Origin of the sequence: Ramlibacter sp., assembly GCF_035548915.1 — a bacterium.
Classification (GTDB): domain Bacteria; phylum Pseudomonadota; class Gammaproteobacteria; order Burkholderiales; family Burkholderiaceae_C; genus Ramlibacter.
Genome location: NZ_DASZSE010000029.1, coordinates 57672 through 167394 on the forward strand (window position 1 = coordinate 57672; position 109723 = coordinate 167394).

Genomic DNA, 109723 nt, shown 5'->3' on the forward strand with positions numbered 1-109723 from the left:
GCCGCGGAGCTTCTTGCGGCCGAGACGAGCAGTGCTTTCCTCGGCGCGCGGGCCGGCGAAATCGACGTGCGGCTCGCGGTGATCTTCGCTGGCGATGCGGCGCCGGAAATCATCGATCGCCTGCAAACCGTGTACCGCGAAACCGGGCTCGACGCGAGCGCGCTCGACGGCATGCGGCCCGCCGTGGCCGCGCTGCGTCAGGGCGCCGTGGCTGCCTCGGCCCTCGAAGCCGCGGGCGACCTCGTCACTGCGGCAGGAGGCGACGTCGGGACCGTGAAGCTCGATGAGCAGCATGAACTGGCGCAGGATGCCTTTCGCCGTTTCGCAGCCGAAGTGGTCGCCCCCATGGCCGAGGACATTCACCGGCGTGACCTCACGGTTCCGGAAGCACTCCTGCAGCCCATGCGCGAAATGGGCGTGTTCGGTTTGGCCATTCCCGAGAAGTTCGGTGGCAGCGCGCCCGATGATCGCGAGGACAGCGTGCTGATGATTGCCGTGACGGAGGCGTTGTCGGAAGCCTCGCTCGCGGCGGCCGGCAGCCTCATCACCCGGCCCGAGATCCTCGCCCGCGCGCTGATCAAGGGCGGAACACCCGAGCAGCAGTCGTACTGGCTGCGCAAACTCGCGGCAGGCGAGCCCCTGTGCGCGATCGCGATCACCGAACCCGACTACGGGTCGGACGTCGCTGCCCTCGCGCTGCGCGCCACCCGGGCCGACGGCGGATGGAAGCTCACCGGCGCGAAGACCTGGTGCACCTTCGCAGGCAAGGCCGGCGTGATCATGGTCGTTGCGCGCACGGACCCCGACCGAAGCCGTGGCCATCAGGGCTTGAGCGTCTTCCTTGTCGAAAAACCTTCCTTCGAGACGCATGAATTCGAGGTGCGGCAGCCCGGCGGCGGCAAACTGGCCGGCCGCGCGATTCCCACCATCGGCTACCGCGGCATGCATTCGTTCGATCTTTCATTCGACGACTTCTTCGTGTCCGACGCGCATCTGCTGGGCGGTGAAGCCGGGCTCGGCAAGGGCTTCTATTTCACGATGGCCGGCATGGTCGGTGGCCGCCTGCAAACTTCGGCGCGCGCTTGCGGCGTGATGCGCGCGGCGCTGCGCGCGGCCGTGCGGTACACACAGGATCGCCGCGTGTTCGGTGCGCCGCTCGCGCACTTCCAGCTCACCAAGGTGAAGCTCGCCCGGATGGCCGCGCGCTTCGCGGCATGCCGCCAGCTGGCCTATAGCGTGGCGAAGATCGTGGACGAAGGCGACGGGCGCATGGAGGCGAGCCTCGCCAAGCTGCTGGCCTGCCGCTCCGCAGAGATGCTCACGCGCGAAGCCCTGCAGCTGCACGGCGGCATGGGCTATGCAGAGGAGTCGCCCGTGTCACGCTACTTCGTCGATGCCCGCGTCCTTTCGATCTTCGAAGGAGCCGAAGAGACGCTGGCGCTCAAGGTGATCGCCCGCACGCTGCTGGATAGCGCCATCGCGCGGCCGGGAGTTGCCGCGTGACGGCCGCGCAGGGCGTGCTTTCGGGATTGCGGCTGGTCGAGGCCGCGGCCTTCGTCGCGGCGCCGCTTGGCGGCATGACGCTCGCGCAGATGGGCGCCGACGTGATCCGCATCGATCCGCTCGAGGGCGGCCTGGACTACAGGCGGTGGCCGGTCACGGAAGACAACACCAGTCTTTTCTGGTGCGGCCTGAACAAGTCGAAGCGCTCCGTGGCGCTGAACCTGGCGACCGAGGAAGGCCGCGAGCTCGCGATGGCGATCGCGTGTGCGCCGGGGGACGATGCGGGGATGTTCCTCACGAATTTTCCGGCGCGCGGCTGGCTCGATCACGAAAAGCTCAAGGCGCGAAGGCCGGACCTCATCCAGCTCACCCTGCAAGGCGATCGCCACGGCGGCAGCGCCGTGGACTACACCGTGAATCCGCGCCTGGGCGTTCCGCTCTTCACCGGGGACCCGGCTTCGGACGAGCCCGTCAACCACGTGCTGCCCGCGTGGGACCTCATCACGGGGCAGATGGTGGCCGTCGGCTTGCTCGCCGCGGAGCGCCACCGGCGGCGGACCGGGGAAGGCCAGCACATCAAGCTGTCGCTGCAGGACGTTGGCCTCGCCGTCATGGGCCATCTCGGTTTCATCGCCGAAGCGCAGCTCGGCAACCCCCGCGAGCGGCACGGCAACGAACTGTTCGGCGCGTTCGGCCGCGACTTCGTCTGCCGCGACGGCGTGCGCGTGATGGTGGTCGGACTCACGGGCAAGCAATGGCGCTCGATCGCGCAGGCGACGCAGCTCGAAGTGCCGCTTCAGCAGCTCGGAGAGCGCCTGGGCCTGGACTTGTCCGAGGAAGGAAACAGATTCCGCGCGCGCGCCGGGATCGCGCAGCTCGTCGGCGAATGGATGGCAAGGCTGGATTTCAAAGACGTTGCCACCGCCTTCGATCGGCACGGCGTTTGCTGGACGCGCTACCAGAGCATCGCGCAACTCGTGAACGACGACCCGGAATGCTCGCCCGCCAACCCGTTGTTCGCGAAAGTGGACCAGCCGGGCGTGGGCGAGGTGCTCGCACCGGGCATCCCGCTGCGGTTCGACGCCCGGATGCGTGTGCCGCCCGCCGCCGCACCGAAGCTCGGCGAACACACGGAGCAGGTGTTGGCGCAACTCGCGGGCATCGATGCCGCGCAGTTCGGTCGGCTGCACGACCGCGGCATCGTTCGCTGACGCGGGCTGCCGCTTACCGCGCGCGAACCAGGTGCCGTGTGCCGGGCCGACGCCGCCGGGCCCGCCTCAGGGGCCTTTGCGCAGCATGGCGCGTGTCATCTGGGTCGCGGTCTTCACGACCTCGTCGAGCGGCGTATGCGCGGCCTCCCACCATTCCACGGTCCAGTTCAGGCCGCCGAGGATCAGCAGCCGCAGCGTGCGCCTTTCCGCGCGCGTGCGAAAGGCCGTGCCCTGCGCGGCGGCGTCGACGAGGCTCTGCCACAGCTTGCCGTAGCGGCCGATCTCCGCGTCCAGGGACTTGCGGATGTGCTGCGGCACCTGCCCCGCATTGCGGATGACGGCCTTGGTGTAGTCGGAAATTTCGAGGACGAAACGCAGGTGCGATTCGACGGCGGCGCACAGGCGGTCCACCGCGTCCATCGACGGATCGAGGCCCGCGAGCATTTCCTCGGTGTGGTGGCGCACGTGTTCGCTTCCCGTGACCATCACGGCTTCGACCAGCGCCTCGCGGGACTCGTAGTAGTAGTACAGGGTCGCGGCGCGCAGGTTCGCCTCGGCCGCGATGTCGGTGAGCTTGGCCCCCGCGAAGCCTTCGCGGCTCAGTACCGTGGCTGCCGCGTCGAGGATGCGCTGGCGCGACTTGCCCTGGTCTTCCGGTGCCGGCTCGGGCGGGCGGGACGCTTTCGCGCGTGTCCTGGTGGCGGTGGCCGATGTCTTCATGGTCCCGATTCTGTCGGGTACTTGCGCCGGACGCCAGATCTTTCTAAAATCTAAATTAGATTAGATAAATTCGATAGATCCGATCGACAGGAGATTGCCCAGTTGCTGTCCACCAAGGAAATCGGCGCCACGGTGCGCGAACGCTTCGAGGCGTACCAGTCCGGCGACGCCGCGAAGGTCATGGCCCTCTACACCGACGACGTCGGCTATTGGGATACCTCGTGCGCCGAGCGCATCCGCGGGCGCGCCGCCGTCGGCAAGCAGGTGTCCGAGCTTCTCGGCCGCTACGACCTGCAATTCGCGTTGCTCGAGGAACACCGGCTCGAGGGGCGCGACGCGGCCATCGTGCTGTGGGAGGCCGCCGTGCGCCGGCGCGACGGCTCGCAAGCGCCCGGCCGCCGGCTCGTCATGCTGCGCGGCATGAGCATCCTGGAGGTGAAGGGCGACTCCATCTGCCGCGACGAGGCCTACATCGACCTCGCATCGCTCGACCGGCAATTCGAGGAAGGAAATCGACCATGCTGAGCGACCGGCAGATCTTCGATGCGACGCGCCGCTGCGTCGATATGTGGAACACGCTCGACCTGGAGGCGACGCTCGACACCTACACGGACGACGTCATCTACTGCGACCCCAAGACCGGCAAGCGGATCATCGGCAAGGCGAACCTGAGGCGCTACCTGCGCAAGTTCTTCGAACGCTGGGACATGCAGTTCGTCGTCACCGAGGAGTACCGGCTGGAAGGCCAGGACGGCCAGGCCGTGCTGTGGGACTGCACCATCCGACGCCGCGAGGGCGGGCCGAGCAAGCTCGTGCGCGGCATGGACATCTGCATGGTGCGCGGCAACCAGCTGTGCCGCGACGAGGCCTACATGGGAACCTCGGTGCTCGGCGAGCTGATGAAGCTCGAACTCCCCGCGGCTTCGCTCTGACGCGATCCCGGGCGCCGGACGATGCAGGCCACGCAGATGCTCCAGCAGGCGCTGTCGCTTTCCGCGTCCGGCGTGGCCACGATCTCGAGGGGGCGCAGCAGGACATGGGGCGAGATCGGGCAGCGCGTGCCGCGCATCGCCGCCGCGCTTCAGTCCCAGGGGGTACGCCGCGACGACCGTGTCGCCGTTCTCGCGATGAACGGCGACACGTACCTCGAACTCTTCTTTGCCATTCCCTGGGCGGGGGCGGCCGTGATTCCGCTGAACATCCGCTGGTCGATCCCCGAGAACGAATACGCGCTGAAGGACAGCGGGGCGGTCGTGCTGTGCGTCGATGAAGCGTTCGTCGCGCAAGCCCGTGACCTCGCGGCCCGGTGCCCCGGATTGAAGCTGGCCTACATCGGCAGCGGCCCCGCGCCCGAGGCGATGGCGGGGCTCGAAGCGTTGTGCGGCCGCGCCGCGCCGGTGCCCGATGCCTGCGTGAAGGACGATTCGCTCTACGTCGTCTTCTACACCGGCGGCACCACGGGGCGCCCCAAAGGCGTCGCGTTGTCGCACAGGGCCATCGTGTACTCCACGATGTCTTACCTGGCGATGCTGCCGTCGATCGAATCGCTCAGGTTCCTCTACGTCGGCGGCTTCTTCCATTTCTCCGGAGCCAGTCCGCTCTGGTACATCACGATGGCGGGTGGAACGCACGTCATCCTGCCGAAGTTCGAGACCGAGCCCGTGATGCGCGCGATCGGCGAACACAAGGTCACGAACGCCACGCTCATCCCGACCATGGTCACGATGATGCTGAACCATCCCGACTTCGCGCGTTACGACTTCAGCAGCATGAAGGCGTGCATCTACGGCGGCGCGCCGATGCCCGAAGCCTTGCTGCTCGAGGCCATGCGCAAGCTGCCGGGCTGGGAGTTCTACCAGATCTACGGCATGACCGAGACCGGCGGCTACACGACGATGCTGCGCTGGCGCGATCACTTCGACCGGGAAGGCCGCAAGAGCAAATTGCGCTCGGCGGGGCAGCCCGCCATCGGCGTGCAAGTCCGCATCCTGCGCGACGACGGGACGCCCGCTGCGATCGGCGAGGTCGGCGAGATCGCCGTTCGAAGCGCAGCGCTCATGACGGGCTACTTCAACAACGAGGAAGCCACCCGCGCCGTGCTCGTGGACGGCTGGATGCGCAGTGGCGACGGCGGGCGCATGGACGAGGACGGTTTCGTCTACGTGGTCGACCGCATCAAGGACATGATCGTCTCCGGCGGGGAGAACGTGTACTCCGTCGAGGTCGAGCGTGCGCTCTACGCGCACCCGGCGGTGCAGGAGGCCGCGGTGTTCGGCGTCCCAGACGAACGCTGGGGAGAAGCCGTGCATGCCGCCGTCGTGCTCAAAGAAGGCGCCACCGCGACCCCGCAGGACCTCATCGCGCATTGCAAGCGGGAGATCGCCAACTACAAGTGCCCACGGTCGGTGGAAATCCTTGCCGAGCCGCTTCCCAAGACGCCCGTCGGGAAGATCCGCAAGAACGTGCTGTGCGATCCGCACTGGGTCGGCCGCGAGCGCAGGATCTGAAGCAGGCCGTCGCGCCCCTTCAGGCCGACTAATCCCATAGTAATCAGTAAAAGCACTTGCCGCGCGCTCGCGTTCGTGCATAAAATAATCCGTCCCGTCGGACTATTAAAGTCGCAGGCATTCATTCAAAAGGAGACACTCGTTGAAACCCCTTCGCGTCCTCATCTCGTCCCTCCTTGCCGCAGCCGCGCTGGCGGGCGGCGCCCATGCCCAGACCACCACCCTCAAATATTCCAACTGGCTCCCGCCGGGCCAGGCCATGCGCGTCGAAGTGATCGAGCCCTGGATCGCCGAAGTCGAGAAGGTGACCCAGGGCCGCGTGAAGATCGAAACGCTGCCCAAGGTCGTCGGCACCGTGGGTGCCCAGTTCGACGTCGCGCGCGACGACCAGGCCGACCTCGTGGTGTTCGTGCCCAGCTACACGGCCAACCGGTTCGAGATCCTCGAAGTGCTGCAGCTGCCTTTCATGTCCGACAACCCCGAAAGGTTCGCGCCCATCGCGGACCGCTTCTATCGCCAGCGGCTCGCGAGCTACGGCGAATTCAAGGGCGTGTTTCCGCTCAGCCTGTTCGTGGTGTCGCCCGGCCAGCTCTTCACCGTGAAGCGTCCGGTGCACACCGTCGCCGATTTCAAGGGCCTGAAGATCCGCAGCCCCCAGCCAAGCGCGGCCCAGGCACTGACACTGCTGGGCGCAACCCCCGTGTCCAAGCCGGTGAGCGAGGTGTATGAATTGCTGTCCTCAGGCGTGCTCGACGGCACGCTGATGCCCGCCGAATCGATGCCGTCCTTCAAGCTGACCGACCTCGTCTCCAGCGGCGCCATCATCCCCGGCGCGCTCTACAACACGGTGCTCGTCATGGGCATCAACGAGGACAAGTGGAAGTCGCTGCGCCAGGACGACCGCGACGCGATCATGAAGATCTCGGGCGAGACGTTCGCGCGAAGCGTCGGCCGCGCCTATGCGAAGGGCGACCTCGCGGCCTACGAATCGATGCGCAAGTCCGGCAAGCCGGTCGAGCCGCTGCCCGCGGCCGTCGTCAACGAGATGAAGACCGCGCTGCGCCCGATCGAGAGCGAGTGGATCGAGCGCGCGAAGAAAAAGGGCGTCGCCGAGCCGCAGAAGCTGATCGATTCGCTTCGCTCCGAACTCGTGAAGCAGTAAGCATGAAGGCCCTCCAGTCGATGCTCGTGCGGGCCGTGGAGTGGCTGGGCGCGCTCACGCTGGCCTTGCTCATGGTGATCGTCGTCGTCGACGTGATCGGGCGCGGCGTCTTCAACAAGCCGCTGCCGTGGGGCACCGAGCTGCTGGAAGTCGTGCTCGGGGTGTTGATCTTCGCCACCTACCCGCTGCTCGCGATGCGGGGCAACCACATCACGGTCGACCTCGTCCAGGTGGGGCCCGCCGTCCAGCGGGTGCAGCGCGTGGTGGCGGGCATCGTCGGCGCGGTTGCGTTCGCGGTCATCACATGGGCCGTGCTGCGCCAGGCGGCGCGCTCGGCCGCGTACGGCGATGCATCGCCGATGCTGCAGATTCCGACGGCGGACGTGCTCTGGTGGATGGCGGCGATGTCCGTCCTCACCTGCATCGGCTTCGTCGCCGGCCTCGTGTCCCGCAAGCCCGCGAACGCGCACGATCACGCACTCGTGGAGTAACACATGCTGGCCGCCTCGCTCGGTTTCATCGTCCTTTTCGGCCTGATCCTCTTTCAGGTGCCGATCGCCACCGGGCTCGCGCTCGTCGGCTTCACCGGCTATGCGCTGCAAAGCGGCATGACACCGGCGCTCAGCATGGCCGCGACGGTGACGCGCGACAGCACGCTCGTCTACAGCCTCATCGTGCTGCCGCTGTTCGTCCTCATGGGCAACCTGGTCGCGGGCGCCGGCATTTCCACCGAGCTCTTCCGCGCGGCGCAGGCACTCATCGGCCGGCGGCGCGGCAGCCTCGCGCTGGCCACGGTCGGGGCATGCGGTGCCTTCGGGGCGATCTGCGGCTCCAGCGTCGCCACCGCGGCCACGATGGCGAAGGTCGCGATTCCCTCCATGCGCCGCCTCGGTTACGCGGATTCGCTCTCGGCGGCGTCCGTCGCCGCGGGCGGCACGCTCGGCATCCTCATCCCGCCTTCGATCATCATGGTGATCTACGGCATCGCCACGCAGACGCACATCGGCATGCTGTTCGCGGCGGGCGTGGTGCCCGGCATCATCGCGGTCGCCGGCTACATGGCCGCCGTCAAGTGGAGCGTGTGGCGCAAGCCGCAGAACGCGCCGCTTGGCGACAGCGAGCGGCTCGACGGGCGCCAGCTCTTTCGCGCGCTCTGGCCGGTGGGCGTGATCTTCGGCATCGTGATGGGCGGCATCTACGGCGGCATCTTCACGTCCATCGAAGCCTCGGGCATCGGGGCGGCCGCCGCGCTCGTGTTCGCGCTCACGCGCCACAACCTCACCATCGCGAGGATCGTGGACATCTTCGTCGACACGGCCCAGACCTCGGCCATGATGTTCGCGATCATCCTGGGCGCCGCGATGTTCGGCGAGTTCGTGAACATGACGGGCGTGCACGAGGGCCTGCTGAAGATCGTGCAGGGCAGCGGCTTTCCGCCCTTCGGCGTGATCCTGCTGATGGTCGTGCTCTACATCCTGCTGGGCAGCGTGCTCGAGAGCATCTCGATGATCCTGCTCACCATCCCCATCTTCTTTCCGATCATCAAGGCGCTCGGCTACGACCCGGTCTGGTTCGGTATCCTCATCGTCGTGGTGGTCGAAGTGGGCCTCATCCATCCGCCCATCGGGGTCAATCTCTTCGTGATCCGCTCCGTCATGCCCGACATTCCGATGATGACCGTCGTCAAGGGCGTCATCCCCTTCATCGTCGCGGACCTGCTGCGCATCTTCCTGATCGCTTCGGTCCCCGCCATCTCGCTATGGCTGCCCCATCTGCTGTTCAAGAGCGCCGCGGGCTGATCGCTGCCGTGCAAGCCTCCGCCCCGAATCCCGCGGCCGACTTCGATCCCAACGCGGCCGAGCTGCCGCGCCGCCTCGCGCAGTGGCTGTCGGCGCAGTGGCATGCGCCGGTCGAAGTGCTCGAATGGCGGCGGTTTCCCGTCGGAATGTCGTGGGTCACGATCGGCTTTGCGGCATCGGTCGCGGGCCGGCGCGAAGAGTTGATCCTGCGCCTGGGCGATCCGCAGGGGCTCTTCGGCCCGTATCGGACGGAGCCCGAATTCCTCGCGCTCACCGCGCTCGCGCAAGCTTCGGACGTGCCGATCCCGCGCGTACGCGCGCGCAGCGACGACACGGCGATCCTCGGCGCTCCCTTCATCGTCACCGAGCGCGTGGACGGCGACACGCCCACGCCGTGGAACGGCGCGGCGTCGAAGGTGGAAAGCGAGCGCGTCTCGCTCGCCCGCGAATTCAGCGACGTGCTGGGCAGCTTGCATGCGTTCGACTGGCGATCCACACCGCTGGCGGCCTGGGCGTCCCATCTGCGGGCCGACAACGTGGCCCGGACGGAAATCCGCAAGTGGGCGCTGGAGACGGGCTACCCGTCGCTCGCGCTGCCGCCTGCCATGCACTACGCGATGCGCTGGCTCGAGGCCCACGCGCCCGCGTCGCGCGACATCGTGCTCGTGCACGGCGACTACCGCGTCGGCAACTTCCTGCGCAAGGGCGCGCACATCACGGCGATCCTCGACTGGGAGCTCGTGCACCTCGGCGACCCGCACGAAGACCTCGCCTGGGCCGGCCTGCGCGCCTTCTCGGCGGGCAGCGGCCGAATCGGCGGCTTCATCGAGCGAGCCGAGTTCCACGAGCGCTACACCGCGAGAAGCGGCATTGCGGTGGACACCGCGCGCCTGAAGTACTTCGAGGTCCTCATGCTCTTCAAGTCGGCGGCCATGCTCCTCGGCGCGCAGCGCCGGGCGGAGCAGGGCCGGGCGCGCGACGTGCGCATGGCGGCGATGGGTTTCCAGCTCGCCCCGACGTTGGTCGAGGTGTTGCGCGCCATCGAGGAGGCATCATGAACGAACCCGTGGGACTTCTGATCAAGTGCGTGAGCCGCGCGCTGCGCGAACACCTCCAGCCGGAGCTCACGACGGACTATGCGCGTTCGCAGCTGGCCGGCGCGCTGGACATTCTTTCCAAGCTCGAGCAGATGGCGGACTGGTCGCCGTCTCTCGTCGAAGAGGTGGATGCGGCACTGTGCGCAAGCAACTCGGCGCTGGCGGCCGCGGCAGCGGCGGCAGGTCTCGCGGTTCCTGCCGTCACGACATTCGAATCGCACGCGGACGCTTCGAGGGCGCTTGCGGACTGGCTCTTCCAGACGCCAATGCCCGAAGAGGAGCGAAAGCGCCTCGACGCCATCCTGCGCGAATCGCTTCGCGCCTGCGTCCTCGCGCAGCGGCGGCGCATCCCGCGCGCCGACTTCTCGGCGATGACGGCTTCATCGGACTGAACTTTCATGCTCACGACTCAAGACGATCTTCTGGGACACCAGACCCCCCAGCCTTTCGCGGTCCCCGGCAACGGCCACGAGAACTTCACCGAGCGCTACTGGTACACGGCCCACCCGCTGGACGGTTCGGCCGTCCTGCTGGATTGCGGCCTGGGCTACTACCCCAACCGCGGCGTGATGGATGCGTTCGCGGGCGTGACCATCGGCCGCAAGCAATTCAACTTCCGCGCATCGCGCCGCCTGGGCAGCACGCCCTTGCAGACGCACGTCGGCCCGCTGCAGCTGGAAATCGACATCAGGAGCGGCAGGCACCGGCTCGTGCTCGCGCCAAACAGCTCCGGCATCTCGATGGACGTCACCTTCGAGCCGGTCTTTCCGGCCGGCCAGGAAAAGCAGAGTTACCGCGAACGCAAGGGGGTCGTGGAGGAAGATCTGGCGCGCGTCACGCAATTCGGCCGGTGGCGCGGCTGGATCGCGGCGGACGGCAAACGCTGGGAGCTCACGCCGCAAACCTGGTGGGGGCAGCGCGATCGCTCCTGGGGCCTGCGCTCGCCGATGAAGACCGACCACGATGCGCCTCCCGTGCAGACGCACGCGGGCTTCTTCTGGACGTGGTCCATGCTGCAGTTCGAACGCAGCGCCATCTGCCTCTTCGTCAAGGAGCGCGAGCCGGGCAACCCCTGGTATTTGTCGTGCACGGAATTCCGCCGCGATGCGTCCGGCGCCGTGACGCTGCGCGAAGGAACGCGCGTGACGCACGACATCCGTTGGGCGGCCGACCCGCTGGGCCAGACGATCGACTCCGCCGAGCTCACGATCGAGTTCGAGCAGGGTCCCGCAAGAGTCGTGCGAATGGAAGGCTTGCCGATCCGCTTCTACCTGAAGGGCGGACTCTACGGGGGGTTCGGCGGCTGGAACCACGGTGACGACCGCGGCGAATACCACGAAGCCCACGACGTCTGGGACCTCGACGACGCCGCGACGCGCCAGAAAGCACGCACGCTGTCGGACCACGTGCTGCGCCTGTCGAGCGAAGGTGAAACGGGCATCGGCATTTCGGAATACGGCGTGGCCACCGGCTACTCGCGTTACGCGGAAGTGCACGGGTTTCCGGCGCTGTAAGGCGCGAGCCGTTCGCGAAATTCCGCCAAGCCGAGGAGCCCACAGACATGCAGTTGACCCAAGCCTTGACCCGCGCCGTGCAGATCAGCCATCGGCAGACGGCCACCATCTACAACGACCGCAAGCGCACCTGGCGAGAAGTCGGCCAACGAGTGCCGCGCCTGGCGGCGGGCCTGCGTTCCCTCGGGCTGAAGCCCGGGGAGCGCCTCGCGGTGCTCGCGCTGAACAGCGACAACTACATCGAGCTCTTCTTCGCGGCGGCATGGGCCCGCCTCGTGATCGTCCCGCTGAACACGCGCTGGGCGATCCCGGAAAACATCTACAGCCTGCGCGACGCCGGCTGCAGTGCGCTCGTCGTCGACGAACAGTTCGCCCCGCAGGTCGCAGAGCTGCGGGCCGGGCATGCGCTGCGGCAGGTGGTTTACATGGGCGACGGCGCGGCGCCGCGGGAGATGCATTCGTATGAAAAGCTCATCGAGGCTTGCCAGCCCATGCCCGATGAATGCGGCAGCGACGACGAGCTGTGCGGCATCTACTACACGGGCGGCACCACGGGGCACCCCAAGGGCGTGATGTTGTCGCACACGAATTTCGTGTCGGCATCGGTCAACTGGATCGCGACGCTGCACTTCACGGACCAGACGATCTACATGCATTCCGCCGGGCTCTTCCATCTGGCGGGGACCTCCCCGGCTTTCGCGCTGACGATGGCGGGCGGCACGCACGTGTGCCTGCCGAAGTTCGACGCGCTGCTGGCTTTCGAAGCGATCCAGAAGCATCGCATCAACTACGTGCTGTTCGTCCCAACCATGGTCAACATGATGCTGAACCATCCGGACTTCGACAGATACGATCTCACGAGCGTGCGCTATTGCGAATACGGCGCGTCGCCGATGCCCGATGCGGTCCTCGCGAAAGCCATCGAGAAACTGCCGAGCTGGGAGTTCATCCAGGGCTACGGCATGACGGAGACCGCTGCGCTGACCGTGAGCCTTCCGTGGCGGTTTCATTTCGACGGCGAGCACGGCAAGGCCAAGCGGCAAGCCGCCGGCCGCGCGTCGCTCGGCGTGGATGTCAAGATCGTGGATCCCGAGGGCAACGAGCTGCCGCGCGGCACGCCCGGCGAGATCGCGGTGCGCGGCTCGCAGGTGATGCTCGGTTACTGGAACAAGCCGGAGGCCACCGCGGCGGCCATCCGCAACGGCTGGATGCATACGGGCGACGGTGCGTGGATGGACGAGGACGGCTTCGTCTACATCGTCGACCGCGTGAAGGACATGATCATCAGCGGCGGGGAGAACATCTATTCGCGCGAGGTCGAGAACGCGGTGCACGCCCACCCGCACGTGCGCGAGTGCGCGGTGATCGGCGTGCCCGACGAGAAATGGGGCGAGGCCGTGATGGCGATCGTGACGCTGAAGGACGGCAAGTCGGCCACCGCGGCCGAGATCATCGACCACTGCCACAAGCTGATTGCGAACTACAAGTGCCCGCGCCGGGTCGAGTTCCGCGAGTCGCTGCCGCTTTCCGGTGCCGGCAAGATCATGAAGAACGTGCTTCGCGAGCCTTACTGGCAGGGCAAGACGCGTTCGGTGAACTGACGAATCGCCGGCCGGTGCACGCGAAGGCTCGCGACGGCGCGCCGTCACGTGGACCTGGGCGAGCGACCCGCGCCGGGAGCCGCGGATGCTCGCTTAAGTCCCGATCGAGGCCCGATCAAGTCCCGATCAAGGCAGATTGCGAAACCCGTTCGCGTACAACTCCGAAATGATCCCGGCGAGTTCGCGCGGCGGGATGGGGCCGGTGCGCCGGTACCACGAGAACGTCCAGATCATCATGCCGAACAGCAGCAGGGCATACGGTTTGCGCAAGCGCTGGTGCGCCATCCGTTTCGGGTTGATCTCCTGCAGGAGGCCTTCCATCTGCTCCGTCATGGCCACTTCCAGCGCGCGAATCTGCTCGCGCTGCGCCTTGGGCAGGAACTTCAGGTCGTTCATCAGCATGATGTGCTCGTTGCGCGAGCGCGCGGCGCCTTGCATGAAGCTTTCGATGAACTCGTGGAACCGGTCTTCGGCCGGCAGGGGCTGCGCGACGATGCGTTGGAGTTCGGCCGCCTGGCGCGTGATGTGCTCGTGGACGATCGCGAACAAGAGCTCCTCCTTGCTCGGGAAGTAGTGGTAGAGGTGGGACTTGGACGTGCCGCACGCGCGCGCCACGTCCATCATCGTCGCGAGGTCGAAGCCCTTTTGCGCGATGAGCGCGGCGGCCTTGTGCAGGATGATCTGCTTCTTGTCCTCGTAATCCCCCGCCCGTTCGCGTGTCATGTTGTGCTTCCCCTGTGTTGCGGTGAACCGCCAGTGGGTTTATAGTATAATCTTAGACCGACACGACGGACTATAAATCACTTTCCAGCGGAAGCAACTCGGGGAAAACATGGAGACACGGCAACCGGCACTGGTCGTGGTGGGTGCGGGCCACGCGGGCGGCGAGCTCGCCATGGCCGCGCGCCAGTCCGGTTGGCCCGGAAGCATTACGCTCATCGGCGAAGAGCCGGGCGTGCCTTACCAGCGTCCGCCGCTTTCGAAGGCCTATCTCTGCGGCCAGGCGACGGAAGCCGACATCCAGCTTCGTCCGGCCGCGGCTTACGAAACCGCCGCGGTCCGGCGCATCGAGGGCGTCCGGGTCGCTTCGATCGATCGCGCCGCGCGGCAGGTGCTGCTGACCGATGGGCGCGCGCTGCCCTACGACAAGCTCGCCCTGTGCCTGGGCGGGCGCCCGCGTCCGCTTTCTTGCGCGGGCATCGATCCGCACTCTCCGCCGGCGAACCTGCTTTACCTGCGAACGCTGCGCGATGCCCGGGCGATCGGCGAACACCTGCAACCCGGCAAGCGCATCGTCATCGTCGGCGGCGGCTACGTCGGCCTCGAGGTGGCGGCTTCCGCGGTCGGGCGCGGCGCGCTCGTCACCGTGCTCGAAGCGCAGCCCCGCGTGCTTGCGCGCGTCGCCGGCCCGGAGCTTTCACGCTTTTATCAATCGGTGCACGCCGCGCATGGCGTGGACATCCGCACGAACGCGGCGATCGCGGCGGTGAACTGCGAGGCGGGGCGCATCGTCTGCCTGACATGCGGCGACGGCTCGACACTCGAGGCCGACGCGGTGGTCGCGGGCATCGGAATGATCGCGAACGTCGAGATCGCGAATGCCGCGGGGCTCGACGCTGCCAACGGCCTCGAAGTCGACGAGAACGGGATGACCGCCGACCCCGACATCTTTGCCGCAGGCGACTGCACGCGTTACCAGCACCCGCTCTACGGCCGCGAGGTGCGGATCGAGTCGGTCCCGAACGCGCTCGAGCAGGCGCGGGCGATCGCCGGCTGGCTTGGCGGCAAGCCGAAACCGAACCGGTCGGTGCCCTGGTTCTGGTCCGATCAGTACGACCTCAAGTTGCAGATGGCGGGCCTCGCCACCGGGTACGACCGCTGCGTGATCCGCGGCAGCTTCGAAGCACACAGCTTCTGCGCGTTCTACCTCGCGGGCGACCGGGTGCTCGCGGTGGATGCCGTGAACAGGCCGGCCGAGTTCATGGCCGTGCGTCGGGCGCTGGCGCGGCCGCTCGTGGTCGATGCGGCGAAGATCGCCGACGAGTCCATTGCCCTCAGGGAGCTGCTCGCGCCCGGGGCATGAGGGAAAGTCCTCACCTGCTCCCGGCCGTTTCTATTTAAAGTCCGACGCGACGGTCTATTAAACGAATGACGCCCTCCCCGAACCCTGCCGCGACCGCACTGGCCATCCACAACATCCAGGTGGTGTATGGAGGCGCCATCGAGGCCGTTCGCGACGTGTCGCTCGAAGTGCGGCCCGGGCAGATCGTGGCGCTGCTCGGCTCGAACGGCGCCGGCAAGTCGACGGTGCTGAAGGCGGTCTCGGGCGTCCTCGATGCGGAGGACGGCAAGATCGACAAGGGATCGATCCAGCTGTTCGGCGAGTCCATCGACGGTGCCGCCGCAGCGCACATCGTGCGGCGCGGCATGGTGCAGGTCCCCGAGGGCCGGCGGCTCTTTGCGACGCTCACCGTGGAAGACAACCTGCTCGCGGGGGCGCACCTTCGTCCCAGACAGGAGTTGGCCGAGGCGATGGCCTCGGTCTACGAACTCTTTCCGCGGCTGCGTGACAAGCGTTCGACCATCGCCGGCTACCTGTCGGGTGGCGAGCAGCAGATGGTTGCCATCGGCCGTGCCCTCATGAGCAAGCCGAAGATGCTCGCGCTGGACGAGCCTTCGCTCGGCCTCGCGCCGCTCGTCGTCGCGGAGATCTTCAACAGCATCTGCCGCCTGCGCGATACGAGCGGGCTCACCCTCTTGCTGGTCGAGCAGAACGCGAGCCGGGCGCTCGCGATCTGCGACTACGCCTACATCATGGAAAACGGCCGCGTGGTGCTGGACGGAACGGGAGAACAGCTGCGCCGCAACGCCGACGTGCGCGAGTTCTATCTCGGCCTGTCCGCGAAGGAAGGGCGCACGCGCCTGAAAGACGTGAAGCACTACAAGCGCCGCAAGCGCTGGCTCTCATGAACAAGCTGCTGAACCAGACGCCCGTCCTCGACGTGCGCAACGTCTCCAAGCGGTTCGGCGGCGTCGCGGCCGTGAGCAACGTGAGCCTGCACGTGATGCCGGGGGAGATCGTGAGCCTGATCGGCCCCAACGGAGCGGGCAAGACGACCACCTTCAATCTCATCAGCGGCGTGCTGCCGCCTACCGAGGGCGGCATTCACTTCAAGGGCGAGGACACGGCCGCCTGGCGCTCGTCGGACTTCGCGCGTCACGGGATCGGCCGCACCTTCCAGAACCTGGCGCTGTTCCGGCACGGCACCGTGGTGGAGAACCTGCTCGTGGGCCGGCACGTCCATTTCCGCTATTCGGTGCTGGAGTCGCTCGCGTTCTGGGGCCGCCCGCGCCGCGAGGAGATCGCGGCGCGGGAGAAGATCGAGCAGGTCATCGAGTTCCTGGAAATCGAGGAGCTGCGCGACAAGCCGGTTTCCCAGCTCGCGTACGGCCAGCAAAAACGCGTGGAGCTCGGCCGCGCGCTCGCGTGCGAGCCCGAGCTGCTCCTGCTCGACGAGATCGTTGCGGGCATGAACCGCGAGGAAAAGGAAGACATCGCGCGTTTCACCCTCGACATCCGCGACGAGTTCGGCATCGCCGTCCTCATGATCGAACACGACATGCAGGTGGTGATGGACCTGTCCGATCGCGTGTACGTGCTGGACTTCGGCGTCCTCATCGCGCAGGGCTCCCCCGCGGAAGTCGCGGCCGACACTGCGGTGCTGCGTGCTTATCTGGGTGACGAGGCCGCGCATGCTTGAGCACGAAAATCTCATTCGCGGCGAAGCGACGCTGCCGGCGCTCTTGCGCCTGCGCGCGGGCGAGCGCGGCTCGCGGATCGCGCTGCGCGAGAAAGACCGCGGCGTGTGGAAAGGGCGCACCTGGGCCGAGTACTGGCGCGACGCGCGCCGCACGGCGCTCGGGTTCATGAAGCTCGGGCTGCAGCGCGGCGACCGCATCGTCATCGCGGCGGAGGACATCCCCGAGTGGTACTACGCGGACCTGGGCGCGCAGATGATCGGCGTGCAGGTGGTGGGCATCTACCCGACCAATCCCTGGCCCGAGCTGCAGTACATCACGCGCCATTGCCAAGCGAAGGTCGCCATCACCGGCGACCAGGAACAGACGGACAAGGTTCTGGATGCCATGGCCAATGGCGAGGGCCTGCCGCACCTCTCGAAGATCTTCTGCGTGGACATGAAGGGCCTCAGGCACTACGAGCCGGGAAAGCCCGACAGCTTCGAGCACCTGCTGGCGCTGGGCGATCGGCTCGCGCAGGAAGACCCGGCCGCGGTCGGGCGGCTCGACCAGTCGATCGATTCGCTGGTTCCGGACGACGTGAACATCCTCGTCTACACCTCGGGCACCACGGGCCCTCCGAAGGGCGCGATGCTCACGCACAGGAACATCGTGTACGGCGCATACGCCTATGCGTCGGCTCGGCAAATGGTGGGCAAGCCGTTCGAATCCGTCTGCTACCTGCCACTGTGCCATCTGGCCGAGCGCACGTATTCCACCGTGCTGCACCTCATCACCGGCGGTTGCGTGAACTTCGCGGAATCCGTCGACACCGTGGCGAGCAACGTGCGCGAGATCGCGCCGACTTTCTTCCTCGGCGTGCCGCGCATCTGGGAAAAGCTGCAGCAGGGATTCGAGTTCCGCATGAAGGACAGCTGGCGGGCGCAGCAATGGGTGTATCGCAAGGGCATGCAGCGTGGGCGCGTGCTCTCCGACCGCAGGGCGGCGACCGGCCGCCTGACGTCGGTGGCCGACCGGCTCGAATTCGCCTTCTGGTACGTGGCGCTCTTTCGCAACATGCAGCGCCACATGGGCCTGAACCGCACGCACACGCGCATGTGCGGCGGCGCATCGGTGTCGCCCGAAACCCTGAAGTTCTTCGACATCGTCGGCCTCACCGTGGCGCAGGGCTATGGCCTCACCGAAGCCGGTGGCCTTGCCTTCGTGCAGGTGCCCGGGCGCCCCTACGTCTCGGGCAGCAGCGGCCCCGCGATGGAAGGAGTCGAGTGGCGGCTCGGCGAGGACGGCGAGATCTTCATCCGCTCCCCCGGCGTTTTCAAGGGCTACCTGCACGACGAGAAGGGCACGCGAGACGTGCTCGGCGAAGACGGCTGGCTCGCATCCGGCGACATCGTCGAAGTCCGGGGTGGCGACGAGGTCGCGGTCGTGGACCGCAAGAAAGCCATCATCATCACGAGCGGCGGCAAGAACATCGCGCCTTCGGAAATCGAAAACGCGCTGAAGGACAGCGAGTACGTGCGCGAAGCCATCGTCGTGGGCGAAGGCAGGCACTTCCTGGGCGGCCTCATCCAGATCGACTTCGAGACGGTGGGCCGCTGGGCCGCGGAGCGCGACCTGCAATACACCACGTACAAGTCGCTCACGCAGCTGCCCGAGGTGAGGGAGCTGATCCAGCAGATCGTGGACGCCGTGAACTCGCGCTTCGCCCGCGTGGAAAACATCCGCAAGTTCGTCCTGCTCGAAAAGGAGCTGGACCACGACGACGGCGAGCTCACCGCCACCCAGAAGGTGAGGCGGGGCCTCATCAACGCCAAGTTCGCGCGCGAACTGAAGATCATCTACGGCTGAAGGCGCACGAATGGGCTATTTCGTCGAACTCGTCCTCTCGGGCCTTGCCATCGGCGCCATCTACGGCCTGGTGGCCATGAGCTTCGCCGTCATCTACAAGGCCACGGGCATCGTCAACTTCTCGCAAGGGGAACTGGGGATGCTCACGGCGTACACCTCCTGGTCGATCGCCACGAGCGTCGGCGCGGGCGGCATCTTCACTGTTCTCATCGCGGTCGCCGCGGGCGCGGTCATCGGGATGATCTGCGAGCGGCTGATCATGCGGCCGATGCTCGGCGAGCCCGTGCTCTCCGTCGTGCTCGTGACCATCGGCCTGGCGGTGGTCCTTCGCTCGCTCGTCACCATCGTGTGGGGTGCGGCCCCGCACAAGTTCGACGTTGCGGGTGTCGAGCGCGTGGTCGACCTCGCGGGCGTCGGCATGCGGATCAGCCAGCTGGGCGTGATCGCCGTGCTGCTCGTGGCCCTCGCGGCTTTCTGGTGGTTCCTGAAATACAGCCGCTTCGGCGTGGCGATGCGCGCCGTCGCGGCGGACGAAAACGTCGCGCGCCTGATGGGAATTTCCACCGCGCGGGTCCAGTCGGTGGCGTGGGCCTGCGCGTCGGCCCTCGCAGGCCTCGCCGGGGTTTTCTTCGCCGTGATCTACGGCCTGTCGCCGACGATCTACGAGCTGGGCCTGAAAGCTTTCCCGGCCACGGTGCTCGGCGGGTTCGATTCGGTGCTGGGCTCCGGCGCGAGCGGCCTTGCGATCGGCGTGTTCGAGAACCTGGTGGGCGGCTACCTGCCCAGCACGCTGAAGGAAATCGCGGGCTTCCTGCTGATCCTCGTGGTCCTGATGGTCAGGCCGTTTGGCCTGTTCGGCGAAAAACGCATCGAGAGAGTCTGATGAGAAGCGGCTTTTTCAAGCAGCGGTATTCCGAGCTCGTGGTCCTCACGGATTCGCCGGCGGTGAAGGTGTGGACCGTGCTTCTCCTGTGCGCGCTCGTCGCCGCGCCCGCTTTCCTCGGGCCCTTCCTGCTCGGTCACATGACGGTCATCCTCTTCACCGTCGTGGGCGCGCTCGGGATCATGGTGCTCACGGGATTCACGGGCCTGATCTCGCTTGGCCACGTGGGCTTTCTCATGCTGGGCGCCTACGCGTACGCGATCGGCGTGTCCCGGCTCGGCCTGCCGCCGGAAATCGCGCTGGTGGCCGCCGCGATCGTGCCGGCTGTGTTCGGGCTCATCGTCGGCCTGCCGTCGCTGCGCCTGCACGGCCTGTACCTGGCGATCACGACGCTTGCATTCAGCCACATCGTGAGCGCCGCTTTGCTCGCGGGCGGCAAGTTCACGGGCGCGGGGCGAGGCATCACGATCGCGAGGCCGACGATCCTCGGCATGGACCTGTCGAGCGACCGGGCGTTCTACTGGTTCTGCCTGGCCGTGTGCGTGCTGGCGGTGCTCGTCACGCTGAACCTGCGCCGCTCCTACGTCGGCCGCGCGATGGTCGCCATCCGCGACAACGACATCGCCGCGCGCACGATGGGCATCAACCTCGTGCGGTACAAGCTGCTCGCGTTCCTCATCAGCGCCGCCATCACCGGCGTCGCCGGCGCGACGATGGCGATGTACATCGGCATCGTGAGCGTCGAGAGCTTTCCGTTCCTGCTGTCGATCGAGGCCCTGGCGATCATCATCGTCGGCGGCATCGGCTCGGTGCTGGGCGCGGTGCTGGGCACGGTCTTCATCGTGAGCCTGCCCGAAGTGTTCTCCGCGCTCACCTCGTTCATGGGCGGCCGGCTGGCCGACCTCATGACGACGAGCGCCCACGAGATCAAGAGCGTGCTGTACGGGCTTGCGATCATCGCGTTCCTGCGTTTCGATCCGCGCGGCCTGCGCGGCATCTGGCACGACATCCGCCATGCATGGGTCTTCTGGCCCTTGCGTTACTGACCCCCCAAGAAGGAGCTTCACCATGATCAGGAGACCATCCACCCTTGCCGCCGCGGCCCTGGTGGCGCTCGGCGTATCGCTTTCGGCGCATGCGCAGCAGGGCGTCACCGACACCGAAATCGTGATCGGCGACATCCTGCCGCTCACGGGCCCGCCCGCGCTGCTCGGTGTGGCGCACAACCTCGGCGTGAAGGCCGCGGTGGCAGAGGTGAACGCCGCCGGCGGCATCCACGGCCGAAAGGTTCGCCTGATTTCGGAAGACGACGGCTACGTGCCTTCGCGCACCGTGCAAGGCGTGCGCAAGTTGATCACCAGCGACAAGATCTTCGCCTTCTCCTCGATCTCGGGCACGGCGCAGGCTGAAGCCGCCATGCCCGTCATCAAGCAGTACGGCATCCCGGCGATGGCGCCGATCACGACGTACGAGGGCCTCTACAACCCGGTGATCAGGAACGTGTTCGCCGTGGGGTACGACATGAGCCAGGCCGTGGAGGAACTCGTGAAGATGATGGCCGACCGCTACCCCGGCAAGAAGTGGGCGATCATTTCGCAGGACGACGACTACGGGGAAAACGTGCGCGCCGGCTTCGAGCGCGCGGCCAAGGCGAAGAAGATCGAGGTCGTGTCGGACCAGGTCTACAAGAAGGGCCAGGCCGATTTCTCCTCCGAGATCCTCAAGGTGAAGCAGTCCGGCGCCGAAGCGCTGCTCGCGGGCGGCGTGCTGGGCGAAAACGTCGCGATGACGAAGGAGCTCGAGCGCATCGGCCACCGCATCCCGGTGGGCGTCACGTACGTGTCGCGCGTCCCGGCGAGCGCCAAGCTCATGGGCACGGCGGGCGAGAACGTGTACACGGTGGACTACGTCTATCTGGAATCGTCTCCGCAGGGCAAGGCGTTCACCGAGAAGCTCGCCAGGTACCTCGCGCCCGAGGAAATGCCGAAGGTGAACCGCTACACGTACACCGGCTATGCGTCGACGCGGGCGCTCTTCGATGCGATGGCGCGTTGCGGCAAGGCGCTCACGTGGGATTGCACGAACACCGAGCTCACGAAGGTGAAGGGGCTCGACACCGGTGTGATGACGCCGATCTCGTTCTCGGCCGCGAGCCACCTCGCCGCGCCGAAACTCTTTCTGCTGAAGGCCGATCCCGCGGCGATCACGTACAAGGCCGTCCCGTAAGGGCGCTCAGCTCTTTTCCGCGAGGAAGCCCCGCAGGAAGAGCCGGGCGATCCGCTCGCTCAGCTCCGCCTGCTTGATCGGGCCGCCGGGCCGGTACCAGACGTCGGTCCAGTTCAGCACACCGATGAGCATCATGGTGTAGGGCTTGTAGGCTTCCTCGGGGAGATGGGGGTTCAGCTCGCGAAGCACCTGCGCGACGAGGTCGACGACGCGCCGCTGCAGCTCGTTGAGCGGCACTTGTTTGGCCCGCGGCAGGTACTTCACGTCCTGCATGGCAACCATGTGACGCCGGCGCGACTGGATCGACTTCTGCGTGAAGGTGAGCACGAGGGCGTGCAGGCGGTCCCGGGCGGTGCCGGGCGTGGTCACGGCTTCTTCCAGCCCGGAGATCACGCGCTCGAGGTGTTCCTTCAGCATCGCGAACAGCAGGTCGTCCTTCGTGGGGAAGTAGTGGTAGAGCATCGACTTCGTCGCGCCGCACGCCTTCGCCACGTCCTGCATCTTCGCGGACGGGAACCCTTCCTTGGCGAAGAGGACCGCCGCGCAGTCCATGATCGCCTGGCTCTTCGCTTCGTAGTCGTCGTTCTTGCGTACCCGGGGCATGGCCCATCCTCCTCGGTGGCGTGAGTGTAGCAATGCGCTTGCGCCCAGCGGCGAGGCGGTCTAAAATAAACCGACGCGGCGGACTATCAATGACGGCGCCGCCCCGTCCCTGCGCTCGATCAAGCCCTCTTGCAAATGACAACCTTCGAATTCCAGGAACCCGGCAGCCTCGTGAGCGACGAGCTGCGGATGCTTCGCGACCAGGTCCGCCGCTACGTGGACGAGGTGATCGTGCCGAACGGCGACCAATGGGAGGCCTCCGGAGAGATTCCGCGCAGCGTGTTCCGCGAACTCGGCGCGATGGGGTTTCTGGGCATGCGTTACCCCGAAGCCTATGGCGGCGGCGGCATGGGGCCGCTCGCCTCGCTGATCTGGGCGGAGGAACTGGCCCGTTCGTCCTATGGCGGGGTCGCTTCGGCACTGACGGTGCACAGCGACATGTCGATCATGCACATCGCCCACCGGGGCACGCACGAGCAAAAGCAGAAGTACCTCCCGGCCGCATGCGCCGGTGAAAAGGTGGGCGCGGTGTGTGTCACCGAGCCCGGCGCGGGCTCCGACGTCGCCGGGTTGAAGACGCGAGCGAGGCGGACGGACAAGGGATGGGTCATCGACGGCTCGAAGACGTTCATCACCAACGGGGTGTTCGGTGACATCTACATCGTCGCCGCGCGCACCGATCCGCAGTCGAAGGGCAGCCGCGGCATCTCGCTATTCATCGTCGAAAAGGGCGCGCCCGGCTTGCAGGTCTCCAAGCGCTTCGACAAGCATGGCTGGCGCTCTTCGGACACCGCGGAACTCTTTTTCGACGACATGCTCGTCCCCGACGAAGCACTCCTCGGCGAGGAAGGCAAGGGCTTCTACTACATCATGAGCACGTTCCAGAACGAAAGGCTCGTGGTGGGCGCGCTCGCGTCGGGGACGAGCGCGAAGGCGATCGAGTTGACGGTGGACTACGTGCGCCAGCGCCAGGCCTTCGGCAAGTCGCTGTGGGACCAGGCCGTGGTGCGCAACAAGTTGGCCGGCGTGGCCGCGAAGGCCGCCGCCGTTCGGGCGCTCACCTACCAGTGCGGACAAATGATCGAGGAAGGCAAGGACGCGGTGCGCGAGGTGTCGATGCTCAAGGCCTTCGGCGCCGAGACACTGCAGGAAGTGGTGCACACCTGCCTTCAGTTGCACGGCGGCACGGGCTATATCATCGGCACGCCGGTGGAGCGCATGGCCCGCGACGCGCGCATCCTCACGATCGGCGGCGGCGCCACCGAAGTCATGCTGGAAGAAGTCGCCAAGCGCATGTAGCCTGCGCCATGAGCCTCGACGAATTGCCGGACACTCTTTGGAAGGCCGGCGAAGAACGGGCCGCCGCCCCTTTCGGAATGGATTGAAGACAGACATGGCCGGACCGCTTTCCCACATCACCGTCATCGAGCTCGCGGGCATCGGGCCGGGGCCGTTCGCCTGCATGATCCTCGCGGACCTCGGCGCGAACGTGATCCGCATCGACCGCCCGCCGGCGCCCGGCCGCTCGCGTGTCGACGACCTGATGCGCAACGACGGTGTCGTCGACCGGGGGCGCCGGTCGCTCTCGCTGAACATGAAGGACCCGCGCGCGGTGCAGGCCGTGCTGGGCCTGGTGCGCAAAGCCGACGTGTTGATCGAAGGCTACCGCCCCGGCGTCGCGGAAAAACTCGGCCTGGGCCCGGCCGAGTGCATGGCCGTGAATCCGCTCGTCGTGTACGGTCGCATGACCGGCTGGGGCCAGACGGGGCCTCTCGCCGAATGCGCGGGCCACGACATCAACTACATCGCGCTGTCCGGGGCCCTGCATGCCATCGGAACTCGCGCGAGGCCCTTGCCACCGCTGAACCTGGCGGGCGACTATGGCGGTGGCGGCATGCTGCTCGTGATCGGCGTCCTGGCAGCGCTTGCCGAAAGGCAAAGCTCCGGGCGGGGCCAGGTGGTGGACGCGGCCATGACCGATGGCGCGGCGCTGCTGATGGCGCCCATCTACGGGATGATGGCCAAAGGCTTCTGGCGTGACGAGCGCGAATCGAACCTGCTGGACGGCGCCGCCCACTTCTACGGCACTTACCGCTGCGCCGACGGCAGATTCGTCTCGATCGGCGCCATCGAGCCGCAGTTCTACGAGAAGCTGCTTCAGCTTTGCGGCATCGACGACCCGCATTTTCGCCGCCAGTGGGAGCAGTCCGAGTGGGCCGCGCTTCGCACGAAGCTCGAGTCCGTCTTCGCATCGCGCACGCGCGAACAGTGGTGCGAGTTGCTCGAGGGCAGCGATGCCTGTTTCGCGCCCGTGCTGTCGATGACGGAAGTCCGGTCGCATCCGCACAATGCCGCGCGGGGCACCTTCGTCGCGGCTTCCGATGGCGTCGTACAGCCGGCACCCGCGCCAAGGTTCGACAGGACTCCCGTCGAGCTGCCCGCGAAGGCTCCGCGAGCCGGCGAACACACCCGCGAGTTGCTCGCCCGTGCCGGCGCGAGCCCCGATCTCATCGATGAGCTGCTGCGCGAAAGCGTCGCCTACGAGGGTGCGGGGTCGGCAGTCTCATGAGCAAGCTGGTCACCTTCGAAGTTCGCGGCGCGGTGGCCGTCGTGACATTGAACGACGCTGGGCGCATGAATCCGCTTTCGAGCGGGCTCATGCAGGAGCTTGCGAATGCGATGTCGCGGATCGAAACCGATACCGCGATCCGCGCGTTGCTGCTCACGGCCAGCGGTCGCGGGTTCTGTGTCGGTGCCGACCTCAAGGATTTCGCCGAAAGATCGCAGTCCCTGCCGGACGGCGACAGCCTCGGGCAACACGTCGGCCGCATGATGGAAGAAGACGGCAACGCACTGATCTGCCGGCTGCGCAACCTGCCGGTGCCGGTCGTGTGCGCGGTCAATGGGCCCGCGGCCGGAGGCGGCGTCGGCCTTGCGCTCGCGGCCGACATCGTCATTGCGGCACGCTCCGCCTACTTCTACTTGCCTTTCGTTCCGGCGCTGGGGCTCGTTCCGGACATGGGGGCGAGCTGGATGCTGCCCCGGCTCATCGGGCGGGCCCGCGCAGTGGGTCTCGCGTTGACGGGCGAGAAACTGGCCGCCGACACCGCGGCGCAGTGGGGCTTGATCTGGGCGTGCGTCGACGACGCAGCGCTGCAGGATGAAGGCTCGCGTCTGGCCACCACGCTTGCCGAGCTTGCCGCCGATTCCATACGAGAGGTGCGCTCGATATTCGCCGCTGCCGAGACCAACGGCCTCGAGCAGCAGCTTTCACTCGAGCGCGAACGCCAGGAGAAGCTGATCGACGGCGAAGCGTTCGCGCAGGGCCTGAGGGCTTTTCACGAGCGCCGCAAGCCCGCTTTCAAGGGCCGTGCCTAGATCAGGAATGCCATGGTCGTCAGCGCGGTGTCGTTGTTCACCAACGCCACCTTCTTGGACGCGAGCCGATATTCGCCTTCGACCCTTCGCAACACGTAGTCGACCCGTGCGGCCCACATGATCTGTCCGCGGCGGTGGGATTCGTACAGGATCATGTTCGCGGCGACGCGCGTGCCCGCGGGTTCTTCCGCCAACACTTCGATGTTGCCGACCACTCGCCGCAATCGCGAGCGAGGAAGCTGGCTGTAGCGCTTGCCGGTCAGGTATTGGCGAATCCTGAGGCCGATGCGCGACCGGTTGTCGTAGATGATCGACATCTCGCGTTCGGGGTCGCCGCCGTCGCCATTCGCCGGCACCCAGTAGATCGCGTCGTCCGTCCACAGGCGTTCCCATTCCTCGAAGCGGTGCTCATCCTGCAGGCGCGCTTCGCGGTAGAGGAACTGGCAGATCTCGTGGTGCCGCAGGAGATCGTCCATGCTCGAGGATAAGAGTCGGTCCGGTGCACCCATCACGCGGCCTCCATCAGCGAGCGCCAGTGTTGCCACATGCCGCGCGACGGAACTTCGTCCGTCACATGGGCGATCCGCAAACCCTGGTCGTCCGTGCGCTCGCGATGTTCGCCCCGGCCCAGGTAGACCCACTCGGGACTCTTCTCCTGAACGCCGCGGTGAGAGCGCTCATACATCTCCGCGTCGTCGGCGAGCAGAAACCCCGCGGGGCCGACCGATCCCATGGTTTGCTGCCGCATGCGGCGGTTCAGGTCCGGCGCTCCCTTGAACTGCAGCGCGGTGACGTGCTGCACTGTCTCGCCGACCGAAAGCGGCTGGATGACGAACAGCTGGATTTCCGCGATGAACAGGTTGGGGAAGATCATGATGTGCGGGGTGCCGTCGATCATGATTTCGCGCGCCTTCTCTTCACCGTACGCGGCGTTCATCCTGCTCACGTAGTCCGGCAGCCTGTCGGCTGTCGTGCCGAACCAGCCGAGGGGCTCGCCGCGCTTTCGAAATTCGGGGCGCAGGTCCACCTCGCTGTGCCCGTTCCCGAAGTAGCGGGTGACGGCGCTCGACGCGTCCGAATACAACGTACCGATCTTGCTGTCGGCCACCTCGAAGATCGAGGCGTGGGTGAACGCGGGGTGATAGCCGTCGGTCTCGTTTTCCACCACGAACTTCCAGTTGGCGAGCACCTTGTGCTGCAGGAAGCCGGCGGTGAGCTCGACCTCGCCTTCGGGCGAGGTGCGGCAGAGGGCATCGATGGCTTCTCGCGCGCCGCCGAGGTGTTCTTCGAGGCTGGGTCCATCGGCGGCCATCGAGCCGAACACGAACCCCTTGTAGATGCCGATGCGCGCAATTCGGGCGAGCCCGAGCGCCTTGCGCTTGTCGTCCGCGTACCCGGATGGGAAGGGATATCCCCTCAGGAGTCCGTCGCTCGCGAATGTCCAGCCGTGGTAGTTGCACGTGAAGGTGCGTGAGTTGCCTCGATGCCTTTCGCAGACCTGGTTGCCCCGGTGCGGGCAGCGGTTGTGCAGCAGGTGGACGGCGCCTTCCCGGTCGCGGGTCATGATCACCGGGTCCGGGCCGATCGACTTCATGACGAAGTCGTGCGGGTTCGGTATCTCGCTCACATGGCCGACGTAGACCCACGTTCGCTGCCAGATGTTGCGCAGCTCGCGCTCGAAGATGGATGGATCCACGTAAACCGATCCGTGGACGCGGTCCTGCCGGACCCGTTCGCTCCAGGTGTGATCCGGGGCGGGGCGTTCGAGCAAAGCTTGCATCATGGCTTTCCGAGGGGTGATCGCATTCAGAAGCCTATAATATAGACCGACGCGTCGGTCTATTAAATGGACTGCGGCGCGATCTGCAGGAATCTTGACGTGGATCAACCCATTCGGCTCAAAGCTTCGCCGGCACTCGTTTGGTCGTTGGCGGCGCTGGTCGTGCTCGCGTGGGGGGGCAACTACAGTCTGCAAAAGGATGTGATGGCCAGGATCGGGCCGTCCGCGTACCTCGTGGCGCGTTACGTCGCGACCCCGGCCGTGCTTGCGGCCGTGCTCATCGGCCGCTTCGGATTGTCGTGGTCAAGACTGAACACGCGCGACTGGCTGGTGCTCGCTGGGCTTGCGATGCTCGGGCACGCTTTTCAAGCCACACCGTGGCGGCCCGCCACACCATCGAGAAGCTCGGCGTCTTCGCCTTCATGGCTTACTCGACGCTGCTCGCCAGCGCTCCGATGGTCTTGCTGAACGTCGGCGAGGCAGCCGCCGTGCAGTGGCACGCCCTTTCGCAGATGCAGTGGATCCAGCTGGCCGCGACGCTCGCGGCTGGCGCCGCTTTTGTACCTGCTGCCGCCCGTGGCGGGCTTGATCGCCTGGAGCACCGTCGGCGAGACATTCGGGATGCCGAAGATCGCAGGGGCCGCGATCGCCCTGGCCGGTGTGGCGCTGGTCCAGTTCGGCGGCCGCGGATTGGAGCGCCTGAGCGACACTCGCCACTGGATTTGCGGGCGCCGCGGATCGCCCAGGCTCCGGCGCGCGCCGTATACGGCTATGCTGGAGATGCCGGCTGCCACGTTCGCAGCCTTTCCATTTCAAGAGAAAGAGGTTCCCACAGATGCCCAAGCCCAACTACTCCTACGAAAAGCGGCAACGCGAACTCGCCAAGCAGCACAAGAAGGCGGAAAAGCAAAAGCGCAAGTCCGCTCCGCCTGCGCAGGACGCGCCGCCCGAGCCGCAGACGCCTCCGCCGTCGTCGAGCTGAAGAGCAGGCGGCATTGGCCGCCCGCCCACTGCCCACCCGTCCGCCGCTCGCCCCCGGCGCTCGCCGGGCTGCGGCAACCTGTCATTCCGAGGCCCCTCGATCGTCGTCATGAAAGAATTCCCGACCCGAAGGACTTTCCATGACTTCCGACCGTGGTTCGTGAGGGAAAGCCCCCCGCGCGCCGTTTGCAATTGTTGACGTTCACCCCCTTTCGCACCATTCGCCACCTTCGCTACAGTGCGCTCGCGAGGGTGCCCATGAATCCAGCCGAAGGTCGCCGAATTGCACTGGTCCAGGAGGATGCGGACCAGCTCGACTTCCTGCGGCACATCGTGCGCTTCATCGGCGTCTCGCACGTCGCGTTCCGCTCGGGCGAGGCCTTTCTGGAGGCGCTCGGCCACGACGCCTTCGATCTTCTGGTGCTGGACTGGAACCTGCCGGACCTCCAGGCCCCGTCGGTCGTGGAAGAGGTCCGCAGGCGCCTCGGCCCGGCTTTTCCGATCGTCTTCGTCGCTTGCCGCGCCCTCGAATCCGACATCGTCGCGGGCCTGCGCGCGGGCGCGGACGACTACGTCACGAAACCGGTACGTGCGCCGGAACTGAGCGTGCGCATCCAGGCGCTGCTGCGGCGGGCCCACCCGCTGCCGCAATGCGATCGCATGACCTTCGGGCCGTTCATGTTCGACGTGGCGCGGCGCCGGGCCGAAGTCCACGGCAAGCCGGTGGAACTGAAGCCGCCCGAGTTCGACCTCGCGCTTTCGCTCTTCACCCATTCCGGTGGTCTCCTGTCGAGGACGCGGCTCATGGAGTGCGTGGTGGACGCAGCGGAAGACGCACCGCCTCGCACGCTGGAGGCCCACGTGTCCCGCGTTCGCTCGAAGCTCGGCATCCTGCCGCAAAACGCGTTCCGCGTGAGCAGCGTGTACGGCGTGGGCTACCGCCTCGACGAAGTGAGCGCCCTCGGGGCGGCCCGCCCGGCAATGTGAACAATCTTCATCGCGGTCGACTTCCGGCCGCCGGCTCCTAGGATTCGATACCTGAGTGCGGCGCGAACCGTTCGCCGCGAGGAGGGCAAGTCCATGTTGAGCGCATCCGTTTCCACCCCCCATCCCGGCATGGCCCTGCTGCCGATGCATTCCGATGGCGACTCGCACTGGAGCTCGCAGTGGGATTCGGAGCTGGACTCGCAGCTGAGCTCGCTGGATTCGCGGTCGGACATGCGCGAATTCGAGGGCCCGAGCGTGGACGACGTGCTCCTCATCACACACCGCAACGGCCGCATCTGCCCGACCTCCGTGCACTGGTGGCGCATCTTCGAAAGCCTGCCGGACCGCCCGGCGAAGCTCAAGCGGCCGCTCGAGGGCCGCGAATGGATCACGACCGGCACGCTCGGCAAGCGCATGGCACTGCGCGAGCAGGTCGAATGGGCCGCATCGGTGGGCGCGCTGGGGCTGCTGCGCGACAAGCTCGCCGCGTTGCCGGAAGCCGCGTGGCACCACAGAGGCGAATGACGGCGCGGCACACCTGGCAAGCGAGCACGACGCGAGAAGCTCGCCGCCCTTTTTCCGTGCGCGGGTTGCAAATGCCTGTTATGATGCGTGCGCACGTTCAACAGACGTTCATCCTTCGGTTACTTCTTCTTCTACCCCGCCGCTTCGCGCGGCGAGTCGTTGTCGAATCTTCCACTCTGATGCTGTCTGCCGTTGTGCAACCGCACGGCGCGTTGCCGCGCGGCAATTTTTTCGCATACGGAGCATCCACATGCAACAACAAGACCAGACCGGAACCGTCAAGTGGTTCAACGAAAGCAAGGGCTACGGCTTCATCACGCCTGACGGCGGTGGCAAGGACCTCTTTGCGCACTTCCGCGAAATCACGGGCGGCGATGGCTACAAGACGCTTGCCGAGAACGCGCGCGTGCAGTTCCAGGTGACGCAAGGCGCCAAGGGCCCGCAGGCTTCCAACATCCGCCCGCTCGCCTGAGCGTCCCGGCCGAAGCCCGCACGTGGCCCTGCGCGACAAGCCGGACGACGACTACAGTCTCGTCAGCCAGAACGTGGCATCGGCGGAAGCCGATGCGCTCCAGGCGGAACGCGAAGAGCAGACCGCCTACGAGCACTTCGACTCCGTGAGGCGCGCGCTCGGCGAGAACGGCCGGGCGCACGAAGCGACGCTGCATCCCGAGTTCCACCGCTGGATGAACTCGCGCGAGAACACCGATGGCGCCTGGGGCCGCTGGGCGCTTGCCGTCGATGCACTGCACGACAGCGAGGCCGAGGCCCCTCCATCGCAATAAAAAAGAAAGAACGAATGCATACGAATACCCGCCTGGGCAAGTACCTGATCTCACCGCTCACCAAGGCGCTCGAAAACGGCTGGTTCGCCTGTTCCGTGTCGATCCGCTCCGGCGCGGGCAGCATGACGACCGATCGGGTGCTGCGTCTCACGCGGCTTTTCCGCGACCGCTGCGTTGCCGCGGAATACGCCCGATCCGAAGGGCTTCAGTGGATTCGCGCCGGCACGAGCGCCGAGTCGCTGCGTCACCTGACGCCTGTCATGGCCTAGAGCGAATCGACTTGCTCCGCGCCGTGCGAAACGCCTTCGCGCGCCGCACGGACGAGGACGCCCCGGCAGCCTTCAAGGCGCACGGGGCGTTTTTTTTGCGCCATGGGAAAGCCGCACCGCCTCGGCCTGCTGAAAGCTCGAGGCGACGAGGACGGCGCACGCGTCCCGATGAACCACAATAGTCGTCATCCCGCTCCAGGGTGATCCGCCAAGAGGCCCTCCGCGATGACGACGAACCGCAAGCTCCGTTTCGAAACCCTGGCGGTCCACGCCGGTCACGCGGTCGACCCCGCGACCGGCGCGGTCGTTCCACCCATCCACCTTTCCACGACGTTCGAGCGCGACGCCGACGGCGGCTACCCGCACGGCTTCATCTACTCGCGCAATCACAACCCGAACCGCAACTCCCTCGAGGAAGCTCTGGCGGCGCTCGAAGGCGGCGCCGCGGGAGCGGCATTCGCTTCCGGCCTCGCGGCGGTCACCGCGGTCTTTCAGACGCTCTCGCCGGGCGATCACGTGGTGGCGCCCCGCGACATCTACCACGGCACGGCCAATGTGCTGCGCCACCTCTTCGCGAAATGGGGCGTGGCGTTCACCTTCGTCGACATGTGCGACCTCGACGCGACGCGCCGGGAGATCCGGCCGGCCACGCGCATCGTGTGGGTCGAAACACCTTCCAACCCGCTCTTGCAGTGCACCGACATCGCCGCCGTGGTGGAAATGTGCGCCGGCAAAGGCATCCGCGTCATCGCCGACAACACCTTCGCCTCGCCCGCGCTGCAGAATCCGCTCGCGCTCGGCTGCGACATGGTGATGCACGCCACCACCAAGTACCTCGGCGGGCGCAGCGACGTGCTGGGAGGCGCGCTCGTCACGCGAACAGCCGACGAACACTTCGAGGCCGTGCGCACCGCGCAGCTCTTCGGCGGCGGCGTGGCATCGCCCTTCGATTGCTGGCTCGTGATGCGCAGCCTGGGCACGCTCGCCTATCGCATGCAGGCGCACTGCGCGAACGCGCGCCGCATCGCCGAATTTCTCGCCGCGCATCCCAAGGTGTCGGCCGTCCACTACCCCGGGCTCACGGACAACCCCCATCACGCGCTCGCGGCGCGGCAGATGCGCGGGTTCGGAGGGATGCTCTCCTTCGAACTCGCGGGTGGCCGCGATGCCGCGATGGCCGTCGCCGCCCGCGTGAGCCTCTTCACACGCGCGACGAGCCTGGGCGGCGTGGAAAGCCTGATCGAGCACCGTGCCTCGATCGAGGGCCCGCAGAGCGCCACGCCGCAAGGATTGCTGCGCGCCTCGATCGGCCTGGAGCATCCCGACGACCTGGTGGACGACCTGGCCCAGGCGCTCGAAGAGGTGTAGGGGCCGCACGCAATGCATGGAGAGAAGAGGGCGGATGGTCGTATTTCACACCGCGCGTGCCGGCGCGCAACGCGCAGCCTCAACGCATCACGGGGTGTTTTCGACCCCGAAAATAATCCATGGCTCCACGTGAAGTGCTTCTCGGTGATACGTCACAAGCGCTTGTATTCGCGCACCCGGCGACTAGATTGCGAACACCCGCAACAGCACCGCCCACGAAAGACCGCCATGCAAGCTGCCGCCCGCTTTCTGTCGCGCATCCTCGCAGCCATCGACGAGGCATGCGCCGCCACGCTCGGCCGCCCGGCGCTCGAATATGTGCGGCTGCCCGCCGGTCTCGCCTATGCGCCGCACGAGCGCGCGAGGCGCCACGTGCGCACCGCGCAGCTGAGCACGTGGTGATCATCCGAGCACGTCGCGCGCGCTGGTGACAAGCATGCACGTGCATCCCGACTCGCTCCAGACCCGCTTGTCGCCCGTGCCCGGTTCGGCCCGGTTGTAGTCGCCGGGCATGAGCTTGCGCCCGTCGATCCAGAGTTCGCCCGCGAGCAGGTGCAGCTCCTCCACGCCGCGATGCGTGTGAGGCGGATAGTCGGCGCCGGGCGCAAGGCGCACCAGCATGCTCACCATGTGCGTGACTTCGTCCTGGGACAGCACATGGCATTCGATGCCCGGCGCGACCCGGCTCCAGCGGGGCTCGACCCACGGCCTGTGCGCGGGCAGCACGGGCGCTTCGCCCGTCTGCGCCGCAATGCGCTCGGCCAGTCGCCGCCGCAGCGACGAATCCGGGCGAAGCACATCTCTTGGCCACGCGGCGAATGCGGCGATGACGGGGCGCAGCGACTGCAGGTCGCCGCTACACCGCGGGCACGACTCGATGTGGCGTTCGACCGCGCCGACCTCGGCCGCGTGCAGCGTCTGCATCGCATAGCCGGCGGTCCGATCGGCCCAGTCGCACAACCCGGTCTCGCGCGATTTGCTCACGGCGTATCCCCTCGTTCGGCGAACGCGAGCCGCAGCTTCCGAAGCGCGGAGCGGATGCGGGTCTTGACGGTGCCGAGCGGCTCGTTCAGCCGCAGCGCCACTTCGGCATGGCTCAGCTCGTGGAAATACGCGGTCTCGATCGCTTCGCGCTCTTCCTGCTTCAGGGTGAAGAGCGCAAGGCGCACCAGCGCCGCTTGCTGCCGCAGTTCCATCGCATCCTGCGCGTCGCTTGCCTGCGGCTGCCCGTGCGGGTCGCCGCCCAGCGGATCGACGCGCTTCCTGCGCCTTTCGAATCGCAGCCGGTCGATCGCGCGCGAACGCGCCTGGTTCATGATCCAGCCGATCACGGTGCCGTTGGCGGGATCGTAGGCGGCCGCGCGGCGCCACACGTCGAAGAACACATCCAGCGTCAGCTCCTCGGCGGTTTCGCGGCTGCCGGTGATGCGCATGATCAGCGTGAAGACGATGCGGTGCGTGCGATCGTAAAGCGCATGCAACGCGAACTGGTCGCCCGCCGCCACGGCGGCGACGAGCCGGCCCCAGTCCTGCTCCGGAATCGGAGACGATCCCGACTTGTCGGCATACAGCACATCCCCGAGCGTTTCCGGGGCGAGCCGAGCATCGTCGTGTTCAGCATCCTGCGCCACCGGCGGGATTGTGGCGTCAGTCGCCCGCTCATCGCAAGGGGCCGCACGTCGAACGACGCCAGGTGGATTGCCATTTGCGGACACGTCGCGCACACTGAGCCATCCCCGCAAATCACCGCAAATCCCCCCGATCCTTAGGGGGATCGACTGGAGAGCCGCATGGCGAACATGTCACAGCGCTTCGGTTACGGCTTGCCCGACCAGCCGGCGCCGCGCGCGGCGCCGCAGGCCGATGCTTCGGCGCAGACCCATCCGTGGCGCGCCACACTGCGCGGCGACCTGATCGGCGGTTTCGCCGCGGCCATGCTCACGATCCCCGTGAGCATGGGCTACGGCATCCTCGCGCTTTCGGCGCTCGGCCCGGGCCACCTGGCCCAAGGCGTGCTTGCCGGGCTCTATGCACCCGTCGTCGGCTGCATCGTCGCCGTCCTGCTCGGCGCGAACACGACGATGATCTACTCGCCGCGCAGCATCGTCACCTTCCTTATCGGCTCGATCGTCGCCACGAGCGTGGTGAATTCGCACCTTCCGATGCCGCGCGCGGCCACGCCCGAGATGCTCATCGCCATCGTGTTCCTGCTCATCTTCCTCGCCGGCGGGCTGCAGGCGCTGATCGGGCTCCTGCGGTTCGGCACGCTCGTGAAGTACGTGCCGGCGCCCGTGATCGCCGGCTTCGCGAATGCCGCCGCCTTCCTGATCTTCCTGTCGCAGCTCGACGTGCTCAACGGCTTCGAGCAGCACGTGGCTGCGTGGTCCATCCCGCTTCATCTCGCCGAAGTGAAATGGCTGAATCTGCTGGTCGGCGTCATCACGTGCGGCCTCGTGCTGAAAGGCGCGCGCCTCACCAAGGCCGTGCCGCCCACGATCCTCGGCATGGCGGGCGGCATCGCCTCGTACTACGTGCTGCTCTTTCTCGGACTGCATAGCCAGCTCGGGCCCGTGGTGGGCGCGATTCCGTTCTCCTGGCCGGATCCGCATTACTTCGGCGAATTCGTGGCGCTCACGCGCAACGTGGACTTCTGGTCGTTCGCACCGGAACTGCTCACCGGAGCGCTGAGCCTCGCGCTCATCGCTTCGCTCGACGGCGTGCTGTGCGGGCGTCTCGTGGAGGCGGATTCGGGCCACCGTGTCGACGCCAATCGCGAACTCGTGCGCCTGGGCGTCGGCAACATGGCGGCGGCCGGCTTCGGCGGCATCGCCAACGGCGTGAACCTCGGCTCGAGCTTCGCCAACCACCGCAGCGGCGCGCGCACGCCTTTCTCGCTCGTCGTGCATTCGGTCGTGATCCTTGCGGCGATCCTCGTCATCTCCCCGCTCGTGGGCTACCTGCCGCGCGTGGTGATCGGCGGCATGCTCACGGCGGTGTCCATCCAGCTCGTGGACCGCTGGACGCTCGCGAGCTGCATCAACCTCGTGAAGGGCGAGTTCTCGCGGCCGCAGAGCGTGGCGCTCGATCTGCTCGTGATCTTCGCCGTCGCCGTCGCGGCCGTGATGATCAATGTGGTGGTGGCCGTGGGAGTGGGCATCGTCGTCACGATCCTCTTTTTCCTCTTTCGCATGAGCAAGTCGGTGATCCGCCGCTCTTACCGCTGCGATGTCGTGCATTCGCGGCGCTCGCGCAGCAACGCCGAGGCGGATTTGCTTCGCGGCAGCAGCTCGCGCATCGTCGTGTTCGAGCTCGAAGGGCCGGTCTTCTTCGGCACGGCGGAAAATCTCGCGGCCTCCGTGGACAAAGCGCTGCGCGAGCCCACGTCGCACGTGATCCTCGACCTGAAGCGCGTGCACGAGATCGACAGCACCGGCGCGAAGATGTTCCTGCAGATCCACGAGCAGCTGAAGAAAGCGGGCGTGACGCTCCTCGTGAGCTCTCTCGCGCCCGGCTCGGCACGCGCGCAGTTCCTGCAGGACATGGGCGTCACCGCGGCGCTGAAGTCCGCGAACCTGCTGCCCGATGCCGACCGCGCGATCGAACGGGCGGAAGACGAGCTCTTGCGCGCGCTCGCCGACGAGCCGCCCGCCGAGGAAGTGTCGCCGCACGAATTCGCCGCGGCCTGGCGCTTCGAGCCGGCCGAGTGGTCGGCGCTCGAGCGTGCGCTCGAGCGGCGTACCTACGGCGCGGGCGACGCCGTGTTCCGCGAAGGCGACACGAGCCGGGACCTCTACCTCATCACGAAAGGCTCGGCGAGCGTGTACCTGCTGCTGCCCGGCGCGGGCCGCGAGACGCGGCTTGCGACGTTTTCGCCCGGCACCGTGTTCGGCGAGCTCGCTCTGCTCGACCAGCAGGCGCGCTCGGCGACGATCGAAGCGGACGGCGAGCTCGTGTGCCTCGTGCTGTCGCACGATGCGTTCGAAGAACTTGCGCGGGACCATCCGGCGGTCGCGATGAAGCTTCTGGCCGGCATCGGGCGGGAACTCGCGAACCGGCTGCGCCGCGCGAGCCGCACGATCCACGAACTCGCGAGCTGACACCGATGACCGAGCCTTGCGTTCTCACGGAATTCGCCGACGGCATCGCGCACGTGCGGCTCCATCGCCCCGCGAAGCTGAACGCGCTCGATGGCGCCATGTTCGCGCAGCTCGTGGATGCGGGCGAGCGGCTGCACGCGCGCAACGACGTGCGTTGCATCGTGCTTTCGGGCGCGGGGAATTCCTTCTGCGCGGGCCTCGACGCGAGTCTCTTCGCCGCGATGGCGGGCGATCGCGCCGCGGGAATCGGCGCGGTGACGGGCAACGCGCCATTGCAGGCGCGCACGCACGGCATCGCCAATCGCGCGCAGCGCATGGCGACGGTGTGGGCCGACGCGCCGGTGCCCGTGATCGCGGCGGTGCACGGCCACTGCTTCGGTGGCGGCCTGCAGATCGCGCTCGGCGCGGACATCCGCATCGTCGCCCCGGACGCGCGCATGTCCGCGATGGAGGTTCGCTGGGGCCTGGTGCCCGACATGGCGGGCATGATCTTCGGCCGCCGGCTGCTGCGCGCGGACGTCTTCGCGGAGCTCGTCTACACGGGCCGGCAGGTGAGCGGCGAGGAAGCCGTGCGGATCGGACTCGCCACGCGTGTGGCGGCCGACCCGCTCGCCGAGGCCACCGCCCTCGCGAAGGACATCGCCCAGAGGAGCCCGGATGCGATCCGCGCGGCGAAGCGGCTGCTCGGGCAGGCGCGCGTCTGCGACGACGCCACCTTGCTGCTGCAGGAGTCGCTCGAGCAGGAACGCCTCATAGGAAGCGCCAACCAGCTCGAAGCCGTGCGCGCGAACATCGAAAAGCGCGCGCCCGCGTTTCGCGACTAGCCTGGGAGCGCTTCGCGCCGCCGCTGGCGAAGCGTCTTGGTGGGCTGGTCCTTCGACGCGCCCGACATGAACCGGGCCATGCGATTGCCCGGTGGTGAGCCTACGTGTGGCCTACGTGCGAACCTGCGAGGGCATCGTGCAACCTCTCGAATCCCGGCATGCGCAAGCGCAGGGTCGTCAGACTGGCGAGCAGCGCCTGCTTGTCGTGGGGCTCCAGCCCGACCAGCGGTGGCCGCACAGTCCCGAGTGAAGGCATGCCGCCATACTCCGCCACGGCGGCCTTCATCGCGGCAATGAGAGGAAATTTCTGGAACGCCGCGCGCGTCACGTCGAGCGCCGCCTGCTGCCTGTCCGCGTCTGCGTCCCTCCACGACTTGAAAAGCGCGACCATCGGCGCAGGATTCACGTTGCCGGTCGCCGTGATGCATCCCGCCCCGCCACCACGCAACGTGCGCAACAGGAACAACTCGCTGCCGGCGAACACATCGAATCCGACGGGCTGGAATTCGCGCAGCATGCCTTCGGTGTTGCCCCAGTCGCCGGAGCTGTCCTTGATGCCGGCGATGGCACTGGGATAGGCCTTGAGCAGGCGCTCGATCAGCCCGAAGGTGATCGGCACCTGCGCGACCGGGGGAATGTGGTACAGATAGATGCGCAGGCGGTCGTCCGCCACCCGCTCGATCACTTCCGCGTAGTGGCGGAACAGGCCATCTTCCGAGACGCCCTTGTAGTAGAACGGCGGCAACATCAGCACGCCGCCGACGCCGGCGAGCGTGGCGTGTCGCGTGAGTTCCACGGTATCGGACAGCGAACAGCAGCCCGTGCCAGGCATCATGCGAACCGCTGGCAACCCGGCTTCCAGTAGCGCGTCGAGCAGCATCCGGCGTTCGGCCACCGACAGGGAATTGGCCTCCGAGTTGGTACCGAACACGGCGAGGCCGACCCCGCTGTCGAGCAGCCAGCCACAGTGGAAGATGAATGCATCGAGGTCCGGGCTGAGGTCCGCCTTGAACGGCGTCAGCACGGGCGAATAGATTCCGTCGAGCTTGTGCTGGACAGGCATGGCGGGGCTCCTGAATGTGGTTAGGGGAAAGTACCGGGCGCGGAGATCTGGAACACGCCCTCGATCTCGACAGCGACGCCCGAGGGCAGCGAGCCCACGCCCACCGACGAGCGGACGTGCGCGCCCGCCTCGTCGAAGATGCGGTGCAGCAGGTCCGAGGCGCCGTCGACGACCTGGGGGTGATCGGTGAACGATTCGGTCGCGTTGACATAGCCCACAAGCCTGACGCATCGCACGACCCGGTCGAGGTCGCTGCCACACGCGGCACGCAGCTGCGCCAACATGTTCAGCGCCGCCAGTTGCGCCGCGCGCTTTCCGTCGTCGACACCGAACTCGCGTCCGAGCTTGCCGATGAACTTGCGCACTCCGCCCTCGATCGGGACCTGGCCGGCGAGGAACACGAGGTCTCCGACGACGGCCCAGCCGACGTAGGCGCCGGCAGGTTTCGGCGTCTGCGGCAACGCGAGTCCGAGGGAGGCAAGGCGTGATGCGATCTTTCCGGTCATGGAGCTCTCACCTGGCACGCCACCCAATGGCCGGGCCGGATTTCCTTGAGGGTCTGTTCGTTCTTCGAGCAGTCCGGCACGCGCATGTGGCAACGCGTGTGGAAGCGGCAGCCCGAGGGCGGTGTGACGGGGCTCGGCACGTCGCCTTCCAGCAGGATGCGGTTGCGCTTCGACGCGGGATCGGGCACCGGCACCGCGGAAAGCAGAGCCTCCGTGTAGGGATGCCGCGGGTTGCCGTACAGCTCGGCGGCCTGCGCGATCTCCACGATCCTGCCCAGGTACATGACAGCCACACGCGTGGAGACGTGCTCGACGACCGACAGGTCGTGCGCGATGAACAGGTACGTCAGGCCGAACTGGCGCTGCAGGTCGTCGAGCAGGTTCACCACCTGCGCCTGGATCGAAACGTCCAGTGCCGATACGGGTTCGTCCGCGACGATGAGTTTGGGGTTCACCGCCAGCGCGCGCGCGATGCCGATGCGCTGGCGCTGGCCGCCCGAAAATTCATGGGCCCGCCGGTTCAGGTGCTGCGCGCCCAGGCCCACCGTCTCCAGCAATTGCACAACGCGGGCGTCGCGTTCCTTGCGATTCCTGACGAGGCCATGGATTTCGATGCCCTCGCCCACAATCGACGCCACCGTCATCGTCGGGTCGAGCGAGGCGAACGGATCCTGGAAGATCATCTGCATGTCGCGTCGCAGGCGCCGCAGCGGCTCGCCGCGCATTCGCGTCACGTCCTCACCTTCGAGGAGGACGGTACCGGAGGTCGGCTCGATCAATCTCAGGATGGCGCGGCCGGTCGTGGACTTGCCCGACCCGGATTCGCCCACCAGCCCCAGCGTCTCGCCCCTGGCCATGCTGAACGAGACGCCGTCGACAGCATGAACGCGGGCTCCCTTGGAAGCCAGCACGCCGCCTTTGACCGGGAAGTGCTTGGTGAGGTTGCGGACCTCGAGAAAAGGTGTGGGCTCCATCGCCACCTACTCCTGGGCCCAGCAGGCTACCCAGTGGCCCGGGCGCAACTCGCGCAACACCGGATCCTGCTGGTGGCATACGGTCATCGCGCGGCTGCAGCGCCCGGCGAAGCGGCAGCCGGGGGCGATGTCGCCCTCGAGCGTGGGCACCGAGCCGGCAATGGCGCGCAGCGGCACACGCCCGCCCCGGGCGCTCGCGCCCAGGCGCGGGATCGATAGCAGCAGTGCCTGCGTGTAGGGGTGCAGCGGCTGCGCGAACAGGTCTTCCACGCAGGCCTGTTCGACCACCCGAGCGCCGTACATGACGGCAACGCGCCGTGCCGTTTCGGCGACCACGCCCATGTCGTGTGTGATGAGGATGATCGCCATGCCCAGCTCGGCCTGCAGTTCCTTCAGCAGCTCCAGGATCTGCGCCTGCACCGTCACGTCGAGCGCGGTGGTCGGCTCGTCGGCGATGAGCAGCTTGGGGCGGCAAGCGAGCGCCATCGCGATCATCACGCGCTGGCACATCCCGCCGGAGAGCTGGTGTGGATACTCGCGCGCGCGCCGACCCGGATCCGCGATGCGGACCCGACGCAGCATCTCCACGGCCTTGTCCATGGCCTCGCGCCGCCCCATGCCCTCGTGAATCACCAGCGACTCCGCGACCTGCTGGCCGCAGGTGTGGACCGGGTTCAGCGAAGTCATCGGCTCCTGGAAGATCATGGAGATCTCCTTGCCGCGAAGCCTGCGCATCTGCCGCGGCGACAGCGCCGCCAGGTTCACTCCCGCGTACAGCACCTCGCCTTCGACCATCCTCGCCAGCGGCTGGGGCAGCAGCCGCATGATGCTCAACGCCGTCACCGATTTGCCCGATCCCGACTCTCCGATGAGGCCCAGGGTCTCGCTCCTGTCCACGTGCAGGTCAACTCCGTCGACCGCGCGCACGGCACCATTGCCGCCAAAGAAAGTGGTCTTCAGGTTGCGCACGACGAGGAGGGGCTTCGGCTGGTTCATGGCGCCTGCAACTCCGCCAACAGGCGTTGCAACACGATCCGGGCGGTGGCCTGGTCGAGGCTGGCGGGATGCACGAGGATGCCGCCGTCCATCAGCCTCCGCTCGCCCAGGTGGATCGCGGGCCGGCCCTTCTTCATGCGTGCCACCAGCTCATAGGCCGTGAGCGCGGTCTCTTTCGGGTCCAGTTGAACTTCGAGCAGTGGAAACCCCAAGGCCTGGCGCGGCGGCACGAGTGTCGCCTGCACTCGCGCGCAGTTGCGCAGACCCAACTCGATGACGTGCAGCACCTCGAGCCATCGCGCATAGTCGGCCTTGGCGCGCTCGTCCGTGAACAGGCCAAGCGCGACGACCAGACCAACGATCTGTTCCTTGCTCACCTTGAATCCGCGGCCCATCCCGTGGCGCGGCGCGCCGGTCAGCTTGTCCCTCGGGATGAGATCCGGTGGCGGCAGCCAGGTTTCGAACGTGACGTCCATGTCCAGTTGCTGAAGCGCCGCCGATGCGATGAGGTCGCTGCGGCCGGCCAGGATGCCGGTGCCCTGCGGGCCGCGCAAGGCCTTGCCGCCGCTGATCGCGACCAGGTCGGCTCCCTCGGCGATGAAGCGCCTGAGGTTGGACGGCGGCGGCAACTGCCCTGCGGCGTCGACGATGACCGGCACACGGCGCTTGCGCGCAACGGCCGAAACCACGGACAGGGGCGGATAGGCAGACGCGCTGGCGGTGTAGGCGATCGCGGCGGTGTTTTCGGTGATGGCCGCGTCGATTTCCCAGGCCTCGGTTTCCCTGACTCCGACACCCGGGGACCGATCGCTGAACCCGACCTCGACCAGCGTCGCGCCGGCCACGCGGAATGCGTGGTCGTAGGAATTGCGGTGCGAGCGGCAGATCACGATTTCGCTCCGCGGACCGGCGCCGCCGGGCAGCCTGTCCATCTTCACGATATCGAGGCCCGCCATGCAGGCGGCGGCCGCCAGGGTGAGGCCGGCCGAAGCGCCCGACGTGACGAGTCCGGCTTCGCTGCCGCACGCCGATGCGATCGCGCGGCTGGCCATCGCCTGCAATTCGTCGACGGGGACCAGTTCGCAGGCCGCCTCCGACATCGCGTCCCTCACTTCAGGAAGCATGACAGTGCCGCCGAGGCGGGTCAGGGTTCCGGCGGCGTTGATCACGGGAGGCACGCCGAGTCTCTGGTAGATGCTCACGATGCGCCTTTCGTCAGGGCCGCCCGAGGCCACGGTCGACGATGTCACGGCAAAGGTCGACCACAGCCGCATAGCCGGGCCACGGGATGTCGTCCACCGCAAGCTCGGTGTTGTAGTTGACCCCGCCGTCGATGGCGCCGGCGGCCGAACACGCATCGAGCGTGCGCCGGTCGGCCTCCCGCGTGTGCAGGGCGTGACGGTTGCCCGAAACCAGAGCCAACGCGCCTTCGAGCGCGGTGACCGCCCAGTTGGAGCACGTTCCGGTCACGAGGACATCCGTGCCGGTCGCCGCCGCGCTGCCGCCCCCGCACGGACACTTGCATTGGGTCGTCACCGGCACGATCTCGCCCAAATGGCGCTCGAGGATGCCCATCCCGATCTCATTGCCGCCGTCGCCGACGCCGATGGTCAACACCCCGTCGCGGGCGGCTTGCCTGAACAGGTAATCCATGTCGGCGACCGCCTCGTCCGGAATCTTCTGTCCGCCGACCTGGTGGTGCACGCCTCGCCCGTTCTGCCCCGGCCGCTCGATCGCGATGACGGCCGAGGGCCGCAGCCGCGCGAGCAGTTCTTCATGCAGCTTGTGCGCCTCGGGCCGGTCGAAGGGAATGCCGACCACGAAGACGGCCTGGAAGCCCCCCTCGCGCCGCACGTTCTCGAAGTACTCCAGGTCGAGCACGACCATGCCGGCGCCCCTGCAGGTCGCCTCCATCATGGGCACGAACGGCTCGTCGATGACGATGACGGGGAGCGCACCTGTCGCGAGGTGCAGCGAGCGCGCCAGCGTGGCGGCCGCCGGCGGGCCGTCGGTCTCGGCGACTGGGCGCGCGATCCAGGCGCGCTCCGGAAAGCCGGTCGCGATCATCACGGCGTCCGATGGCCGCACAGTCTCGGTGAGCTTGCGCGCGGCAAGCAACGTGAGTGGCCCGCCCTGCTCCTCGAGCGCCGCCTGGTACAGCCGCGGGATCACGTTCTTGCCATAGACGTCGATGTTTGCCACCGCATCGAGTGCATGGCACAGGTGTCGCAGGCGTTCTTCCGCAATGGTCGTCAATTCGAGTCCCCGAGAAAGGCAACGATGGCGCGCTCGTACACCTCCACGCCCATGTGGTAGAGGTCCAGGTCGATGTATTCGTCGGCCGAGTGCGCCACCTCCACGGTGCCCGGCCCGAAGTAGATGGTGGGCACGTGGTGGTCCGTCGCGAGGAACTCGACATCGCCCCAGCCGCGCATCATCTCGATACGCTCGTCGCCCCCAGCGTGCTTGACCGCCTGGCGGAAGGCCTGCACCACCGAGGTCTGCGGGTCGGTGGAAAAAGCCCTCATGCCCCGCTCGACGTGGATGAAGTCGCCCCAGCTGCCGCGCGGGTACGGTTTGCCCTCGTAGTCGAGCCGTTCCTGCGTGGCCTCCACACGGACACCCGGCATCGACACGACCGCCTCGCGGCACAGCGCCTGGATCCGTTCCATGAGCTGCGGCGCGGTCTCGCCGACGAAGTAGCGCACGTCCAGCCAGACGCTGCACAGCTGCGGGACCACCGGCTGCGCGATGCCGCCCCGGATCACCCCTACGTTCACCGCGCGGTCCCGCTTGCCGACGTATTTGACATCGACGCTTTCGGACAACGCGTCGACCACCGCCTTGGTCGCGGCCTGTGCGGCCAGAATCGCGTTGCCGCCCCGGCCCGGCACGCTGCTGTGGCCGTTCGTACCGTAGGCGTCCAGCCGCAGCGGGAGGCTGCCGGTCGCCGCGACGGCCACACGGCAGCCCGTGGGCTCGGCGCACACGACGCCATCGGCATCGGAGTGGTCCTTGGCCATCTGGTAGCCGCCGCACTTGAGCGTCTCCTCCGAGGCGGTGCCAACGATGACGAGCTCCCCGCCGAGCTTGACGCCCCGCCTCTGCAGCCGATCGACCGCGGCCAGAGCCGCAGCGATGCCGCCCTTCATGTCGGTCGTGCCGCGGCCGTAGTAGCGGTTGCCGCGCCGCTCGCCGAGGGGGCTCACCGTCATTCCGTCGAAGGGCACGGTGTCGATGTGGCCGGCAATGCAGAGCTTGGGCTTCGCGGCTCCGAGCGTGCCTTCGACGTTGACTGCGCCGTGCACCCCGGTGCAGGGCCGCAGGGCGGTCTTCAACCCGACCTCGCGCAGCAGGCCTTCGAAGACCTTGACGACGGCCTCCTCGTCACCCGAAACACTCGGCACTGCGACCAGCGTGGTCAGGAAATGTTCGCTTCTGTCTCTGTCGTTCATGAGGGGACCTTGGTTAGTGTTGGCCGGCATCCCTGATGCCGTCGCCCAGAAGGTTCACCGCGAGTACGGTGATGCCGATGAAAAGTCCAGGGAAGAAACTGATCCAGAAGGCCTCGCGCACCAGGTAGCGCGCCTCCGACAGCATGTTTCCCCAGCTCGGTGCCGGAGGGGGCGCTCCTACGCCGAGGAAGCTGAGCGCAGCCTCGTCGAGGATCGCGTAACCGAAGATGAAGCTGCCCAGCACGATGATCTCCGGCAGCGCGTTCGGCAGCACGTGACGCAGGACGATCCGCGTCGAACGGGCACCCAGCGCCAGGGCCGCCTCGACGTACGGCATCTCGCGAATCAGCAGCGCCCTGCTGCGCACCAGCCTGGCCATGCGCGGCGTGTAGACGACGACCAGCGCGAGGATCACGTTCGCCTCGCTCGGCTCGCTGACCGCCATGAGCGCGATGGCCAGGATGACGGCAGGCAACGCCATGAACGCATCGCAGATGCGCATGAGGACCTCGTCGAGGCGGCGCAGATAGCCGGCAGCGAGGCCCATCGTGCCGCCGATGAGGACGGTGAGCAGGGTCGTGATCGCGGCGATTCGCAGGGACTGCTGGCCACCGGCGAGGACCCGTGCCAGCACCTCGCGGCCGAACTGGTCGGTGCCCAGGGGATGCGCCAGTGACGGGGGCTGCAGGCGTTCGGTACTGGCGACGGCGGTGGGAGAAGCCTCGTAGAGCATCGGGCCGAAGACCAGCACCGCTGCGAGCAGCGCGAGCACGGCCAGTGCCAGCTTCGCGGGCAGCCCCAGGCGATTCAGGAAGGCCATCATCCTTGCAGCCGCACCCGTGGGTCGCTCACGGTGTAGAGAAAATCAACGACCAGGTTCACGAGCACGTACCACGCAGCGACGATGAGAAGCGTGCCCTGTACCACAGGGTAGTCACGGCGCACCACGGCGTTCACCAGCAAGCGCCCGACGCCGGGAATCGTGAAGACCGTCTCGATCACGACCGCGCCGCCGAACAGAACGCCCAATGAGACACCCGCCACCGTGAGAAGCGGTATGAGTGAATTGCCGAAGGCGTGGTGCACCACCACGCGAAACTCCGAGACTCCCTTGGCGCGCGCGACGCGCACATAGTCACCGCGCAGGGCCTCCAGCATCGACGCACGGGTCATCCGGGCGATGAGACCCAGCTGCAGGTATCCGAGCGCCAGCGACGGCAGGACCAGCGTGCGCAGCGACCGCCACGGATCGACCCACGGTTCGACGAAGCCGCCCGAGGGCAGGACGGGCCAGCGCACGGACAAGAGATAGATCAGGCAGATGCCCAGCCAGAAGCTGGGGATGGAGAGGCTCAGTGCCGCCAGCGCGGACACCAACCGGTCCACCCAGGAGTCGCGCCAGTACGCGGCAGCCAGCCCCAGCACGACGCCGAAGAACAGCGCGATCGCGAAGGCGGCGAAGGTGAGCGTCAAGCTGGCCGGCAGGCGCTCCAGGATCGCAGCCGTGACTGGCCGTCCGAGATAGATCGACGTGCCCAGGTCGCCGCGGACCACGTGACCCAGCCACGCCAGGTACTGCACCGCGATGGGCCGGTCCAGGCCGTAGGCGGCGCGGAATTCCGCGACGGCCTGGGGCGTGGCGTCCGAACCCAGCATGGTTGCGGAGGGGTCGCCTGGCGCCATCCGGATCAGCGTGAACGCGATGATGGTCACGAGCCACATGACGAAGGCCAGCGCGATGGCGCGCGTTGCCAGGAACCTGGACATGTGGGCTGCTAGCGGTCGGATGCCTTCGACAGCCAGACGTTCCAGAAGCGCGGCGTGGTGTAGAACGGCTCGAAGCCCTGGACCTTGTCGTTGACCGCATCGAATCCGAACACATCACCCTGCTTGATCATCGGGATGTCCTCGTACACGAGATCCTGCACCCGGTCGTACAGCTTCAGTCTCGCCTTGCGGTCGGGCTCCTGCATCGCCTTGTCCAGGAGTGCGTCGACTTCCTTGTTGGCGTACGGCTGGTAGCCGGAGTCGGACTTGAGCACGAAAGTGAAGCCGCCCGGGTCATTGCGGATCGAGAAGGCGTTGTACGAGATGTCCCAGTCGCCGCGCTTCTTGCGGAAGATGTCGATCATCGTGGGGTAGTCGTAAGCCTGCAGCTTCGTGACGAAACCCATCTGACGCAACTGCGACTCCGTGGCCAGTGCGGCGCTGTACATGAACTGGAAGTCGCTGCTCGTGTTGATGCGGATCGGCGTGCCGTCATAGCCGGCCTCTTTCACCAAAGCGCGCGCCTTCGCCATGTTGTTCTCGTTGTATCGGCTGGCTCCCACCGTGGAGTGCCAGAACTGCTCCCTGAAGAAGAAGCTCGGGTCCAGCCTGTACAGCGCCTTGTCGCTGGCCGCCGACAGCATCACGTCCTCCTCGTTCAGGCCGACCTGCACCGCGCGCCGCAGCTTCCAGTTCTTGAGCGGACCCGACTGCGTGTTCAGGTGCATGGCGATCTCGTAGTACGGTTTCAGCACGGCGGACTTCAGCCCCTTGACCGCGTTGATGCGTTTGTAGGATTCCGCGGGCAGGTTCTGCCCGTAGTCGTAATCACCGCTTTCGACGCCCGCGACGCGGCTCGAAGCTTCCGGCACCGGAACGAAGTAGATGTGTTCGATGCAGGCCACTTTGCGCCCGGCGTAGCCGGAAGCTTCGCCTTGCTGCGGAACGTATTGGGCATAGCGTTGCAGATGTACATACCTATCCGGAATCCACTCCACCAGGCGGTAGGGTCCGGTGCCGATCACCGAAGACTGCGGCAACTTTCCCGCAGCGACGCCCGCAATCAGTTTCTTCGGCATGACCGCCATCGCAGGTCCCGGATAGGCCAGCAACGGCAGGAACGCCGCGGACGGCTGGGATAGGGTTATCTGGACGGTGCGCGCGTCGATCGCGCGAGTCGACGCGACATTGGAAAGGTCGGCCTTGCGCGGCGACTGGGCGAGGAAGCGCTCCATGGATGCGACCACGTCATCGGCAGTGAGCGGACTGCCGTCATGGAACTTCACGCCCGAACGCAAGTAAAAGGTGTAGGTCTTGCGGTCGGGACTGATCGTCCAGCGCTCGGCCAACTGCGGGGCGACGTCGTAATTCGCGTCGACCGTGACCAGGCCTTCGTACACGTAGACGCCGATGTCCCTGGCGCTCGCGGCGAAGCTCGTGATGAAGTCGAGTGTTGGCGGCGAGCCCGTCATCGCCGCGCGAACCGTGCCGCCTTGTGTCGGGCACTTGTCGATCGTCGCCGCAGTGGCGACACCCCAGATGCAGAGTGCACCGACGAGGTGCAGCCGCAAGCATTTCGCGATCATGTGGTCTCCAGATGACCAACAGGTCCGTGCGTGAATCCACGTGTCGCCTGCTGTGGAGTTCATGCTACAAAGGGTCTTGCCGGCATCCAAATGAATAGAATGACTGCGCTGAATTCGGAATTGGAATCCACATGGATCTTCGCGGGCTGAGGGCGTTCGTCGAGGTCGTCCGCCAAGGTGGATTTTCGAAAGCGGGCGAAGTGATCTTCGCGACCCAGTCCACTGTCAGCAAAGCGGTCAAGCACCTCGAGGACGAACTCGGTGTCCTGTTGCTGGACCGGCGCGGCCAGCAAGCAAAGCTCACAGCTGCCGGAGAAATTGCGTACCGGCGCGCCTGTTCGATGCTCATCGAGCGCGACGACCTCGTCTCGGAGATCGGTGAACTGCGCGGCCTCAAACGCGGATCGCTCAAGATCGGCTTCTCGGTTGGAAGCAGCATCTTGTTCGCGCCTTTGTTCGCCAGCTACCGCACGAGCCATCCCGGCATCGACGTGCAGTTCGCGATGCACGGCCACAAGCGGCTGAAGGAGTTGCTGCTCTCGGGCGAGCTCGACCTCGCCGCAATGTTGCTTCCGCTTCCCGGGGAGTTGCAATGGCAGGACGTCTACACAGAGCCCCTCGTCGCTCTCATGCACCATGCACACCCACTCGCGGAGCGGCCGAGCGTGACGCTGGAAGACCTCGCGAATTCCTCCTTCGTACTCTTCGAGGAAGACGCCGGCATCAATCGGGTGGTCCTTGACGCGTGCGAGCGCAAGGGTTTCGCCTACAACATCGTCGCGCGCAGCAGGCAGATCGATTTCCTCGTCGAACTGGTGGCGCTGGGGCTTGGCATCGCCTTCCTTCCCCGCATGTTGCTCGAGCGCCGCCATCACCCCCTGGTGCGGTTCGCCATACTGGACGAGCCCAGGACGGAGTGGCATATCGCCCTGGCTTGGCGGCGTGACGGCTACCTGTCCCATGCAGCGCGGGCGTGGCTCGACATGGCCAGAGAGGCGCGCCGCGGCGGCTGAGCCGCATTCGCCAGTTCGGATCGCACCCGAGCAATGAGGGTCAACCCGCCCTGGCCGGTGTGCGCGCCGTATAGATTTGCAGCAATGCAACAGCGCAACAGCAACGGATCGTATCGCGCCGCCGGGCAACCGCTAACGCCGCCTGTGGGCCACCGGTGGCGACGCCAGCCTGCACGCTCGACTTCCCATGGATGAGAAGGGTCGTGTGCGGATGCGGTAGGACCCATCCCACGCGCGGGGCATTGCGCGCCTACAGACACAGCCGCATCATGCACATCCAATGTGACAGGACGCTGCGGCAGCAGATGGATCGATGGAGGAAGTTTCCTGTGATTTCCGTGATGATGATCGAGGACTCGCGCGAGATCCTCGCACTGGTTGCCGACTTGCTCGAACAGGCGGGCCCGTACGAAGTGATCGGCAACGCCGCAACCGAAGGCGAAGGCACGAACTGGCTGCAGGAAAACCCCGGCCGCTGGGACATGGCCATCATCGACCTCGTGCTGCGCGACGGCTCGGGCTTCAACCTCATCCGCCGCTATCGGGCGGCCAACGAGCATGCCCGCATCCTCGTGCTCAGCGACTACGCGACGCCGAACATCAAGGTGCGCTGCGTGGAGTTCGGTGCGGACGCGGTCTTCACCAAAGCCGACATCGAAGGCTTCGTGAACTACCTGTCGAACCTGCGCCCGCCCACGCAACCGATCGCCGCGCATTGATGCGCGGCACACCCCCCGATGCGCGGCGCGAATGCGGTAACACGCGAACGGGCGCATCCATTCCAGCGCGGGGGGCGGGACCTCTCCCGTTGACAGCGGCGGCTCGCGGCCGATACTGCGCCGCATGAGTTTCCACCTGTACGACATCACCGAGCTCTTTTCCAACGCAAGCGGCGCCGTTCAGTTCATCGAGCTGCACGTCGACAATTTCGACGGCGAGAGTTTCTGGGCGGGCCAGAGCATCACCGTGCGCGACGGCGCGACCACGCACACGTTCACGTTCCCCTCGAACCTTCCGAACCAGAACACGGCCAACACGTCGGTGCTGCTCGCGACGCAAGGGTTCGCGGACCTCGGCCTCGTCACGCCGGACTTCATCGTCCCGGCCGGCTTTCTCCTGCTGGAGCCGGGCACGACGGTGAAGGTGAACTACGCCGGCGTCTCGGTGGCCTCCTACACCAACCTCCCCACGGACGGCTTCCATTCGCTCACGGGCGATGCCGTCAGCGCGAGCACCGCGAACCCGACACCGTTCACGACCGTGTCGATCGGCCATCCGAAGGATTTCGCGGGCAACCAGACCGACATGCCGCAGAACCAGAGCATCGTGAACGGCGCGGCGGGCAACGATGCGCTCACGGGCACGGCCGCGTCCGACGAGATGAACGGCTTCGCGGGCAACGACACGCTCTATGGCGGCGTGAGCGGCGGTGACACGTTGAACGGCGGCGACGGCCTCGACTGGGCGATCGTCGGCTCGGGGCTCGCCACAGTGGAAAGCTTCACGCCGGGTCCGACGGCCGTGCTTGGCACGACGCACGGCACGCTCACGATGACGGGCGTGGAGCGCATCGCGCTTACCGATGCCCTCTTCGCCTTCGACACCGGCGTGAACCAGCCGGTGTGGCAGGCCGAGGCGCTGCTCTGGGCCGTGACCGGCGCAGCGCCGTCGCGGGCGCTTCTCAGCCAATGGACGGCCGTCGCGGATCATTCGGCGAACATGGCCGCGCTCGCGCAGACGATGCTCGATACTTACGTGCCGGGGATCCCGAGCGCGCCGTTCGTGCAATTCCTCTATCAGGCGCTCGTGCACCAGACGCCCACGCCCGATCAGGTGCAGCAACTCACCGACCTGATCGGCCCCGGCCGGGTCTTCGCCGACAACGGCGCATTCTTCGCTGCGGTCGCGTCCACCGGCCTGAACACTCAGCACTTCGCCGACTTCGTGGGGACCGTGCAGCAGCTGGACACCGCGTTCTTCTGAGACGAAGCCACAACGGACATCCCAGCTGCGCGGTTTGCGGCCGCGGCCCGGACTCATCGGCAAGCGCCGACGCGCGGGCCCGGCTGCGGCCGACGCGTGCGCGCAGCCGCCGCGCCCAACAATGGGCCTTGACGCCGAGGAGCTCCCATCATGCCCGACGACCCGACACCGCATGGCGGCGAAGTGCTGCATCCGCGGCCCGACCGCGCGAAGATTCCGCAACCCAAGCCGAAGGGCGATGATCCGGAGCCGCGCGTTCAACCCCCGGCGAAGATGAATCCCGAGGCGCCGCAGCCGAGCGAAGCGCCGCCCTCCACGCCGGAGCCCAAGCCGAAGGCGCCGCCCGCCGAGGACGAGCGCGGGCCCCAGGCGCCCGTGGAGCTGCCGGGGCGGTCGGGTCCGCCCGAACGCGTCTGAACCGGCGCGACCGAGTTCAGCGAGGCTACCGCGCCGTCAAGTTCAGGTACGTTCAGGGCAGCTTGTAGGTCTGCAGAAACTTGTTGCCGATCCAGAAGACCGTCCGGCCGTCGCGCGCGATGAAGAGCGTGCCCTGCGCGCTGCAGCCCGCATCGGCCGCGCCGCATTGCGCGGCCGCGGTGCCGATCGCGATCGAGCCGGTCTTCGTCATGGTCGTCGTGCCCGGCACGAGCGCCGTCGTGCTGAAGACGTCGATGCGCTTGAACGAGAACGGCAACGCCGTGCCCGTATAGGCCAGCACCGCGACCTTCGTGCCGTCGGCGCTCAGCGCTGCCGCGCCCCAATGCTCGCCGGCCGCGGGGTCCGGCAGCCGCGCGACGAGTTCGTAGCCGCCGTCGAAGCTGCTGTCGTAGACGCTGAAGCTGCCTTGCGTCAGCACGCGCGAACCGTCGCTCGAGATGCGCACGCCGGAGGCGAGTTCGAGGTCGCCCATCGGCTGCGTCACCGTGCCGTCGCTGGCGTTGTACTGGTGGGCCGAATCGTCCTGCAGCAGCAGCATCGTCTCGCCGTCGGCCGAGGCGACGAAGCCATCGATCGTGCCGATGCCGTTCGCATCGAGCGACAGGAAGCGGTTTGTGCGCGGCTCGAAGTAGCGCAGGCCCGCGGGCAGCCACAAGCGGCCATCCACGGTGGTCGCGAGCGGCTCGCCAAGATTGCTCGCGAACGTGAGTCCGGGCGTGAGCGTCGCGACCTGCTGCATCGTGTCCGGGTTCACTTCCTTCACGAGTCCGGCCAGGACGACGAAAAGACGGCTGCCGTCCGGCGACATGCCGAGCGCGAGCGGGCTCGCGAGCGGCAAGGCGGTCTGCGTCCAGCCGCCGCCGTTGTACTGGTACCGGTAGACCGCGTTTTCCGCGGTGCCCACGGCGAAGATCGCGCCGCGAACCGGATCCTCCAGATAGGAACTCCGGTTGCCGGCGACCGCGAAGCTCGTCGTTACCGCATAGGGCGTCGAGGCCGTGACCTGCAGCGTCGCCGTGGCGGTCGCCATCGATGCCGCATTGCCGATGGCGAGCGTGTAGTTGCCCGCGGCGGGCGGCGTCGCATCGAACGCGAGTTGCGAATCGGACTGCACCTGGACGCTGGAAGCCGCGACGCCGGAAATCGAAGGCGTCGACGCGTACTGCAGGAAGCCCGCGCCGTGGACGACCACGTGCGACAACGAGCCCGCGGGCACGCCGTAAGGCATGGCCGTGTCGAGGTAAGGCAGGCGCTTCGTGAGCGTGACCTGGAACGACGCCGTCGACGCGCCGGGACTCGTGAGCGTCACGGTCGCTGCCTGGATCGAGTAGTTCGCGAGGCTGGCGACCGCGTTCGCATCGAACGTATACGTGAGCGCTGACGGCGTGGTGCCGCTCGGCGTCACCTGCAGCCAGGGCTGCGAGCTCGACGCCATCCAGGTCTGCGCCGTGCCGTCCGCACGGGCGACGCTCACCGATCCGGCGAGCGAGGCGACCGTGGCGGTCGCGTTCAGGGTCTTCGCCTGCGATGCCGGTGCGATGAGGCCCGGCCCGACCGTGAACAGGACGGGGACGCTCTTCGTGGTCGTCGCGCCCCGGATCGGCACGAACTGCAGCGTGACGCCGCCCTGGTAGTTGCCCGCGGCGAGGCTCGCGGCCGACGCGGTGATGCTCACGGTCGACGTGCCCGTGAGCTCGGCACTCAGCCAGGGGGCTCCCTCGTCGACCGAGACGCTGAGCGTGCCTTGCGTGGGCGGAACGGCTGCGTCGAGCGTCGCGTGCTGCATGCCGCCTTCGTACGTGGACATCGAGACCGAATCGACATCGGCGCCGACGAAGCACACGCCCGGCTTCATCACGCAGGTGAAGTCCGCGAGCGAGCCGAGCTGGACCACGCGCCCGCCCGTGGCCGGGCCGAGCGCGAAAAGCGCGATCTCGTTCGATGCCACCGCGACGGCCAGGTAGTTGCCGCTCTGGGGGTAGTAGCGAAACGCGTACGCGCTCTGCACGACCTGAACCTTGCCTTCTTGCGGGAAGAATTCGGGGAAGTGCAGCTCGGCCCAGTCGAATGCTTCGGCGGGAGAGAGGGGCGCGCCCGCGACCGCCGCACGCCGGGGCGGGATCGCCTGCCGCACCGCGTCGACGAGCGCCTGCGGCAGCGCAGTCGCTGCGGCAGGGTTTGCGGCGGTGGCGTTTGCGGCGGCGGCGTTTGCGGCGGGGCCGGATGCCGTGGCGCTGTCGCCGCCGCCGCAGCCGGCCACGAGGATCGCCGCGAGGATGGCCGCGGGCAGCGCGGCAAGCAGACGAAACATCACGAACCCTCCGGAAAACTCGCGGCTGGAAATGCCCGCTTCGTGGGGACGCGTCGCGCGCGCCGTGGGTCAGTATAAATGGCCGCGATTGCGGTGGACCCCACTCAATCCCGTGTCACCCTCAACACCTCTTCGCGTGAAGTCACCCCCGCGCGCGCGAGCCGGTCGCCATCGTCGCGCATCAGCGTCATCCCGCCGGCGAGCGCGGTCTCGCGAATCTGCGCTTCGGCCGCGCGGTTGTGGATCAGCTCGCGAATCTTCTCGTCGGCCACCATCAGCTCGAACACGCCGGTGCGGCCTTGATAGCCCGTGTAGCCGCATTCGTCGCAGCCGGGTCCGCGGCAGTGCGGGCAGAGCTTTCGCACGAGCCGCTGCGCGAGCACGCCCAGCAGCGACGACGACAGCAGGAACGGCTCCACGCCCATGTCGGTGAGCCGCGTGACGGCGCTCGACGCATCGTTCGTGTGCAGCGTGGCGAGCACGAGATGGCCCGTGAGCGACGCCTGGATCGCGATCTGCGCGGTCTCGAAGTCGCGAATCTCGCCGATCATGATGATGTCCGGGTCCTGCCTGAGGATCGCGCGCAGCGCCTTGGCGAAGTCGAGGTCGATCTTCGGGTTCACCTGCGTCTGGCCGACGCCCGGCAGCTCGTACTCGATCGGGTCTTCCACCGTCATGATGTTGCTGCTTGCCGCGTCGAGCCGCTGCAGCGCCGCGTAGAGCGTCGTCGTCTTGCCCGACCCCGTCGGCCCCGTGACGAGGATGATGCCGTGCGGCTGCGCGATGAGCGACTCGAAGCGCGCGAGCGTCGCGCCCGTCATGCCCACCGATTCGAGCGTGAGCCGGCTTTCGCTCTTGTCCAGCAGGCGCAGCACCGCGCGTTCGCCGTGCGCCGAGGGCAGGGTGGACACGCGCACGTCCACGGCGCGCGTGCCGATGCGAAGCGATATGCGGCCGTCTTGCGGCAGGCGCTTCTCGGCGATGTCGAGCTCGGCCATGATCTTCAGGCGCGAGATCAGCGCGGCATGCAGCGCGCGATTGGGCTGCACGACTTCGCGCAGGCTGCCGTCGACGCGGAATCGCACGGACGAATGGCGCTCGTAAGGCTCGATGTGGATGTCGCTCGCGCCGTCGCGCGCGGCCTGCGTGAGAAGCGCGTTGAGCATGCGGATGATGGGCGCGTCATCGCTCGCCTCCAGCAGGTCTTCCACCGCGGGAAGCTCCTGCATGATGCGCGAGAGATCGGCGTCGTTCTGCACTTCGCTCACGACGGTCGCCGCGCTCGACTCGCCCTGCGCGTAGGCCGCGCTGATGCGCTGCGCGAGCGCCGCGGCGTCGAGCTGCTGCACGCTCGCCACCGGAAACTTGCGCAGCACTTCGCTCCATGCCGAAGGCGAGGGCTGCCCGCTCGTCCAGAGCACGAGCTGGCCGGCATCGTCTTCCAGCAGCAGCTGCTGGCTGCGCGCGAAAGCGTACGGCAGCGGGTAGCGCATGATCGAGGCGGACTTCAGCGGGTCGAAGGCGCGGTGAGCGGCGGCACCGGCGCGGTGGGCGCGGGCGGCGTCGTCGTGCCGGGCAAAGTTCGCGGCCGCGTCACGGGCGGCATCACCGCGTTGTCGTTCACGGGCGTGATCGTGCTCGGCCGCGGTTGCGAAGCTTCCTGCTTGGTGCGCATGAGCTCGTAGCGGTCGAGCGAGAGCTCGTCGGTCTGCTCGGCATCGCGCAGCACGACGGGACGCAGGAACACCATGAGATTGGTCTTCTTGCGGCTGCGCGTCTCGGCCTTGAAGAGATTGCCGAGCAGGGGCACGTCGCCGAGTCCCGGCACCTTCTCCACGCTGCCCGCGTAGGTGTCCTGCAGCAAGCCGCCGATCACGACGATGCCGCCGTCTTCCACGAGCACGTTCGATTCGATGGAGCGCTTGTTCGTGATGAGCCCCGTCGCGGAGGTCACGGAGGTCGGGTCGACGCTCGACACCTCCTGGAAGATCTGCATGCGGATCGTGCCGTTCTCGCTGATCTGCGGCTTCACGCGCAGCGTGAGACCCACGTCCTTGCGCTCGATCGTCTGGAACGGATTCACCGTGCCGCCCGTGCCGGTGCCCGTGTTGGAGTACTGGCCCGTCACGAACGGCACGTTCTGGCCGATCACGATCTTGGCTTCCTCGTTGTCCAGCGTGAGCAGGTTGGGGGTGGAGAGGATGTTGCCGTCGCCTTGCGTCTGGATGAAGCGCGCGAGGAAGCCGAGCACGTACTGGCCCGCCACCTTGGTCACCACGCCGAAGTTCACGCCGCTCGAAGGCTTCGACGTGCCCTGGCCCGCGGCCGTGAGCGCGAGGTCGATGATGTTCGCCCCGCCGATCGTGAAATTGGAGCCGAGCACGCCCACGGCGCTGCTGCTCGTGCTGTTGAGCGGTGTTTGCCACTGGATGCCGAATTCGGCGGCGCGGTCCGCATTCACTTCGGCGATCAGGCTTTCCACGTAGACCTGCGCGCGCCGCGAATCGAGCCGGTCGATCACCGCGCGCAACTGGCGGTACTGCGGCTCGGGCGCGGTGATGATGAGCGAGTTGGTCGCCGGATCGGCCTGGATCTGTCCGCCGGTGGAAGGCTGCGCGAGCGCGGCCACGGGGGTCGTGGCGGCACTCGCGCCGGCGGTGGTCGCCGCGATGCCTGCGGTGGTCGCGATGGTGCCGCTGCCGCTCGCGCCGCCACCGCCCGCGCTCGACTGCCCGCCCGCGATCGCGGCACGCAGCACGGTCGCGAGGCGCGTCGCATCGGCGTTTTTCAGGTAGACGACGTAGATGTTGCCGGTGGCGTTCTCCGACGGGGGCCGGTCGAGCTTTTCCACGAGCGAGCGCGCGAGCGCGAGCCGCGCGGGGTTCGCCGCGCGGATGATGATCGAGTTGCTGCGCGGCTCAGCGATGACTGTCGTGCGGAACGACGCGTCGCCGCTCACGATCGGCGCGCCCGGTGCCGCGGCCGTCGCGCCGCTGGATTCCGCAAGACGCTGCACGATCGGTGCGAGGTCGGGTGCCAGCGCGTACTTCAGGTTCACGATCTCGATGTCGGTCGCGTTCGACACGTCGAGCGCCGCGATGATGCGCGCGAGCCGCTGAAGGTTGTCCGCGTAGTCGGTGATCACGAGCGAGTTGTTGCCCGGGTTCACGTTGATCGTGTTGTTCGGGCTGATGAGCGGCCGCAGGATCGGCACGAGGTTGCCCGCGTTCTCGTGATTCAGCCGGAAGATTTCCGTGACGATCTGCGAGCCGCCGACGCCGGAGGGCGCCACGGAGACCGCGCCGCCTTGCAGCTTCGCTTCGGCTTCGGGCACGACCTTCAGGAGGCCGCCCGATTCGACGACCGTGAAGCCGGAAAGACGCAGCGTGGCGAGGAACTGGTTGTACGCCGCGGCGGGCGACACCGGCCGGTCGGTGGAGAGCGTGATCGTGCCCTTCACGCGCGGATCGACCACGATGCTGCGGCCCGTGATCGCGGCCATGGCGCGCGCGACCGCGTCGATTTCCGCGTTGACGAAATTGAGCGTGACCGGCTCGCCCGCGCGCGCTGACTGCGCGGCCGCGGGCCACGTGCAGGCGAGCATCGCGGCAACGAGCGTGGCGGCGGCGAATCGATGGATCATGTCGTGCGGCAAGGTTCTACCCGATGGAAATCATGGAGCGAGGGCCGTTGCGGCGGCCGAGGATGTTCAGCAGGTTTTCGAGCGCGGGCGCGTTCTTCGGTTCCGCGGCGCTCGCTTCGCCCGCGAAGTGCAGGCGTTGCCCGACCCACTGGCCGCTGCCCGTGAGGCGCAACGCGCCTTCCAGCGTATCCAGGCGCACGGTCGGCACAGCGCCGCCTGCGAGCGTGATGCGGTAACTGCCCATGGGCCTCAAGGTCGACAGGCGCGAAGACAGGTTCTGCGCCACCAGCTCGGCCCGCCCGGCGATCGCGAGGCGGCCTTCGACCCATTCTACTGAAAGGGCTTGGGAAGACATGAGCAGTTCGCCTTCGAGTTGCAGCGTGTTCCAGGGCGTGCCGAGCCCCGCGAGCGCGATCGCGGCCACGTGCAGCGTGCCGTCGCCGACTTCGAGCCGCGCGCCGGCGAGGCGGGCGTGCAACCGCACCGGGATCGGCTGCGCGGTGCAGCATGCGGCGGACAACCGCGCGGCCGCGCCGTCGAGGCGCGGGCGAAGTGTCCAGTCGAGGCGTCCGGGCAGGGCCGCCGCATCGGCGCTGCCCGCGCCGCCCGTCATCACGAGTTGCGCGGAGCCGTTCCACACCGTGCCGCGCGGCTCGGCGAGCACGATCTGGCCGCGTGTGGCATGTCGAACGGCCGCGGCGAGCCACTGCGCCGGCGCGAAGAGCAGCGTCGCCGCGAGCACGCCCGCGATGGCGCCGAAGGCGGCCCAGCGAGCGCCGGCCGGTGCGAGCGCCGTGCGTGCCGACCCCGCCGGACGCTTCGTCCGTGCCATGCGCCCTGCGCGCATCACTGGGGCGGCAGGACGAGCACCAGCGTGCCGTCCCACGTCCCCGCGGGATTGCGCTGCAGCTTCGCTTCGGCGGGCAGCGCGTGCGCGTCCACGCGCGCCTGCGCGAGCCACTGCGAGATGGTCTCGGACGCAACGTTCGTCAGGGTCACCGACACCCGGTCGCCCTGGATGCTGTAGCGCGCGCTCGTGGCGAGCTGCTGGCGGATCGCGAGCTCCAGCCGGCGCAGCGCCTCTTCCTGCCCCTGGCGCGGCTGCGACTGCATGGCCCGCGCCTGTGCCTGAAGCGTGGACATCCGCTGCTCCTGCGCATCGAGCGTGCGGTGCTGTGCCTCCGCGCCGCGCAGCACGCGCAGCGCGGGCGCGAAGGCGATCCACCACACGAGCGCCACGCCCACGAGCGCCGACGCGGCCACGACCATGAGCTTCTCGCGCGGTGCGAGCGACTCGAAGCGCGCCGCGAGCGGCGCTGTGAAGTCCGCGATCTTCATGGCGCGCCTTCCTGCGTGAGCACGAGCGTGTCGCCCTGTGGGCTTGCCGCGTAGCCCATGCTCTTCAGGTTGAGCGCGATGGGCCGCAGTTCGACCGGAGACAGGCCCAGCCCGCGCACGCGCAATTCGCCCGGCGCGAAGTCGACGCTGGCGATGCTGCGCCCCGGTGGCGCGGCAAGGGCCAGCGCGGCGAGCATCGCTTCGAGGTCGCGGCCCGACGCCATGCCGGTCGCCTGCCGCAGCGCGGCGGTTTCGCGCTCCATCTGCACTGGCGCATCGACCACCACCTTCACGTTCGGAAAAGTCTGGGTGAGGATGCGCCGGATCGATTCGCGCTGCGCTTCGAGCGCGTTGTGCTCCTTCAGCGCCCAGGCGTTCAGGCCGATCACGTTGAGCGCGACGAGCAGCACCGCGCCCCAGCGCGCGGCGCGCCATTGCGGCGCGCGCAGCAGCTCGACCCAGCCGGAGGCGAGCTTCTTGATCGCGCGCGTGCGCCCCGAACTTGCGAATTCGAACTGCGCGAGGTCCCAGTCCGACTGCGCGGCGGCGAGCCAGCGCTGCGGCGCCTGCAGGATCTCGACCTTGCGGTGCAGGACCTGCTCGGCGAGCGCGGCGACCGCGGGTGCCGCGATGCAGTCGGCTTTCGCCGCGGCAGCCGGCAGCAATCCGATGGACGTTGCGGCAAGCGGCAGCACGAGCACGCCGTCTTCGCCTGCCCACGCGAGCCACGCGTTGTCGGGTTCGCCCATCGCGTGAAGGCGGCCCGCGCCCTCGGGAGCAAGCTCTGGCACGATGCGCATCACCGCGCGGTCGGCGGCTTCGAAAAGTTGCAAGGCGTGGCGCAGCCAAGCGCGGTCGCAGGCCGCGATCCACACGGCGCCGCTTGCGGCGTGGGGCTGCAGCGCGAAGTGCAGCGTGTCGGGCTCGTCCAGCAGCCGCTCTTCCAGCAGGCCTTCGAGCACGCCGCGCAGACGCGGCGAATTCGCGGTGACGCCCTTGGGCAGCTCCACGCGATGCCACGACAGCGCCTGCGCGGGGACGACGGCGACGACTTCCGCGCCTGCGCCGCGCGGCCTGGGCAGCAGCGCGACGGGGGCGCTGCCGTGCTGCTGCATCGTGCGCCGATCGGGGCTCACGACGAAAGCGAACTCGCTGGTCGGGCTCGGCGCCGCGGGCAGCAGGACGATGAGGGAGCTCATGCTGGCGCGGATTTTATGCAGCAATCCTGCTCGGGGTCGCCGAACACGCACACGCACACGATGGCGCGTTGTGGTGTGTCGTTCCGAACGAACACGCGGTAAGGGTTTGTCCTGTGCTCGCGAACGGCGCAAAGTGGCGATTCTGCAAGCGTCAGCACAGCTCGCAATTCACATGCCGACGCCCGCTCGGGATCGAACGCGCTCGGCTCGGAGGCTCCCGCGGACGGTATCCGCATCTGCATTCTTCGTGACAATGCCGGAGGACACGACGCCATGAAAAGACGCCATTTCATCCGAACTCTCGCGGGAGCAGCCGCGGCGGGTGCGGCCGGTTGGGTGCGATCCCAGCCCGCGGCGGCCCCCGGCGTCAGCGCCACTGAAATTCGATTGGGCACGACGACGCCCTTCAGCGGTCCGGCCGCGGCGTACGGCGGCACCACCAAGGCCTTGAACGCCTATTTCGAATCGCTCAACGTCCAAGGCGGCATCAACGGGCGCAAGCTCACAGTCGTCGCGCTCGACGACGGATACAGCCCGCCCAAGGCGCTCGAGCACACGCGCCGCCTCGTGGAGCGGGAGCAGGTTGCCTTCATCGTGATGCCGATCGGCACGCCCACTTGCATGGCGACGCGCAAGTATCTCAACGAGAACGGCGTTCCGCAGCTCTTCATCGGCTCCGGGGCCTCGGTGTGGGACGACGAGGCGGCGACCTATCCGTGGAGCGTGGGCTGGCAGCCCGTGTTCGCCGACGAGGGCCGCGCGATCGCGAAGCACATCCTGAAGACGTTGCCCGCCGCGAAAGTCGCCGTGTTCACGCAGAACGACGATGCCGGGCGAGACCTCTTTCGCGGCCTCGAGGCCGAGTTCAAGGCCGCGGGCAAGCCGCTTGCGGCGCAGGCGACGCACGAGGTGACCGATCCCACCGTCGATTCGCAGATCGTGCGGCTCATGGGCACGGGAGCCGACGTTCTCGTGATGTGGGGGTCTCCCAAGGCCACGCTGCAGACGCTGCGCAAGGCGGGCGATCTGGCATGGCGGCCCCAGATCTACATCAACCAGAATTCCTCCTCTGTGCCCAGCGTCATGGCACCCGCGGGGCCGGACAGGTCCAAAGGCGTGATCAGCGGCGCATTCATCAAGGACGCCGCGGATCCGGCCTGGGCGAAAGACCCGGGGGTGCGGGCATGGAGCGAATTGATGGACAAGTTCAATCCCGGCATGCCGAAGGATTACTTCGCCGCGTACGGCACCTCCATCGCGCAAACGACGGCGCAGGTGCTCAGGCAGTGCGCAGCGGACCTCACTCGCGAGAACGTCATGCGCCAGGCGCGCAGGCTCCATCTTGAACTCCCGATGCTGCTGCCCGGCATCGCCGTGGACACGAACGCTTCCGAGCGGCATCCCGTGCGCGGGCTGCGGATGCAGCAGTTCGACGGATCGAGCTGGAAAGTGCTCCCCGTCTGAGCGAAACGGCTCGCGGCCGGCATGCTTTCGATCCAGGGCCTGGGCGTTCGCTTCGGCGGGGTCGTCGCCCTCGACGATCTTTCGATGGACGTGCCCGAGGGGCGCGTGTTCGGGCTGATCGGCCCGAACGGTGCCGGCAAGACCACGTGCTTCAACTGCGTGACCGGACTCTACCGGCCCACCCAAGGAAAGGTCATGCACGAGGGGCGCGATCTCGCGCGGCTGCCGCGCCACCGGATCGCGCGCATGGGCATCGCGCGCACATTTCAGAACGTCGCGCTTTTCGCCTCGCTCACGGTGAGGGAGAACGTGATGGTGGGCGCTCACGGGAGGCATCCCGCGGGGCTGTGGTCGACGCTCGCGGCAACGCGCGGGGCACGGCGAACGCACGAAGCGATCGAACTCGCGGCCGACGAAGCCCTCGAGGCGACCGGACTGGGCGAGGTTGCGCATCGGGACGTCGGCACGTTGCCGATCGGCATCCAGCACCGTGTGGAGATCGCCCGCGCGATCGCGGCGCGGCCGCGCATTCTCCTGCTCGACGAACCCGCGGCCGGCCTCACGGCCGGCGAGGCCGGCGCGCTCGCGGACACCATCTCGCGGCTGCACCGCGGCATGGGGCTCACCATCTTGCTCGTGGAGCACAACATGCGCTTCGTCATGCGCATCTGCGAGGAGATCGCGGTGCTGAACTTCGGCCGCAAGATCGCGCAGGGGACGCCGCAATCGGTCGCCGAGGACCCCGCGGTGATCGAAGCCTATCTCGGAGCGCGCAGGTGACGCCGCTGCTCAGTGTCGAGGCTCTTCACGTCGGCTACGGGCGCGCGTTCGTCGTGCACGGCATCGGCCTGCACGTCGATCGAGGCGAGATGGTGGCGCTGCTCGGCGCCAACGGCGCGGGCAAGACCGCGACGCTGCGTGCCATCAGCCGCCAGGGCGTGCACTCGCAAGGCGTGGTCCGGTTCGACGGGGCCGATCTCGCGCGACTGGGCGCGGCGGATGTGGCGCGGCTTGGCATCGCCCACGTCCCGGAGGGGCGCGGCACCTTCGGCGACCTGTCGGTGCTGGACAACCTGCGGGTGGGCGCGATCCTGCGCCGGGACGCGCATGGCGTCGCCCGGGACATCGAACGCGTCCACGAGCTCTTTCCCTGCCTCGCGCAGCATTCGTCGCGGCCGGCCGGCGCCCTGAGCGGCGGCGAGCAGCAAATGCTCGCCGTGGGCCGCGCGCTCATGATGCGTCCGCGCCTCATGCTGCTGGACGAGCCTTCCTTCAGCGTCGCGCCCCGCGTATCGCAGGAAATCTACGAATTGCTGGCCCACCTGCGGCGCACCGACGGGCTGACCGCGCTCGTGGTGGAGCAGAACGCCGATCTCGCGCTCTCCTGCGTCGACCGGGCCTATGTGCTGGAAAGCGGCTCCATCACGCTCGCGGGCAGCGCGGCGCGGCTGCGCGACGATCCCGCGATCCGCCAGAGCTACCTCGGGTACTGAGGCGCCCGTGCAGGAGTTTCTTCATCAGGTGGCATCGGGGCTCGCCGCCGGCGGGATCTACGCGAGCCTCGCCATCGCCCTCGTGCTCATCTACCGCACGACCTCCTCGGTGAATTTCGCGCAGGGCGAGCTCGCGATGTTCTCGAGCTACATGGCCTGGTTCCTGGTGCAGCGGGGCCTTGCCTACTGGGTCGCGTTCACGGCGGTCGTGCTGGGCTCGTTCGTGCTCGGCATGATTGTGCAGCGCACGCTGCTCGAGCCACTGCGCGAGAGGCCCCACCTCAGCATCATCGCGGTGAGCGTGGGACTGCTCATCGTCGTCAACAGCATCGCCGGCGCGCTCTTCGGCTACGACCTGAAGGACATCGCCACGCCGTTCGGCCCCTCCTTCGCCTTCGCGCAACCCTACCTGTCGCCGCATCAATGCGGCGTGCTGGCCGTGACGCTCGCCGAACTCGCGGGGACCTATGCGTTCTTCCGGTACACGCGCTTCGGTCTCGCGATGCGCGCCGTGGCCGTGAATCCGAGGTCGGCGCAGCTCGCGGGCATCCGCATCGAATCCGTGCTGGTCCTCAGCTGGGGCCTGGCCGCCGCCGCCGGCGGCGTGGCGGGGATGCTCGCGGCGCCCATCGTGCTGCTGGAGCCTTCGATGATGATGAGCCCCCTCGTCTACGCCCTGGCGGGCGCGCTGCTGGGCGGGATCGCGAATCCCTGGGGCGCGGCCGCGGGCGCCTTTGCCGTGGGCGTGATGGAGAACCTCCTCGGCGCATATGTGGTGGGCGACGAGCTGAAGCTCACCTGCATGATGGTGCTCATCATCTCGGGGCTGGTGCTCTGGCCGGCCGGGCTCTTCGGCCGCCGCTCGGTCACGAGGGCCTGACGCATGACACTTCGCTCCATCGCCGCCCGTGCCGCGAATCCTCGCGCGCGCGCGGCTCGCGCGGCTCGCGCGGCGATGACCGCGGTCGGGGCTGTCGCACTGCTCGCGTTCGCATACCACTGGAAGTCGTATCCGGTGTACCTCCTCACGCAAGTGCTCCTCTGCGGCATGGCCATCATGGGGCTGAACCTGCTGATCGGCTACACCGGGCAGGTCTCGGTCGGCCACGGCGCTTTCTTCGCGCTGGGTGCCTACAGCGTGGCCGTGCTCACGACCGCATGGGGCTGGCCTTATTTCGCGGCGCTGCCCGCGGCGCCTCTGGTCTGTCTTGCCGCGGGCTGGCTATTCGGCTATCCGGCGTTGAGGCTGCCGATGCTGTACCTCGCGCTGTCGACCTTCGCGGTCGCGGTGGTGACGCCTCAGACGCTCAAATGGAAGGGCATCGAATGGCTGACGGGCGGCGTGCAAGGCATCGTGCTTCGCAAGCCGCAATTCCCCGGGCTTGCAGCCGGCAAGACCGAATGGGGCGTGCTCGCCGTGACCACGGTGCTCGCGCTCGGCCTGTTGTGGGCGATGCGGCGAATCGTGCGCAGTCCCTACGGAAGGCTGATCGATGCGTCGCGCGATCACGCACCGGCGGCCGAAGCCTGCGCCGTGGACGTGACGAGCCTGAAGACCCAGATGTTCGGGTTGAGCGCTGCCGCCACGGGCCTTGCCGGAGGACTCGGCGCCATGAGCAGCCGCTTCGTCGCCCCGGAGAGCTACACGCTTTTTCTGTCCATCTCGCTGCTCGTGGGGTCGCTCGTGGGCGGCACGCGCGGTCTCTGGGGCGCCTTCGCCGGCGGCGCATTCATCGTGCTCGTGCCGAATCTGGGCGAGGCCGTGGCGCCTTCGGCGCCCGGCGCCGTTTTCGGGGCGGCGCTCATCCTGGTCGTCTTTCTCGGGCCTTCCTTCACGCGCTGGAGGCGGCGGTGGCTGGCGCCGGCCGCGCAGAGCAGGTGAGGCCGGGTTCCGGGACGCGAGTTTTCATGGGACACTGCGCGGGTGGAGCTTCGTGGAGGACGCGGCGATGAGTGACAGCGCGAACAAGCAGATCGTTCGAAGCTTCTTCGACAACTTCGCGGCCGGCCGAGTCCAGGCCGCGCTGGACCTGATGTCCGAAGAGGCGACCTGGTGGGTCAACGGGCAGCCAGGGCGGTATGCGCTGGCCGGGACGCTCACCAAGGCGCAGTTCGTCGAGCGGCTGCACTGGGTCGAAGCAAGATTCCCAGCGCGGCTGCGCGTGACCGCGACGGGCTGGACCGCGGAGGACGACCGGGTGGCGGTCGAAGCCGAAACGCACGGCGTGACCGCGGACGGCAAGACCTACAACAACCGGATCCACTTCCTTTTCGAGGTGCGCGAAGGGCGGATTCGGGCCGTGCGGGAATACCTCGACACGATGCACGGACAGGAAGTGCTGGCGGGCTCGTAGCCTTCGCGGGGCGCGAGACTCGATTGCGGCATTGCCGGTGCAGGAGTAGGCTCGGCAAGGCCCACACTGCCGAGGTCCGATGTCGCTTCCCTCCAGCGCCCAGCCGAGCGTCGTCATCTACGCCAGCGCAACGACGCGGGTGTTTCGGTTGGGCCACCCGGCCGTTGCGGACAGTCTCATCTGCAAGGAATACCTGGGCCAGCGCGCGAACCAGAGGCTGCGGCACGAACAATCCATGCTCGCGCGCCTCGCCGGAATTCGCGGCGTCGCCGAACTCGTGCCCGAGGGCGCCCGGGGGGACGTCGTGCTGCTGCGTCCGTGCGGCCAGACGAGCCTCGCTCGGGTGCTGCAATCGGGCAGTCTCGATGCCGCCGCACTCCTTGCTCTGGCCATCCCCCTCACGCGGTCGCTCGTGGATGTGCATCGCGCGGGCGTGGTGCATCGCGACATCAACCCCGCCAACATCGTCCTGTCGAGCGCGGGCGAACCGGTGCTGGTCGATTTCGATCTCGCGATTCTCGCCGAACAGAATGTGGCCCTGGTGCGCGACGATCCGATCGTCGGCACGCTCGCGTATCTTGCTCCGGAGCAGACCGGCCGTACCGGGCGGGTTGTGGACCACCGGGCCGACCTGTACGCGCTTGGTGCGACCCTCTACGAGATGGCCACGGGGCGACCCCCATTCGAGGGCATCGACACGCTGCGACTGCTTCACGATCATCTCGTGCGCGAGCCGGTGTCGCCGACCGGGATCGATGCACGCGTGCCCGTGGGGCTTTCGCGCATCGTGCTGCGGCTGCTCGCCAAGGCCCCGGAGCAGCGCTATCAGAGTGCCGAAGGGCTGCTGCACGATCTGCGCCGCCTGAGCGCCGAGCTCGAAAGCGGCGGGGGCGGACATTTCGAGCTCGGCGAACGCGATTTCGCCGCGCGCCTCGCGCCGCCCGAGCGGCTGGTCGGCCGGGAGGCCGAGCTCGCCCGTCTGCGCGCCGCGCTGGCCGAGGCCATGCACACGCCGCGGCGTGCCGTGCTGATCGAAGGGCCGGCCGGGGTGGGCAAGAGCGCGCTCGTAAACGACCTGCGCACCGACATGACGGCCGCCGGCGGCTTGTTCGCCTACGGCAAGTACGACCAGTACCAGAAAGAGGGCGCAACGGTGGGCGCGCTCACGCAAGCCATGCGCGCCCTCGGGCGGCTTTTGCTCGCTCAGCCCGCGCAGCAGCTGACGGCACTGCGCGTGCGCATCCTCGATGCGGTGGGGGCGAACGCGGCCATCTGCACGCGCCTGCCGGAGTTTGGGGTGTTGCTCGGGGAACAGCCGGAAGCTCCGTCAATCGATCCGCAACAAGCCGAACTGCAGCTGCAGCTGCTCACCGTGGACTTGCTGGGCGCCATCGCGTCGCCCGAGCGGCCGGTGGTCATGGTGCTGGACGACCTCCAGTGGGCCGGCGCGATCTCGCTGCGTGCCTTCGAGCGCTTGATGAACGATCCGAGCCTGCGCGGGCTGTTGCTCGTGGGAGTTCATCGAACCGAAGAGGCAGGCCCGGCGGAGTTGCTGCCGGCCAAGCTCGACCAGTGGAGCGCGCAGCCCGAGCCGCCCACACGGATCGCATTGGGGCCGCTCACGCTGCAAGACCTGGGCGAGCTCACGAGCGGCATGTTGCGCCTCGCGCCGCAGCCCGCGCGCGCGCTGGCCGAAGCGGTGAACGCGCTCACCGGCGGCAACCCCTTCGATACCGTGGAGACGCTCAACGCCTTGCGCCGCGAAGGCGTCCTGAGCCTGGACGAGGCGGGCTGGCGATGGGACGAAGCGAAGGTACGCCGCTTCGTGGGGCGCGGCAACGTGGTGGACCTGCTCGCTGCGCGCATCGGCCGGCTCGCCGCGGCCTCGCGCGAGCTTCTGGAGTACATGGCCAGCCTCGGCAATGCGGTCGAATGCCCGCTCCTCGCTGCCGCGATGGGCCTGGACGAGGAGGCGCTTCACGCGCGTCTGCACCCCGCGGTGGAAAATGGACTGCTGGTCACGGACTCGGGCGCCGGGCAGAACACGGTGCGCTTTCGACACGACCGTGTGCAACAGGCCGTGCTCGCCGCGATGGACGACACCCGGCATCGCGAGCTTCACCTGAGCGCGGCGCGGCGGCTCGCGGGCGAAGCCGCGTTTCAGGCCGAGGCGGCCCAGCAGTATCTCGCGTGCACCGGACAGCTGGCCGACCCCATGGAGCAGCGTCGCGCCGCCGAACTCTTCCATGGTCTTGCGCGCACGCTCGTGTCGCGCACCGCGAACTACCTGCTGGCCGAGCGGTATCTGGAGTCGGCCGGGGTGCTGCTCGCCGAGATCGACGACCCCCGCGACGCCCCGCTGCGTCGCGGCATCGATGCCGCGCGCCACAGCGCGCTTTACAGCCTCGGGCGCGTCAGCGAGTCGGACGCCTTGTATGCCGCGCTGCAGGCGCACTCGGCGGACCCGCTGGACCTCGTCGAGCCGACGTGCCTGCAGATGCGAAGCCTGGACATGCGCGGCCGTCTCGAGGATGCCCTGGCGCTGGGACGGCATCAGCTCGCGCAGCTCGGCCTCGGTGTGCCGCGCGACTACGCGAGCCCCGGGCAGGAGCAGCGGCTCGACGGGCTCGGCGAATGGGTCGCCCGGGAAAGCCGCCTCGATTTCTCTGCGCTCGTGCCGATGAGCGAGCCGCGCCTGCTCGGCATCGCGAAGCTGCTCAACCCCATGGTGGCGTCCGCCTACCTGCTGCGCGACATGAATGCGCTCACATGGCTGCTGCTCGAGAGCCAGCGCCTGTGGGCCGAGCACGGCCCGTGCGCGGACCTCGTGGCCTCCATGGCCTATCTGACCAACCTGCTGGCCGTGCGGCGGCAGGACTTCCGCACCGGCTATCGGGTCGTGCGCCACGTGCTGGCCGTGGGGGAGGCGCTCGGCTTCGAGCCGCAGACCACCGAGGCGCGGTACCGGTTCGCCGCTTTCGGCTGCGCATGGTTCGAGCCGCTCGAAAGCGTGTTCGACGGCGTGATGCGCGCCTATCAGGGGTTGCGTTCGGGCGGCGACATCTCGATCGCCTGCTACAGCCACGTCCACGTGTACTGCATCTTCCTGGACATCGCGCCCACGCTCGACGCGGCGGAGGCGGAGGTGGAAGCCGGCCTGGCTCTGTGCCGGCGCACGGGCAACGTCCACGTGGAATCGCTGCATCTTCTCGAGCAGCGCCTTTTGAGAGCGCTCTCCGGACGCACCCTCGCGCCGCACAGCTTGGACGACGCGCAATTCAGCGAACACGAGTTCCTGGCGCGCTTCGGCCATATGTCCTACATCGGCTTCTGGGCGGATTTCAACCATGCGCTGCTTGCGCTGCTCTCGGGCGACGCAGCGGCGCTCGAGCGGCACTCGGCGCGCATGCAGGCCGTCCTGAAGGTTTCCCCCGCGAGCGCCTACCGGACGACCCACGTGCACGCATTCAGCGCGATTGCGCATGCCTGGCGGCTGCGCGAGGGCGGCCTGGACGGTGGCGAAGCGGCTGCCGCGCTGGCCGGTCTGGCGTCGGGCCGCGACTGGCTCGCCGCGCGTGCCGCCGACCAGCCCGACAACTTCCTGCACCTGCTGCGTGTCGTCGAGGCGGAAGAGGCGTGGGCGCGCGGCGATCTGTGGCAAGCGGCCGCGGCATTCGACGCCGCCGTGCTCGAGGCGCGAACCCGCGAACGGCCGTGGCACCGTGCGGTCATCACCGAGCGCGCGGGCTTGTTCTACCTGTCCCGCGGCATGGCGGGGGCGGGCCGGGGCTTGCTTGCGAGCGCACGCGACGAGTACCGCGCCTGGGGCGCCAGAGGCAAAGTCGAGCAGTTGCACGGCAACCATGACTTCCTGCGGTTGACGGATGCGGCCGCACGGGCGACGCGCGCCTCCGGCAGCACGCTGACCGCCTCGAACAGCAACAGCGTGTCGTCCGAAGCGCTGGACCTGATGGGCGTGCTGCGGGCGTCGCAGGCCCTCAGCTCCGAAACCGGGCTGGAGCGCCTGGCCGCCCGCGTGACGGAGGTGCTCGCGGCGCTCAGCGGGGCCACCAAGGTGATGGTGCTTTCACGGCATGACGGCCAGTGGCGGCTGCTCGCACCCGCGTCCGGCGAATCGCCGATTCCGCTCGCGCAGGCCGCCTCGGAAGGGCTGCTGCCGCTGTCGGCCTTCGACTATGCCGACCGCACGGGCGAGGCCCTGGTGGTGGATGACGCTTCGCACGACGACCGCTTCGCGCGCGATCCCTACTTTGCGGGCGCGACGCCCTGTTCGCTACTCGCGGCCCCCATTCAGGGACAGGGCGCGGTCCGTGCGATGGTGATCCTCGAAAATCGCGCGGGCCGCGCCGCTTTCAATGCCCAGCGCCTGGATGCGGTGATGCTGATCGCGGGCCAGCTGGCGGTCTCGCTTGCCAATGCGCAGCTCTACGAGCACCTGGAGCAGCGCGTGCAGGCCCGGACGCGCGAACTGGAGCACATGCAGGCGCAGCTCGTTGCCACCGCCCGGCGCGCCGGCATGGCGGAAATCGCGAACAACGTCCTGCACAACGTGGGCAACGTGCTCAACAGCCTCACCGTTTCGGTGAGCATGCTGCGGCGCCAGGTCGAGCACTCGCGCATCGAGGGGCTCGGCCGCGCGGTGCCTCTCCTCGAGCAGCACGCGGACGACCTGAGTGGCTTCGTGCAGCGCGACCCGAGAGGCAGAACCCTCATCGACTACCTGAGCAAGCTCTCGCTCGCCCTGCAGGACGAGCGGCGCGAGGCGCTCGCCGACATCGAGCGGCTCGCGCGCAGCGTGGAGCACATCGCCTACGTCGTGGCCACCCAGCAATCCCGCTCGGGCCCGATGATCGTGAAGGAGGTCGTGCAGCCCGAAGAGGTGCTGGAGGAGGCATTGCAGGTCGGCGCCGAGGCGATCGCGCGGTGCGGCGCCGAAGTGGTGCGGCGCTACGGCGACGTCCCGGCCATGGCGGTGGATCGGCAGCGGCTGCTGCAGGTGCTCGTCAACGTGATCGGCAATGCGGCGCAAGCCATGGAGACGATGCCGCCGGACTCGCGCGAACTCACGCTCGTCACCGCCCTCGTGGATGGCGAAGCGGGGGAGAGGCTCTTGCGAATCTCGGTGGAGGATCGGGGCGAGGGCATTGCCGCGGAGAACCTCGGGCGGCTTTTCGCCCACGGCTTCAGCACGCGCAAGAACGGCCACGGTTTCGGCCTGCATAGCAGCGCGCTCGCGGCGATGGAGATGGGCGGACGGATCACGGCCCGCAGTGACGGTCCGGGGCGCGGGGCCGTATTCTCGCTGGAGCTGCCGGTGGCGCCGTCCGCCTGAAGAACCGGCGAGCCGCGATCGCGCGGCTCGCCGACCGCGAGGGCGCAGCCCGCGAGAAGAGCATCGCCGGGCCCGCCGACCGCGCCGGTTTTTTCCCGTCGCCCGTTCAGCGTCCGTTCATTGCCGCCCTGGAAAGCGCCGTCGGATCCACCACGCCGCGTTCGCGCCACACCGTCCGCACTTCGATCCCATCGCGCCGCACGAGCGAGCGCTCCTCCATCATCGATTCACCGAGGCGCAAGCGCCCGCGCACTTCGAAGAACCGCGACGTCGTGCCCACGCTGTCGCTCGAAAGCGCATCCGGATTGCTCACGAATTGCGCCGCGTCGCCCGGCACCCTGAAGGGCGTTCGGTCTCGCTCGGCAACGAGACGCTGCGCATCGGCCAGGCTGATGCCCGGCAACGCCGCATAGATCACCTCGGCGGGCGCCGTGTTCAGGTTCACGCGCGTCGCGGCCTCGGGCAGGATGGTCACGAAAGGCTGCAGCGCCGCCACCGTGGAGAGCGACAGCCCGAGCCACGCGAGCTGCTCCACCTTCTGCGGCATCAGCGCGGCCTGCGATGCGGAGCGGTTGTCCGTGCTGATGTCGGATGCGAATCGCAGGTTCTCCGCCATGCGGTTCAGCTCCGCCTGCGGCAGCCCGAGCAGATCGAAGAGCCGCACGAACATCGCAAGCGACGGATCGTGAATGCTTCCCGAACGCGCGATGTTCGATACGTTCAGCAGCGACTGCTCGTCGATCACCTGGCCAGAAAGGAAAGTGTTGTCGGCTTCGGTGTCGGCCGTGGCGGACTTGTCCGCCGCGAGGAACGTCGAGAGGCGCGCTTCCTGCAGCGGCACGGCCCACGGCTCACCGAGATGGTCCGGGCCACCCGAGCGCGCGTCCTCGCGCAGGATGAGGCGCGCCCAGTCGAGCGCGCCCGTCAGGATCCAGCTCGATTGCACGCGCGCGCGCTCGGCGCTTTCCACTTCCACGCCGCGCCACTGCTGCCAGAGCGACGCCGCGGCGAACGTCGCCACCAGCGCCACGGTGAGCATCGCCACCAGCAGCGCGGCACCGCGTTCGCGCGCCTTCACGACTTGCCTCCGCCCACGACGGGATTCACCCAGTCGCGCGTGATGATGCCCGCGAGCGCGCCGCCGGGCGGCAGATCGAGCACGAGCCGCACGCCGTCGGGCAGACCCGACGTGTTCGCGGCGGGCGCTGGAATGACCGGCGTGCCGGGGGGGTTCTGCGCGACTGTCCCTTCGGCCGCGCTCGATTGCGGATTCGTCCACGCGTCGGCGCGGTAGTAGAAGATTTGCCAGTCGGTGAGCGGCGCGACCGCCACCTCGAGCCGGCGCTGCTCGTCCGACGGATTGCCGGCCCACAGGTCGGCCTGCTGCCACGCGGCTTCCACGTCGCCGCGCGTGTAGAGCGCGGGCGACTGCCAGCGCAGCCACTGGCCGCCGCGCCGCGTCCAGCCCACCACGTGCACGCCGTCGGTGGGTGTGGCCGTGCCCTTGCGCGTCATGCGCAGCACGCGGCCGTTCCAGTCGAGCGCGGTGATCTGCGGCATCTGCACGATGGCATCGAGGTCGGCGCTCCATTGCGCGAGCCCCGTCTGCAATGCGAGCACGCCGTCCGCGTGCTGCGCCGTGATCTCCTGCGCGCGGCTCATGCCGTCGAGGCCGCGCCAGCTCAGGACGGCAAGCAGCGCGAGCGCGGCGAGCGCGACGAGCAGTTCGATGAGAGTAAAGCCCGACGCCGCGGCGAAGTGCCGCGTGTCGCGTTCCCCGGATTGCCGCCTCCGCGGCAACGACCGCGGGGCCGTCAAAACCGCCCCACCACGGTGGACAGCCGCAGGATGGGCGACGTGCCGTCGAACACCTGCGCGTCGACGCGCCGGAAGCTCGGGTTGGGCGTCGGCGTGACGGACAGATGCACGTTGAAATCCTGCCCGGCCTGCCGGCAAGGGTTGTCGCTGTCGCCCACGTCGGGCATCTGCTTGGCGAGCCGCACCTTCACGAGTTCGTTTTCCGCGCAGATGTGCGCGAGCAGCACATCCGACTGGCGATGCGCGTTGTTCGTGAGCGCCGCGGTCGCCTGCAAGCCGGCGAGCAGCGCGATCGCGACGATGCCGAGCGCCACCAGCACTTCGATCAGCGTGAAGCCGAGCGGCAAACGGCGTGCGGCCCGGGCCTTTGGCATGCTCACTGTCTTTCGCCGACCGCGAACGGCCGCAGGCCGTCGGTCGCGACGCGGATGCTGCGGTCGGGCGCGGCCGTGGACGTGATCACCACAGCCTGCGGACCGATGATCGGTTCCGGCCCCAGCACGAGAACGGGTGTGCCTTCCACCAGCGTTTGCGGCGAGAGCCATTGCTGCGGCATCGGCTTGTCCGGCAGGCCGTCGAAGCGGAAGCCTCCCGCGCTCGGATACCAGCGCACCGGCACACCGAGCGTGCGCGACTGCTCGCGCGCCGACTCGAGCAGCGCCGCGAGGCGCAGTCCCTCGCGCTCGAGCTGCGTGGCTTCGCTGTCGCGCAGCGCGAAGCTCACGCCGGCCGTGGCGAACGCGATGATCGCGACCACGACCAGAAGTTCGATCAGCGTGAAGCCCGGCGACGAGCGCCCCGTCGTCCAGCGGCTCGTACGGCCGCTATTGCCAGGACCCGACGTCCGCATTCACACCCTCGCCGCCGGACTGTCCATCGGCGCCGAACGACATCACGTCCACGTCGCCTTTCAGGCCCGGGTTGAGGTACTGGTAGGGCCGCCCCCAGGGATCGTTGGGGAGCTTCTCGAGATAGCGCTTCCAGTTGGCCGGCACGGGCGGGCCCGCGGGCTTGTTCACGAGCGCCTGCAGGCCCTGCTCGGTCGTGGGGTACACGTGGTTGTCGAGCTTGTAGAGCTTGAGGGCCTGCATGAGGTTGTTCACGTCGGTGCGCGCGGCCGTCACGCGCGCCTCCTCGGCGCGATCGAGCACGTTGGGAACGATGAGCGCGGCAAGCACGCCGATGATGACGAGCACCACCATGAGCTCGATCAGCGTGAAGCCGCCGGCGGATCGGCGCGCGTCCCCCGAAATGGCGCGGACTCGTTGCGGGCGGGAAGAAGACTTCATGAGGACGGGCATTCGATTCGCTTCAATGATAATCGCCGCATGTTTCCGACATCGATGTCGAGCCGCTGGGCCGTACAGGGCGCGACCTTCGTCCTGTGGGCGCTGGCCGCGGCAAGCGCGATCTACTGGGGATTCAAATTGTCGGTCCGCGGTTCCGCGATGCTGTCGCCGCCGCTGGCCGCGCGCGGCCCGGCGGCGCCCGATCCGGCCGCCATCGCGCGCCTGCTCGGCTCGAGCCCGCAGGCGGCCGTTGCCGCGGCGCCCAGCATCGCGAGCCGCTTGTCGCTCGTGGGCATCGCGGCGCATCCGTCGCATGCCGGCATCGCGCTGATCTCGATCGACGGCAAGCCGCCCAAGCCCTTCCGCGTCGGCAGCCTTGTCGAGGAAGGACTCGTGCTGCAGGCGGTCGAGCCGCGGCGCGCGCTGCTCGGGCCGGCCGCCAAGGGGCCGCCTTCGGTGACGCTCGAACTGCCGATCCCGCATCGCGACGCGCGCGTGGAACCATCGGTTGCGCAGCCGATGCCGTCGGCCTCGCCCATGCCGTCTTTCACCCCGTCTTTCGCGCCGTCGCTCGCGCCGCCTTCGCCCGCCATGCCGATGGCACAGCCTGCCATCACGCTGCCCAGTCAACGCCCGCCGACGACGAGAGCCGAGCCGAAGTAGAAGGCGACCTCGCACACCTGCTGCGCGGCACCGAGCGCATCGGCACTCGCGGTGGACGTGCGGCTTCGCAGCCGCCCGCGCAAGACGACGAGCGCCAGACCGCTCGCCGCGGCGCCGGCCAGCGCGAACTTGATGCCCAGTGCCAGCCCCATCAGCGCAAGCGGCACCACGCACCACACCGCGGACACCGCGAGCGCGCGCCGCTGCAAGGGCCGCGGCAGCTCGGAAGATTGCGAGGGCGCAAGCGCGAGCGCGAGCGTGAGCGGCCAGAAGCGCGACACCGTGTGGCCGGCCAGGAGCGCCGTGAGCACCGCGCCCGGCGAGCGCGCGGCGAGCGTGGCAATCAGCGCGAGCTTCAGCGCGAGCACCAGCACGATCGCGATCGTGCCGGCGCGCCCGCCCGCGGAGTCCGCCTGGTTCGCATCGACGAAGCGCCCGAGCGACTCCTCGTGCATCGCGCCCGTGAGAAGGACCGTTGCGATGGTGGAGACCGCCGCCGCCGCGAACGGTGCGAGCGCGACGTTGGGCAGGACGACCGACACGGCCGCGAGCACGACGCACGCGGCCATGCCGACGAGCCAGCCCACGCCGGGCAGGTGCGGCGCGCTCGCGCGCAGCATCTCGGGCGTCTCGCCGACCCAGTTCGCAAGCAGTCCCGCCACCGGCAGGCGCGTGTAGTGCCGCACCGCGAGCAGGTAGCGGCGCAGGAACCGGTCGATGGCGTCGCGCGGCGAGGTCACGCGCGAGATGGTATGTCAGGACTTGAGGAAGAGGCGGTAAACCGGGTTGGCGGTCTCTTCGACGTACGGATAGCCGAGCGTGTCGAGGAAGGACTGGAAGGCCTTCGCATCGGCCTTGGGCACCTGCAGCCCGACCAGCGTGCGGCCGTAGTCCGCGCCCTGGTTCCTGTAGTGGAAGAGCGAGATGTTCCAGGCCGGGCGCATGTGCGACAGGAACTTCATGAGCGCGCCCGGCCGCTCCGGGAAGACGAAGCGCAACAGGCGTTCGTCCTTCGCGAGCGGCGAATGGCCGCCCACCATGTGGCGGATGTGTTCCTTCGCGAGCTCGTCGTGCGTGAGGTCCAGGGCCTCGAAGCCGTGGCGCGTGAAGTTCGCCGCGATCTTCGGCGACTCGCCCTTGCCGTGCGTCGTGAGCCCCACGAACACGTGCGCGATCTTCTCGTCGCTGATGCGATAGTTGAATTCGGTGACGTTGCGCGGCCCGCCCGGTAGCGCGCCGATGAGTTCGCAGAAGCGGCGGAAGCTGCCGCGTTCCTCGGGAATCGTCACGGCGAAGAGCGCTTCGCGTTCCTCGCCGACCTCCGCGCGTTCGGCGACGAAGCGCAGGCGGTCGAAGTTCATGTTCGCGCCGCAGAGGATCGCGACGTAGGTTTCGCCGCGCGTCTTCTTCCGCGCAACGTACTCCTTGATGGCCGCGATCGCCATCGCGCCCGAAGGCTCCACGATGCTGCGCGTGTCGACGAAGACGTCCTTGATCGCAGCGCATACGGCGTCGGTGTCCACGGTGACGAATTCGTCGACGAGCTGCCGCGCGAGGCGAAACGTTTCCTCGCCCACGAGCTTCACGGCCGTGCCGTCGGCAAAGAGGCCCACGTCCGCGAGCGTGACGCGTTTGCCGTCGGAGACCGAACGCATCATCGCGTCCGAGTCGGTCATCTGCACGCCGATCACCCTCACCTCGGGGCGCACCGACTTGATGTAGGCCGCCACGCCCGAGATGAGGCCGCCGCCGCCGATCGCGACGAAGACGGCGTCGAGCGGCCCCTGGTGCTGGCGCAGCACTTCCATCGCGATGGTGCCCTGACCCGCGATCACGTCGGGGTCGTCGAAAGGGTGCACGAAGGTGAGGCCTTCTTTTTTCTCGAGCTCGACGGCGTGGCCGTAAGCGTCGGAGTAGCTGTCGCCGAACAGCACGACTTCGCCGCCGAGCGCCTTCACCGCTTCGACCTTGAGCTGCGGCGTCGTGACGGGCATGACGATCACCGCGCGCGCGCCCATCCGGTGCGCGGCCATCGCGACGCCCTGCGCGTGATTGCCGGCGGAGGCGCAGATCACGCCCTTCTTCAACTGGTCGGCGCCCAGGTGCGCCATCTTGTTGTAGGCGCCCCGCAGCTTGAAGCTGAAGACGGCCTGCTGGTCCTCGCGTTTGAGCAGCACCTTGTTGTGCAGCCGGCGGCTCAGGTTCTTCGCGGGCTCGAGCGCGGACTCGACCGCGACGTCGTAGACCTTCGCGGTGAGGATCTTTTTCAGGTAGTCGGCGGGTTGCAGGTGCTTGGTCATGACCGCAGGAATCATAAGAGGACGAAAAATGGCCCCCGCGCCTTGCGGCACGGGGGCCAAATCCACCAGTAGAGGAGGTGGAGGAGACAACCGGTATGCTTGCGATGCAGTATAGCGATGCTTTTGCTGCGGCGCACAAGCGTGTTGCGCGCGCGACTCAGCACAAAGTTCGCCATCGGACGCTGCGGTTTGCCGGAGAACTCTCGAATGGAATGCACAGTGAGCTGGACCGGCGCGACGGGCGCGCGCTCCGGGATGGGATTCGTCGCCGAAACCGGCAGCGGGCACGTGCTCGCGATGGATGGCGCGCCGGACGCGCAGAACCCGCAAAACGGCGGTCTCAATCTGGCGCCGCGCCCGATGGAGACGCTGCTCGCGGGCACCGGCGGCTGCACGGCTTACGACGTGGTGCTGATCCTCAAGCGCGGCCGTCACGACGTGCGCGGCTGCACGGTGAAGCTGCAGGCCGACCGGGCCGAGACCGACCCGAAAGTGTTCACGAAGCTTCGAATGCACTTCACCGTGACCGGCAAGGGCGTGCCGCGCGAGGCCGTCGAGCGCGCGATCGCGCTCAGCCACGACAAATACTGTTCGGCGAGCGTGATGCTCGGCAAGACCGCCGAGATCACGACGTCGTTCGACGTCCTCGAGGCCTGACCCGCTGGCGGCGGCGTGTGTTTTCTGCCGCTTGCCCTCATGGCGGGAAGCGAGGGTGGCGGCAGGCGGGGGCGCGTGGGAGGGTCTTATCGAAGCCTCAGGTAGCCCACCCGCATGCGATGGGCCGCATCACACATAGCGCGCCGTGGTGGTCATGACTTTCGCCGCGGCTTTCATCGCGAGTTTCGCGACCTGCGGCAGTTCCGCCGCGCCGGCGCGTTCGGCCTGCACCGCATGGCCTGCCTCGTCGTCTTTCATCTGCGCGACGATCGCGCGCGATGCGTGATCGCCCGCCGGCAGCCGCTCGAGGTGGCCCTGCAGGTGCTGCTCCACCTGGCGCTCCGTCTCGACCACGAAGCCGAGGCTCAGCGCGTCGCCGAGCCGCCCCGCCACGAGCCCGATGCCGAACGCGCCCGCGTACCAGAGCGGATTCAGCAGCGACGGGCGCGAGCCGAGCTCCTCGAGGCGAGCCCGGGTCCACGCGAGGTGGTCCGTCTCCTCGCGCGCCGCGCGCTGGAAGTGCTGCCTGAGCGCCTCGTTGGGCGTGGCGATCGCCTGTGCCGTGTAGAGCGCCTGCGCGCAGATCTCGCCCACGTGGTTCACGCGCATGAGGGCGGCCGCATGCTGCTTTTCCTGCAGCCCGAGGTGAGTCTCGTCCGCCGGGACGGTCGGGCACGGCCGCATCGCGCGCGGCGTCGCGAACAAGGTGCGCAATGCGCCGTCGAGCGCGCCGAAAAACGAATCCATGCCGCAAAGTCTACATCGCTTGCCGCAATCGTCTTTGGATGTCAAGTGCGTCCTTTGGAGGGCGGATTTTTGTATTCCGAAACGCGGCGCGGGACCTGTTGCGCGGCCTTCACTCTGCGGTGGCCGGAATGTTGTCCGGGTGCAACGAATGCCCGGCCACAGGGCGAAATACTTTGCTCAGGAAAAGCCCCTCTGGTGCAATAGCGTCAACTTCCCAAAAGGAGGTTGGCCCGGGGATCCGGGTGGATGCGGAACCTGCCGTCCTCATTGCTCCTGCAATTGGCCGTGATACCGCCCCACACGCACCGGAGCCCCATGTTTAACCTTGGAGAAACTTGCATGAAAAAGTCACTGATTGCGTTGGCCGTGCTGGCTGCCGCCGGCTCGGCTTCCGCCCAATCGTCGGTCACGCTGTTCGGTATCGTCGACGCGACGCTGATGTGGGGCCATGGCTCCGTCAGCAACAAGCATCAGCTCGGCAACTCGGGCTACAACAGCTCGCGCCTCGGCTTCCGCGGCACGGAAGACCTGGGCGGTGGCATGTCGGCGTCGTTCTGGCTCGAAGCCAGCGTGAACAACGACAACGGCACCGGTGCAGGCACCAACACGAACAACCAGGCTTCCGGCAACGCGCTGGCCGGTCTGGCCGGTGGCCAGGGCCTCACGTTCAACCGCCGCTCCACCGTGAGCCTCGCCGGCGGATGGGGTGAACTGCGTCTGGGCCGCGACTACACGCCGCAATTCTGGAACATCACCGTGTTCGATCCGTTCGGCACGAACGGCGTCGGTACCACCCAGGTCCTGAACTCCATCATCACTGGCGTGACGGCGGTTCGCTCGTCCAACGGCGTCGGCTACTTCCTGCCCGCGAACCTGGGCGGCTTCTACGGCCAGCTCCAGTACTACATGGGCGAGAACAACTCCAACGTCGCCAACAAGGACGACGGCAACGGCTACGGCGTGCGCCTCGGCTTCGCTTCCGGTCCGTTCAACGTCGCCGCGGCCTTCAGCCACACCGACTACTCGACCGGCAACGTGTCGCAGAACAACGTCGGCGGCCAATGGGACTTCGGCGTCGCCAAGCTGATGGGCGAGTACGAATGGGACAAGGCCGGTGCGACCAAGGGCCGTGGCGGCCTGATCGGTGGCCTGATCCCCGTGGGCCCCGGCGAAATCCGCCTCGCCATCTCGCGCTACAAGACCGACGTGCCCGTGGGTACCGATCCGCGCACCAACAAGTGGGCGCTCGGCTACGTGCACAACATGTCGAAGCGCACGGCCCTGTACGCGACGTACGCCCACGTGTCCAACAAGGACGGCGCGGCTTCCTCGCTCAACGGCGCGGTCACGGGTATCAACAACTCGTCGAGCGGTCTGGACCTGGGCATCCGCCACAGCTTCTGATCGTCACCGCAGCGAGAACAAGAAACTTGAAACGGGCCGCCCCTCGGGGCGGCCCTTTTTTTTTCTCCGGCGACCCCGTTTCCACTCGTTTTTCCCGCTGTCGGCTCACTCGCTGCTCTGCTAGCATCGCCCGGTTTGCCGCAGTCGCCCTCTCATGTTCGCCTTCATCGTGCGCCGCTTGCTCCAGGCCGTCGTGGTGATGGTGTCTGTCGCATTCATCGCTTTTCTTCTCTTCCAGTACGTCGGAGACCCCGTCGTGTTCCTCCTCGGGCAGGACGCGAAGCCCGATCAGATCGCACGGCTGCGCAGCGAGCTCGGGCTCGACCAGCCTTTTTTCGTGCAGTTCTGGCACTTCCTCGTGAATGCGGCGCAGGGTGAATTCGGCCTGTCGCTGCGGCTGGGCGCGAGGGTCTCGCGCCTCATCGGCGAACGCTTTCCCGCGACGCTGGAGCTCGCCCTGGTCGCCGCCGTCCTCTCGCTCGTGGTGGGGATTCCGGCGGGCGTCTACGCCGCGCTCAGGCGCGGCACGTTCACGAGCCAACTCCTCATGACGCTGTCGCTGCTGGGCGTCTCGTTGCCGCCGTTTCTGGTGGGCATCCTGCTGATCCTGGTGTTCGCGGTGCTGCTCGGCTGGTTCCCGAGCTTCGGCCGCGGCGAGACGGTGGCGCTCGGCTGGTGGTCCACGGGGCTCGCCACTCGCGACGGCTGGCACCACATCGTGCTGCCCGCGCTCACCCTTGCGATCTTCCAGCTCACGCTCATCATGCGGCTCGTGCGCGCCGAGATGCTCGAAGTGCTGCGCACCGACTACATCAAGTTCGCGCGCGCGCGCGGCCTCACGAACCGCGCGATCCACTTCGGCCACGCGCTGAAGAACACGCTCGTGCCGGTGATGACCGTGACGGGCCTGCAGCTCGGAGGCATCATCGCCTTCGCGATCATCACCGAGACCGTGTTCCAATGGCCGGGCATGGGGCTGCTCTTCATCCAGGCAGTGACCTTCGCCGACATTCCGGTGATGGCGGCCTACCTCTGCCTCGTCGCGCTCATCTTCGTGATCATCAACCTCGTGGTCGACCTCCTGTACGCCGCCGTGGATCCACGCCTCGGCGCCGCCGCCGTGGGGAGCCACTAAGAAGCATGTTGGCCCCCGTGAATCCGAACCGTCTGAAGGCGAAGGGGCGCCCCTTCTCGCACATCGCTCAATTCCATCCCGAGCTCACGACGTTCCGGCGCGACTTGCACGCGCATCCGGAGCTCGGCTTCGAGGAGGTCTACACCTCGGCTCGGGTGCAGGAGGCGCTGCGCGTCTGCGGCGTCGACGAGGTGCACACCGGCATCGGCAAGACGGGCGTGGTGGGGGTCGTGCGCGGGCGCAGCCACGCGAGCGGCCGCATGCTGGGCCTGCGCGCCGACATGGATGCGCTCACGATGACCGAGGGCAACGACTTCCCGTGGAAATCCGTGAAGCAGGGCATGATGCACGGCTGCGGCCACGACGGCCACGTGGCGATGCTGATCGGCGCCGCGCGCTACCTGGCCGAGACGCGCAACTTCGACGGCACCGCGGTGCTCATCTTCCAGCCCGGCGAGGAAGGCTTCGCCGGTGCGAAGGCGATGATCGAGGATGGCCTCTTCGACCGCTTCCCCGTCGAGGCGGTGTACGCGATGCACAACTGGCCGAGCATGAAGCCCGGCATGTTCGGCACGACCGACGGCGCGATGATGGCGTCGGCCGACCGCATCACGATCGAGATCACGGGCAAAGGCGGGCATGGCGCGCATCCGTACCTCGCGGTGGACCCCGTGCTCGTGGCCGGGCACATCATCACCGCCGTGCAGAGCATCGTGTCGCGCAACATCCGCCCGGTCGAATCGGCGGTCATCAGCCTGTGCGCGATGCAAGCCGGCGACCTGCATGCGATGAGCGTGATCCCGGGCAAGGCGACGATCGTCGGCACGGTGCGCACCTTCGATCCGGAAGTGCAGGCCCTCGTGGAGCGGCGCCTGAACGAGCTGTGCGGCGCCGTGGCGCTCGGCTTTGGCGCGACGGCCAAGGTGCAGTACGAACGAATCTATCCGGCCACGATCAACTCGGCGCGCGAGGCGATGTTCGCGGCCGACGTGGCCGAATCGCTGGTCGGCGCCGAGCACGTGGTGCGCGACATGGAGCCGAGCATGGGCGCCGAAGACTTCTCGTTCATGCTGCAGGCGAAGCCCGGCGCGTACCTGCGCATCGGGCAAGGCGGCGAGGGCAGCTGCATGCTGCACAACGCGCGCTACGATTTCAACGACGACATCCTGCCGCTCGGTGCGGCGCTCCACGCGGGCATCGCCGAGCAGGCGATGCCGCTGCCGCCGGCCGGGTGAGGGCCGCCGCCCACTACAACGAACCACGGAGAAACCCATGAAATTCAAGTCCTACCTCTGCTCGGCCGCGCTTTTCGTCGCCCTCGCGGTGCAGGCGCAGACCGTGCGCATCGCCAACCAGGGCGATGCCCTGTCGATGGACCCGCATTCGCTCAACGAGTCGCTTCAGCTTTCCGTTCTCGGAAATGTGTACGAGCCCCTCGCGGGGCGCAACAAGGATCTGTCGCTCGCGCCCGCGCTCGCCACGTCGTGGAAGCAGACGTCGCCCACCGTGTGGCGCATCGAACTGCGCCGCGGCGTGCGCTTTCACGACGGCAAGCCGTTCACCGCGGACGACGTCCTCTTTTCGCTGAAGCGCGCCGACGACGACGGCGGCGACCTGAAGGGCGCCGTGTCGCCCATCAAGGAAGTGCGCAAGGTGAACGACTACACGGTCGACATCGAGACCAAGGCGCCGTTTCCGATCCTGCTGGACCAGCTGTCCACCACCTACATGATGAGCAAGGCCTGGTGCGAGGAAAACCAGGCCGTGCATCCGGTGGACCGCAGAAAGGGCATCGAGAACGCCGCTTCGTTCCGGGCCAACGGCACCGGCCCGTATCGCCTGCGCGAACGCCAGCCGAACGTGCGGACCACCTTCGTTCGCAACGGCAACTACTGGGGCAAGATCGAGGGCAACGCTCAGGAAGTGATCTTCACGCCCATCGGCAACGACGCGACGCGCGTCGCGGCGCTTCTGTCGGGTGAAGTGGACGTGATGGAGCCGGTGCCGCTGCAGGACATCGAACGCGTCAACGCCTCGCCCAATGCCAAGGTGATCGTGGGCGCCGAGATGCGCACGATCTTTCTCGGCATGGACCAGAAGCGCGACGAGCTGCAGTACTCGAGCGTGAAAGGCAAGAACCCGTTCAAGGACCGCCGCGTGCGGCTCGCCTTCTACCAGGCGATCGACATCGAAGGCATCAAGAAGACGGTGATGCGCGGCGCCTCGCATCCGACCGCGCTGCTCGTGGGCCCCGGCGTGAACGGCTATCAGCCCGACATGGACAAGCGCTATCCGTACGACCCGGAAGCGTCGAAGAAGCTCCTGGCCGAAGCGGGCTATCCGAACGGCTTCGAAGTGACGCTCAACTGCCCGAACGACCGCTACGTGAACGACGCGCGCATCTGCCAGGCGGTCGCCGCGAATCTCGCGCGCGTGGGCGTGAAGATCAACCTGGCCGCCGAGACGAAGGGCACGTACTTCCCGAAGGTGCTGCGCCGCGACACGAGCTTCTACATGCTCGGCTGGACGCCCACCACCTACGACGCGCACAACTCGCTCGACGCGCTCGCGCGCTGCGTGGACGACAAGCAGGGCTACGGCAAGTTCAACCTCGGCGCTTACTGCAACCCCGAGCTCGACAAACTGATCCTCGCGATCCAGGTGGAGACGGACAAGGCGAAGCGCAACCAGATGATCCGCGAGGCCTTCAAGATCCATCACGACGACGTGGGCCACATCCCGCTGCACCAGCAGTCGCTCGCCTGGGGCGTGAGCAAGAAGGTGAATCTCGTGCAGCTCGCGGACAACGCGATGTACTTCAAGTGGATCACGATCCAGAAGTAGCGCGCGCTTGAAAGCCGTCCTTTCGAACTGGCTCGCGAGCGACGTCGGCTACAGCTTTCGCACGTCGCCCGTGGCGATGGCGGCGGCGGCGGTAGCGTTCGTGTGCATCTTCTGTTCGCTCTTCGCGAACTGGGTCGCGCCGCACAATCCGTTCGACCTGACGACGCTGGAACTGTCCGACGCGCATCTGCCTCCGGGCTGGATGCCGCAGGGCCACGCGAAGTACCCGCTCGGCACCGACGAGCAGGGGCGCGACATCCTGTCGGCCCTCATGTTCGGTGCGCGCATCTCGCTCGTCGTGAGCCTGGTGTCGGTCGCGCTGTCGGTGCTCGCGGGCGTGGCGCTCGGGCTCGTGGCGGGATTTTTCGGCGGGTGGATCGACAGCTTTCTCATGCGCCTTTGCGACGTGATGCTGAGTTTTCCCGCGATCCTCATCGCGCTCCTGATCGCGGGCGTGGGACGCGCCCTCTTTCCCGATGCGCATACGTCGGTCGCATTCGGCGTCCTGATCCTCGCGATCGCGCTCACGGGCTGGGTGCAGTACGCGCGCACCGTGCGCGGCTCCACGCTCGTGGAGCGCCAGAAGGAGTACGTGCAGGCCGCGCGCGTCACGGGCGTCGCGCCGCTACGCATCATGACGCGGCACGTGCTGCCCAACGTGCTCGGGCCCGTCTTCGTGCTCGCCACGATCCAGATCGCGACGGCGATCATCATCGAGGCGACGCTGTCGTTCCTGGGCGTCGGCGTGCCGCCCACGTCGCCTTCGCTCGGCACGCTCATCGGACAGGGCAACAGCTATCTGCTGTCGGGCGAATGGTGGATCGCACTCTTTCCCGGGCTCATGCTGATCCTGATCGCGCTTTCGGTGAACCTGCTCGGGGACTGGCTGCGCGACGCGCTGAACCCGCGGCTCAGATGAGCGCCTCGATCCCCGCGACGCGATGAGCCTGCTCGAAGTCCGCAACCTCGTCGTCGAATTCCCGACGCGCCGCGCGACGCTGCGCGCGCTCGACGACATCTCGTTTCACATCGAGCCGGGCGAAGTGCTCGGTGTCGTCGGCGAATCGGGCGCGGGCAAGTCGCTCACCGGTGCCGCGATCATCGGTCTGCTGGAGCCGCCCGGGCGCATCGCGGGCGGCGAGATCCTGCTCGAAGGCCAGCGCATCGACAACCTCCCCTATGAAAAGATGCGGCGCATCCGCGGCCGCAGGATCGGTGCGATCTTCCAGGACCCGCTCACTTCGCTCGATCCGCTCTACACGATCGGGCGGCAGCTCACGGAAACCATCCAGACGCACCTGCCCGTGACGGCCGGGGAGGCGCGGCGCCGCGCGATCGCGTTGCTGGAGGACACGGGCATCCCGGCCGCGGCCGAGCGCATCGACCATTATCCGCACCAGTTCTCCGGCGGCATGCGCCAGCGCGTCGTGATCGCGCTCGCGCTCGCGGCCGAGCCGAGACTCATCGTCGCGGACGAGCCGACCACCGCGCTCGACGTCTCGATCCAGGCGCAGATCATCCAGCTGCTGAAGCGCGTGTGCCGCGAACACGGCGCGGCCGTGATGCTCATCACGCACGACATGGGCGTGATCGCGGAGACGTCCGACCGCGTCGCCGTGATGTATGCGGGCCGCATCGCGGAGATCGGGCCGGTGCACGAGGTGATCCACCAGGCGGCGCATCCCTACACGATGGGCCTGATGGCGTCGATCCCCGACATGGCGCAGGACCGCGAGCGCCTCGCGCAGATCGACGGGGCGATGCCGCGGCTCGACGCCATTCCGAGCGGCTGCGCTTACAACCCGCGCTGTCCGCGCGTGTTCGACCGCTGCACGCGCGAGCGCCCGGAGCTCATCGCCGCCGGCGCGACGCACGCGGCGTGCTGGCTGCACGATGCGGGAGGCGGGCAATGAACTCTTCCGAAGCAGTACTCCCTCTCCCCTCTGGGGAGAGCGAAGCGAGGGGTGGGGCGGGGGTGAGGGGCACGCCGGCCACCCCTTTGGTCCAGGCCCTCGACCTGGCCAAGTCGTTCGACGTCTCCCCGCCGTTGCTCGACCGCGTCCTCGAACACAGGCCACGCCGGATGCTGCACGCGGTGGATGGCGTGAGCTTCGACATCGCGAAGGGCCGCACGCTCGGGCTCGTCGGCGAATCCGGCTGCGGCAAGAGCACGGTCGCGCGCCTGCTCGTGGGCCTGTACCGCCCCACGCGCGGCAGCTTCTCCTTCGACGGGCAGGACGCGCACGCGGCCTACCGGAGCGCGGGTGCGCGCGACCTGCGGCGCCGCATCCAGATGATCTTCCAGGACCCGTATGCCAGTCTCAATCCGCGCTGGACGGTGGAAGCGATCGTCGCCGAGCCCTTGCGCGAGCACGGCATGGCCCGGCGCGGCGACGCGGTGCGCGAACGGGTGGGCGAGCTCCTGCGCTCGGTCGGCCTGGTCGAGCGCGACATGCAGAAGTATCCGCACCAGTTCTCGGGCGGCCAGCGCCAGCGCATCTCCATCGCGCGGGCGCTCGCCACGCACCCGGATTTCCTCGTGTGCGACGAGCCGACCTCCGCGCTCGACGTGAGCGTGCAGGCGCAGGTCCTGAACATCATGAAGGACCTGCAGCGCGAACGCGGCCTCACCTACCTCTTCATCTCGCACAACCTCGCCGTGGTGCGGCATGTGAGCGACGAAGTCGGGGTGATGTATCTTGGGCGCATCGTCGAACTCGCGGGCACGCATCGCCTCTTCGGACAGCCGCGTCATCCGTACACGCGCATGCTGCTGGAGGCGATCCCGAAACTGCACGACACCGGCCGCGCGCGCACGCCCGTGCAAGGCGAAGTGCCCAATCCGCTCGATCCGCCCGCGGGCTGCACGTTCCACCCCCGCTGTCCCTATGCGAACGAGCGGTGCCGCCAGGAGCGGCCGGCGCTGCTCGAATTCGAGGGCATCCAGGTCGCGTGTCATGGCGTCGAGGAAGGTCGGCTGTGATCCAGCCCGTGCTTTTCGATCTGCCGCAAGAGATCGCCCCGGGCCGACTCCTGCGGCTCGCCTGATCAGGCGTAGCGCTTGTTGCGCAGGTTGTTCTTCATCTCCCGCAGGATCGGCTGCAGCCTCGCTCCTCCGATGCGCAAGGCAACCGAGGTCGCGAGGATGTCGATGATCGCGAGGTGCAGCAGGCGCGACACCATCGGACTGTAGCGGTCGTAGCCCTCGGGGTGGTCCGCGGCGAGGTGGATGTGCCCGGCCGAGGCGAGCGGCGAGCCGCTCGCGGTGATCACGATCGTCGTCGCGCCGTTCCTGCGCGCGATGTCGCAGGCATCCATCAGGTCGCGCGTGCGGCCCGAGTTCGAGATGATCACGGCGCAGTCGCCGGGCGCGAGCAGTGTCGCGCCCATCACCTGCATGTGGCCGTCGCTGTAGGCGATGCAGCTCATGCCCAGGCGGAAGAACTTGTGCTGGGCGTCCTGCGCCACGATGCCGGAATTGCCCGCGCCGTAGAACTCGATGCGCCGCCCGGTGCGATGGGTGGAGGCGAGCACCTCGGCCGCGCGATCCATCGGCACCGCGCTCGCCTCGTTGCGGTAGCGCAGGAGCGCGGCCACGATGTTGTCGATCACCTTCACGAGCACGTCGCCCGTCCTGTCGTCGGCGTCGACGCTGCGGTGAATGAAGGGCACGCCCTCGCTCACGCTGCCGGCGAGCTTCAGCTTGAAGTCCGACAGGCCGTCGTAGCCCATGCTGCGGCAAAAGCGCACGACGGTGGGCTTGCTCACGTGCGCGAGTTCGGCGAGCTCCCTCACGGGAAGGTTCGCGAAACTGCGCGGATCGCCGAGCACGAGCTTCGCCACGCGCTGTTCGGCCGGCGCGAGCGACACGATCGATGCCTTGATGCGGTCCAGCAGCGTGCTCACAGCTCTTCGCTCCAGCAGTAGCCGTCGCGCGCGATCATCGCGCTCGAGGCGCTCGGGCCCCACGTGCCCGCCGCGTACGGGCGCGGGCCGTTCTCGTCGTTCGCCCACCATTCGAGAATCGGCTCGACCCAGCGCCACGCTTCTTCCTGCTCGTCGCTGCGCACGAAGAGGTTCAGGCGCCCGTCGATCACGTCGAGCAGCAGCCGCTCGTACGCGCCGACGCGCTCCGAGCCGAAGCGGCGGTCGAAGTCGAGGTCCAGGTGCACGGGCGAAAGCGTATGGCCGTTGCGCCGGTTTTCCTGGCCCTGCGCGAGCAGGTGAAGCTGCAGGCCGTCGCGTGGCTGCAGGCTGATCATGAGCCGGTTGGCCGCGCCCGCGGGTGTGTTGAAGATGGCGTGCGGCGTCTGGCGGAAGTTCACGACGATGTGCGCATCGCGCCCGGCGAGCCGCTTGCCGGTGCGGATGTAAAAGGGCACGCCCGCCCAGCGCCAGCTCGCGATCTCGGCGCGCAGCGCGACGAATGTCTCCGTCGTGCTTTGCGGGTCCACGCCGCGCTCGTCGCGATAGCCGGGCACATGTTCGCCGTCGATCGTGCCGGCCGCGTATTGGCCGCGCACCACGTGCTGCTGCAGGTCCGGCGGCGTCCAGGCTTTGAGCGAGCGCAGCACCTTCAGTTTTTCGTCGCGGATCGCATCGGCGTGCGCATTGATCGGCGGCTCCATCGCGATCGCGCACAGCAGCTGCAGCGCGTGGTTCTGCACCATGTCGCGCAGCGCGCCCGTCGTGTCGTAGAAGGCGCCGCGCTTTTCCACGCCGAGGTCTTCGGCGATCGTGATCTCGATGCTCGCGATCGTGTCGCGCCGCCAGAGCGGCTCGAAGAGCGCGTTGCCGAAGCGCAGCGCGAAGAGGTTCTGCACCGACGGCTTGCCGAGGTAGTGGTCGATGCGGAAGATCTGGTTCTCGCCGAAGGCGCCGCGCACGGTCTCGTTGATCGCGCGGTTCGATTCGAGGTCGTGGCCGAGCGGCTTTTCCAGCACGATGCGCGTGTTCGCCGTGTTGAGGCCATGCGCGGCGAGCTGCTCGCACACCGGCGCGAAGAGGGCGGGGCCCACGGCGAGATAGACGACGGCCACATCCGCGTTGCGTTCCTTCACGGTGCGCGCAAGCCGCTCGAAGTCCTCGGGCTTCGAGGCGTCCAGCCGCAGGTAGTGCAAGAGCCCGGCGAACCGTTCGAACTCTTCCGCGCTCGGGCGCTTGGCGAGGTCGACTTCCTCGAAGCGCGAGCGGATGAGCGAGCGGTACTGCTCGTCGGAGTGATCGTCTCGCGCGATGGCGATGATGCGGCCGCCCGCGGGCAGCGTGCCGTGGCGAAACGCCTGGAAAAGGGCGGGCAGCAGCTTGCGCCAGGCGAGGTCGCCGGTGCCGCCGAATAGGACCAGATCGAAGCTCATGTGAGTTGCCGCAGCGTAATCCGTGACTGTAACTGGATTTCAAAACCGGGCAGGAACACTGGCGTTCCAAGCGTTCGGCAGTCGGCGCGGACTGCGGGCAAGTAACTCTGTTACCGGTACGTGGCTTCCAAGGAACCTTCTTCGTTGCGGCGTTACGAAGTTCCTCCGCGCTTTCCCCGCGGCCAATCGCTCGTCGCTTTCTGCAGCGGAAAAAAAAAGGAACTTCTCGAATGTCTTCCTCGTCTTTCAACGATCCGCGCGTCGCGCCGCTGCACGAGCCCGTTGTGGCTCCCGCGACGGGCGGGCGCGACCGGGTCGGTGTGTGCGCACTCTGCCGTGTCGACCTCTCGCGCGGCGGACGCAACCGATTCGGACGTCGATTCGGACGCAGCCGATGACCCGACGCACAGCGTGCATGTCTCCTTCATCGGAGGTGGAGTCGTGATGGTGTCGGTGCCGACGCAGGATGGGCACTATTCCACGATGTTCTACGCGCAAGTCGATGCGGAGGAGGGCGACGTCGCCGAAGGGGATTCGGACGAGGGCGGCGCCGACTTGGACGACGACGAGCTCTTTCCAGTCGGCGCGCTTCGCGTGATGCCGGATTCGGATGAAGAAGAGCCGCAGACGATGGTCATCCACCCTCCCGAGTCGCCCAGCGGCGATCCGGACTAGGCACGGCCGCCCGAGGCGCAAGTGGCAGCCCGCGGATGTTGCAGTAGCATGCTGCGCCTGTGACCGCCGCAACACCTGCATTGCATCGCCTTCCCGACGAGCGCCACGACGGCGGCTTGCCCCTGCCGCTCACCTGCATCGGCTGGGAGGTGCACTGGCCCGACGGGCCGCCCGCGAGGCTTGCCAGTTACCTCTCGCACCTGCTTCGCGGACGCTACGGACGCGGCGCACCGGGTGACGATCCGATCGAAGCGGCCGCCGCATCGATCGCGATCGAGCTGCAGACGGGCGGCAGCATCGATGCCGCGGAATGGTTCGCGGCGCTTCGCTTGCCGAGTCTGCGCGGATTCCGCTACGCGACGTTCGACCCGTTCATCGGTGTGCAAGCCGGCGTTGCCGCCTTCCACATCCTGCGGGGACTTGCGCTCGACGAGACAGCGGACCTCGAGACGTTCAGGAGCGGCGCCGCGCGGAGCATCGACGAGGCGAGCAAGCGCCTCGCACCCGCGCGGCCACACGAGAGTCCGCTGAAGGCCGTGCTCGCGGCGCTCTCGCGTGGAATTCCGGTGACACGCCTGTGCCGACAGCTCCCGGCGTATCGCCTGGGCACCGGGCGCCGCCAGCAGCAACTCTGGCGGGGCTTCACGGGCGCCACGGGCTATCTCGCGACCGCGCTTTCCACGCACAAGGAGATGACCAACGACCTCCTGCGCGAGCAGGGCTTTCCGGTGGCGCGGCAGCAGGTCGTGCTCGACGCGCAGGCTGCCGTCCGAGCGGCCGGCGAGATCGGCTACCCGGTGGTCGTGAAGCCGACTTCCACCGACTACGGCACGGCCGTGTCGACGCGGCTGCAGGACGCGGAAGCGGTGACGCGGGCCTTCGAGCTCGCGCGCAAGCATGGCGCGGTGCTCGTGGAGTCGCACATCGATGGATTCGATCACCGCCTCACCGTGATCGGTGGGCGCTGCGTGGGCGTAGTGCGCCGCGAAGCGCCGACCGTGACGGGCAACGGCCGCGACACCGTCGCGCACCTCGCGGCCGAGCTCGCGCGGCGTCGCCGCGCCGACCCGATCCAGCGACGTTTCGCGGCCGCCCGGGTGGACGAACCTCTCGTTGCGCACTTGCTGAGGGAACAGGGCCTGTCGGCGCAGGACGTGCCCGCCGAAGGCCGCATCGTGCGATTGCGCTCGAACTCGAACCTCTCGAGCGGCGGCCTTTCGGCCGATGTGACGCACGAGACGCATCCCGACAATCTGGTGCTCGCCGAGCGCGTGGCGTCGAGCGTCGGGCTCGACCATGCGGGCATCGACTTCATCACGCCGGACATCGCGCGCCCCTGGCACGAAGCGGGCGGCGCGATCTGTGAAGTGAATGCCACGCCGGCCTTCACGACAGCCGATGCGCACCAACGGCTGCTCGACCATCTCTTCCCCGACGGCGGCAATGGGTGCGTGCCGCTGGCCGTGCTCGAGGCGGGCGCCGCCGACGCGACTCGCTACTTTGGCGCGATCGAGGCGATCGCGGCGCGCGAAGGCCGCTGCGGCGGGTTCGTTCGGCCCGGCGAGGCGCGCGTGGGCGAGCATCTGGTCGCGCGAGGCGAAGACTCGCTCGACCGCTTGGCCGCGATCGTGCTGGCCGATGCGCGCGTGCAGTTCGTCCTCGTCGCGCACGAGGGCGGAACGCTCGATCTGCCGTATTGCGATGCCGTCGTGGGCGCAGGCGATGCGCACGTCGAGCAGCAACTCTGCCGGGCGCTGGGGCTTGCGCATCCATAATCGCAGCATCGATCCTCCCGACGCCAAGCCCGCTCCTTCGTCATGACGATGAACTTCGCCGATCCGCGCTGCACGGGCACAGTCGCCTGGCCGCACCTGCAGGTGCACTATTCCGGAGGCGCGCGCGACTTCGACCTGCGCGAAGCATTTCGCGCGGACCCGCAGCGCTTCGCCGCGTTCAGCCAGGAGGCGCCGCACCTGTTCGCCGATCTGTCGAAGAACCTGCTAGACGCGGACACCGAGTCGCTGCTGGTGCAGCTCGCGCACGAGCGCCGGCTCGAAGCGCATCGCGACGCGATGTTCGCGGGCGAACCCATCAATTCGACCGAGCACCGCGCGGTGAAGCACTGGCTGCTGCGAGCGCCGCGCATCGCGGGCGACGCGGACTCCGAAGCGGTGCACGCGACGCTCGACGCCATGCTCGCCTATGCCGAGCACGCGCGCGCGGATTCCGCGATCACCGACGTCGTGAACATCGGCATCGGCGGCTCGGACCTTGGGCCGCAGATGGTCGTGGGCGCGCTCGAGGGCTTCCGGATCGCGGGCAAGCGCTTTCACTTCGTCTCCAATGTCGACGGGCATGAGCTGGACGCCGTGCTGAAGGACCTGCGTCCCGCGCGCACGCTGTTTCTCATCGCCTCGAAGACCTTCACCACGCTCGAAACGATGACCAACGCGCGTTCGGCGAAGGCCTGGTTCGAGCGCGAGGGCGCAGGCGACACGGCTCGCCATTTCGTCGCGCTCACGACCAACGTGCAGGCGGCCCGCGAATTCGGCATCGAGACCACGTTCGGTTTCTGGGATTGGGTCGGCGGCCGCTATTCGCTCTGGTCGGCCATCGGCCTGCCGATCGCGATCGCCATCGGAGCCGGGCGCTTTCGCGAGTTCCTCGCGGGCGCGCATGCGATGGACCGGCATTTCCGCGAAGCGCCGCTCGAGCAGAACCTTCCGGTGCGGCTCGGCCTGCTGGACGTGTGGTACCGCAACTTCCACGGCTTCGCGAGCCGCAGCATCGCGCCCTATCACAGCAGCCTGCGGCGGCTGCCCGCGTTCTTGCAGCAGCTCGAAATGGAAAGCAACGGCAAGCGCGTCGACGCCGCCGGCCGCGCACTCGATTGCGACACGTCGCCGGTGGTCTGGGGCGAACCCGGCACCAATGCGCAGCACGCTTACTTCCAGATGCTGCACCAGGGCACCGAGCGCGTGCCCGTGGAGTTCATCGTCGTGAAAACGCCTTCGCACGCGCTAGACCTGCATCACGACTTGCTGCTGGCCAACGCGCTCGCGCAGGCGCAGGCGCTCATGCAAGGCAGGGACGACGCGGGAGGCCACCGGCACTTTCCGGGCAACCGGCCCAGCACCTTCTTGCTGCTGGATGAACTCTCGCCGGCCAGCCTGGGCGCGCTCATCGCGCTCTACGAGCACCGGGTGTTTGCGAGCGGCGCCATCTGGGGCATCGACAGTTTCGACCAGTGGGGAGTGGAGCTCGGCAAGGTGCTGGCGCAGGACATCGCGCCGCGGCTTGCGAGCGGCGACGCAACGGGGCTCGACACCTCCACCGCCGGTCTTTTGCAGCGTCTGACCTTGCGCTGACGCACAGGCGCGGCATACTCGCGAGCGGTTCGATCCGAACCGCACCGCGACTGGAGGGCGACGATGGAGGATGCAGTGGTTGAATCCGGAGGAAAGCACCGCACAGTGGAAGCCGGGCGAGGTACGGCCTGGTGGACGCAATCCTGGGCGCTGTTCGTGAAAAACCCCGGCATGTGGCTCGTGTTCGGCGTGATCTTCTTCGTGGGATTCGCCGTGCTCGGGTTCATTCCCGTGATCGGAGGGCTCGTGGCGGCGGTGCTGTCGCAGGTCATCCTGGGCGGCTGGATGCTTGCCGCGCGCAAGCTCGACACAGGCGGCACGCTCGAAGTGGGCGATCTCTTCTCGGGCTTCAAGGAAAAGCTCAATCCGCTTCTCACGCTGGGCGCGGTCGCGGTCGGGGCGAGCATCGTCACCTTTCTCGTCATGGCCGTCATGGGCGGCGGCGCGGTGATGGGCATGATGTTGGGGGGCGCTTCGCGCAGCGCGGGCGGGCTGATGGCTTCAGCCGCACTGGGCATGATCGCGATGCTGGTCGGCCTGGCGCTGGCATTCGTGTTCGCGATGGCGTTCTGGTTCGCTCCGGCGCTGGTGGTGTTTCGCGACACGCCGGCCATCGATGCGCTGAAGGCGAGCTGGTCGGCGACGCTCGCGAACTTCGTCCCCTTCCTCGTGTACAGCGTGATCTGGCTCGTGGCCGCCATCGTGGCCTCGATCCCGTTCGCGCTCGGGTGGCTGGTGCTCACGCCGCTCACGGTGCTGGGCATCTACTGCGCGTACAAGGACATCTTCGAAGGCATGGTTTCGCTCGAGACGCCGGGTCTTTCGGAATGACGTGCGGCGCGAGCAGACATGAAATCGGCACCGAGCTGAGACCAGGGCGGCCTCAACCACACGTCAGGTCGGCACCGAACATTGTCATCCCCGCGAAGGCGACCCAGGGCTTCCTCACGCTTTGGATTCCCGCCTGCGCGGGAATGACGAGCTCGCTTCTTTCGCCGCGCTCTGGCGCGCAGTGTCGCGGGCAACAGGAATGAAAAAAGCCGGGCATTGCCCGGCTTTCCGATCTGCTTCGAACCACCTGGAAGCCGCGCGGCGACTCCCGGGTGTTTTCATCACATGTCCATGCCGCCCATGCCGCCCATGCCACCCATGCCGCCAGCGGGCATCGGCGACTCTTCCTTCGGCGCTTCGGCGACCATCGCTTCGGTGGTCAGCATCAGCGACGCGACGGAAGCCGCGTTCTGCAGCGCGGTGCGGGTCACCTTGGTCGGATCGAGAATGCCCATCTCGATCATGTCGCCGTAGGTGTCATTGGCGGCGTTGAAGCCGAAGTTGCCCTTGCCTTCCAGCACGCGGTTCACGACCACGCTCGGCTCGCCGCCGGCGTTGGCGACGATCTCGCGCAGCGGCGACTCGATCGCCTTCAGCACGAGCTTGATGCCGGCGTCCTGGTCGGGGTTGTCGCCCTTGATGTCGCCCGCGGCCTGGCGCGCACGCAGCAGCGCGACACCGCCGCCCGCCACGATGCCCTCTTCCACGGCAGCGCGGGTGGCATGCAGCGCGTCTTCCACGCGAGCCTTCTTTTCCTTCATCTCGACTTCGGTCGCGGCGCCGACCTTGATCACGGCCACGCCGCCGGCGAGCTTCGCCATGCGTTCCTGCAGCTTCTCGCGGTCGTAGTCGGAGGTCGCTTCCTCGATCTGGACGCGGATCTGCTTCACGCGGCCTTCGATGTCGGCGGCCTTGCCCGCGCCGTCGATGATGGTCGTGTTTTCCTTGCCCACTTCGATGCGGTTCGCCTGGCCGAGGGACGCCAGCGTGACCTTCTCGAGGGTCATGCCGGTTTCTTCGGAGATCACCTGGCCGCCCGTCAGGATGGCGATGTCTTCCAGCATGGCCTTGCGGCGGTCACCGAAGCCCGGCGCCTTGACGGCCACGACCTTCAGGATGCCGCGGATCGTGTTGACCACGAGCGTCGCGAGCGCTTCGCCTTCGACTTCCTCGGCCACGATCAGAAGCGGGCGCGAAGCCTTGGCCACTTGCTCGAGCGTCGGCAGGAGGTCGCGGATCGAGGAGATCTTCTTGTCGTACAGCAGCACGAACGGGTTCTCGAGGATCGCGGCCTGCTTCTCGGGGTTGTTGATGAAGTAGGGCGACAGGTAGCCGCGGTCGAACTGCATGCCTTCGACGACGTCCAGCTCGTTCTGCAGCGACTTGCCGTCCTCGACGGTGATCACGCCTTCCTTGCCGACCTTGTCCATCGCGTCGGCGATGATCTTGCCGATCGACTCGTCGCTGTTGGCGGAGATGGAGCCGACCTGCGCGATTTCCTTGGAGGTCGTGGTGGGCTTGGACGCCTTCTTCAGCTGCTCGACGAGCTGGGTGACCGCGCGGTCGATGCCACGCTTCAAGTCCATCGGGTTCATGCCGGCGGCCACGTACTTCATGCCTTCGCGGACGATGGCCTGCGCGAGCACGGTGGCGGTGGTGGTGCCGTCACCGGCGTTGTCGCTCGTCTTGGAAGCGACTTCCTTCACCATCTGCGCGCCCATGTTCTGGAGCTTGTCCTTCAGCTCGATTTCCTTGGCGACCGAGACACCGTCCTTGGTGACGGTGGGGGCGCCGAAGCTGCGCTCGAGCACCACGTTGCGGCCCTTCGGGCCCAGGGTCTTCTTGACCGCGTTGGCCAGGATGTTCACGCCTTCGATCAGGCGTTGACGGGCGTCGTCGCCGAACACTACGTCTTTTGCTGCCATGTCTGATTACTCCGTATCTGTGAGTGAAAAGGTTGCGAGGGCTTCAGAGCTCGACGACCGCGAAGAGGTCGTCTTCCTTCATGACGAGCAGCTCGTCGCCTTCGACCTTGACGGTCTGGCCGCTGTACTTGCCGAACAGCACACGGTCGCCGACCCTCACGCCCATGGCGACGAGGTCGCCCTTGTCGTTGCGTCGGCCCGGGCCGACGGCCAGCACTTCACCCTGATCGGGCTTTTCGGCGGCGTTGTCGGGGATCACGATGCCCGACGCCGTCTTGGTTTCGTTTTCCAGGCGCCGCACGATCACGCGATCGTGCAGGGGGCGAAGCTTTTGTTTCGTTGCCATTGCATCTCCTTGGCTTGCAACAGAGGTCTTCAAATCAAAGCGCCAACGAAAGTTGGCGCTTCTTAACGGTGAAGCGGTCCGGCGGCAGGCTCTGCCGTTAGCACTCAACTTCAACGAGTGCTAATCATAAGGGTTTTTCGGGCGGAATCAAGCCCGGCGCGCACTACACTGCCCCGAGGAGAGGAATCATGCCGAACGCAACGGATGTACAGCGGTTCGACGACGCGCTTGCCACCCTGAACGAGCTCGCCGCCCACGACATGGATTTCTACAAGGGCTACGAGGGCGTGCTCGACTGGCTCGCGCAGCAGACAAGCCCCGGCACCGCCAAAGGCGTCGTGGGCGAGCAGCTTTCCCTCGGGTGGCACTTTCGCAAGTCGGCCGCGATCACCCAGTTTCGCGAGGCGTTGCGCGCCTACCTGCTCGTGCTCATCACGCGCTACGGCCTCGCCGGCGGCCAGCTGAAGACCGCCAAGGGGATCGAGCCCGGCAGCGACGCGGCCCATACGCGGCGCGTGCTTCTCGCCAGCCTCAAGAACTATTGCCGACGCATCGTGGTGCGCCACGGCGGGATCGTGATCGACTCGAAGGTGTACGAGTGGGCCGGCCTCAGGCACTTCGCCGACGTCGCGCGGGTCCTGCGCGACGGACGGGACCGCGGCGCCGAAATCCTGCGCCATGCGTTCGCCTACGCGCGGCGCGTCGACGATGCGCAGGGCCACTACGCGCGCTGGTTCGGAATCGCGAACCGCCGCGAAGTCGCCACCGATTTCGAGCGGCTGATCGAGGTCTATCACAAGAAATCGATCCGCATCCGGGTGGAGGAGCGCACGGAGCGCGACGGCAGCGTCCGCCTGGACACCGTGTACGGCGTCGCGACCCGTCAGCACTGGGACTACGCGCAGCCCAAGGAGCTCATCGACATCCGCCTGGGCGACTACTTCTTCGACGGCACCGCCGTGCATTCGAGCCAGATCGTTCACGACACCGCGATGTACGACGCGATCCTCGAGCGCCACCTCGTGATGAAGAAAGAGCAGGCCACGGCGCTCGAGGACCTGCGCCAGGCCATCATGGCCGGTGGCGACGAGGTCGCGCTCGAGGCTGCCCACACGCTGCGCGAAGCCGACATCGCGCGCCGGATTCGGGAAAACGCGGCGCGCGTGCCGCCGCAGGACCGCACGCGCGAGAAGATTTCCGTGACGGGCGTGATCCTGCACGAAGTGACCCACAACGCAATCTGGACGACCGACGTGCAGATCGAGGGCCAGGCGATGTACGGGCCGAACTGCTGCCTCTGGCTCGCGCGCAACCATCCCGGCAAGGCGGCCACCAACGCCGACAACTTCCGCCTCTTCTCGGAGGAATTCCTCACGGCCTGAGCCTGGCTGCACAATCCCCTCTTGCAACAGGAGGCCGACATGTTCCAGGCGCTAGTGCTCGAGCGGGACCCCGAATTCAGCGCGCAGCTGAAGAAGGTCGACGATGCCTTTTTGCCCGAGGGCGACGTCACGATCGACGTCGATTACTCGACGATCAACTACAAGGACGGCCTCGCCATCACCAACAAGTCGCCGGTGGTTCGCAGCTGGCCGATGATCGCGGGCATCGATGGCGCGGGCACGGTCGTCGACAGCGCGTCGCCGCTGTGGCGCCAAGGCGATGCGGTGGTGCTGAACGGTTTCGGTGTCGGCGAAACGCACAAGGGCTGCCTCGCGGGCCGCGCACGGCTGAAGGCCGGATGGCTCGTGTGCCGGCCGGCCGCGTTTTCAGCGAAGCAGGCGATGGCGATCGGCACCGCGGGCTACACCGCGATGCTGTGCGTGCTGGCGCTCGAGCGTCACGGGGTGCGGCCTGGCGAGGGCGACGTGCTCGTGACGGGGGCCACGGGTGGCGTGGGCTCGGTTGCCGTTGCGCTGCTTGCGAAGCTCGGACACAAGGTGACGGCCGCAACGGGCAAGTCGACCGAGGAACCTTACCTGCGGCGGCTGGGCGCTGCGGCCGTCATCGACCGCAACGAACTCTCGTCGCCCGGCAAGCCGCTGCAGAAGGAACGCTGGGCGGGCGTGGTCGACGCGGTGGGCAGCCACACGCTCGCGAACGCCTGCGCGCAGACGCGGTATGGCGGCGCGGTCGCCGCGTGCGGTCTCGCGCAGGGCATGGATCTTCCGGCGAGCGTGGCGCCTTTCATCCTGCGCGGCGTCGCGCTGCTCGGGGTCGACAGCGTGATGGCGCCTCTCGCGGCGCGGGAGCAGGCGTGGTCGCGTCTCGCGAGAGACCTCGACCCTGAGTTGCTGGACACGATCACGACGGAGATTCCCCTCGCCTCGGCCATCGAGGCCGCGCAGAAGCTGATGGCGGGGCAGGTGCGCGGGCGAATCGTCGTCAAGACGAGGTAGAACCCCGGACGCGCACTTGCTGCGCAGCGCGATGCTGACGAATGTCTTCGACCGTCGTGCACAGCAGCCCGTGGCGCCTCGCGAACTCGGCAACCTGATCGCCTCGCGCCATCGTGCCGTCCGGATTCATCAGTTCGCACAGTACGCCCGCCGGATAGCACCCCGCGAGCATCGCCAGGTCGACCGCGGCTTCGGTATGCCCTTCGCGCTCGAGGACGCCGCCTGCCTTCGCCACCAGCGGGAACACGTGCCCCGGGCTCACGACTTCGCTGCGTTCGAGCGTCGTGCGCAGCGCGCACTGGATGGTCTGCACGCGATCGGCGGCCGACACGCCCGTCGTCACGCCGAACGCCGCCTCGATGGACTGCGTGAAAGCGGTCGCATGGCGCGAGCGGTTGACCTCGACCATCGGGCGCAGGCGCATCTCGTTCGCCTTCTCGGGCCGGATGCACAGGCACACGATGCCGCTGCCCTCGCGGATCATGAGGGCCATGATGTCCTGCGTGACGAGCTCGGCCGCGCAGACGAGGTCCGCTTCATTCTCGCGGTCCGAGTCGTCGAGGACGAGCACGGGCTGTCCCTCGGCGATCGCGCGAACGACCTCGGGCACGGGTGCGAGGCCAATGCCTTCGCGTTCGGCGGTGGGTGGGGTGCTAAGCGTGGGTGTCATGAAACGCTCCTGTCGGTTGAACAAAAACGCTTCAAGGCTGGCAAGAACGCACGCGCCACGGCCTGACGGCCGTGCAAGCGCACGCATCTTCTTTCATCCGGACTGTGACCGTCGGCCCCGGCATTCGACCGGGTCTGCTGACCTCCTTCGCATCTCGCGACACGAGTGGAGCGCTCGCGGGCTCGCGGCGCCGGGTTGCCCCGCTGCCGCCTACCGCCGGTGGGGAATTTCACCCCGCCCTGAAGACCGCTCCACTATAGGCGAGCCCGGAAAGTCGTGCACGGTGCGGGGTCGCACGTGCGTCACCGCGGGCCGACTTGCGCAAGCCCGGGGGAAGCGACGGCGCATCCTCACGCCCGGGGCATCGCGCGCGCCAGCCGGTCCCGACGGCGCGGGATCCGGCGCCCAGTCAATGTCGGTTGGCAATGCCCGAGGTCACGTGACCCGCCGGCACATGCTGCGCGGCGTGCGTGACGTGGCGCGTCTGGTCGTCGAAGAAGAAGTCGGGCTCGAACTCGCGCAGGAATTCGCCCTTGTCCAGGCCGCCGAGGAACATCGCCTCGTCGACCTGTATCTTCCAGTCCATGAGCGTGCGGATCGCGCGTTCGTGCGCGGGCGCACTGCGCGCCGTGACGAGCGCGGTGCGGATGCGCATCGCGGCATTGCCGTCGTGCTGCAGGCGGTGCAGCGCCGCGAGGAGCGGCTTGAAGGGGCCGCCGGGCAGAGGCTGCGTGGCCTTGCTGAGCTCGTGCCGCTGGAACGCTTCGAGGCCCTCGGACTGGAAAACGCGTTCGGCCTCGTCGGAAAAAAGCACGGCGTCGCCGTCGAAGGCGATGCGCACTTCGTGCGGATAGTTCGTGCCGGCGAGCACCGATTCGGTGAGCACGCGCGCAGCCGGAAAGCCCGCGGCGAGCGCCTCGCCCACGTCCTCGGCGTTGGCGGAGAGAAACAGGTGCGCGCGCAGCGGCCGCAGATAGCGAAAGGGCGATCGCCCCTGCGTGAATACGCCGCGCTCGAGGTGAATGCCCGCATGCTTGGCGGAGCGGAACACGCGCATGCCCGAGACCGGATCGTTGCGCGAGAGGATCACGACTTCGACGCGCTCGGCGCCGGCGTCGTTGAATGCGAGCAGCTTTCGGATGAGCGAGAACGCGATGCCGGGTTGCGCGGGCGCATCGAGCCGTTCGAGCTGCAGCCGCATGTAGGCGGTGGGATCGCCCGCTTCGAAGACGCGGTTTTCTTCCTCGAAATTGAAGAGGGCGCGCGAGGAAAGCGCGACGACCAGCTTGTTTTCGAGGGTGGGCAGGGTCACGTCGCCTATCGTACCCACTGGTTGAGCTGGATGATCGGCAGCAGCACCGCGAGCACGATCAGAAGCACGACCAGTCCCATCACGACGATGAGAAGCGGCTCGAGAATGGTGGCGAGCTGCATCGCGCGGCGCTGCACCTCGTTGGAAAGCTGGCGTGCCGCGCGCTGCAGCATGACGGGCAGTTGCCCCGTCTGCTCGCCCAGCCGCGCGAACATGCTCAGCAATCCCGGAAAGCGCTTCTTCTGTCCGAGCGCCGAAGCAAGCGGCGCGCCCTCTCGCACCAGCACGAGCGCATCGAGCGCGTCGGCGCGCATCGCGCGGTTGCCGAGCGTTTCGGCCGCGGCCTGCAGCGCCTTGAGAATCGGAACGCCGGCGGCCGCGAGCATCGCAAGCGTGTTCGCGAAGCGGGCGGCGTTGTAGCCGCGCGAGAGTCGTCCCACGATCGGCAGCGTGAGCCAGCTCGCGTCGAACGCGAGGCGAAACGGCTCCTGCTTCAGCGCGGAGCGAAACAGGAAGACTGCCGCCGCGAGCACGATGAGCCCGACCCAGCCCCAGTGGCGGATCGCGGCGCTCACGCCGAGCATGGCGACCGTGAGAAAGGGCAGTGCGCGCTTGGTGCCCGCGAACACGTTGGCGACCTGCGGCACGACGTAGGTGACGAGGAAGGTGACGATCGCGATCGCCACGAGCGTCACGATCGCCGGATAGAGCGCCGCGCCGATGAGGCGACCCTTGAGCGCCTGTGCTTCTTCGAGGTCGTCGGCGAGGCGTTCCAGCACGAGGCCCAGGTGGCCGCTTTGTTCGCCGGCGCCGATCACGGCGACGTAGATGCCGGAGAATTCGCGCGGGAACTGTCCGAGCGCCTTGGCGAACGAGGAGCCCGCGTTGACCTCGGCGCGCAGCGCGGCGACCAGGTCGCGTTCGCGTTCGTTCTCGCTTTCGTCAGTGAGCGCCGTGAGTGCGCGTTCCAGCGGCAGGCCCGAGCCGACGAGTCCGGCGAGTTGCCGCGTCCAGATCGCAAGCGTAGCGGGCGTGTAGATGCGGCCAGCGAGCGGCCGCGAGAGCAGGCCCTTGGGCGGCGCGGCGGCCCCGACCGGCTCGACTGCGAGCGGAACCAGAGCGCGCGCGCGCAACAGGCCGCGCGCGGCTTTCGCGGTGTCGGCCTCGAGCACGCCCTTGTGCGTTTCGCCCTGCGCGTCGATGGCTTCGAAGGAATACGCCGGCATGAGCCGATTATCGTGCCGTGGCCTTCTGGGCACCCGCCGTCATTTCCGCGAAGGCGGGAATCCGGAGCGTCCCGGAGGTTGCCGCACCCCAGGCTCACATCTGCCGCAGCCGAAACCTCTGCAGCTTTCCCGTCTCCGTTCGCGGCAGACTCGCCACGAACTCGACCCGCCGCGGATACTTGTACGGCGCGATCATCGACTTCACGTGTTCCTGCAGCGCGCGCACCATCGGCTCGTCGCCGGCATGCCCCGGCTTCAGCACGACGAACGCCTTCACGATCATGCCGCGCTCCTCATCCGGCTCGCCGATCACGCCGCATTCCGCGACGGCGGGATGCTTCAGGAGCGCATCCTCGACCTCCGGGCCACCGACGTTGTAGCCCGACGTGATGATCATGTCGTCGGCGCGCGCCTGATAGAAGAAGTAGCCTTCGTCGTCCTCGACGAACGCGTCGCCGGGATAGTTCCAGCCGTTCTTCACGTAGCTCGCCTGCCGGGCATCGTCCAGATATTTGCAGCCCGTGGGACCGATCACCGCGAGCTTGCCGATCGTGCCGCGCGGCACTTCGCGGCCTTCGTCGTCGACCACCTTGGCCGCATAACCCGGCACGACCTTGCCGATCGCGCCGCGCTTCACTTCGCCGGGCCCCGAGGAGATGAAGATGTGGAACATCTCGGTCGCGCCGATGCCGTCGGTCATCTCGATGCCGCTCGCGTCCTTCCAGAGCTGGCGCGTCGCATCGGGCAGGCCCTCGCCCGCGCTCACGCAGATGCGCAGCCGCCCGACGCCGTGCTGGCGCGCGAACGGCGCCATCGCGCGATAGAAGGTGGGCGCGGTGTAGCAGATCGTCGCGCCCCGCTCGACGATCGTCTTCACCATGGTCTCGGGCGTGTAGGGACCATCCGGAAAATAGACGGAGCTGCCGGCCCACATGGGAAACATCAGGAGGCCGCCCAAGCCGAAGGTGAAGGCGAGCGGCGGCGAGCCGACCACGATGTCCTCGGGCGCGGCCTTCAGCACGTGCCGGGGCCATGCCTCGCAGGCGGCGACGACGTCACGATGCGTGTGCACCGCGGCTTTCGGCTTGCCCGTCGTGCCGGAGGTGAAGGCCAGAAGGGCGATGTCGTCGCCGAGCGTGGGGCAGGCGTCGAAGGCGCCCGCCTTCGCTTGTGCGAGCGTATCGAGCGACTGAGCGAGGCCCGCGGCATTGAAGCGGACGACTTTCTTCAGCACGGCGTGGGAGCGCTGCGCGAGTTCCAGCTCCTGCATGAGATTCGCGTCGCACAGGGCCAGCGCAGGCTCGGCCTTGTCGATGATGTCGCCCAGTTCGCGCGCACGCAGCAGAGGCATGGTGGCGACCGCGATCGCGCCGCACTTCACGACGGCAAGCCACGCGAGCGCCATGCCGATCGAATTGCCGCCGCGCAGCAGCACGCGGTTGCCGGGCGTCACGCCCAGGTCTTCCACCAGAACGCGGCAGATGCGGTCGACGCGTTCGCGCGCCTCGGCGTAGGTGAGCGTGAGCGACGAAGACCTGAGCATCGGGCGCTGCGCCCACGGCTTGCCGGCCGCCTTGTCGAGCAACTCGTCGACGAGGTTGATGCGCTCCGGCAACCTGAGCTCGGGCCGGTCGTAACGCAGCTTCGGCCAGGCTTCACGGGAGGGCAGGCGGTCGTGCGCGAAGCGGTCCTGCTGGGCGGATCGGTTCATGACGCTTCCTTCGTATGCGCCCGCGCGTGCTCCTTCACCTTGCCGAGCAGGCGATGGAGGGTGGCGACCTCCTTCTCGGGCAGCGCGCCGAACGCCTGGACGATCCAGTCCTCGTGCGCGCGCGCCATTTCGTTGAAGAGCTTGCGCCCGCGCGGCGTGAGGCGCACGCGGTAGGCTCTGCGGTCGCCTTGCACGTCGATGCGCTCCACGAGCCCTTCGGAGACCAGCTGGTCCGTGATGCCGGTGACGTTGCCGCCGGTCACCATCATGCGGCGCGAGAGTTCGTTCATCTTGAGGCCGTCCGGCGCCCGTTCGAGCTGCGCCATCAGATCGAAGCGCGGCAAGGTAGTGCTGAAGCGTTCGCGCAGGAGCGTGCGCACTTTCTTCTCGACGAGCTGCGTGCAGGTGAGCAGCCGCAGCCACAGGCGCAGCGCCTCCGGGTGCTCGCTATGCGCGCGTGCTTCCATGTCCACGGGGTCGGCTCCTCTTCAACAGGTTTAAATAGTTTAAGTCTGAAGTAATTGGTGTCAAGGGCATCCGTCCCTGGATCGCTCGCGCGATCGTGCATCGACCTGTGTCCTGCACACGCGAATTGAATTTGTCGAATAATCGGATGCCATGGAACCGCTGGTGCAGAAGATCGAAGCCCAGCTGGCGGCGCTGCCTGTGGCCGTCGCGCTGGGTCTGCCGGGCGGGCAGCGGGTGGGACCCGCGAATGCCCGCGTGAGACTTTCGTTCGATGACTGGTCCGGGCTTGCGACGCTCGCGGCAGGGCAGATCGGCAAGCTCGCCGAGGACTATGTCGAAAAGCGCTGCCGCATCGAAGGCAGCATGCGCGACCTGATGGCGGCCGCGGCGGCACTGCTGCCGGGCAGCCCCGTGGCGAGCGACACGAGCTGGTGGACTCGGGTGCTGCAGCGCGCCAGGTCGCTCGCCGCGCACACGCCTTCGCGCGACGCGGAGCAGGTGCGCTTCCACTACGACGTCTCCGACGATTTCTACGCGCTCTGGCTCGATGCGCGGCGGGTGTATTCGTGCGCATATTTCCGCGATTCGCACATGTCGATCGGCCAGGCGCAGGAAGCGAAGCTCGACCATATCTGCCGCAAGCTGATGCTCGAGCCCGGCCAACGGTTCCTCGACATCGGTGCGGGCTGGGGCGGGCTTCTCCTGTGGGCCGCGGAGCATTACGGCGTGGACGCCACCGGCATCACCCTCTCGAAGAACCAGCACGCCTACGTCAGCCGCCTCGTCGAGGAAAGGGGTTTGCAGGGGCGCGTGCGCATGCATCTGCAGGACTATCGCGACCTCCCGGAGGACCAGACCTACGACCGCATCGCGTCGGTCGGAATGTTCGAGCACGTGGGGCAGGCGCACATGCCCGCCTACTTCGGCAAGATCCGGCGCCTTCTGAAGCCGGGCGGCCTCGTCATGAACCACGGCATCACCGCCGGGAGCCTCAGACCCGGTCAGCTCGGCGCGGGCATGGGCGACTTCATCGAGAAGTACATCTTTCCCGGTGGCGAGCTGCTGCACGTGAGCCGCGTGCTGCGCGACCTCGCGACGTCCGGGCTCGAGATGGTCGACGTCGAGAACCTGAGGCCGCACTACGCGCGCACGCTCTGGGCGTGGTCCGATGCGCTCGAGTCCCGGCTCGACGAGGCGCATCGCGTGCTCGCGGCCACGCATGGCGAAGAGGGCGCGGGCACGGTGCTGCGCGCCTATCGGCTCTACCTGTCGGGCTGCGCGATGTGCTTCGAGCAGGGCTGGCTCGCGCTGCACCAGATCCTCGCCACGCACCCCGACGGCGAACTGTCGGGCAGAGATCTGCGCGGCGCGCAAGGGGACTATACGTTTAGACGAGACTACATGTACCGCTGACGGCTAAACTCGTTTTCATGCTATACAAGTTCAAGTCGAAGGCGACCGGCGACCTGATCATGCTGGAGCCCAACGGGCGACGCGTCCTCGAGATCATCGGCAAGGATCCGGGGCCGAAGGGAATCATCCTGCCCGAGCAGATGGCCGCCGCGGTTGCTGCATTGCAGCAAGCCGTCGCACAGGAAGAAAGCGACGAGCAGGCCGCCGCCGACGATGCCCGGGCCAACGGACGCGCGGTGCCGAAATCCGACGCCGTCACGCTGCGCCAGCGCGCATTGCCATTCATCGACATGCTCGAGCGCTGCCGAAAGGCGGGCGTCGAGATCGTCTGGGGCGTCTGAACGCTGCGGGCGCGCACACACGCGCCCAGGGAGGAAGCGGATGACGATCAGGACTTTCCAGGAGCTTTACGACAGCTTTTGCGCCGCGACCGGAACGGCGCCGCAGGAGCTCGAGGAAGACGATGAAGGCTGCGCCGCATTCTCGGCCGAGCTGCGCGGCGTGACGGTCAACGTCATGCACACGGTCGATTCGCACCCTGACAGCGCCTTCGTGCTGGTGGACTTCGGCCCGCCGCCCGAAGAGCAGGAGGCGGAGGCTTTCCGGAGGCTGCTCATGACCAACTTCACGATGCTCGGGCAGGAGCCCGCGAGCGCCTTCAGCATCCACCCCGTCTACGGCAATGTGATGCTGCAAGCCACTTACCCGTTCGAGCAGCATTCGGGCGAGCACCTGCTGAGATCGCTCCGTGCCCTGGCGGAGCTCGCGCTGCGCTGGCGCGAGACGCATTTTCTCGAAGAGGCATCGGCGGATGGGGAGCGGCGCTGATGGGCAACGTGCGCCGCATGCTGCGGGACGCACCTCCGAGTCCCACGTTCGGGCCTTCTCCATCACCTCAACTTCCAGGGGGAGCGAGCCCGCCCGACGTGGCGCTGGAGGTCCGGCCTGAACGCAGCCATCCGGGAATGAGTGAGGGCATGTGGCGCGGCCGCGATCGCTCGCACGATCCCTCGCACGATCGCTCGCACGATCCTTCGCAATTCCCGGATGGCGAAGAAAAGGGGCCGCCGCTGCCGGTGGACGTGCGAGAAGCATTGGCCCGCCACGACCACGAGGCTGCGCGCACGCGCGCCGCGGCTAGCGCGGAAGGAGCCCCTCCCCCGCCCGGCGGGCCACCGCCTCGTCCGGACGCTCGTGCCGAGGTCCCTCCGGGTCCGCCACGCTTGAACCTCCCTCGTCTCGCGGCGCATCCTGCTGCGCGTGCGCGCCAAGTGCGCGTGGACGGAGCGGCGAACCCCCGCCCCCGGCGGCGGGCGCGACGGCGCCCCGCACCTGCGCAGGCCGGTTTCCGGATCTGGCTGGCCGCCGGCATCGCGGTGAAGACAATCGGCTGCACGTCCATGGCGCGCCAGATCGCGGACCTCGCCTACGACGCCTTCCATCCCGCGGTCGTCATCCACCTGTCCACAGGTGTTGCCAACGTCGACGACAACAACAGCATGCTGGCCGGTGCCGGGGCGGCCGTCCTCTTCGAGGTCGCGTCCTGCGTCATGGTGCGTCCGGCCTTTTCGTCGATGATGACCACGCTTCGGCGCGATCACGAAGGCCGCGCCCGAGGGCACCGCGCCTGCGGGTTCGCCCATACCCCAGTGGCGGTCGGTCTTGCGCTGCTCACGATTCTCCTTCCGCTCGCCCGCGCCATTCAGGACGCCTGGGGCACCGAGCCCGGCGCCGCTCGCAACCGGGTGGTGCTGTCGGCGTTCGAGGCCGCCTTGAAGCTCGTGATCTACACGTTCGCGCGCGGCGTCCTCGAACGGTTCATCGCGCCGCTCCTGCCCGCGGTATCGATCATCGACTCCGAAGGCGACGAAGTATCGCCCGAGCTGACGGAAAAGATGGTTTTCGTCCGCGCGGTCTGCATGCTGCTATTGACCGTTCCCAATGCCGCGGTGACGCTGGACAACATCCTGCAGCGCGGAGACTGGACTCTGGCGCCTCCCTTCGATGGCTTGCCCGGCAGCGAGCACGTCGCGATCAACCTGTGGGTCGGCGTGTACGAATTCATCGCTTCCATCGCGTGGATCCTGGCGCTTGCGACAGCCGCCCGCGCGCAGCACTGGTCGCTTTCCATCGGCGATCCCGATGGCGGCGACTCGCCCTCCAATCCCACGCAGGAGGCCCCGGACGCATCGCTCCTCGATCTCCCCTGGTTCATCCCCGGCAGCATTCTCGGGGAGAAAGTGCGCGAAGCGGTAGCCTCCATCCGTGTGCAAAGGACGTGCGCGTCCGTGCTGCGAGGACTGTTCGAATCGAGGCCGCCTTACGTGTTTCGCGACATCATGGGTTTTCGCTGGTGGGGCAACCTCATGCTGCTTGCATTGATGAGCGACCGCGCCATGACGGCCATGGAGGAAAGCGGCATGCCGTTCGGCCCGGCCGGCTGGCTCGGGCTGATCCTGGGGGTCTTCGAAACAGCGCCTCTTCTCATCGAGCGGGGTATCAATGCGCAGGTCTCGGAGGGCAATCCCGACCGCGATCTTGTCGATAAGCTGCACCGGCTGTTTCGGCTGCAAGACGAGATCTACAGGCAGCGCACGCCCAGCCTCAGCACGCCACATCCCGACGAGGGGCTACCCATCATCGATCGCACGCTTCATCGCTCGATGATGGAGCTGATCGCGGGCAACCCCGTCTTCGACGACGTGAGGCGGCACATGCGCGAGCTGAAGCGGATCGGCCGGCAAAGGCAACGGATGCAGGTGGACCGCTCGTCCGAGCGGCTGATCGTGATCCACACCGCGCCCATCTACCCGCCGCCCGCGATGCGCGAGCAGTTCGGCAACTTGCGCTCGCGAGACGAATTCCTGCCCGATTCGCGCGTGATGGGCCAGATGCTGCACGTGATGGACGACGACGAATAGACCGTCGGCGAAGCCGCCCGAATCAGTCGACCTTTGCTCCCGACGCCTTCACCACCTGGGCCCACTTGCGGTGCTCGGCTTCGATGTGCTTCGCGAATTCCGTTGGCGTGTTGCCGCTCGGGATCGCGCCTTGCGAGAGCAGCTTCTCCTTCACTTCGGGCGCCTGCAGCGCCTTCGCCACTTCCTGCTGAATCCGGTTCACGATGTCGCCCGGCGTGCCCGCGGGCGCGAGCAGACCGAACCACGACGTCGCATCGAACCCCTTCAGTCCCGCGGCTTCCTCGATCGTCGGCACGTTCGGAAGCGCCGCGGAGCGTTCGCGGCTCGTCACCGCGAAAGCCTTCAGCTTGCCCGCCTTGATGTGCGGCAGAGAGGAAGGCAGGTTGTCGAACATCACGTCGGCCTGGCCGCCCACCATGTCCATGAGCGCGGGCGCGGAGCCGCGATACGGCACGTGCACCATGAAGACGCCCGCCATGCTCTTGAAGAGCTCGCCCGCGAGGTGGATCGACGTGCCGCTGCCGCTCGAAGCCATGTTCAGTTTGCCGGGATGCGCCTTCGCGTAGCGGATGAAGTCGCGCACGTTGTCGATGCCGAGCGCCTTCGCCCTCTCGGTCTGCATCTCCATCACGTTCGGCACGCCCGCCACGAGCGTGATCGGCGCGAAGTCCTTGATCGGGTCGTAGGGCAGCTTCGCGTAGAGCGCGCGGTTGATGCCGTGCGTGCCGACGGTACCCATGAGAAGCGTGTAGCCGTCGGGCGGCGAGTGCGCCACGATCTCCGCGCCCACGTTCCCGCCCGCGCCCGCGCGGTTTTCCACGACGAACTGCTGGCCGAAGGCCTTGGAGAGTTCGGGCGCGATGGAGCGCGCGAGGATGTCGGTCGTGCCGCCCGGCGGGAAAGGCACGACGATCTTCACGGGTCGCGCGGGCCAGGCGGGCTGAGCGCGGGAACCTGTTGCGAATGCGGCCGCGCCGAGCGTCAGGAGCGCCGTGCGGCGCGAGAGAGAGTTGCGACCCATGGCTGTCTCCTCGTGTTCCGAGCGCGAGCATAAACAAAATGGGCGCCCGCAGCGCCCATTTCGAGATGAGGGATGACCCTCTGCACCGCCGTGCGTCAGTCGGCGTACACGCCCGCCGCCTTGATGATCGGGCTCCACTTCGCGATTTCGGCCTGCACGAACTTCTTGTGCTCGGCGGGTTCCATGCGCTTGTCGGTCACCACCACCGCGCCCAGGCCTTCCTGGCGCTTGATGAATTCCGGGTCCTTCAGCGCGACCTTCAGCGCGTCGTTGATCTTCTTCTGCACGTCCGCGGGCGTGCCCTTGGGGGCATAAAGGCCGTGCCAGATCGTGACTTCGAAGCCCTTCAGGCCCGATTCCTCCAGTGTCGGCAGGTCCTTCAGCGCGGGCGTCGTGAGGCGCTTGGGCGTCGTGACGGCGAAGGCCTTCACCTTCTTCGCCTCGATGTGCGACGTGGTGTTGGTGGTCTGGTCGCACATGAGGTCGATCTGGCCGCCGATCAGGTCCGTCATCGCGGGGCCCGTGCCCTTGTACGGCACCGGCGTCATTTCCGTCTTCACAGCGTTCTGGAAGAGCAGGCCGCACAGGTGCGAAGCCGAGCCCACGCCTGCGTTGCCCAGGTTGATCTTGCCCTTGTTCTGCCCGATCCAGCCGAGCAGCTCCTTGTAGTTGTTCGCCGGCAGCGAGGGCCGGCCGAGCAGCGTCATCGGCACGTCGTTGATCACGCCCAGGTATTCGAAGTCGCTTTCCACCTTGAAGGGACTGTTGCGCACGAGCGTGGGCATCGTGGCCATGCCGATGTGATGCAGCAGCAGTGTGTAGCCGTCGGCCGGGGCGTGCGCCACCTTGTTGGCGCCGAT

Annotated in this window: 105 protein-coding genes and 1 riboswitch (1 of these 106 running past the window's edge); of the genes, 62 read left to right on the plus strand and 43 right to left on the minus strand. The window is 67.6% G+C overall.

Going from position 1 to position 109723, the window contains the following annotated elements; all coding sequences use genetic code 11:
- Together VHA82_RS10385 and VHA82_RS10390 are read left to right on the plus strand one after the other, a co-directional pair.
- Positions 1–1503 carry the 3' portion of an acyl-CoA dehydrogenase family protein gene (locus VHA82_RS10385; protein ID WP_325543222.1) on the plus strand. 174 nt of this gene lie to the left of the window's left edge, so only the last 1503 of its 1677 coding nucleotides appear in the window; its start codon lies beyond the left edge, outside the window; its stop codon occupies positions 1501–1503.
- Positions 1500–2714 (plus strand): CoA transferase, encoded by a 1215-nt coding sequence (locus tag VHA82_RS10390; protein WP_325543224.1) that lies wholly within the window; start codon positions 1500–1502, stop codon positions 2712–2714. The genes VHA82_RS10385 and VHA82_RS10390 overlap by 4 nt, the downstream gene beginning before the upstream one ends.
- 66 nt (positions 2715–2780) lie before the next feature.
- Here the strand turns inward: VHA82_RS10390 and VHA82_RS10395 are convergent, their stop codons facing one another.
- Complete coding sequence (locus tag VHA82_RS10395; RefSeq protein WP_325543226.1) at positions 2781–3434, minus strand: TetR/AcrR family transcriptional regulator; 654 nt, start codon at positions 3432–3434, stop codon at positions 2781–2783.
- Positions 3435–3536: 102 nt separating this feature from the next.
- On the opposite strand from VHA82_RS10395, the gene VHA82_RS10400 reads away from it, so the two are divergent.
- The 10 genes from VHA82_RS10400 to VHA82_RS10445 all read left to right on the plus strand — a co-directional run bounded on the left by VHA82_RS10400 (position 3537) and on the right by VHA82_RS10445 (position 13114).
- Complete coding sequence (locus VHA82_RS10400; protein WP_325543229.1) at positions 3537–3959, plus strand: nuclear transport factor 2 family protein; 423 nt, start codon at positions 3537–3539, stop codon at positions 3957–3959.
- On the plus strand, positions 3953–4366 hold the full coding sequence (locus tag VHA82_RS10405; protein WP_325543231.1) for a nuclear transport factor 2 family protein: 414 nt from the start codon (positions 3953–3955) through the stop codon (positions 4364–4366). Before VHA82_RS10400 ends, VHA82_RS10405 begins: the two co-directional genes overlap by 7 nt.
- A 21-nt stretch (positions 4367–4387) precedes the next feature.
- Positions 4388–5941: a long-chain fatty acid--CoA ligase gene (locus tag VHA82_RS10410; RefSeq protein WP_325543233.1), complete on the plus strand. Its 1554-nt coding sequence runs from the start codon at positions 4388–4390 to the stop codon at positions 5939–5941.
- A gap of 142 nt (positions 5942–6083) precedes the next feature.
- Positions 6084–7103, plus strand: coding sequence for a TRAP transporter substrate-binding protein (locus VHA82_RS10415; RefSeq protein ID WP_325543235.1), 1020 nt, complete (start codon positions 6084–6086; stop codon positions 7101–7103).
- Between the two features lie 2 nt (positions 7104–7105).
- The gene (locus VHA82_RS10420; protein ID WP_325543237.1) at positions 7106–7594 is read left to right on the plus strand and encodes a TRAP transporter small permease; all 489 of its coding nucleotides are present in this window, start codon (positions 7106–7108) and stop codon (positions 7592–7594) included.
- A gap of 3 nt (positions 7595–7597) precedes the next feature.
- The gene (locus VHA82_RS10425) at positions 7598–8902 is read left to right on the plus strand and encodes a TRAP transporter large permease (protein WP_325543239.1); all 1305 of its coding nucleotides are present in this window, start codon (positions 7598–7600) and stop codon (positions 8900–8902) included.
- Between the two features lie 8 nt (positions 8903–8910).
- Positions 8911–9960 (plus strand): phosphotransferase family protein, encoded by a 1050-nt coding sequence (locus tag VHA82_RS10430; protein ID WP_325543241.1) that lies wholly within the window; start codon positions 8911–8913, stop codon positions 9958–9960.
- Positions 9957–10391, plus strand: coding sequence for a hypothetical protein (locus tag VHA82_RS10435; RefSeq protein WP_325543243.1), 435 nt, complete (start codon positions 9957–9959; stop codon positions 10389–10391). Before VHA82_RS10430 ends, VHA82_RS10435 begins: the two co-directional genes overlap by 4 nt.
- A 6-nt stretch (positions 10392–10397) precedes the next feature.
- Positions 10398–11513 (plus strand): hypothetical protein, encoded by a 1116-nt coding sequence (locus VHA82_RS10440; protein ID WP_325543245.1) that lies wholly within the window; start codon positions 10398–10400, stop codon positions 11511–11513.
- A gap of 47 nt (positions 11514–11560) precedes the next feature.
- Positions 11561–13114 (plus strand): long-chain fatty acid--CoA ligase, encoded by a 1554-nt coding sequence (locus VHA82_RS10445; protein WP_325543247.1) that lies wholly within the window; start codon positions 11561–11563, stop codon positions 13112–13114.
- A 126-nt stretch (positions 13115–13240) separates the two neighbouring features.
- Here the strand turns inward: VHA82_RS10445 and VHA82_RS10450 are convergent, their stop codons facing one another.
- Positions 13241–13837: a TetR/AcrR family transcriptional regulator gene (locus tag VHA82_RS10450; RefSeq protein ID WP_325543249.1), complete on the minus strand. Its 597-nt coding sequence runs from the start codon at positions 13835–13837 to the stop codon at positions 13241–13243.
- Between the two features lie 109 nt (positions 13838–13946).
- On the opposite strand from VHA82_RS10450, the gene VHA82_RS10455 reads away from it, so the two are divergent.
- From VHA82_RS10455 to VHA82_RS10485, 7 genes are all read left to right on the plus strand, one after another.
- Positions 13947–15197, plus strand: coding sequence for an NAD(P)/FAD-dependent oxidoreductase (locus tag VHA82_RS10455; RefSeq protein WP_325543251.1), 1251 nt, complete (start codon positions 13947–13949; stop codon positions 15195–15197).
- 65 nt (positions 15198–15262) lie between these two features.
- On the plus strand, positions 15263–16084 hold the full coding sequence (locus tag VHA82_RS10460; RefSeq protein ID WP_325543253.1) for an ABC transporter ATP-binding protein: 822 nt from the start codon (positions 15263–15265) through the stop codon (positions 16082–16084).
- On the plus strand, positions 16081–16875 hold the full coding sequence (locus VHA82_RS10465) for an ABC transporter ATP-binding protein (protein WP_325543255.1): 795 nt from the start codon (positions 16081–16083) through the stop codon (positions 16873–16875). The genes VHA82_RS10460 and VHA82_RS10465 overlap by 4 nt, the downstream gene beginning before the upstream one ends.
- Positions 16868–18721, plus strand: coding sequence for an AMP-dependent synthetase/ligase (locus tag VHA82_RS10470; RefSeq protein ID WP_325543257.1), 1854 nt, complete (start codon positions 16868–16870; stop codon positions 18719–18721). Before VHA82_RS10465 ends, VHA82_RS10470 begins: the two co-directional genes overlap by 8 nt.
- Before the next feature lie 10 nt (positions 18722–18731).
- A complete protein-coding gene (locus VHA82_RS10475; RefSeq protein WP_325543260.1) occupies positions 18732–19604 on the plus strand; it encodes a branched-chain amino acid ABC transporter permease in 873 nt (290 codons plus the stop codon).
- Complete coding sequence (locus VHA82_RS10480; protein WP_325543262.1) at positions 19604–20650, plus strand: branched-chain amino acid ABC transporter permease; 1047 nt, start codon at positions 19604–19606, stop codon at positions 20648–20650. The genes VHA82_RS10475 and VHA82_RS10480 overlap by 1 nt, the downstream gene beginning before the upstream one ends.
- 22 nt (positions 20651–20672) lie before the next feature.
- Positions 20673–21830, plus strand: coding sequence for an ABC transporter substrate-binding protein (locus VHA82_RS10485; RefSeq protein ID WP_325543264.1), 1158 nt, complete (start codon positions 20673–20675; stop codon positions 21828–21830).
- 6 nt (positions 21831–21836) lie between these two features.
- Here VHA82_RS10485 and VHA82_RS10490 read toward each other — a convergent pair whose 3' ends face one another.
- Complete coding sequence (locus VHA82_RS10490) at positions 21837–22433, minus strand: TetR/AcrR family transcriptional regulator (RefSeq protein ID WP_325543266.1); 597 nt, start codon at positions 22431–22433, stop codon at positions 21837–21839.
- A gap of 135 nt (positions 22434–22568) precedes the next feature.
- Between VHA82_RS10490 and VHA82_RS10495 the strand changes: the two genes are divergently transcribed.
- From VHA82_RS10495 to VHA82_RS10505, 3 genes are all read left to right on the plus strand, one after another.
- Positions 22569–23732, plus strand: a complete 1164-nt coding sequence (locus VHA82_RS10495) for an acyl-CoA dehydrogenase family protein (protein WP_325543268.1) — start codon at positions 22569–22571, stop codon at positions 23730–23732.
- A 94-nt stretch (positions 23733–23826) separates the two neighbouring features.
- Entirely contained in the window at positions 23827–25002 is a 1176-nt protein-coding gene (locus VHA82_RS10500; protein ID WP_325543270.1) for a CaiB/BaiF CoA-transferase family protein, read from the plus strand.
- Positions 24999–25811 carry an enoyl-CoA hydratase-related protein gene (locus VHA82_RS10505; protein ID WP_325543272.1) on the plus strand — a complete coding sequence of 271 codons (813 nt, stop codon included), beginning with the start codon at positions 24999–25001 and terminating at the stop codon, positions 25809–25811. Before VHA82_RS10500 ends, VHA82_RS10505 begins: the two co-directional genes overlap by 4 nt.
- On the opposite strand, the gene VHA82_RS10510 is transcribed toward VHA82_RS10505, so the two are convergent.
- The 3 genes from VHA82_RS10510 to VHA82_RS10520 form a co-directional block, all read right to left on the minus strand.
- Positions 25808–26287, minus strand: a complete 480-nt coding sequence (locus VHA82_RS10510) for an aromatic-ring-hydroxylating dioxygenase subunit beta (RefSeq protein ID WP_325543274.1) — start codon at positions 26285–26287, stop codon at positions 25808–25810. The genes VHA82_RS10505 and VHA82_RS10510 overlap by 4 nt on opposite strands.
- 32 nt (positions 26288–26319) lie before the next feature.
- On the minus strand, positions 26320–27699 hold the full coding sequence (locus VHA82_RS10515; RefSeq protein ID WP_325543278.1) for an aromatic ring-hydroxylating dioxygenase subunit alpha: 1380 nt from the start codon (positions 27697–27699) through the stop codon (positions 26320–26322).
- A gap of 257 nt (positions 27700–27956) precedes the next feature.
- A complete protein-coding gene (locus VHA82_RS10520; protein ID WP_325543280.1) occupies positions 27957–28385 on the minus strand; it encodes a hypothetical protein in 429 nt (142 codons plus the stop codon).
- A 41-nt stretch (positions 28386–28426) separates the two neighbouring features.
- On the opposite strand from VHA82_RS10520, the gene VHA82_RS10525 reads away from it, so the two are divergent.
- From VHA82_RS10525 to VHA82_RS10560, 8 genes are all read left to right on the plus strand, one after another.
- Complete coding sequence (locus VHA82_RS10525) at positions 28427–28573, plus strand: hypothetical protein (RefSeq protein WP_325543282.1); 147 nt, start codon at positions 28427–28429, stop codon at positions 28571–28573.
- Between the two features lie 257 nt (positions 28574–28830).
- Positions 28831–29559 carry a response regulator transcription factor gene (locus tag VHA82_RS10530; protein ID WP_325543284.1) on the plus strand — a complete coding sequence of 243 codons (729 nt, stop codon included), beginning with the start codon at positions 28831–28833 and terminating at the stop codon, positions 29557–29559.
- Positions 29560–29652: 93 nt separating this feature from the next.
- Positions 29653–30084, plus strand: coding sequence for a hypothetical protein (locus tag VHA82_RS10535; protein WP_325543286.1), 432 nt, complete (start codon positions 29653–29655; stop codon positions 30082–30084).
- Positions 30085–30334: 250 nt separating this feature from the next.
- On the plus strand, positions 30335–30556 hold the full coding sequence (locus tag VHA82_RS10540) for a cold-shock protein (RefSeq protein ID WP_325543288.1): 222 nt from the start codon (positions 30335–30337) through the stop codon (positions 30554–30556).
- 22 nt (positions 30557–30578) lie between these two features.
- Positions 30579–30869 (plus strand): hypothetical protein, encoded by a 291-nt coding sequence (locus VHA82_RS10545; RefSeq protein ID WP_325543290.1) that lies wholly within the window; start codon positions 30579–30581, stop codon positions 30867–30869.
- A 14-nt stretch (positions 30870–30883) separates the two neighbouring features.
- Positions 30884–31138 (plus strand): hypothetical protein, encoded by a 255-nt coding sequence (locus tag VHA82_RS10550; RefSeq protein ID WP_325543292.1) that lies wholly within the window; start codon positions 30884–30886, stop codon positions 31136–31138.
- Between the two features lie 225 nt (positions 31139–31363).
- On the plus strand, positions 31364–32506 hold the full coding sequence (locus tag VHA82_RS10555; protein ID WP_325543294.1) for a trans-sulfuration enzyme family protein: 1143 nt from the start codon (positions 31364–31366) through the stop codon (positions 32504–32506).
- A 228-nt stretch (positions 32507–32734) separates the two neighbouring features.
- Positions 32735–32908: a hypothetical protein gene (locus VHA82_RS10560; protein ID WP_325543296.1), complete on the plus strand. Its 174-nt coding sequence runs from the start codon at positions 32735–32737 to the stop codon at positions 32906–32908.
- On the opposite strand, the gene VHA82_RS10565 is transcribed toward VHA82_RS10560, so the two are convergent.
- Positions 32909–33490, minus strand: coding sequence for a cupin domain-containing protein (locus VHA82_RS10565; protein WP_325543298.1), 582 nt, complete (start codon positions 33488–33490; stop codon positions 32909–32911). It lies immediately after the preceding gene.
- Entirely contained in the window at positions 33487–34137 is a 651-nt protein-coding gene (locus tag VHA82_RS10570; protein WP_325543300.1) for a sigma-70 family RNA polymerase sigma factor, read from the minus strand. Before VHA82_RS10570 ends, VHA82_RS10565 begins: the two co-directional genes overlap by 4 nt.
- Positions 34138–34296: 159 nt before the next feature.
- On the opposite strand from VHA82_RS10570, the gene VHA82_RS10575 reads away from it, so the two are divergent.
- Entirely contained in the window at positions 34297–36603 is a 2307-nt protein-coding gene (locus tag VHA82_RS10575) for a SulP family inorganic anion transporter (RefSeq protein WP_325543302.1), read from the plus strand.
- A 5-nt stretch (positions 36604–36608) separates the two neighbouring features.
- Positions 36609–37427 carry a crotonase/enoyl-CoA hydratase family protein gene (locus VHA82_RS10580; RefSeq protein ID WP_325543304.1) on the plus strand — a complete coding sequence of 273 codons (819 nt, stop codon included), beginning with the start codon at positions 36609–36611 and terminating at the stop codon, positions 37425–37427.
- 100 nt (positions 37428–37527) lie between these two features.
- Here VHA82_RS10580 and VHA82_RS10585 read toward each other — a convergent pair whose 3' ends face one another.
- From VHA82_RS10585 to VHA82_RS10630, 10 genes are read right to left on the minus strand one after another with little or no spacing between them, the layout of a single operon-like run.
- A complete protein-coding gene (locus VHA82_RS10585; protein ID WP_325543306.1) occupies positions 37528–38490 on the minus strand; it encodes a dihydrodipicolinate synthase family protein in 963 nt (320 codons plus the stop codon).
- Positions 38491–38510: 20 nt separating this feature from the next.
- Complete coding sequence (locus tag VHA82_RS10590) at positions 38511–38996, minus strand: RidA family protein (RefSeq protein ID WP_325543308.1); 486 nt, start codon at positions 38994–38996, stop codon at positions 38511–38513.
- On the minus strand, positions 38993–39970 hold the full coding sequence (locus VHA82_RS10595; RefSeq protein ID WP_325543310.1) for an ABC transporter ATP-binding protein: 978 nt from the start codon (positions 39968–39970) through the stop codon (positions 38993–38995). The genes VHA82_RS10590 and VHA82_RS10595 overlap by 4 nt, the downstream gene beginning before the upstream one ends.
- Before the next feature lie 6 nt (positions 39971–39976).
- Positions 39977–40966, minus strand: coding sequence for an ABC transporter ATP-binding protein (locus VHA82_RS10600; RefSeq protein ID WP_325543312.1), 990 nt, complete (start codon positions 40964–40966; stop codon positions 39977–39979).
- On the minus strand, positions 40963–42168 hold the full coding sequence (locus VHA82_RS10605) for an aminotransferase class V-fold PLP-dependent enzyme (RefSeq protein WP_325543314.1): 1206 nt from the start codon (positions 42166–42168) through the stop codon (positions 40963–40965). The genes VHA82_RS10600 and VHA82_RS10605 overlap by 4 nt, the downstream gene beginning before the upstream one ends.
- A gap of 13 nt (positions 42169–42181) precedes the next feature.
- Positions 42182–43168, minus strand: a complete 987-nt coding sequence (locus VHA82_RS10610; RefSeq protein WP_325543316.1) for a glutamate cyclase domain-containing protein — start codon at positions 43166–43168, stop codon at positions 42182–42184.
- 50 nt (positions 43169–43218) lie between these two features.
- Complete coding sequence (locus VHA82_RS10615) at positions 43219–44421, minus strand: M20 family metallopeptidase (RefSeq protein WP_325543318.1); 1203 nt, start codon at positions 44419–44421, stop codon at positions 43219–43221.
- A 13-nt stretch (positions 44422–44434) separates the two neighbouring features.
- Positions 44435–45241 (minus strand): ABC transporter permease, encoded by an 807-nt coding sequence (locus VHA82_RS10620; RefSeq protein WP_325543320.1) that lies wholly within the window; start codon positions 45239–45241, stop codon positions 44435–44437.
- On the minus strand, positions 45241–46188 hold the full coding sequence (locus VHA82_RS10625) for an ABC transporter permease (RefSeq protein ID WP_325543322.1): 948 nt from the start codon (positions 46186–46188) through the stop codon (positions 45241–45243). The genes VHA82_RS10620 and VHA82_RS10625 overlap by 1 nt, the downstream gene beginning before the upstream one ends.
- Before the next feature lie 8 nt (positions 46189–46196).
- A complete protein-coding gene (locus tag VHA82_RS10630; protein WP_325543324.1) occupies positions 46197–47864 on the minus strand; it encodes an ABC transporter substrate-binding protein in 1668 nt (555 codons plus the stop codon).
- 41 nt (positions 47865–47905) lie between these two features.
- Between VHA82_RS10630 and VHA82_RS10635 the strand changes: the two genes are divergently transcribed.
- The 4 genes from VHA82_RS10635 (at position 47906) to VHA82_RS10650 (ending at position 51187) form a co-directional block, all read left to right on the plus strand.
- A complete protein-coding gene (locus tag VHA82_RS10635; RefSeq protein ID WP_325543326.1) occupies positions 47906–48787 on the plus strand; it encodes a LysR family transcriptional regulator in 882 nt (293 codons plus the stop codon).
- 329 nt (positions 48788–49116) lie between these two features.
- The gene (locus VHA82_RS10640) at positions 49117–49506 is read left to right on the plus strand and encodes a response regulator (protein WP_325543328.1); all 390 of its coding nucleotides are present in this window, start codon (positions 49117–49119) and stop codon (positions 49504–49506) included.
- Positions 49507–49630: 124 nt separating this feature from the next.
- A complete protein-coding gene (locus tag VHA82_RS10645; RefSeq protein ID WP_325543330.1) occupies positions 49631–50770 on the plus strand; it encodes a hypothetical protein in 1140 nt (379 codons plus the stop codon).
- A gap of 150 nt (positions 50771–50920) precedes the next feature.
- Entirely contained in the window at positions 50921–51187 is a 267-nt protein-coding gene (locus tag VHA82_RS10650; RefSeq protein WP_325543332.1) for a hypothetical protein, read from the plus strand.
- Between the two features lie 52 nt (positions 51188–51239).
- On the opposite strand, the gene VHA82_RS10655 is transcribed toward VHA82_RS10650, so the two are convergent.
- The 6 genes from VHA82_RS10655 to gspL form a co-directional block, all read right to left on the minus strand.
- Positions 51240–53519: a hypothetical protein gene (locus VHA82_RS10655; protein WP_325543334.1), complete on the minus strand. Its 2280-nt coding sequence runs from the start codon at positions 53517–53519 to the stop codon at positions 51240–51242.
- Between the two features lie 104 nt (positions 53520–53623).
- On the minus strand, positions 53624–55012 hold the full coding sequence (locus VHA82_RS10660) for a GspE/PulE family protein (protein WP_325543336.1): 1389 nt from the start codon (positions 55010–55012) through the stop codon (positions 53624–53626).
- A gap of 14 nt (positions 55013–55026) precedes the next feature.
- Positions 55027–57162, minus strand: a complete 2136-nt coding sequence (gene gspD / locus VHA82_RS10665; protein ID WP_414708641.1) for a type II secretion system secretin GspD — start codon at positions 57160–57162, stop codon at positions 55027–55029.
- A 16-nt stretch (positions 57163–57178) separates the two neighbouring features.
- Entirely contained in the window at positions 57179–57994 is an 816-nt protein-coding gene (gene gspN / locus VHA82_RS10670) for a type II secretion system protein N (RefSeq protein ID WP_325543338.1), read from the minus strand.
- A 14-nt stretch (positions 57995–58008) separates the two neighbouring features.
- Positions 58009–58500, minus strand: coding sequence for a type II secretion system protein GspM (gspM, locus tag VHA82_RS10675; RefSeq protein ID WP_325543341.1), 492 nt, complete (start codon positions 58498–58500; stop codon positions 58009–58011).
- The gene (gspL, locus tag VHA82_RS10680) at positions 58497–59699 is read right to left on the minus strand and encodes a type II secretion system protein GspL (RefSeq protein WP_325543343.1); all 1203 of its coding nucleotides are present in this window, start codon (positions 59697–59699) and stop codon (positions 58497–58499) included. The genes gspM and gspL overlap by 4 nt, the downstream gene beginning before the upstream one ends.
- A gap of 387 nt (positions 59700–60086) precedes the next feature.
- Between gspL and VHA82_RS10685 the strand changes: the two genes are divergently transcribed.
- The 7 genes from VHA82_RS10685 to VHA82_RS10715 all read left to right on the plus strand — a co-directional run bounded on the left by VHA82_RS10685 (position 60087) and on the right by VHA82_RS10715 (position 70363).
- On the plus strand, positions 60087–61163 hold the full coding sequence (locus VHA82_RS10685) for an ABC transporter substrate-binding protein (protein WP_325543345.1): 1077 nt from the start codon (positions 60087–60089) through the stop codon (positions 61161–61163).
- Positions 61164–61184: 21 nt separating this feature from the next.
- On the plus strand, positions 61185–61943 hold the full coding sequence (locus VHA82_RS10690) for an ABC transporter ATP-binding protein (RefSeq protein WP_325543347.1): 759 nt from the start codon (positions 61185–61187) through the stop codon (positions 61941–61943).
- Entirely contained in the window at positions 61940–62656 is a 717-nt protein-coding gene (locus VHA82_RS10695; RefSeq protein WP_325543349.1) for an ABC transporter ATP-binding protein, read from the plus strand. The genes VHA82_RS10690 and VHA82_RS10695 overlap by 4 nt, the downstream gene beginning before the upstream one ends.
- Before the next feature lie 7 nt (positions 62657–62663).
- Positions 62664–63536 carry a branched-chain amino acid ABC transporter permease gene (locus VHA82_RS10700; protein WP_325543351.1) on the plus strand — a complete coding sequence of 291 codons (873 nt, stop codon included), beginning with the start codon at positions 62664–62666 and terminating at the stop codon, positions 63534–63536.
- Positions 63537–63539: 3 nt separating this feature from the next.
- Positions 63540–64538 carry a branched-chain amino acid ABC transporter permease gene (locus VHA82_RS10705; protein ID WP_325543353.1) on the plus strand — a complete coding sequence of 333 codons (999 nt, stop codon included), beginning with the start codon at positions 63540–63542 and terminating at the stop codon, positions 64536–64538.
- A 67-nt stretch (positions 64539–64605) separates the two neighbouring features.
- Positions 64606–65010 (plus strand): nuclear transport factor 2 family protein, encoded by a 405-nt coding sequence (locus VHA82_RS10710; RefSeq protein WP_325543355.1) that lies wholly within the window; start codon positions 64606–64608, stop codon positions 65008–65010.
- A gap of 79 nt (positions 65011–65089) precedes the next feature.
- Complete coding sequence (locus tag VHA82_RS10715; protein WP_325543357.1) at positions 65090–70363, plus strand: trifunctional serine/threonine-protein kinase/ATP-binding protein/sensor histidine kinase; 5274 nt, start codon at positions 65090–65092, stop codon at positions 70361–70363.
- A 106-nt stretch (positions 70364–70469) separates the two neighbouring features.
- Here VHA82_RS10715 and gspK read toward each other — a convergent pair whose 3' ends face one another.
- From gspK to gspG, 5 genes are read right to left on the minus strand one after another with little or no spacing between them, the layout of a single operon-like run.
- Positions 70470–71441: a type II secretion system minor pseudopilin GspK gene (gene gspK, locus VHA82_RS10720; RefSeq protein ID WP_325543359.1), complete on the minus strand. Its 972-nt coding sequence runs from the start codon at positions 71439–71441 to the stop codon at positions 70470–70472.
- Entirely contained in the window at positions 71438–72163 is a 726-nt protein-coding gene (locus tag VHA82_RS10725) for a PulJ/GspJ family protein (protein WP_325543361.1), read from the minus strand. The genes gspK and VHA82_RS10725 overlap by 4 nt, the downstream gene beginning before the upstream one ends.
- A gap of 14 nt (positions 72164–72177) precedes the next feature.
- Positions 72178–72555 (minus strand): type II secretion system minor pseudopilin GspI, encoded by a 378-nt coding sequence (gene gspI / locus VHA82_RS10730; RefSeq protein ID WP_325543364.1) that lies wholly within the window; start codon positions 72553–72555, stop codon positions 72178–72180.
- A gap of 2 nt (positions 72556–72557) precedes the next feature.
- The gene (locus VHA82_RS10735) at positions 72558–73031 is read right to left on the minus strand and encodes a pilus assembly FimT family protein (RefSeq protein WP_325543366.1); all 474 of its coding nucleotides are present in this window, start codon (positions 73029–73031) and stop codon (positions 72558–72560) included.
- On the minus strand, positions 73006–73470 hold the full coding sequence (gene gspG / locus VHA82_RS10740; RefSeq protein ID WP_325543368.1) for a type II secretion system major pseudopilin GspG: 465 nt from the start codon (positions 73468–73470) through the stop codon (positions 73006–73008). Before gspG ends, VHA82_RS10735 begins: the two co-directional genes overlap by 26 nt.
- A 39-nt stretch (positions 73471–73509) precedes the next feature.
- On the opposite strand from gspG, the gene VHA82_RS10745 reads away from it, so the two are divergent.
- Complete coding sequence (locus VHA82_RS10745) at positions 73510–74133, plus strand: type II secretion system protein N (protein WP_325543370.1); 624 nt, start codon at positions 73510–73512, stop codon at positions 74131–74133.
- On the opposite strand, the gene VHA82_RS10750 is transcribed toward VHA82_RS10745, so the two are convergent.
- Positions 74097–74873 (minus strand): adenosylcobinamide-GDP ribazoletransferase, encoded by a 777-nt coding sequence (locus VHA82_RS10750; protein ID WP_325543372.1) that lies wholly within the window; start codon positions 74871–74873, stop codon positions 74097–74099. The two genes, VHA82_RS10745 and VHA82_RS10750, sit on opposite strands and share 37 nt — an antisense overlap.
- Positions 74874–74888: 15 nt before the next feature.
- Positions 74889–76433 (minus strand): threonine ammonia-lyase, biosynthetic, encoded by a 1545-nt coding sequence (gene ilvA / locus VHA82_RS10755; RefSeq protein ID WP_325543374.1) that lies wholly within the window; start codon positions 76431–76433, stop codon positions 74889–74891.
- Positions 76434–76640: 207 nt separating this feature from the next.
- Here ilvA and VHA82_RS10760 point away from each other — a divergent pair, with 207 nt between their 5' ends.
- A complete protein-coding gene (locus VHA82_RS10760; protein WP_325543376.1) occupies positions 76641–77090 on the plus strand; it encodes an OsmC family protein in 450 nt (149 codons plus the stop codon).
- 129 nt (positions 77091–77219) lie between these two features.
- Here VHA82_RS10760 and coq7 read toward each other — a convergent pair whose 3' ends face one another.
- Entirely contained in the window at positions 77220–77837 is a 618-nt protein-coding gene (gene coq7, locus VHA82_RS10765; RefSeq protein WP_325543378.1) for a 2-polyprenyl-3-methyl-6-methoxy-1,4-benzoquinone monooxygenase, read from the minus strand.
- Positions 77838–78176: 339 nt separating this feature from the next.
- On the opposite strand from coq7, the gene VHA82_RS10770 reads away from it, so the two are divergent.
- The 7 genes from VHA82_RS10770 to VHA82_RS10800 all read left to right on the plus strand — a co-directional run bounded on the left by VHA82_RS10770 (position 78177) and on the right by VHA82_RS10800 (position 86203).
- A complete protein-coding gene (locus VHA82_RS10770; protein WP_325543381.1) occupies positions 78177–79241 on the plus strand; it encodes a porin in 1065 nt (354 codons plus the stop codon).
- 154 nt (positions 79242–79395) lie between these two features.
- Positions 79396–80376, plus strand: a complete 981-nt coding sequence (locus VHA82_RS10775; RefSeq protein ID WP_325543384.1) for an ABC transporter permease — start codon at positions 79396–79398, stop codon at positions 80374–80376.
- Positions 80377–80381: 5 nt separating this feature from the next.
- Positions 80382–81611, plus strand: coding sequence for a M20 aminoacylase family protein (locus tag VHA82_RS10780; RefSeq protein WP_414708642.1), 1230 nt, complete (start codon positions 80382–80384; stop codon positions 81609–81611).
- Between the two features lie 37 nt (positions 81612–81648).
- Positions 81649–83220, plus strand: coding sequence for an ABC transporter substrate-binding protein (locus VHA82_RS10785; protein WP_325543389.1), 1572 nt, complete (start codon positions 81649–81651; stop codon positions 83218–83220).
- A 7-nt stretch (positions 83221–83227) separates the two neighbouring features.
- A complete protein-coding gene (locus VHA82_RS10790; RefSeq protein ID WP_325543391.1) occupies positions 83228–84139 on the plus strand; it encodes an ABC transporter permease in 912 nt (303 codons plus the stop codon).
- A gap of 22 nt (positions 84140–84161) precedes the next feature.
- Positions 84162–85133, plus strand: coding sequence for an ABC transporter ATP-binding protein (locus VHA82_RS10795; protein ID WP_325543393.1), 972 nt, complete (start codon positions 84162–84164; stop codon positions 85131–85133).
- A gap of 86 nt (positions 85134–85219) precedes the next feature.
- Complete coding sequence (locus VHA82_RS10800) at positions 85220–86203, plus strand: oligopeptide/dipeptide ABC transporter ATP-binding protein (protein ID WP_325543395.1); 984 nt, start codon at positions 85220–85222, stop codon at positions 86201–86203.
- Between the two features lie 65 nt (positions 86204–86268).
- Here the strand turns inward: VHA82_RS10800 and VHA82_RS10805 are convergent, their stop codons facing one another.
- Together VHA82_RS10805 and zwf are read right to left on the minus strand one after the other, a co-directional pair.
- Positions 86269–87117 (minus strand): MurR/RpiR family transcriptional regulator, encoded by an 849-nt coding sequence (locus VHA82_RS10805; RefSeq protein WP_325543431.1) that lies wholly within the window; start codon positions 87115–87117, stop codon positions 86269–86271.
- 5 nt (positions 87118–87122) lie between these two features.
- A complete protein-coding gene (zwf, locus tag VHA82_RS10810; RefSeq protein ID WP_325543397.1) occupies positions 87123–88577 on the minus strand; it encodes a glucose-6-phosphate dehydrogenase in 1455 nt (484 codons plus the stop codon).
- 336 nt (positions 88578–88913) lie between these two features.
- Between zwf and VHA82_RS10815 the strand changes: the two genes are divergently transcribed.
- The 4 genes from VHA82_RS10815 to VHA82_RS10830 all read left to right on the plus strand — a co-directional run bounded on the left by VHA82_RS10815 (position 88914) and on the right by VHA82_RS10830 (position 93451).
- A complete protein-coding gene (locus VHA82_RS10815; protein ID WP_325543399.1) occupies positions 88914–89252 on the plus strand; it encodes a hypothetical protein in 339 nt (112 codons plus the stop codon).
- A gap of 59 nt (positions 89253–89311) precedes the next feature.
- Positions 89312–91027 carry an acetate--CoA ligase family protein gene (locus VHA82_RS10820; protein ID WP_325543401.1) on the plus strand — a complete coding sequence of 572 codons (1716 nt, stop codon included), beginning with the start codon at positions 89312–89314 and terminating at the stop codon, positions 91025–91027.
- 42 nt (positions 91028–91069) lie between these two features.
- Positions 91070–92620: a glucose-6-phosphate isomerase gene (gene pgi, locus VHA82_RS10825; RefSeq protein ID WP_325543403.1), complete on the plus strand. Its 1551-nt coding sequence runs from the start codon at positions 91070–91072 to the stop codon at positions 92618–92620.
- A gap of 75 nt (positions 92621–92695) precedes the next feature.
- The gene (locus VHA82_RS10830) at positions 92696–93451 is read left to right on the plus strand and encodes a BPSS1780 family membrane protein (protein WP_325543405.1); all 756 of its coding nucleotides are present in this window, start codon (positions 92696–92698) and stop codon (positions 93449–93451) included.
- 281 nt (positions 93452–93732) lie between these two features.
- On the opposite strand, the gene groL is transcribed toward VHA82_RS10830, so the two are convergent.
- Together groL and VHA82_RS10840 are read right to left on the minus strand one after the other, a co-directional pair.
- Positions 93733–95376, minus strand: a complete 1644-nt coding sequence (gene groL / locus VHA82_RS10835) for a chaperonin GroEL (RefSeq protein WP_325543407.1) — start codon at positions 95374–95376, stop codon at positions 93733–93735.
- 43 nt (positions 95377–95419) lie between these two features.
- Complete coding sequence (locus VHA82_RS10840; RefSeq protein WP_325543409.1) at positions 95420–95722, minus strand: co-chaperone GroES; 303 nt, start codon at positions 95720–95722, stop codon at positions 95420–95422.
- A 188-nt stretch (positions 95723–95910) separates the two neighbouring features.
- On the opposite strand from VHA82_RS10840, the gene VHA82_RS10845 reads away from it, so the two are divergent.
- On the plus strand, positions 95911–97104 hold the full coding sequence (locus VHA82_RS10845; protein ID WP_325543411.1) for a M35 family metallo-endopeptidase: 1194 nt from the start codon (positions 95911–95913) through the stop codon (positions 97102–97104).
- 39 nt (positions 97105–97143) lie between these two features.
- Positions 97144–98121 carry an MDR family oxidoreductase gene (locus VHA82_RS10850; RefSeq protein ID WP_325543413.1) on the plus strand — a complete coding sequence of 326 codons (978 nt, stop codon included), beginning with the start codon at positions 97144–97146 and terminating at the stop codon, positions 98119–98121.
- On the opposite strand, the gene ribB is transcribed toward VHA82_RS10850, so the two are convergent.
- The 5 genes from ribB to VHA82_RS10875 all read right to left on the minus strand — a co-directional run bounded on the left by ribB (position 98108) and on the right by VHA82_RS10875 (position 103513).
- Positions 98108–98791, minus strand: a complete 684-nt coding sequence (gene ribB / locus VHA82_RS10855; RefSeq protein ID WP_325543415.1) for a 3,4-dihydroxy-2-butanone-4-phosphate synthase — start codon at positions 98789–98791, stop codon at positions 98108–98110. The two genes, VHA82_RS10850 and ribB, sit on opposite strands and share 14 nt — an antisense overlap.
- 81 nt (positions 98792–98872) lie before the next feature.
- A riboswitch (FMN riboswitch) is annotated at positions 98873–99042 on the minus strand.
- Between the two features lie 158 nt (positions 99043–99200).
- The gene (locus VHA82_RS10860; protein WP_325543432.1) at positions 99201–100097 is read right to left on the minus strand and encodes a 5'-nucleotidase; all 897 of its coding nucleotides are present in this window, start codon (positions 100095–100097) and stop codon (positions 99201–99203) included.
- A gap of 11 nt (positions 100098–100108) precedes the next feature.
- Positions 100109–101329 carry a type II secretion system inner membrane protein GspF gene (gspF, locus tag VHA82_RS10865; RefSeq protein ID WP_325543417.1) on the minus strand — a complete coding sequence of 407 codons (1221 nt, stop codon included), beginning with the start codon at positions 101327–101329 and terminating at the stop codon, positions 100109–100111.
- Between the two features lie 94 nt (positions 101330–101423).
- Complete coding sequence (locus VHA82_RS10870) at positions 101424–103040, minus strand: AMP-binding protein (protein ID WP_325543419.1); 1617 nt, start codon at positions 103038–103040, stop codon at positions 101424–101426.
- A complete protein-coding gene (locus VHA82_RS10875) occupies positions 103037–103513 on the minus strand; it encodes a MarR family winged helix-turn-helix transcriptional regulator (RefSeq protein WP_325543420.1) in 477 nt (158 codons plus the stop codon). The genes VHA82_RS10870 and VHA82_RS10875 overlap by 4 nt, the downstream gene beginning before the upstream one ends.
- A gap of 145 nt (positions 103514–103658) precedes the next feature.
- Between VHA82_RS10875 and VHA82_RS10880 the strand changes: the two genes are divergently transcribed.
- From VHA82_RS10880 to VHA82_RS10895, 4 genes are all read left to right on the plus strand, one after another.
- A complete protein-coding gene (locus VHA82_RS10880; RefSeq protein ID WP_325543421.1) occupies positions 103659–104921 on the plus strand; it encodes a cyclopropane-fatty-acyl-phospholipid synthase family protein in 1263 nt (420 codons plus the stop codon).
- 17 nt (positions 104922–104938) lie between these two features.
- Complete coding sequence (locus VHA82_RS10885; protein ID WP_325543423.1) at positions 104939–105262, plus strand: DUF1840 domain-containing protein; 324 nt, start codon at positions 104939–104941, stop codon at positions 105260–105262.
- Positions 105263–105302: 40 nt separating this feature from the next.
- Positions 105303–105749, plus strand: coding sequence for a CesT family type III secretion system chaperone (locus VHA82_RS10890; RefSeq protein WP_325543424.1), 447 nt, complete (start codon positions 105303–105305; stop codon positions 105747–105749).
- Between the two features lie 548 nt (positions 105750–106297).
- On the plus strand, positions 106298–107842 hold the full coding sequence (locus VHA82_RS10895; protein ID WP_325543425.1) for a hypothetical protein: 1545 nt from the start codon (positions 106298–106300) through the stop codon (positions 107840–107842).
- A 22-nt stretch (positions 107843–107864) separates the two neighbouring features.
- Here the strand turns inward: VHA82_RS10895 and VHA82_RS10900 are convergent, their stop codons facing one another.
- Together VHA82_RS10900 and VHA82_RS10905 are read right to left on the minus strand one after the other, a co-directional pair.
- Positions 107865–108863 carry a tripartite tricarboxylate transporter substrate binding protein gene (locus VHA82_RS10900; protein WP_325543426.1) on the minus strand — a complete coding sequence of 333 codons (999 nt, stop codon included), beginning with the start codon at positions 108861–108863 and terminating at the stop codon, positions 107865–107867.
- Between the two features lie 95 nt (positions 108864–108958).
- Positions 108959–109723 (minus strand): tripartite tricarboxylate transporter substrate-binding protein (locus VHA82_RS10905; protein ID WP_325543427.1); only part of this gene is annotated, 765 nt, incomplete at its 5' end.

Bases quoted from the DNA above. Each gene is read 5' to 3' on its own strand.
- VHA82_RS10440 (WP_325543245.1), top strand. From the start codon at position 10,398: ATGCTCACGACTCAAGACGATCTTCTGGGACACCAGACCCCCCAGCCT.
- VHA82_RS10480 (WP_325543262.1), top strand. From the start codon at position 19,604: ATGAGAAGCGGCTTTTTCAAGCAGCGGTATTCCGAGCTCGTGGTCCTC.
- VHA82_RS10780 (WP_414708642.1), top strand. From the start codon at position 80,382: ATGTTGGCCCCCGTGAATCCGAACCGTCTGAAGGCGAAGGGGCGCCCC.
- VHA82_RS10885 (WP_325543423.1), top strand. From the start codon at position 104,939: ATGCTATACAAGTTCAAGTCGAAGGCGACCGGCGACCTGATCATGCTG.
- VHA82_RS10425 (WP_325543239.1), top strand. From the start codon at position 7,598: ATGCTGGCCGCCTCGCTCGGTTTCATCGTCCTTTTCGGCCTGATCCTC.
- VHA82_RS10525 (WP_325543282.1), top strand. From the start codon at position 28,427: ATGCCCAAGCCCAACTACTCCTACGAAAAGCGGCAACGCGAACTCGCC.
- gspF (WP_325543417.1), bottom strand. From the start codon at position 101,329: ATGCCGGCGTATTCCTTCGAAGCCATCGACGCGCAGGGCGAAACGCAC.
- VHA82_RS10785 (WP_325543389.1), top strand. From the start codon at position 81,649: ATGAAATTCAAGTCCTACCTCTGCTCGGCCGCGCTTTTCGTCGCCCTC.
- VHA82_RS10505 (WP_325543272.1), top strand. From the start codon at position 24,999: ATGAGCAAGCTGGTCACCTTCGAAGTTCGCGGCGCGGTGGCCGTCGTG.
- zwf (WP_325543397.1), bottom strand. From the start codon at position 88,577: ATGAGCTTCGATCTGGTCCTATTCGGCGGCACCGGCGACCTCGCCTGG.
- VHA82_RS10760 (WP_325543376.1), top strand. From the start codon at position 76,641: ATGGAATGCACAGTGAGCTGGACCGGCGCGACGGGCGCGCGCTCCGGG.
- VHA82_RS10560 (WP_325543296.1), top strand. From the start codon at position 32,735: ATGCAAGCTGCCGCCCGCTTTCTGTCGCGCATCCTCGCAGCCATCGAC.
- VHA82_RS10490 (WP_325543266.1), bottom strand. From the start codon at position 22,433: ATGCCCCGGGTACGCAAGAACGACGACTACGAAGCGAAGAGCCAGGCG.
- VHA82_RS10395 (WP_325543226.1), bottom strand. From the start codon at position 3,434: ATGAAGACATCGGCCACCGCCACCAGGACACGCGCGAAAGCGTCCCGC.
- VHA82_RS10475 (WP_325543260.1), top strand. From the start codon at position 18,732: ATGGGCTATTTCGTCGAACTCGTCCTCTCGGGCCTTGCCATCGGCGCC.
- coq7 (WP_325543378.1), bottom strand. From the start codon at position 77,837: ATGGATTCGTTTTTCGGCGCGCTCGACGGCGCATTGCGCACCTTGTTC.
- VHA82_RS10535 (WP_325543286.1), top strand. From the start codon at position 29,653: ATGTTGAGCGCATCCGTTTCCACCCCCCATCCCGGCATGGCCCTGCTG.
- VHA82_RS10555 (WP_325543294.1), top strand. From the start codon at position 31,364: ATGACGACGAACCGCAAGCTCCGTTTCGAAACCCTGGCGGTCCACGCC.
- VHA82_RS10445 (WP_325543247.1), top strand. From the start codon at position 11,561: ATGCAGTTGACCCAAGCCTTGACCCGCGCCGTGCAGATCAGCCATCGG.
- VHA82_RS10710 (WP_325543355.1), top strand. From the start codon at position 64,606: ATGAGTGACAGCGCGAACAAGCAGATCGTTCGAAGCTTCTTCGACAAC.
- VHA82_RS10705 (WP_325543353.1), top strand. From the start codon at position 63,540: ATGACACTTCGCTCCATCGCCGCCCGTGCCGCGAATCCTCGCGCGCGC.
- VHA82_RS10650 (WP_325543332.1), top strand. From the start codon at position 50,921: ATGCCCGACGACCCGACACCGCATGGCGGCGAAGTGCTGCATCCGCGG.
- VHA82_RS10540 (WP_325543288.1), top strand. From the start codon at position 30,335: ATGCAACAACAAGACCAGACCGGAACCGTCAAGTGGTTCAACGAAAGC.
- VHA82_RS10840 (WP_325543409.1), bottom strand. From the start codon at position 95,722: ATGGCAACGAAACAAAAGCTTCGCCCCCTGCACGATCGCGTGATCGTG.
- VHA82_RS10455 (WP_325543251.1), top strand. From the start codon at position 13,947: ATGGAGACACGGCAACCGGCACTGGTCGTGGTGGGTGCGGGCCACGCG.
- VHA82_RS10410 (WP_325543233.1), top strand. From the start codon at position 4,388: ATGCAGGCCACGCAGATGCTCCAGCAGGCGCTGTCGCTTTCCGCGTCC.
- ribB (WP_325543415.1), bottom strand. From the start codon at position 98,791: ATGACACCCACGCTTAGCACCCCACCCACCGCCGAACGCGAAGGCATT.
- VHA82_RS10550 (WP_325543292.1), top strand. From the start codon at position 30,884: ATGCATACGAATACCCGCCTGGGCAAGTACCTGATCTCACCGCTCACC.
- ilvA (WP_325543374.1), bottom strand. From the start codon at position 76,433: ATGACCAAGCACCTGCAACCCGCCGACTACCTGAAAAAGATCCTCACC.
- VHA82_RS10845 (WP_325543411.1), top strand. From the start codon at position 95,911: ATGCCGAACGCAACGGATGTACAGCGGTTCGACGACGCGCTTGCCACC.
- VHA82_RS10485 (WP_325543264.1), top strand. From the start codon at position 20,673: ATGATCAGGAGACCATCCACCCTTGCCGCCGCGGCCCTGGTGGCGCTC.
- VHA82_RS10450 (WP_325543249.1), bottom strand. From the start codon at position 13,837: ATGACACGCGAACGGGCGGGGGATTACGAGGACAAGAAGCAGATCATC.
- VHA82_RS10460 (WP_325543253.1), top strand. From the start codon at position 15,263: ATGACGCCCTCCCCGAACCCTGCCGCGACCGCACTGGCCATCCACAAC.
- VHA82_RS10470 (WP_325543257.1), top strand. From the start codon at position 16,868: ATGCTTGAGCACGAAAATCTCATTCGCGGCGAAGCGACGCTGCCGGCG.
- gspD (WP_414708641.1), bottom strand. From the start codon at position 57,162: ATGATCCATCGATTCGCCGCCGCCACGCTCGTTGCCGCGATGCTCGCC.
- VHA82_RS10645 (WP_325543330.1), top strand. From the start codon at position 49,631: ATGAGTTTCCACCTGTACGACATCACCGAGCTCTTTTCCAACGCAAGC.
- VHA82_RS10585 (WP_325543306.1), bottom strand. From the start codon at position 38,490: ATGCCTGTCCAGCACAAGCTCGACGGAATCTATTCGCCCGTGCTGACG.
- VHA82_RS10770 (WP_325543381.1), top strand. From the start codon at position 78,177: ATGAAAAAGTCACTGATTGCGTTGGCCGTGCTGGCTGCCGCCGGCTCG.
- VHA82_RS10900 (WP_325543426.1), bottom strand. From the start codon at position 108,863: ATGGGTCGCAACTCTCTCTCGCGCCGCACGGCGCTCCTGACGCTCGGC.
- VHA82_RS10850 (WP_325543413.1), top strand. From the start codon at position 97,144: ATGTTCCAGGCGCTAGTGCTCGAGCGGGACCCCGAATTCAGCGCGCAG.
- VHA82_RS10435 (WP_325543243.1), top strand. From the start codon at position 9,957: ATGAACGAACCCGTGGGACTTCTGATCAAGTGCGTGAGCCGCGCGCTG.
- VHA82_RS10575 (WP_325543302.1), top strand. From the start codon at position 34,297: ATGGCGAACATGTCACAGCGCTTCGGTTACGGCTTGCCCGACCAGCCG.
- VHA82_RS10500 (WP_325543270.1), top strand. From the start codon at position 23,827: ATGGCCGGACCGCTTTCCCACATCACCGTCATCGAGCTCGCGGGCATC.
- VHA82_RS10795 (WP_325543393.1), top strand. From the start codon at position 84,162: ATGAGCCTGCTCGAAGTCCGCAACCTCGTCGTCGAATTCCCGACGCGC.
- VHA82_RS10625 (WP_325543322.1), bottom strand. From the start codon at position 46,188: ATGTCCAGGTTCCTGGCAACGCGCGCCATCGCGCTGGCCTTCGTCATG.
- gspL (WP_325543343.1), bottom strand. From the start codon at position 59,699: ATGAGCTCCCTCATCGTCCTGCTGCCCGCGGCGCCGAGCCCGACCAGC.
- VHA82_RS10690 (WP_325543347.1), top strand. From the start codon at position 61,185: ATGCTTTCGATCCAGGGCCTGGGCGTTCGCTTCGGCGGGGTCGTCGCC.
- gspM (WP_325543341.1), bottom strand. From the start codon at position 58,500: ATGAAGATCGCGGACTTCACAGCGCCGCTCGCGGCGCGCTTCGAGTCG.
- VHA82_RS10530 (WP_325543284.1), top strand. From the start codon at position 28,831: ATGAATCCAGCCGAAGGTCGCCGAATTGCACTGGTCCAGGAGGATGCG.
- VHA82_RS10615 (WP_325543318.1), bottom strand. From the start codon at position 44,421: ATGAACGACAGAGACAGAAGCGAACATTTCCTGACCACGCTGGTCGCA.
- VHA82_RS10775 (WP_325543384.1), top strand. From the start codon at position 79,396: ATGTTCGCCTTCATCGTGCGCCGCTTGCTCCAGGCCGTCGTGGTGATG.
- VHA82_RS10510 (WP_325543274.1), bottom strand. From the start codon at position 26,287: ATGGACGATCTCCTGCGGCACCACGAGATCTGCCAGTTCCTCTACCGC.
- VHA82_RS10590 (WP_325543308.1), bottom strand. From the start codon at position 38,996: ATGACCGGAAAGATCGCATCACGCCTTGCCTCCCTCGGACTCGCGTTG.
- VHA82_RS10595 (WP_325543310.1), bottom strand. From the start codon at position 39,970: ATGGAGCCCACACCTTTTCTCGAGGTCCGCAACCTCACCAAGCACTTC.
- VHA82_RS10600 (WP_325543312.1), bottom strand. From the start codon at position 40,966: ATGAACCAGCCGAAGCCCCTCCTCGTCGTGCGCAACCTGAAGACCACT.
- VHA82_RS10420 (WP_325543237.1), top strand. From the start codon at position 7,106: ATGAAGGCCCTCCAGTCGATGCTCGTGCGGGCCGTGGAGTGGCTGGGC.
- VHA82_RS10580 (WP_325543304.1), top strand. From the start codon at position 36,609: ATGACCGAGCCTTGCGTTCTCACGGAATTCGCCGACGGCATCGCGCAC.
- VHA82_RS10495 (WP_325543268.1), top strand. From the start codon at position 22,569: ATGACAACCTTCGAATTCCAGGAACCCGGCAGCCTCGTGAGCGACGAG.
- VHA82_RS10745 (WP_325543370.1), top strand. From the start codon at position 73,510: ATGTTTCCGACATCGATGTCGAGCCGCTGGGCCGTACAGGGCGCGACC.
- VHA82_RS10620 (WP_325543320.1), bottom strand. From the start codon at position 45,241: ATGGCCTTCCTGAATCGCCTGGGGCTGCCCGCGAAGCTGGCACTGGCC.
- VHA82_RS10735 (WP_325543366.1), bottom strand. From the start codon at position 73,031: ATGCGGACGTCGGGTCCTGGCAATAGCGGCCGTACGAGCCGCTGGACG.
- VHA82_RS10405 (WP_325543231.1), top strand. From the start codon at position 3,953: ATGCTGAGCGACCGGCAGATCTTCGATGCGACGCGCCGCTGCGTCGAT.
- VHA82_RS10655 (WP_325543334.1), bottom strand. From the start codon at position 53,519: ATGTTTCGTCTGCTTGCCGCGCTGCCCGCGGCCATCCTCGCGGCGATC.
- VHA82_RS10660 (WP_325543336.1), bottom strand. From the start codon at position 55,012: ATGCGCTACCCGCTGCCGTACGCTTTCGCGCGCAGCCAGCAGCTGCTG.
- gspG (WP_325543368.1), bottom strand. From the start codon at position 73,470: ATGAAGTCTTCTTCCCGCCCGCAACGAGTCCGCGCCATTTCGGGGGAC.
- gspN (WP_325543338.1), bottom strand. From the start codon at position 57,994: ATGGCACGGACGAAGCGTCCGGCGGGGTCGGCACGCACGGCGCTCGCA.
- pgi (WP_325543403.1), top strand. From the start codon at position 91,070: ATGACGATGAACTTCGCCGATCCGCGCTGCACGGGCACAGTCGCCTGG.
- VHA82_RS10635 (WP_325543326.1), top strand. From the start codon at position 47,906: ATGGATCTTCGCGGGCTGAGGGCGTTCGTCGAGGTCGTCCGCCAAGGT.
- gspI (WP_325543364.1), bottom strand. From the start codon at position 72,555: ATGCCAAAGGCCCGGGCCGCACGCCGTTTGCCGCTCGGCTTCACGCTG.
- VHA82_RS10465 (WP_325543255.1), top strand. From the start codon at position 16,081: ATGAACAAGCTGCTGAACCAGACGCCCGTCCTCGACGTGCGCAACGTC.
- VHA82_RS10715 (WP_325543357.1), top strand. From the start codon at position 65,090: ATGTCGCTTCCCTCCAGCGCCCAGCCGAGCGTCGTCATCTACGCCAGC.
- VHA82_RS10890 (WP_325543424.1), top strand. From the start codon at position 105,303: ATGACGATCAGGACTTTCCAGGAGCTTTACGACAGCTTTTGCGCCGCG.
- VHA82_RS10870 (WP_325543419.1), bottom strand. From the start codon at position 103,040: ATGAACCGATCCGCCCAGCAGGACCGCTTCGCGCACGACCGCCTGCCC.
- groL (WP_325543407.1), bottom strand. From the start codon at position 95,376: ATGGCAGCAAAAGACGTAGTGTTCGGCGACGACGCCCGTCAACGCCTG.
- VHA82_RS10880 (WP_325543421.1), top strand. From the start codon at position 103,659: ATGGAACCGCTGGTGCAGAAGATCGAAGCCCAGCTGGCGGCGCTGCCT.